Source organism: Anaerohalosphaeraceae bacterium, assembly GCA_037479115.1.
Classification (GTDB): Bacteria; Planctomycetota; Phycisphaerae; order Sedimentisphaerales; family Anaerohalosphaeraceae; genus JAHDQI01.
The window spans coordinates 57,672-164,594 of the sequence record JBBFLK010000005.1; the positions used below are offsets into that span (position 1 = coordinate 57,672).

Below are 106,923 nucleotides of genomic sequence, written 5' to 3' on the forward strand. Positions count from 1 at the left end.
CATTTCCCCCAGAGCCAGGAGATGCTCTCGGCTGTCTCGCTGATTGCCCTGACCTTGACAACCGCCCTTTGTGCCCCCTGGCTTATCCGCTGGTCCAAACAGCAGCTTTTGTCGGGGCTTTCCTGTCAGACGCTCTGGCTGGACAACCCGCAATCCTTTCTGGCATTCGCCGATTCCCTCATCCTCGACGTGCTGAAAGTAACCGCCCCGTTTCTGCTGGCTTTGACCGCCGCCGGGGCTGCCGGATGCATCGCCGTCAGCGGCTACAACTTTGCCCCCAAAGCGCTGGCCTGGAAACTGGAAAATCTTAACCCGATGCGGGGTCTCAAATCGCTCTTTTCCCCGGAATCCCTGATGCGGCTGGGGTTGTCTGTTGTAAAAATCCTCTTTTTAGCCGTGATTGTCTGGCTGTATGTACACAACAAACTTTCCTCCCTGACAACCTTTCAATGGATGCAGCCCGAAGAGATTCTGGCCTCCATCGGGCGGCTGCTCTTCGGGATTTCCATCCGCATCTGCGGGGGCCTGCTGGTTCTGGCATTTCTGGACCTTCTTTATCATCGCTGGCGATTCATCGAAAACCTCAAAATGACCAAACAGGAAGTCAAGACCGAACACCGCGATACAGAAGGCGCCCCGGAAGTCAAATCCAGAATCCGCCAAAAGCAGTTTGAAACCGCCATGCGGCGGATGCTTCAGGAGGTCCCGAAGGCCAATGTGGTCCTTGTCAACCCCGACCATGTCGCCGTCGCCCTTCGATATGACCCCTCCAAAACCCCTGCCCCCATTGTGGTCGCCAAAGGCGCCGACCACCTCTGCGAAAAAATCAAAGAAGTGGCTCGTGCGTACGGTGTGCCCATCCTGCGGCGCCCGCCTCTGGCACGCGAGCTGTACGCCACGGTCAAACTGGGCCAGCCCATTCCGGAAAAACTGTACACGGCCGTTGCCGAAATCCTCGCCCTGCTGCATCGGCTCCGGCACAGCAGATAATCCTTGCCCCCTTCTGCCGGCCGGCTATACTGAGGGCAGTTTTGGATGAGGAAAACCCAGATGAACGCCCCGATAACCGGTCTATCCATGGAAGACAGAGCCGGCTGGAGCCGCACCGAACGACTGTTCGTCGGCACGGCCGCGATGCTTCTTGTCGGCATTCTTCTGCCCTGGTCTGCCGCAATGCTGGATATCCTCTGGATTCTTCATCTGTCCCTGACGGCGGCCGTAATTCTGACCTGCCTCGGGGCCCGCAATACAAGCCAGCTGGACGGTTTCCCCCTGCTGACGGCCGGCGCTTCCATGCTCAGTTTTCTGACCGTTGCCGGCTGCCTGAGGGCCGTTGTTTTTCATCGTCAGGCCTGCGGACGGCTGGTCGAAATGCTTGGCGAAGCCCTCACCTCGTTCGAACCCCTGCTGGCCCTGCTGTCGGTCTTTATTCTCGGTTTTCTTCTGCTGTACCTGGTTCGGCTGGCAGGGAAGCGGATGCACGCCGCCGTCGAAGACTACTTCTTTCGGATTCTTCCTTTCAAAAGGGCCGGGCTGGAAACAGACCGCTCTCTGCAGCTGCTTTCGGAGGAACAGGCCCGCCTGCTGGCTGACAAAATCCAGCGGGAAGTGCGATTCTATGCCTCTATGGAGCAGATTCGCAAGCTGCTGCTGGCTCAAATCACCGTCCATCTGTTTCTGCTGCTGACGGCCTGGCCGCTGGCCTGGACCGCCGAATGGCTTCAGTCCGCTTCCAGTCCTTCCGGACTGTCGCCTCTTGCGGCTGCGGCCGCCGCCCTGACAGGGACGGCCCTGCTGGCCTGGATTCCTCCGGCTTCGGCGGCCGCCGCCTGCGCCGCTCTGCTGTCCAAAGACTCTTTGGCCCTGCCTCGAGCCGACAGCGCGGAACAATCCGTTCCAAGCCGCACCATACGAATTCAGTCCTCTGTTTCAGGCCGAACAGAAGAAATTGAAATCCTCAATCCGCAGTCCCTGCAGGAACCGCCCAAAAGCACTTCGGTCCCAGAGCAAGTTGCCGATTTTGAGCCGTCCGGCTCGTCTGATTCATCCCTTCCCTTTCCAGAAATCCGTTCGCTGACTTTTGAGGGTACGTGCCCGGAAGACTACTATGCGTATCTGGCTGAGCTGTTCAGCCGGCCTGAGTTCCGGCGGTCTTATCTGCTGCTCACTTCCGAATCCGTTAAAGACCTGCCTGTCCATACGGCAGTTCATCCGGCCCTGCATCTGGCCCGACAGAAACAGAAAGTCCTGCTGCTGGATGCCGACCCCCGAAATGCCGCCGCCAAAGTCTTTGCCCTCCGGCCGGAAATGCTGACCGTTCCGACAGCTGTTCCACGTCTCAATCATCTTTGGCTTCAGTCAATTCAGCTGGAAGAATGGATGCAGAAAACGGCGGAAGTGCCCGCGGATGATTCCTTCTGCCGGCTGATTTATGCTCCTCAGAAACTCCCCCTGCCTTCCCCACCCCCGTCCCGCGCAGACACATCAGCCTCTGCGGTCCGCATTGTTTTCTTCAGCCCCAAGCCGCCGGAACAAGTCCGTCCTCTGTTTGCCGGATGGCCCTGCATCTATCTGCTGGCTCCGCTTTGGGCCGCTTGCAAGACCGATTAACGGGCCATATTCAGACCGGACATCTGCTGCTGAATCAGCTGCAGCGTCCTCTCCAGCCGTGCATACTGATTTTTCAGACGCGTTTCCACCCGACTGAGCCGTGATTCCTCCCGGCTGATTTGGCTGTTGGTGCTGTCAATCCGGCCCTGCACGCTTTTCTGAACCAGCGGTACACGCCCGCCGCCGAGCTTCAGCAGATTATCCACGGTATCGTACAGGCTGCCGGCGAATCCCTGTTTGACATTCACCAGCGCATCAAAGGTCCCGTCCTGCGACATATCGACCGTCAGCACCAGGCTGTATTCCGGATATCTCGGATACCCGCCGCTGCTGGTAGTTTCCGTACTCCCATACAGAGTATTGCCTTCAATCCGCATCGCACGAGCCGTCGACCAGTCCTCCGTTTTGAGCTTGATCTGGGCGGAGGTAATGACGCCTCCTTCCACCGTCACCCGCACATCGTACTGTCCGCCCTGGGTGTAGCTGCTGGCCTGATAAAATTTAACGGTATTCGAATTGCTCGAGCCTGTCTTGGTGGCCCCGATGAGCGACAGCACTCCCTGATAGTTGTCCACCAGGGCCTTTTCCAGTTTACTGCTGTCCAGGGTCAGGGTGCCGTCGGCCTTGAACTTCAGCCCGATATCTGCCGGCTTGACAAAAGCATCCCGCTCCGTAAATCCGGCCGCATTAAACAGAAGCGGCGAACGAATCAGACTCGTAATCGTTGTCAGACTGTATTCCGAAGACAGAATTCCCGTCTTCTTTTCCTTCTCATTATACGTTGTCTTTTCTTTCAGGAAAGAAACCGCCGCGTTATATGCATCGACCATCGCCTGGAGTTTGTCTTTCAGCGTGGTCGTATCGCGGTTGAGCGTTACCTCGACGCTCTTGTATCCGTCCGTGTCATTGCCGGTGGTGCTGTGCAGATTCAGCGTCACGCCGGCAATCACATCATCAATCGTGTTGGTGCTTCGGCGAATCCAGGTGTTTACATCCGCATCATCTCCCGGCGGATACCCATCCACTTTAATCAGTGCATCCTGAGCCCGCTGGGTTTCCAGAAACGTGGAGGGCGCCAGCAGCGCCAGACTGGAGGCAATTGAACCGCCGACCGTCGTTTCCGTAAAGGTCGGAGCCGTCCAGACCGCCGACGAGCCGTCGCCGGCCACCAGCTCCAGCGAAATCGATAAATCGCTGGCCCCGCTGGTTCGGTCCGTCAGAATCAGCGCCCCCTCTTCCAGACGAACGCGGACCGTTCCTCCATAGGCATTTTCTATGGCACTGATGAGCTCTTCCACCGTGGTGTACTGATTGACCTCAAAAAATGATTCCACCGGTGTTCCGTCCCGCAGGGTCCCCTGAATCCGAATCCGGTCCGGCGTCGAACCTGTCCCAAAGCCCGAGCTGCCCTGCAGCTGCGACAACCGCGTGGTCAGCGAGGCATTTTTCCCATTGGTTGTTTTCAGCACGGACGATGTATGAACATCCGTATTGCTCGAATTAATCGAAATCTGATAATTGGAGCCGCTTTCCCGACCGCTCAAAACCAGATGATACCGGCCGGCGGGCGACTGATAATCCAGAATGCTCGCCGTAATTCCCGGATTATCCGGGTCGTTGTTAATCAAATCCACAAGCTCCTGCAGCGTCGTCGTTGCGGTAGTCTGGACCACAAACTCTTTGTTGGCATACGACAAAATCAGATTGCCTTCGCCGACATACTGCGTTTTGTACTGGAAGCCGTTGTGAACCCAGCGGTTGGCCGTGGCCAGCTGACGAATCTTTACATTATGCGTCCCCTCAAAGGCACTGCTGGAGGCCGTGGCCGTCAGCATCTCCTCGCTGCTCGTCTTGGCCTGATAGGTGCGCAGCTGGCTCGAATCCGACAAGGCGCTCAGCGCCGTGCGAAACGACGACAGCTTGCTGCTCAAATCGCTCACCGCCGTCCGTTTTTCTTCCAGCGTCTTCAAGCTCGACTGCAGACTGCTTAGACGGCGGCGCTCAATCTTCATCAGCTGCTCCACAATCGCCGCTGTATCAATCCCTGTCGAAAGACCGGTTAATTGGATGGAAGCCATCGTTTTCCTCGTTCGAAACCGTCTTGCCGAAATCGCACAGTTTTTCTCCTTTAAATTATCGGCAGCAAAACCCTTTCCTGTAATCTTTCTTCCGCCGGCTTCACATCTGAAAAACCAGTTCGCGGTCCGGACGCTCTGCTTCCAGCTGGTGGAGGATTTGCTGAAGCATTTGCCGGCTGTCCTCGGACAAATTCAGTGTTTTATCGGACAGCAAATCCCGACATATTCGAACCGCTTGTCGGACATTCTTCTCTTGGATTGCTTCCTGGATGAACTGGAAACCTTCTCGGACCAAAATTTCCGCCCTTTTTCGTCTGTATTTTTCGGCACATTGGGCAAAAAGTTCCCCGTTTCTGTCCGCATAGGTCTCCGCATGTTTTTCAAAAATGGAAACTACATAATCCCAAAAAATCCGCCGGCGTTCATACGCATCGCGCTCCGCCGCCGCAGCGGGACACAGCTGCTCCGGAGAATACCGTTCCAGCATTTCCTCCAGACAGCGAACCGTAATGGAATGACGCTGCTGAAAGCAGACCGTGTTGGCATCAGATAATCTTCGATAGAAATAATCGGAAATCCCCCCGACCATTTGAAACCGTATCTGAGGTCCGCAGCGGCACAGGAAATCAAAATCCTCCACATTGTCCAGTTCTCTCAACAGGCCGGTCTTTTCGAACAGGGCCCGCCGCTTCAGCGAGCCGGCATTCGGAATCGGCGAATTGCCCCGGGCAAACAGCAGAGTCGGAAGAACCGCGGAATTGTTGATTGGTTCATACTTCCACACAATTCCTGTCGGCTGGCCGGCCTCATTGACCAACGTCAGTTTTTCGGGATAATAATAATCATATCCCGGATTCTGCACGGCAAAAGCGACCATCCGCTCCAGATAACTCGGCCCGATGAAATCATCCGAATCAATCATCATCACAAAATCGCCGCGGGCCTCTCGGATTGCCCGATTTGAGGCAGCCGCCGCATTCTTGTGCGGCTGGGAGAAAAATCGGATTCGTCGGTCCCGAAACGACTGCACAGTCTTCGCCGTGCCGTCTGTACTGCCGTCATCCACAATAATCAGCTCAAAGTTTTCGTAGGTTTGAGCCAAAACGGATTCAATCGCCCGCCGGATGAACCGCTCTGTATTGTACGCCGTCATACAGATACTCACCAAGGGAGTCGAATCCAGCCGGCAGCACAAGTCAGAAGCCGATGAAGACGAAAGCGGCTCTGATTCTGGTTCAGACGCCAACGCATATTGACCGAGAACACCGTCTTTTTTCAGAACAGAGACGACCTGCTGAATCGGGGCGTCTACCGCAAGCCACAAAACGATTTCATTGACTGTCTGAGAACGAACTGTTGGAGGAACAGCAATCTTCTGAATCAGCAGTTCCCGGTTTTCCCGGAGAAGCCAAACCAAAAACTGAATATGGAAATCCTTCTGAAGGGCTTCCCGAAGCTTCTGGCCGAATACCTCATTCGGATTCCGTTTCTCCTCGGCGGCTGCCGGCTGACTTCGCCGCCAAAGGGCGTTGATTTTGGCCCGTCCCCAGTACAGCCACCCGGAAGCAGGCTGATGGCTCCCAAGACTCAGCGAGTTCGGAACCTGGCGGATCAGATACAGCGGCTCCGGAACAAACCAGATGCCTGTCACCTCCTCCATCTTATGATAGATATCTTTGTCCTCTGCACTTTCCAGTTCGATATCGTGCAGCGGAGTCCTGAAATAATCCTTCCGTTTGTAGGTGCGAAATGCGCTGATAAACCCGCCTGCCTCCAGCGTCGTCTGACCGGGAGGAATCGGCCGGCAGAAACCGAGCCTTATCGGCTTCAGGTCCTGGTCGCAAAGAATATGCTGCGAATAAATAAAACCGCATTCGGGATGCGCCTCGTGGGCCTCGAGCATTCGTTCCAGAGCCGTCGGAAGCAGGGCGTCATCGCTGTCCAGTTCTCCGAACACCTCAGCCCGAACGGCCGCTGCACCGGTCAAAATCGCCTGCGAGGCCCCCCGCCGAACCGGATGACGAATCAGCCGGATACGCGGGTCGGACAAATAAGACTCAATGATTTCCACAGAATTGTCTGTGGAGGCATCATCTACAATAATCAATTCCCAATCCGATATCGTCTGAGTCAGAACCGACTCGATAGCCTGACGAATATACGGCCCTTTGTTGTAATTGCGCATAATCAGAGAAAACCGAGGTCTGGAACCGTCCAACGGCTTCCGAAGGCTTTCTTTCATGCCTGATACAGCGTGTGGGCCTTTGTCCGCTGCCGGGTTCTGAATCCCACCGGCGGTTTCCTCCGATTCCGGCACAAACGGCCGGCGAACGTATCCGCAGGCATTTGCGTACAGAGCACGAATCAGCTCATCCTCGGCTCTTCCGGCCCCGGAACTGTTTTCAATCCCGTTGGGATTCTGGTAATAGAGCCCCAAAACCTCCGGCACCAGCATCAGTTTGCGGGTCTGGGAAATCCGCAGGGCAAACTCGTAGTCGCCGGAGGATTTCAGACGGCCGTCAAAATACCCGTATTCCTCATGCACATCCCGGCGCCACATCGGCTGCGGTCCGCAGTAATACTTCTTCAGCAGCAGCTCCCGCGAATACGGCGGAAGCTCCATTACCCGAGAGGGCGTCTTGTTCCGCCAGGTTTGATGGGGAATCTGCGTAATATAAAAATGCGAATACACATAGCTGACATCGGGATTCTGCTCCAGAACCGAGGCCAGTTTTTCCAGCATGTCCGGCGCATGGCGGTCATCCGTATTGGCATTGGTAATGTATTTTCCCCGGGCCAGCCGGATTCCCCGATTCCACGCCGCATAAACCGTTTCCCGCTCTTCCGTACGGACATACCGAATGTTCGGATAGCGGGCCTGAAACTCCTGAACAATCGCTCGTTCGTTCTGCCGGGAACCGCTGTCCACAACAATGATTTCCATTGCCCCCTTCTGAAAAAGCGTCTGTTCAACCAGGTCCTGCAGACATCCGCGGATGAATTCCTCGCTGTTGTAGGCGGAAACAATCGCGGACACCAGACAGTCCCCGCTGCGCCCGTCGGACAGAGACCGGCCCAGAACATCCTCAATATCCAGACCTTGGAAATACTCCGGCCCGTATTGTTTCAGCCAATCCCGAACCTGCCGTTCATACCAGGGATTGGGACGCTGATACACCTTCGGGTCAAAATCGGCATAGTGCCGGAACCACTCGGGGTCCGCCGGTTCCAGATGAAGGTCCCGTTCATCCTTGCTGGGGGCATAGAGTTTGTTGATCTGGTCCACAGGCTTCTGCGGGTTGCGAATCCGCTCCAGACACCGATACCAGGCCTGCTTCCAAAGCAGATTGTCCCAGTTGACAAACTGGAAGTGCAGCACGCCATGTGAATACCCCTGGAGGGTTAATTTTCGTCCCCGCAGACTGGAAGGAACGCGCGGCGTGTGAATAAAATCGGAGGCATACGAACACTGCCCGTCGTCGCAAAAGACAAAGGGCTTGTAGTTGTTTGTCCAGACCGACCCATCCCGGCGATACTGGTGCGGACTTCGCCACAGAGCAATCCAGTTCATCCACAAGTGGTCTCCGGGCTGCATCGCCAGAATCATGTTCCGCAGACAATTGTCCGTCAGAAAATTGGAGGTAAAGGCCTCATCGGCATCCAGTACGATAAAATGGGTTCCGCCGATTTCCCGGCCCGCCAGCAGCACCCGGTTTCGGTCGCCCGGTTCATCCCGGAACCAGCAGTCTTTGGTCAAAATCCGCTCCACCCGGCAGCTTTCCGCCAGACCCCGGACAATCTCCAGCGTCCGGTCTTCGGAACAGTCATCCAGAAAAACAATCGCATCCGTAAATTGCGACAGCAGCCGCAGGCATTGGCCGATAATCGGCTCTTCGTTCCGCGCCGTCACCAGCCCCACAATTTTGGGCCTCCGTTCCGCCGGTTTTTCCAATGCTGCCGCAGGAAGGATGCTCAGGTACGGTCTGATGCGGGGCACGTCCGCCCTGTTTTTCGGCTCCGTACGGTTTGACTTCATCCGGAAGAGTTCCTGCAGTGAAACAAACTTCAGCCCTTCAAAATAAAAATAATTCTCCGGATTGAAAACAACCTCGTCGAGCGGCTTTTGATGATACACGGCGGCCTTGTTGTAACTTTCCAGCCGGCAGGAAGCTTTTGCCGGCAGAGCCTCATATCCCACATGCAGATAATCAATATCCCGTGCCGGCCGGATTCCATAGGCCGCCATCACCGAACTTCCGTCAATGCAGAAGCACTCCGGGTCGGCACCGCTTTGCTCCAGAAGCGTCCGATATTCCTGCAGCTGACGGTGAAACGATTCAAAATACACCGTTTCCGCATGATTCAGAAAATGGAGGCTGTTCTCGTTAAAACACAGGCCCGCCAGCCGAAGGGTTTCTTCATAGGAGTCATTAATATGAACCGCATCTTTATTCGAACCGAACAGCTCTCGAATCTCCTGCTTGCAGCTCCGAACCGCCTCCGGAGAATCCGCTTCAATCAGATACACCCGAAGCGGTCCCCTTCCGCGAAAACAGTTGACGGCCTTGTCCTGATATCCCCGAAAACCGTCGGACGGACTGCCGGTCCAGTGTTCACCCAAATAGGCATGTTTGATATAGAAAAACGGTCCGTTTTTCCTCAGAACAAGCTCTTTTCGATACACAAGCCGAGCATACCGGCACAGAATGGAAACAATCTCCTCCTCCCGACCCTCGGCACAGGGAAAGACGGATACAATGTATGTGTTTTTTTTGATTTTGCAGTATTCATAAGCCATTGCATCCGCATACTTGGGCTCCAGTCCCCGCTGCAGAAACCATGCATAATTGTATCGGGAGGCCGGACGGTCAAAAACGGCCGTGTACACATCCTGTCCGGTCAGGTAAGCCGCCGCAACCCGATGGCTTCCGTCGATAATCGTCCCGTTCTGATCGACCGGAAGCAGCGAGCGCGTCGGGTCAAACCCCTCCGCCGCTAAAGACTCCAGCAGAGAATCATACCGTCTTAAAAAGGCCTCAGGGCCCGCCTTGCCGGACCCGTCTTCTTCCAAAAAGTTGTTGAAAACCTTCAGATGAGCCAGATAAACCCGCCGACCCCAGTCGCTTTTCAGCCGCTGCCGATAAAACCGCCCATAAAGAATTTTGGCTGTCAGGTCAAACCGCTCGGCACAAACCAGCGCAGACGGGGAAAGACGCTGCTTTTTCACAAGCCCTTGCTCCGGAAGATATCCGATTCGAAACAGATGCGGGTTGAGCTGAGAACGAATACTTTCAATCCGGACGAAAGACTCGTCGATAGGTTTCGTCTGCACAAGCCGTTCATTCAGCCAGAAGGCGTTGCCGCTGCCGTTTCCGAATTTATGGTCCAGCCCGATTCCGCCCAGCACAAACCCCCGCCCGGCCAGAAAACCTTCCAGGTCAATCAGTCTGGCCTGTCCTTCATACAGTGCGGCATACAGCCACACTTCCAGAAACAAAATGCTGCAGTTGGCCAGAACCCGCCTGGCCCCGCGCAGCACCGACAATTCCGCCCCCTGGACAGCGCACCACAGCAGGTCCACCGGCTTGTTTTTCAGCGGCTCAAACTCATCCAGCCGAATGCACTCCACCGGAAATGTTTCCTGAGAGCGAATGCCGAACTGCTCGGCTATTTCCTGTCCGAAATCTCCGCGGCAGCCGGACCGAAGCGGCAAAAGAGAACCCGTCCCCGGCAGATTGTTTTCATAAAAAACCATCGTCCCCTTCCGGTCGGAAACCGCAAAGGGATAACAGTGAACCCGCTGCTCGGAGCGGTATCGCTGCTGGAGCAGGGCAAACGTCCTCGGATTCGGCTCAAAGGCAAAGATTTCCGCACGGGGATAACGCCGCAGAAATCGCTCGATTTCCTGCCCCAGATAGGCCCCCACAATCACCATCCGCAAAGGAGCATCCTGCGGCTTGCCGATCAGAGAGCACAAATTCTCTTCGACATCCTCCTGAATTTCCTGATACGGCTCTTTCCGCTGTCCTGTATAATTTTTTGCGGACGCTCCGCCCTGAATCGGCTGAATGTCGGCAAAAAAAAGATCCTGCCGATTATCCCAAATCAGACTGTATCCATGCGAAGAAACATACCGAAGAATGTCCTGCCGCTGCGAGCCGTACTCCACAACAATCAGCTGCGGCCTGTATTTCCTGAAATCCAGTCCCTGCAGCACCTCCAAGTCATGCCCTTCGGTATCGATGGAAAGCAGCGCCACATCCTCCAGCCCCTGTTCTTCCAGAATCTCCGTAAGGGTTTTGGCTTCAACCGTTTCCTTCCTCCAGCGGGCTCCATAGGCCTTCGTCCAGCGGTCCCTCTGCGAACCGTCCAGCGAAGCCACATCGCTGCCCCAGTCCGGCAGATGCGGGTACTCCGACACGTACAGCTGGGCCGTTCCGCTCCGACTGGATACGGCCGCCCGAATACACCGCACATCCCAGCCCAGCCAGGCCCGTCGAAGTTTCTCAAAATTGGCCTCTGCCGGCTCAATGCACAGCCCCGCCCAGCCGTGCCGTTCCGCCAGCCGCCGGACATTGCTGTAGTGAATGCCGTCAAATGCTCCCACCTCCACAAACACCTTGCACCGGGGCCTTCGCTCCGCAAAATACCGTTCTATCAGTTCATCCTGACCATTCTGGGCATAATAACCGCGCAGATGCTTGGGCAGTTCCCGGGCATACCAGAATTCCGGATTCAGCGCCAGCACCGTCCTGCAGGCCGCTTCTGCCGCCTCTGTCCGGCCCAGCTTTGCCGCCGCCAGCGCCATCAGCCAAAAATATCTCCAGTTCCTCGGGGATTCAGCCGCCAAATCAGAAGCCGCGCTCAGGAGATGCTCAAACAGACAGGACGGATAAACCCGCAGGCATGGGTCCTGAAGAATGCGAACGGCCTCTTCTGTGCGGTTCCGAAGGTAGTCCGAGAAATCTCCTGTCTTTCCCTGCACGGAGGACACCCAGACGTAAAAAAAAGCGATCTGGGCATTGGACGGCTCCAGCCGAGCCGCCGTCTCCAGGGCCGTCCGGGCCTCCTTTAGTTGGTTTTTGAGCAGAAAAGCCCGGCCCAGCGAAAAAAAGGCAAAGGCATCCGCGGGCTCCGCCTGCAGACGGGCCGCACACTCCCGACAGACAGAATCCGCCTCTCCCCGAGCAAGATGCTGTTCAACCTTTTCTTTCCAGTCCGTTGGAATAGACAAAGCTGTTTTCATCGGACTTTTTCCCGGCTGTTTTTCAGGTTCAATGAACTGCTGTGCTTATTTTCCATAAGCCGACAGCGTCCGAATCCCCTCCCGAATCTGCCGCAGTTTGTCCGCCACCTCCTGCCGTTCGGCGGCAATCACCAGACAGATGTCCTGATACAGTCCCTGGATTGTCTGCCTGCAGGCCGCATATTCAGGCCGCTCCAGAATCCCTTCTCCGGCAAGCTGTTCGGCAAACCGATGCGATTCCTCCGCCAGCTGAACCGCCCCATCCAGGTCATATCGGCGCAGCTTCTCCAGCTGCCGCTCCAGCAGCTCGGTCAAATAGGCCAGCTTTTGCCGGTCTTCTGTCGTCCCCTCGGCCGCCCGAGTCTCCGGTAACTCCGTCGTTTTGTTCATCGCTCATTCCCGCCTTTCTGTTGGGCCTTGTGCTCCAGTTCCTCCAGCAGCTGCCGGGCATCGGCATGCTCCGGTTCCAGCGCCAGAACATCCCTCAGCAGCTCCTGAGCCTGCCGTATTTGGCCTTCCTTTGCATACAGTGCCGCCAGACAGAACATCACGGATGTGTCTCCCGGATGCATCTGCAGATACACCTGCAGATAGTGGATGACCTGGCGAAACGTCCCCATCTGGCAGGACACCTGAAAGAGCCCCAGCAGCGCCGTCAGATGATTGTTGTCCAGTTCCAGACTCTTCAGATAATACTCAAACGCCTCCTGCAGCCGTCCGCACTGCTGGGCAATCATCGCCAGTCCCGCCCAGGCCCGGCTGTTGCACGCATCCAGCCGAAGCGCCACGCGAAACGCCAGTTCGGCATCCTCCAGCCGCCCCTGCTGCAGTTCAATCACACCGGTGCCCACATACGGCCCCGCCTCATCCGGCTCCAGCCACGAGGCCTGTTCATAACATCGGCGGGCATTCTCATATTCGCCCACCGAGGCATAACAGTCTCCCAGTTCCTTGACAATCTCATACCGCTGCATCCATCCCTGGTCGGGATTCTGCAATGCACCCGCTAAATCCATAGTCGGCTCTCCTGGCTTGACAGCACCGGCTCGTCGGCGGCCGGCTTGGCTGCTCTTCGTCGAATTGCTGAAGTCTGCGTTTTTCTCGCCTCCGTTCCATCCAAAATCCGGCAGGCGCGCTGGTAGCAGTCCATCGCCCGCCGGTAATCCTTTTGCTCCTGAAAGATGCGGGCGGCCAGCTGCAGGGTAAAAACCGTCGGCCGGGCTGTCTGCACCGGCTCGAGCACCTCCAGCGCCTGCCGAAAACGCCCCGCTTTGTACAGGGCATACGCCTGCTGGGTCCGCATCCACAGCTCATTCCCGAAATGCTCCGCCAGATAGGCATACAGGGAAGCGGCGGATTCCCATCCCCCCTCCCGCTGAAGCTGTTCTGCCGCCGCCAGCATCCGGTCAAACTGAAACGGGTAGTCCTCCGTCTTCGGCCTGCGAATCGAAAAGCCGGCCGCCTCCAGCGACGCCCGCAAAGGCAAACGGCCGTACTGCCGACGGGCCTGCCGAAGCTCCTCTGTGCGGAAAACCGCCCCCCAGCAGTCTTCGGTCGCTTCCACCAGCTCAAACGCCTCCCGGGGCTGTCGGCTGTTCAGCAGCGGACAGAGGGAGCGTTCCAGCCATGCCGTTTCATCCATCTCCGCCGAAAGACCGGTCGGGACCACTGCGGCATACGTCCCTTCGCAAACCGACAGCATTCGGTCCAGACGCGCTTCGAGAGAGCTGCCCGCTTCCGCCGGCACAATCGTCACATTGGGAACCAGCGTACGCCATCCGGCGGCCTCCTCCGGCGCCAGCGCTGCATAAATCCGCTGCGGATAAAAGGTATGCGACCACAAGTCCCGAAGCGTCCGATCCAGCAACTCATCCGCACGAGCCGCCAAAATCAGAACCGACAAATCCTCCACGCACGGCCACGGCTTGGGCGGACGCGTCGTCCGGATGGTCAGCACATTTCGAAGATAATCCGAGACATTTTTCCGTCGCCGAACGGAAATCCGGTCGCTGTCGCCGACCGGTGTATAGTACTCCCCCGTAATCGTCGGAATATGAAGGAAATCCGTATAAAAACACAGTTTTCGATGCAAATCCCAGTCTATCAGGACATTGAGATTTTCGTTGTATCCCCCCGCCCGCTCCAGCAGTTCCTTGCGATGCAGAATGCTCACATGAAGCACATGATTAAACTGAAGCATCATCATCCGGTCAAAATCCCGTGAGACCTCCACGTGCTTGGCAAGCACAATGCGCCGCCCGTCCGGCCTGACGCGGCAGTACACCTTGTACAAATCGCTGTACACCGCCCCGCAGCGGTCCTGGCTTTCAATCGCCTCAACCAGCGTCTCCAGATGATGCGGGTAATACTTATCATCGTCATCCAGATGACACAGATACTCTCCGCGGGCATAGCCCAGCGCCTCATTGAACGAATACCCCGGCCCGCGGTTTTCCGCACGGTTGATAAAGGTCAGCCGGCGGTCTGAAAACCGCCGCACCACCTCATCCACCGGACAGCCCCCGTCCCGAACCAGCACAATCTGAAAGTGCGGCCAGGTCTGAGCAAACACGCTTTCCAGCGCCTCGGCCAGATAGCCGGGCCGGTTGTACGTGTTCATCAGAACCGTCACCAGCGGACCATGTGAAGAACGTCGAGCCATCCCTGTCTTACGAAACAGATTCTTCAGCGGGCTTCTCCTTCGCCCAGGAAATCTTCAGCCGTTCCGCCGCCTCCAGCACCTCCTGCGGCTGAGCCGGACAAACCGACACCATTCCGCTGCCTTCCTTCATCGGCCAGCAGTCCCAGGAATTCTTTCCCAGATACACCATCGGCAGGTGAATCGCCGCCGCCAGCGCCGCAATCTCCTCATCCTCGCTGATCAGCAGTTCACACTGCCGAAGAACCGTTGCAATCTCACGGGCCGTCAGCTTGCCGCGAAGGTCCTTGGCCTCCGGAGCCGCCGGACCGCTGCCTCCGCCCACATACACAAGACTGCCCCCCCATTTTTCTCTCAGCAGACGCCCCACTTCGGCTCCCTGAGACGACAGCCAGCTCGGACAGTCCGCCGAAATCGGCGCCAGCACAATACGCGGACGGGCCAGTTTCGACAGGCCGAACCGCTGGGACCGGACAAAATCAAAACTATTTAAAAGGATTTGAGGCGTCTGCTGCTCCAGACGCACGCCCAGCTGTCCTGCCGCATCAAACATCCAGTCCATACCGGCTCCTTTCCGCGGTGCACCCCGCAGGTATATCACCTTGTCAAACGATTCCTTCAGCTCTCCGGCATCGCCGTAGGCCAGACTCCGTACCCCGGGATGCCCGATGTATAAATCCGCATATTCATGGCAGATGGTAATTTCCTGCTCCGAGGCAAACGTCTGGCCGAACAGACGAATCGCCGGTTCAGCCAACAGGGCCGCCAGCAGCCCCGCCGGCGGCACAACCAGCACCCTGCGAAGGGCCCGCTCGGAACCCGCCGGTCCGTCTGACCGGCTCGGCGGCTCCGCCGACAAAGCAGATGTTTCCGCTAAAAAGGGGCCGCAGAAGGACTCCTTCCCGAACACGAGCAGACCGCCTCGGTTTCTTCCGATGAAGCCGACTTTCCCGAATTCTTCAGCCGCTGCGCCGCCTCCAGTGCCCTGTGGGCCAGTTCCTCAATCGAAGCCGAGACGGCCGGCTGCGAACCAGCCGCCGCCGGTTCCGACGGCTGCAGACGGTCGGAAATCGGAGAAGAAACAGAGACCGCCGGCTCCAGCGGTCTGGATGCAGCGGCCTGCACAGAGCCCGGCATCGGCGAGCCGCTTCCTGCTCCGCTCGAAACAAAAAGCCGGCTGCGTTCCAGCTCCGAAAGAATCCGAACCAGCGGTAAATACGCCTGGATTGGGGAGAAGCGGTCGAGCACCCAGGTGCGGTAGCGCATCGGTTCATACGCCCCTTCCAGAATCTGCCGGCAGAAATCTTCCGCCAGAACAAATACAAACTCCTTCTCCACATATTCGCACACACCCGGGAAATGGTGAACAACCGGACGCAGCCCCGCCGCCATCCCCTGAAGAACCGACGGCATCGACCGACCGTCCACCGACGCCGATACGATGTAATGCTTATCCTTCAGCCACCGGGCCCAGCTGCGGGGAACTCCGTCCAGAAAAACGACATTCTCCAGCCCCATCGCCTCAATCAGCGATTCGACATAAGCCCGCACGCTCTCATCCTCAAATTCTCCGGCCAGGTGAAGCCGCATATCCGCATCCAGATAATGGAGCTTCTGCATACAATGAAGCAGAAACATCGGATTCTGATGAGCCGTCCACGGTCCGACGGCCGCCAGCCGTTTGCCCTTTCGGCGTTCGGCAAATACAACTGTCTCGGCATCCACACCCGGTCCCATCGTCAAAAGCTGCACGGAGGAAGGAAAACCGCCCAAACGCAGGCGAATCTGCTCTGCCGCCGATTGGGAAGGAACCAAAACGGCACGAACCCCCGCCCAGTCTATCCGCTCCAGCGCCGGATGATTCAGGTCCTCATAGTCCAGAACCAGCACCGCCGGGATGTCCCGATGCCGTTCATCCAGAAAGGCCCGGCTGATGCCGGTGAAAATTGAAATACTCCGCGAATGCCCTCCCTCCGGCACCGCAGGCATCGTCCCGCCGGTACACACTGACAGCGGATACCGAGCCTCCAGATATCCCCGAAGGCCTTCCAGACGCCGCTGCTGCTCGGCATACAGACAAATCGAAACCCGTTTGCTGCGGATAATTTCAATCATCGGACGAAGGATTTCCTGATTCGGAGCCAGCCGCAGCGAATACAGAAGCATTTCGATCGCGGGCCCCAGCGAACCCTTATCCACGAAACAATTCGCTATCCGATTCAGTATATCCACATTCAGAATCTCTCGGTCCGCCATCTCATCCAGCAGTCCGACGGCCTTTTCCGGCTGATGCTCGGCGATATAGGCCTCACACAGATTAAAAAGAACCTGGGTGAGCATGTCACCGCTGCAAAGACTGCGAGCCTTCTGAAAGTACTCGATTGCCTCGCGGCCCCGATGCAGACAGTACAAAATCGTACCGGCGTCATTGAGGGCTTCCGCATCATTCGGCTGCTCCCTCAAAAATCCCTGCAGAAGCCCCAAAGCCTGCTCAAAACGCCCTTGTTCGGCCAGTTCTGCGGCCTGCCTGACCGCTTGTCTATCGTGTCCAGACATCTTCAAACTCCTCAAAGAGGTTGTTAATCCGCATCCATATCACCGGTTGTGCAAATCCTATGCCCGACTTCAAAATCGCCTTTTTTGGACGAAAACAAACCCATTTCCCGCCCTTTGAACCGACCCTTTGTCAAATCTTCGAACACCCTCCTTCAAATCAAAACAGGTTCAGCCGAAACGTCCTGTCGCTGCCCTTCAAACCGGCCCTGTTCGAAGGAGCTGAGCAATTCATCCACGAGGCGAAGCGTCCGATTTATCGGATATCGCCTCTCTACATACTCCCGATAGGTATATGGTTCATAATCGTCCGATAATATCTGCTGGCAAAACTCTTCGGGTGTCGTAAACAGACAATTCTTGTCGTAAATCTCGTCGGCCCCGGGGAAATGATAAATCACCGGTTTCAGGCCGGCCGCCATCGCCTCCAGCGCCCCCATCCCCTGACTTTCAATCACACTGGTCACCGCCAGATAATGCTTGTCGGCAAGCCAGGAAAAAATATCCTCCTGCCAGCCTTCAAAATGAACCACCCCTTCCAGACCCAAAAGCCGAATTTGATGCTCCAAATACTGTTTCAAAAGCAAATCATCCATTCGTCCGGCCATGTAGAGCTGATACTCCGGGTCGATCTCATGCAGCTGATACATACACTGGAGCAGAAACATCGGGTTCTTAACCATTCGGAGATTCGCCACAAAGGCAATCTTTTTCCCCCGCTCCCGCCGGACAAACGGTATCTTGTCCACATCAATTCCATTGGGAATCCGGACAATCGCCACCTGTTTTCGAATATCGGGCACCCACTCTTCGAGGGCCTTTATCACATACGAATTCCCGACCGTAACCAGCACATCCACATTCGGCCAGTGAATCTGTTTGGGCCAGGGCATATAGGCTTCATAGCGATGCAGCCGAACCACAATTCGGCAGCTCTTGGGCAAATGCGTGCCGATCTGGGCCAGATTCGTCGCCCACTCAAACCAGGAAATATCGCTCCAATTCATCAAAGCCTGCACGTCCTCCGGACGGGAACCGCTGAAAACCCGAACCGGATAACGCGGCTGGAGATAGTCCAGAAGCGGCTTGAGAAATGTCGGACCGTCCGCTCCGCAGAAGAAGGCCAGCTTGGGCCGGCAGGCCTTCAGCTGTTCAATCGGTGCCTCATAAATCAGCGGATTTTTGGATGTGCTGCGGCCCATTTGAAAGAGATCCATCGCACGAGCCGGCTGATGCTGACGGAGAAAACAGCCCGCTGCTTCCAGAACCGCCGAATCGCGCCAGACGCCCTCCTGCCGCATCCGACGAAGCAGACCGGCAGCCTGGTCCGGACGATTCAGCTTCAGCCAGACCTCCGCCAGGTCGGCCAGGGCCTCTTTCGGACCGTCCAGCAGAGAAAGACACCGCTGAAAACACCGAACCGCCTGACGAGAATCCCCTTCCGCCATCGCCAGGCGGCCCGCCAGATGCCAGCCCGGTCCGAAGGAGGGACGCAGCCGCAAATAGGAATCCAGGCAGGAGCGGGCGGCGGAGATGTGTCCCTCCTTCGCCAGATGCACCGCCTTCTGATACAGTCGAGTCGGAGATTCTGTTTCTACTGACACCGCCGAAATCCTTTCTATTTCAGAAAATCCAGCAAAGAGGTCGAGAAAATCTTGGAAGCCGCCGTCAGCGACATCTCATACAAAAGCTGATGACGCGCCAAATCTATCGACAGCTGCGTTATATCTGCATCCAGCAGGCGGCTGATTTCATCCTCCGAATTGACTTTCATATCCTCCATACTGTCTTTGAGGTTCGTGAGCGTTTCAATCCGCCCTCCGATAATCGGAAACGAGCGAACCAGCTTCTCTTCCACCTCCTGCATCGAAACCAGCGTCGCCCCCAGCAGATTCTCCAGCGTTTTGTCGTCCAGGTTCTGCGAATTGTTCAGCAAATCGCGGGCGGAAATCAGAATATTGAAAATGTCATAGGTACCGGGGACACGAACCGGCTCTGTTCCTGTCTGCCGAATTTCGCTGACATCCACATACAGAACCTCTCCGGTCCGGGAATGAATGACCGCCGCATTGGTTTCCGTTCCGCTGACCGTCACCCAGGAAGCCCCTCCGTCAATGGAGAGCTGCCAGCTGCCCGGCCCTCCCTCCACCGTCAGATACAAATCCCCGCGGACGCTCGACGTGCCGCTGCCCGCCTTGGCGCCGGTGGACCCGTAAAAAACGGGTGTCTGGCGGCTGTCATCCCGAAACAGGCGATCCCCCACCAGCAGGGCCGAAATCTCCATCCCGTCAATCACCTCCACCTTCTGCTCCTCCTGGCTGCCCTGATAAATCACCCGGACAATCCGGCCGTTTCCGTCCCGTTCGACAGCATACGGCGCCTGCTCGGCCTTTGCCCCTCCGAACAGATACTGACTGAGTCGGGTGGAGTTGGCGAACGAAATGACCTGTTCGAGTGCGTTGTTGATTTCGGCCGCCAGCGTGCGCCGAACCTGGGAACTCGTCGTGCCCGACATCGTGGACGCCAGCGAAGCACGAGCGTTGGCCATCTCCTTCATCATACTCTGCACCACGGAGGAGCTCAGGTCCAGAATGCTGATGGCCTCCCCCATGGTTTTGACATACACCTCTTTCTTCCGTTTGTCGGTCTGAAAACCGAGAATCTGGTTGGCCCGGCTCGGGTCATCCGATATCCGGTTCAAATCCTGACCCGTGGCGGCCTTCTGCTGAAGAATATTCAGCTTTTCTGAATGCCGCGTGACGGCCCAATAGGTTGTCTTGAATATCGATTCGAGGGAATAACTCATCCGGACATCTCCTCTGTCAGGCCCTTTCAGGTCAGCAGGCCCATAATCGTATCAATCGACGAATTGACGCTGTTCATGTATTTGGCCATTGCCTGAAACAGCCGCTCAAACATAATCATCAGGCCGGCCTGTTCATTGACATCCACGCTGCTGACAATATCCCGCTGCTCCTCCAGACTGCGGACAATCTCCTGCGTATTGTTCGACTGCATCTGGAGAATCGAAATCTTCTGTCCGATATCCACGGCAATCTGGCGGTAATATTCCTTGGTCGTCAGCCCGTTCAAAGACAGCAGCCCCTGGTCCCCCAGCTGCGCCATCGCAGCACAGTTGCGATTGTCAGCCCCTTCCACTCCGGTCGCAACGGCAATTCGCGAGACATTCCGCCGAATGTCATCCGACACATCAATCGAAGCGGCATCCCGCCCGCTGAAAAAGCAGTTGATGCCCACCGCCGCCAGAAACCCCGATGTATCCGAGTTCGCCAGGGCCTCGAACGCGATCACTTCCCCGTCATTCAGATAGCCCGGGCTGATGCCGTTGGTCCCCAGCGTGATGGAAATGCCGTGCTCCAGCAAAATCGCTGTTCCCGGCACATACTCCTGCCCCAGCTGAACGGTGGCCACAACGGTGCCCGAGCCGTCCCGGACTTCCAGCGACATTGTTCCGTTTCCGACGGCCAGGGTCTGTCCGGGCGGATTCGTCCGAACGGTGCAGGTATAAACCTGATTGACCGACCCGGTATATTGACCGGAAAGGGTGATTGTCGGCGGCTTCTGGTCGTCCCCCGAACCGGCTCCGGCCAGCACCGGCGGCACGGTATAGGTCGGTGTGCTCAGCACACCCGGCAGAAAGTCAAACCGGTAACCCGTATTGGCCACAATCTGCAGCCGTCCGGCATAAACCCCCGTCGCTCCATCCAGCCCCGGAATCGACGCCAAATCCGCCGCCACGCTTTCCAGCGTGCTGGTTTCATCAATACTGACTGCATACCGCCGGGCCGTCCCATCCGGGTCAATCACCCGAACATACAGCGTCCCGGCCGACACCGGCGGCTGAAAATCCGCCGCACGGCTTTCCGTTATTGTCCAGCCGGTCAGGCTCGTAAAGGAACCCCCGGACCCGATTCCCTGAACATGCAGCCGGTTTATCTGAGAAATCAGCGTCACGGCCAGCGTATCCAGTTTGTCCATAAAGTCCGCCAGGGTTTCATTCCGCAGCTCCAAAACCGCCCCCAGCGTGCCGTTCTGAAAACGGGTCTCGTAATTCTCCGTTCCCTCCGCTGCAATTCCCAGACGGCTCTTTCCCCCTTCTTCAACCACCCCCAGTCGAATCGCACTGATATTTGACCCGATGACAATCGGAATCGACGCTACGGACACATCCACCACTCCGTACTCCCGACGATGGGTCCGAATATCGATGTAGCTGCCCAGCTGTCCAATCAGGGCATCCCGCTGGTCCATCAGATTGCCGCACTCCTGCCCCTGAACCCCCAGCGTAAAGATCTCCAAATTCATCTGGGCGATCTGCGAGGCCAGCTGATTGACTTTGGACACAACTTCCTGGGCTTCCGTATAAAGAGCATCCTGAAGATTGTTCACAATGGACGCCAGATTGCGGAACTGGCTGGTGAGTGTTTCCGCCGACGCCAGAACCGACGTCTGATAGTTCACATCCTGCGGACGCAGAGACAGACTGTGCAGAGACGCGTAAAAATTGTCCAGACTCTCACTGATGCTGCTCAGCGACAGCTCGCCCATCGCACTTTCCACAATCCGCAGGGCATCCAGCTTGCGGGACATCGAAGACAGCGAGGAATTGTACTGAAGAATCTGCGACTCCAGAAACACATCAATCTGCCGCTGAATCCCGACGAAATCCACCCCCTGACCGGTCATCACCCCGTTCATATACGAATCCCGCGCCGGACGCAAATCGACCCGCTGACGGTGATAGCCCGGTGTAGCGGCATTGGCCAGATTGTTGCCGATGACATTCAGCGCCTTCTGCGCTGCGCTGATTCCGCTCATTCCGATATTATAGCCGGCCATAGGTTCCGTCCCTTTCGGTGTCTGTCTGGTTATCCCTGGGCACTCATCAGCCCCGACGAAATGACTCCGCCTGAACGGCCGTGCGCATCATACAGACGGCCCTGCCCCCGAGAGCCGGTCAGAACTTCCAGCATCTGCCGATTCAGCCGGGCGTACTCCCGCACCAGCAGCTCCGTCGCCAGATGCTGCCGGCGAAGCCGCTCTGTCAGGTCCTTCAGGCGACTCTGCCGCTCCTGCAGCTGTTTCCGCTGCATCGGTTCCGCCCGCTGCCCAATCGCCGACAGACAGACTTCCTCCGCCCGGCATCCGAGCACAGCGGCAAACCGTTCCGTCAGCCGGCGGCGGTGCCTTTCCATCTCCGCCCATAGCCGTCCTTCCTCCTCCAGCTGTCCCTGCATCCGCTCCAGCGCCGCCGTGTCCCGGCGTATCAGGCAACTGCGAAACGCATCCAGAAACGCCAGAACCCGCTCCAGCACCTGTTCCTGACGGTCCAGATAGGCCAGCAGCTCATCGATCCACTCTGGGCTGATTGTGTTCATAGTCTCTCATCCAATCGCATCACGCCGGCGGCATCCGAAGCGGCCTGAGCAGACGCCGGCCCAGTCCACTGGCGAACCATTTCTTTCCAGTAGCCCACCCCGCCTTCGCGTGTAATCTGCTCTCCCAGAAACATCCAAAACAGGCTTTGAATCTGCTCCCCGAAAGCGGCTTCTTCGCCTTCGTCTTCCTCGTCGGCCTTCAGGGCTTCCGTGGCCTCTTTCATCTGCTTGAAAATCTGCTGGAGCAGAATTCCTTCAAACTGTTTGGCCGCCTCCTGGATCTCTCGGGTTTGTCCGGCGGATTCCTGCCGTGTTCCCAGACGCTCCGCCGCCGTCAGGGACGGCAAGGAAGCAGACGGCATCAGGGGCTCGAGGGGAAGGTCCGCCGCCATCACATCATCTCCAGTCTGGCCTGCAGGGCGCCGGCCCGATTCAGCGAATCGAAAATGGAAATCAGGTCCCGCGGCGACGCCCCGATGGCATTCAGCGCCCTCGCCAGCTCCTCGACCGTTACCGCTCGCGGAACGGGAATCAGATATCCCTGACGCTCCTCCACCGAAAGGGCCGAATCATCAATAACCACCGTCGTAGCCGAATCCGTAAACGGCGTGGTCGGCTGTGAAACATACTGCTGCTCTTTGATTTTCACCACCAGGTCTCCCTGCGCGACGGCCGTTTCCGAAATGCTCACCGTCCCGCCGACCACAATCGTCCCCGTGCGCTCATTGATTACCACAATCCCCGGCAGATCCACCTCCACCTCCAGCTGCAGCAATGAATCCACAAATTTCAGAATGTCCGCATCCGGCACTGCATCCGGAATCCGCACCCGAATTGTGCCCGGGTCCTCCGCAAAGGCACAGTCCGGATACAGCCGGTCGATGGCCGCCCGAATCCGCTGGGCCGTCGTAAAGTTGTGATGCCGAAGCGACAGCGTAATATACCGCTGATTGCCGATCAGCTGGACAAACCGTGACGTTTCCGCCCGCTCCACATACGCTCCGTTCGGAATCCGCCCGACCGTCGGATGATTCTTGGCCACCCTGCTGCCGGTTTTGCCCTCCACCGTCCACGAACTGGTCGAAACCGCCGCCACGCGGGCCACGGCATACACCTCTCCATCCAGACCTTTGAGCTCCGTCGCCAGCAGCGTGCCGCCCTGCAGACTCTTGGCCGGCCCCAGTGCCGAAATGTGAATGTCAATCAGCGCCCCTTCCCGGTCCCACGGCCCCAGCTCCGCCGTGACCATCACCAGTGCAATATTCTCCGACCGCAGCATCTCCGGCGACAGACTCACCTGCCCTTCCCGCTGCAGCAGACTCGTGAGCATCTGCGCACTGGGCAGCGAACCGTCCCCCGTTCCGTTCAGCCCCACCACCAGCCCGGTGCCGAACAGCGGGTTGCCCCGAATCCCGTGCACCTGCACGATGTCCGCCACCCGCGCCGAAAAGGCCGCCGCCGTCCATCCCGCCAGACAAACCGCCGCCGCCAGATTCTGTATTCCGCTCCGTCTTTTCATCCTTTGAATCCTCATCAGAACGGCCAGATTTTATCCAAAAACTTCCCCAGCCAGCCGGGCTTGGTGAAATCCTTCGTGACGCCTTCGTTGACGGCCACCATCTGGAAATTCGCCACCTGCTCGCTGCGAACGGTATTGTCAAACCGAATATCCCGCGGACGAACAATTCCGCTGACCTGAATCGTCTGCATATCCCCGTTGACCTCGCGCGTCCGCGTTCCCATCACCACCAGATTGCCGTTCGGGTGGATGTCCATCACCACCACCGTAATCCGGTCTTCAATCTTCCGTTCATCCTTGTAGTCCGACTTGCCGCTTAAACTTTTCTTGGAATCCAAATCGACCTTCACCTTGCTGACGCTCGGAAGCACATGCCCAATGGAGATGTCATCGCCGCCGACTTCAAAACTTCGTTCGCTGCTGCGGCTTAAATCCTGCTTGACCTTGTTGTCCACTTTATGGCTTTCGCTGATGACAATCGTCAGCACATCGCCGATTTGGTTGGCCTTGTCATCCGCATACAGCGGCTTGGCATTCGCTGCCCGCTTGGCCCAGATTGACCCGGCCTGAACCGGCAGGCAAAGCAGACAGGCAAGTCCCGCCGCCGCCAAAAACCACCATTCCCATCCATACTTTTGCTGCCGACCTGTCTTCATTGATTCTCCCTTTCCCAAATGGGCTGAACGGTTCCGTCCGCCATCACCCGCCCCAGCACAATCCGCTCCTCCGGCCGCTGCCCGCGCCGGACGCGAATGATTTGTCCTTCCGCACCGTCATCGAGCGCCTCGCCGACGGCGGTAATCTGCATCAGGCCTGTGTCAATTTTCAAGACCACTTTCTGACGCCGCTGAACCAGAATCGGCGGCGCCGGCTTCTGAAGCCACGACGGCTGAATCGCCGTGCCGGCCGAAATCGCCCGACGGGCCGTCATCCCCACCACCTCCGACAGCTCGACCGTCTGCGGTTCCGGCGTTTCAGAAACCTCCGCTCGCACCGCCTGAGCGGAAATCACCTGGCCGACGGCGATGTCCAAAGCCGCAATCACCCGGCGGCTGCGAAACCGAACTTCGAAAGGAATCTGAATCCGGCTGATTTCCCGCCCCTCCCGGCGAAACGACAGAATCACAGTCCGCCGGCCCGGCGTTCGGTCGCTTGCGAGCATCGGAACAACCTGGCAGCCGGACTCCGATTCGAGCACACGTCCGGACGGGGTCGTAAGGGCCTGCCCGATAATCACATCCTGTCCGGCCAGCTGAGACTGAAGATACGCCCGGGCCGTCTCCATCAGCTCGGAACCGCTCAGCGTTTGTCCTTTGCGGCTGACGACAACCCGCTCCGCCCCCATCAGACGAATCTTTTCGGAGGGAATCTTCCCGTCCGCAAGACAGCTGCGAATGGTCGCCTGGTCCAGTGTAATCTGCTGACCCGGCATCGAAAAACGCCCCAGCGGAACCCTTCGAACCGCCTCGGCCAGCTCGGCAGAACCCTGCAGCAGGCCGATTTGCCCCAGTTCAATCACCTCCGTGTCCACCTGAGCGGTTCGCGGCAGATAAATCTCCAGTCCGGCCTCTTTCGACACCGCTCCCAGCCAAACCGCACTGCACAAAAGCACCCAAAGTCTCATCATCTCACCTGTTTGCGATTACCGAATCAGCTGACTGAGCTGCTGGAGCATATTGTCCCCTGTGCGAATGCAGCGGGAATTGATTTCATAGCCCCGCTGTGCCGTAATCAGGTTCACCAGCTCCTGCACCATTTCCACATTCGATTTTTCCAGATACATCGACAGAATCGTTCCGTAGCCGTTCTGGCCGGCCTGACCGGCCACCGCCGCCCCGCTGGCCTCGGTTTCCCGGTACAGATTGTCCCCTTCCGCACTCAGCCCGGCCGGGTTCGGAAAGCGGTACAGTTCAATCATTCCGACCACCTGCACCCCCGACGGCGTCTGGACCGTCACCGTCCCGTCCGTCCCAATATCCACCGCCATCGCATCCGACGGAATGGTAATCCCGGGACTGAGCTGGTAGCCGTTGGCCGTCACCAGATAGCCGTTGGCGTCCTTCTGAAAGGCACCGTCTCGAGTGTACCGCAGCTCCCCGTTCGGCAGCGTCACCTGGAAAAACCCTTCTCCCTGGATTGCCATATCCAGCTCGTTGCCGGTATTTTCCAGGGTTCCCGGTGTAAACACCCGGCTGGTGGAGGCAATTTTGACGCCGCTGCCGACCTCCAGTCCGCTGGGGGCCGTCACACCGGACGTCACCTCGCGGTCGGCCTGACGCAGCTTCAGATACAGCAAATCCTGAAAATTCACACACGACCGCTTGAACCCGTTCGTATTGACGTTGGCCAGATTGTGCGCAATGATGTCCACCATCGTCTGCTGGGCATCCATGCCGGTGGCCGCCGTGGAAAAAGCACGAAGCATAATTGATTCTCCTTTCAGGTATTGACTGCTGACAACACCGCCTGTGAGTTCTCCCGCTGCCGGCGGAGCACATTCATATTCGCCTCATACAGCCGCGAGAGGGTCAACATATTGACCATTTCCTGAACCAGCTGAACATTGGACCCTTCCTGATAGCCCTGGCGAACCTTCACACCGGCCGCCGGAGCCGGCTCCAGCCCCGCCGGAGCGGCAAAAACCCCGAATCCGGAAGGAATCAGCTGCCCTTCCTTGTCTCCGAAATCCGCCAGACGAAGCCGGCCCGCCTCCACCCCGCCGACGCGAACAACCCCGTCCAGCGAAATCTGAATGTCCGCTCCGAAGGCGTCCGCGGGCACATGAATCGGCCCGTTTTCGCCGGCTACAATCCGTCCCTGGCTGTCCGTCAGCTGCCCGAGGGCGTTGATTTGCAGACAGCCGTTGCGGGTGTACATCGGACCGTCCGGCGTCTGCACCGTCAGAAAACCCCGTCCTTCCAGCGCCACATCCAGCGGATTGCCCGTCTGAATCAGCCGTCCCTGGGAAAAATCAATCTCCTGGCGAGTCTGAATTGGGTTGCTGCGCAGCGAACGCTCGCCCGAAAGGGCCTCCAGCGTCTTTTGGTACTCCTGCTCAAAGGTCAGCACGCGGCGCTTAAAGCCCGCCGTCTGCGCATTGGCGGCGTTGTGCGCCGTCACCTCCAGCTGCCGAGCCAGACTGTTCAACCCCGATGCAATGCGTTCCGCTCCGTCTATCATCCGACAGAAACCTCCGTCTGAGTTTCCGCTTTCTCTTCGTCCATAACATCCTCTTCTCCAGCTCCCTCCAGACCCTGTTCAATCGCCGCCTGATTGGTCAGACGAATCATTTCATCCTCGCTGCGGGCATCCAGTCCAATCAGCTCCGCCACACAGAACGGTCCGGTTCCGCTGCGTCCGACCCGCTGAATTTCCGCAATATCCTGCACCACACGCCCCGGCTCCACCTCGAAAATCACCAGAACCCGCTCCCGTCTATTGACATTCAGCCCGCCGCGAATCCGAAGCGTAGGCCCCGAAAACTCCACCACCTCCGCCTGCTGAAAGACCGGCATAGCGGGCTTGTCCGTCTGAACAAACACCGGAAACTTTGCCACCCAAATCGGCTGATGCAGCGGCACCCGGACAAACCGCCGGCGGTTGAGATACCGCGCATGGTCCACATGACAGACCTTCAGACGGGCCCCTTCACAGCTGATGACCACCACATCAAATCCCCACAGAACCGACCCAATCATGTATTGAAGCGTGCAGGCGTCTCCCGCCTTCAGCGGAAACGGAACCGTCCCGTCCAGTACAAGCCCTGTCACTTCGTTGGACACCACTTTGGCCCGGTACTCCCGATTCTCCAGAGACAGGGCAGGAACCACGGCGATTTCCGCCTCCAACGGAATCTGCCGGCTGGTCAGATACTGACTGCGTCGGGTTCGGCTTCGGGTCGTGCCGCCGGTCTTGACAAACCCGATTTTGTGCTTGATCGACTCAATCACGGCCACCTGTCGTTTCCGCTGCTCCTCATCGGCGGCCGCCGCCAGCGTCCGCCGCAGCAGCCGCGCCATCCCCGCCTCAAACTCCTGCGGACGGAAATAGATATTCACCAGCTGCCGGACATGAGCCTGACGGGCAATCAGCAGCAGCACTTCCCGCTCCTCCGGCGTCAGCCCGAACAGGACGGCTTTTTCTTCAAACAGACGAAGCTGCTTTTGCCGCTCCCGCTCCCGCTGCTGCAGACGAATCGCCGCCAGAATCAGCAGCAGAACCGCAATCATCGACCAGCCCAGGATAATAAACCACTTGTTGGTCAGCAGAGCCGTCAGCCCCGACTGGCCGCCGCGCTCCATCTGGCGCATCGCCTCAAACCGCTCATACGGCGACAGACCCGCCAGAAACAGCACCATCGGTTGAAGACAGCCCCAAACCATTAGGCCTTTTTCCTTTTTTACCGAATCAAATTGGTCAGTTCACGCAGCACATCGTTGGCCACCCGAATCGTCCGGGCGTTCGCCTGATAGCCGTTCTGGGCCTGCATCAGCGTCACAAACTCCGTCGCAATATCCACATTCGACTGCTCCAGACTCTGGCCGGTCAGCTTTCCCGCCCCGCCTGTTGCCGCCATCGTGGCAATCGGTTCCCCGGAGTTGGCCGTCGGCATAAAGTAGCCGTTGCCGATCGCTTCCAGACCGCCCGGGTTCTGGAAAATTCCGATTTGAATCGCTGCAATGTTCACCCGCACCCCGTTGGTAAACGTCCCGACAATCATCCCCGTCTGGTCAATTGTAATGTTCGAAAGGGCTCCGGCTGCATAACCGTCCTGCGTCAGGGCCGCTGCACTCGACTGCTGGGAGGCAAACTGCGTCAGACCGGTAAACTCCCCCGGGGTTCCCAGAATCAGACGAATCGTCTGAATCGATGACGGATTGCTGGTAAACTGCACTCCGATGACCGCCTCCTCCCCGGGCCGTGAAATTCCCTTAAACGAACCGTCCGGATTGAACTCAATCCCGGATATCCGACGGTTCAGCGCGCTGGAGTTATGGATGTCATAGGTATCCCACGACCCCCTCAGTTCACCGGTAATTGAATCAATCACCAAATCCCAAGTATTGGTCGTGTTGGTCTTGACAAACGTGCCGCTGAGCACGTGCTGCTCGCCCATGTTGTCATAGACCGTAATCTTGAAGTTCTTGGTATCGTTGCCGCCGATGGACACATAATCAAAAAACGTCGGCAGCTGGAACGCATCCGCACCGGCCGGCTCATACGTCATCCCGGTAATCATCGCCAGGTTATACCCCGCCTGATTGGCCGTAATGACTATCTTTCCGTCTGAATTCAGCGTCGCCGTCGAATTGCTGAACATCGCTGTAATCTGGTCCAGCAAATCCTGCACGGTAGGCCCGGAGCCGGGGTCCGCCCCCTCTATCGTGATGTAATCCGTAAAAGGCGTACCATCCTCCAGAGTCCCCGTTACGGCAATTCGGCTGGTCTGTCCGGCCGGCAGCGGCACAGTCCACTGGTCCAGGTCCGACAAGAAAGTATTCGCCGTCGCCACCCGCTCGCCGCCGCCGGTGGTAAAGGCCGTGTTGGCCATAATCTTATTCACCGTCGCCGCCGTGCTTTCCGCCGACGCACGCAGGTTGCCGTTGAGCGTAATTTCCGTCGTCGCCCGGGCCGGCATCGAAGCATCCCACGGGATGCGGATATTCGAGTCGCCTACTGTCTGAAAGCCCTCCGCCTCCCCGTAGTTGCCGATCCGCTGCACCCGGTATCCCGTCGCCGGGTCCACCAGCATATTTCTTGCATCCACGGCAAAGGACCCGATGCGGGTATAGACATTCTGCAGCCCGTTGTTCAGAACAAAATAACCCGAGCCGTCGATTGCCACATCCAAATCCTGACCGGTCGAGACGATATTCCCCTGGGTCGTGTTCACCCGAATCGAGGCAATCCCCACGCCGCTGCCCATCTGCTGCGGATTCACCCCGCCCAGACTGTTTGACGGACCGCTGGCACGCTTGAGGGTCTGACTGAGCAGCTCCGCAAATGTCACCGAACTGCTCTTAAACCCGATGGTGTTCACATTCGCCAGGTTGTTGCCCGCCACATCCAGCATCGCCTGATGGGCCTTCAATCCCGATACCCCTGCTGATAGCGCCGAACCCATATGAGTACTCCTTGTGGATTATTGAATGCTGTTAACCTGATCCAGAGTCACGTTGACAGTCTCCAGTGCCGAACCGTTCAGAGGATTTTTTGCCTCCACCTGCAAAACCGGCTCGCCGCTGACAAACCGAATCCCCTTGACACTTCCCTCCAGGGATTGCTGATAAGTATCGCTGAAAAACGTAATTGTATGCCCCAGCAGCGAACGGGCATATTCAATCTCCGCCATCAGCATCGCTCCGGCAAATCCGACATTCATCCGGCTGATGGTCTGGTTGATGGTTTCCAGATTGCTGTTCATCTTTTCCGTCAGTTCCAACTGGGTAAACTGGGCAAGCTGCGCCGCCATCTGATGGTTGTCCATTGGTTCCAGCGGATTCTGATACTGAAGTTCCGTCACCAGCAGCTTCATAAAATCCAGTTTTTGTTCTGCCGCAGACTGAATCGAGGGCATTTGGTTTCCTTCCCAAAAAAAATCCGTCAAAAGGTCTTCACGTTCCAAAGAAGATTTCCTTGCAACATCTATGCCAGATGCCCGACTGCTGAATCCGTAAAAGTTCTAACCTTCTCAAAAAAAGAAACTTAAATATTTTCTTCACGAAACGACGCCGGTCTCTCCACCCGCTTTAGCAAGGCAAAAATTTTCGCACCTGTCGGAAAATTATTCCTCCTGTTCTGCTCCAATCAACGCCGCATCATTCTTCCATACCTTCCGGAATAAGTCCGATAACTTTGCCACAGAACCCCTTTCATCCGCCTGCCGCCGCGCGGGTTTTGAATTATTGGACCGTCCCATAATTTATTAAAGTTTCCTATTTCCGCCTGCCGATGGTAGCAGTACGCTGATTTGAACAAACTGAGGATGAACCGTTCCGTGAGTAAGTGCATATGACTTTGGAAAAGATTCTGGTCGTCGGCAGACAGCCGAACACACAGCAGGCAGCCAGACCTTTTGCAAAGAAACTTTATGCCGCCGATGAAACAGACGACGTGTGGGAACTTCTGGAGGCCGTCGAACCCAACCTCATCATTTTCGGCGAAGACATTGAACGAACCGAGATTCTGCGAACCCTCCGGGCCTTCCGGCAGAGCAGCCTCCAACGACCCGTTCTGATTGCCGGCTCCATTAATTGCCCGGCGCTGGAAACCTATCTGAGCGAATACCAACACGCCGAGTGCGTTCTCAATATTGAAAATGCCGATGACTTCAGCCGGGCGGTCCAGCGGCTCCTTCTCCACCAGCAGGAATCCGCCTCCGACGCCCGCTTCTTCATGGAAGACTGTCCTTCCTCCGTTTCCATTGTCGGCAAAAGCCGGGCCATGATGCAGACCCTTCGGATGATTCGGCTGGTGGCCCAGAGCAGCTGCAATCCGGTGCTGATTGTCGGCGAAACCGGCACCGGCAAGGAGCTGGCCGCCCGCGCCGTCCATATCCTCCGCAACGGCAGCCAGCAGAAATTTGTCGCTATCAACTGTGCCGCCCTGACCGCCAACCTGCTCGAAAGCGAGCTTTTCGGACACACCAAGGGCTCCTTTACCAGCGCAGACCGTGATAAAATCGGCCTGCTCGAGCTGGCCGGAACCGGAACCGTTTTTCTCGATGAAATCAGCGAAATGCCCCTGGACCTGCAGGCCAAACTCCTGCGCGTCCTTCAGGAGCGCAAATTCCGCAAAGTCGGCGGTCTGGAGGAAATCGACTGCCGGGCAACCATCATCGCATCCAGCAATCGAAACCTGCTTCAGGAAGTAGAGGCCGGGCGATTCCGAAAAGACCTCTACTACCGGTTATGCGTCTGCCCCATCCCTCTGGCGCCGCTTCGGGCTGAATCGCGAAAAGACGACATCCTGCTCCTGGCCGAATACTTCATCCAGACCTCGACCATCTGCCCGGAAAAGAAAGGAAAAATCAAAGGCCTGACCTCCATGGCCGCCGAAATGCTCACTCGATACCACTGGCCCGGCAATGTGCGGGAACTGAAAAACGTCATCGAACGAGCCATTCTCCTCGAATCCGCAGACCGAATCGGAACCAGCAGCCTCTGGCTGAATCCGGCCTTCTATTTCGACGCCGAACAGACGCAGGAAACATCCCCCGCTGTTCCCATCAAGGATTTTTCCCTCGAAAAAGCCGAGCGGGAACTGGTCAAAAAGGCTCTCGAAGAAGCGGGCTGGCAGAAAAGCCGGGCGGCCTCTCTGCTCGGCATCACCCGGGCTACCCTTTATGCAAAGGTCAAGCAGTACAATCTTCAGGAACCGGAGAAAAAAACCCAGCCCGTCTCCTGAACACACCGGCCGTCCGATTGCTCCGTCAAAAAATCACTCTTCCTTCATCACTGACCACTGGATATCCGTAGCCGTGCTGCGGGCAATCCCCTCCAGGGCATACCGGGCTGTGCCGAAAGGAATCTGCCGGTCGCATCGAAGCCGAACAATCTTTCGGACGTCTGCTTTTTGAGCCGCACGCCGGTCAATCATCTCCGCAATTACGGAAGGCAACCCCCGAAGGTCCGCGGCGTCGGCAGGCACCCCATCGACCTGGAAAAACACTTTTCCTTCTTTGTCTTGCCCCACAGTAACGGTGGCCAGTACCTCCTCCGCCGCCGGTTGAGCCGAACGAATCGACTCCGGTACCTGAACATCCGTTTTTTCAATACTGATAAACTGAAACACCAGCAGAAAAAAGATAATCAGCAGAAACACCACATCAATTATTGGTGTCAGGTCAGGCACACCAGACGGCTCGAATCGGTCGCTCTGCCAGGGACGGCTCATTCCTCCGCCTCAAACTCCAGTTCTACAGGCGATTCTTCCTCTTCTTCCGCACGGGGGCTGTCTTGGGGAACAGGCGCCGCCGGACTTTTTCGGTGAATCCCGTCAGAAAGACCCCGGAAACATCCCATTTCCGCCAGCCGATCCAGCAGTCCTTCCATTTCCACACAGGCCTGACTGACCAGGGTTTCAATTCGGTTCCGGAAAAACCCATGCAGGAGCAGCGCCGGAATCGCCGTCAAAAGCCCCCAGAACGTGGTCACCAGCGCCACCGAGATAGACTCCGCCAGCTGGTCCGGACGCGGCTGTCCTCCCGACGAGCCCAATAGGGTAAACGCCTGAATCATCCCGAAAACCGTCCCGAAAAGCCCAACCATCGGCGCTGCCGTGCCGATTAAATGGCATCCCTCCGCCCGCCGCAGCAGCGACAGTCCCTGCTGACGCAGACTGTCCGACGCCGCCTCGCGCATCAGACTCATCTCAAAACCCTTCCGACGCCCGGCGGACAGAGCCCGAACCACGGCACAGCCGAGAAAATCCGAAGCATGTTTCAGCCGGCTTTCCAGCCCAGAGAGTCCGTACCGCCCTGCCAGGGCGGCAATCTGAGCGGCACGACCGGCCGGCAGCAGACTCTTTCGGCGAACACGAATCCCCAAATCCAGCCCGAGGGCCGCCATCGCCGCCGACATCGGCAGCAGCACAAACCACACAATCGGCCCGCCGGCCAGAAAAAAACGCTCAAACCATGAACTGCCTGTTATCCCGATTTCCGCCGTCATCCTGATTTCCTAATCCGCCCCTTCCGGTTCATAGTCCACACACGTAAAAGAGCCCCCGCTTTGCGCCGCAATCGTCCGAAGGACCTCTCGGTCCGCAGCAGATGCCCAGAATGCAATCGTATGAATCACTGACTGCGGGGCCAGTTTCGTTCGAAGCTCTTGAACCCGCTCCGCCAGATGAGCCGTTCCTTCCGGGGTCAAGTCGAACCCATCTGTCAGGAAATAAATCAAATCCGGACCCCGCCCGTCCGCCGTTTTCAGCATCATCGCACGGGCCAGGGCAGGCAAGGCGTCCGCCCGCCCCTCCGGACGAATCGACTCCACCAGCCGAAACGCCTCCTGCTTAAAGGCCGGAACAGCCCGACGAAGCTCTCCCGCACCGGTTTCCCACATCCGGCCGCCGCCCCCGAAAAAAAGCACCGAAAAAAACTGGTCCGGCGTCAGACGGGATACGGCCTCCGTCAGCTGCCGACGCACCAGACCCATCCGCCCGAACATACTTCCGGAGCAGTCCACGACAAAACAGATACGCTCCGCCGAACAGCGGGCCCCAAAAAATGTAACGGATGGTCCCGTCAACTCCTCTGAAAGACGGGAGGGAATACTCGCAGCAGGCAGTTCCAGCCCCGACGAATGAACCGACGGGGCTTCCATCCGCTCCAAAGACGGCCGTACCCGCTCCGTCATCAGCGGCTTGATTTGGGGCTTGGGAAAAGTCGGCTCCGGCATCCGCAGCCGGGCAGCCGTTTCCGATACCGAAAAACTTTCGCTCGCAGAGTCCGCCGTCCCGCCGCCGGAGGGGAAATGAACAAAGGCCAAAGCCCCCAGACAGACCGCATGAAGCGCCGCCGAAAGAAGCCAGCATCCCAGTCCACCCAACCGACCAGCGGCCCCAACGCTCTTTCCGGTTTTTTCACCCACCGTACCGCTCAATCCTCCACACGCACCAGCGACTGGCCGGCAAACAGAAGATTATACACCTCAATCACATCTCCGTTATGCAGACGAATACACCCCCGAGACGACTGGGTCCCGATCGTTTCCGGCTCTTTGGTCCCGTGAATCGCAAACCCGGTTCGCCCCTTCGCTTCGCCTTCCAGCCCCTCCAGACCAATCCATCGGGAGCCCAGCGGATAATCCGGGTCCGTCGCCACATACCGACGGCCTGTATCCGGGTCCGTCCAGGGCGGCTGAATCATCTTGTCATTCGGTTTAACCCGCCAAAGCCCCCGCGGCGTCTCATGGCCGGGCGTCCCCAGCCCTACCCGATAGGTTTTGATGTACTGATTTTGGAGAAACAAATCCATTGTGTACCGTTTGCGGCTGATGACTGCATGAAACGGACCCCGAATCACCTTAATCCGCTGACCCGCCTGAAGACTTTCCGCCCTGCGAATCCCGTTTATCTCCATCAAAATCTCATACGGAACCTTATAGGTATTGGCTATCCTGGTCAGCAAATCCCCCGGCTGGACCTGGTACCACTCGGTCAGAGTATCCCCTTCCAGCACTTCGCGGCTGAAGAGCCATCGGCCGGCCAGCAGAGACAGCTGACGCTTAATTTCATCCCGAAGCACCTCACTCATCGGTTTCTGGAGGGCCTCATTCAGAAAATCCCGAGCCGCTATAATTTTCCCGGTTTTTCGGGCCTCCACGGCCTTCTCAATCAAAGCTTGAATTTCCGGACTGGCGGCCTGTGCTACCGCAGCAGCCCCGACAGAACCGCCCGTTTCCGCCTGTTCGGGCTGCGGCTGCGGTTTCTCCGCCGGCGAAGAAGACGGCGCCGAAGCCGAAGAAGGGGCTGAAGACGGGGCAGATGGAATCTCTACCGCCGGCGGCTCCGGACGCGACGGGGCCGACGGGGCTATCTCCGACAAGGAAACCTTCGGGATTTCTCCCTCCGAAACCCCGGAGGCTGACGCCTTTTTCTTGCGGAGCTGAATCAGAATGACCAGCCCGGCAATCAAAAGCATCAGAACAATCGCAATCAGACGATTCCGGCGGGCAGCCTCGCTGCCCGTCCCATACGGTCGATATTTTCCTTTAGCCAAATGATTGTCCTCCCGATTGGGTTCGCTTCCGACACAAAAGAATTCCTGTTTCTGTTACTACGGCATCCACCGGCTCATCGTCCGGGCCGGCTGGAACCGCCTCGACAACCTGAAAAGAAAAAGCCAGCGCCCATCGAACCGCTGACAGCCCCGGGCTCTTGAAAAACCGGTCATAATACGCCCCGCCCCGTCCCAGCCGATTCCCCTGCGCATCAAACGCCAGCCCCGGCGTCAACACCAAATCAATCTCCTCATACGGCACCGGTACCCCGCCCGTCGGATTCCGAAGCCCTTTCTGCCCCGTCTCCAACCCGCTGTCCAGCGACTGAATCTCCACGGGAATCATATGCCGCTGGGCCCAGGAGATTTTCGGCACAGCCACCGATTTGCCCTGACGCCAGGCCCCGAGAATAATCGGCGTCGTATCCACCTCATGCGGCATCGATAAAAACGCCATCACAACCGATGCCTTCCGAAACACATCCGACTCCATTACCCATCGGCAGACCAGGCGGCTTTTCTCCATTCGTTCCTCATCCGACAAGGCGGCCAGACGCCGTCGTATCTGTTCCCGAAGCTCTGATTTAGTCATCCGCTTTCCGCTCGGCTTTTTCCGGATTCCCTTTTTTACCGTCCTTTTGCATACGGGCAACTGATTTTTTCAGCTTTTCCAGATACTCTTTGATGCTTTTTTCCCGTCCGATATCCTTCGGAACATAATAAGGTTTCTCCAGCGGTCGGCCCAAATAATCCTGCTCGACATACCCCGACGGACTGTCGTGCGGATATCGATACCCAATCCCAAATCCGAGTTTTTTGGCTCCTTCATAGTGCGAATCCCGCAAATGCATCGGAACCGGAATCGTCTGCCCCGACTGGACATCCGAAACCGCTGACCAAATCGCCTTCGCACAGGCATTCGATTTGGGGGCGCAGGCAATATAAATCGCCGCCTGAGCCAGGGCCAGCTGGGCCTCCGGCATCCCCACAAACTCCGCTATCTGCAGCGCCGAAGCTGCCAAAACCGTCGCCAGGGGGTCCGCATTCCCGACATCCTCCGCCGCACAAACCGCAATCCGACGGGCGATAAACCGCGGGTCTTCCCCGCCTGCTATCATCCGAGCCAGCCAGTACACCGTCGCATCCGGGTCTGACCCTCGCATCGACTTCTGCAAAGCACTGGCCAAATCATAGTGCGTATCTCCGGTCCCGTCATAAACCATCGACTTGCCGGGCATCGATTCCCGAACGGTTTGGTAATCTATACGAATCCGTCCCTGTGCGTTCTGCTTTTTTTGCGACAAAACCGCCACTTCAAGCGCCGTCAGAGCCTTTCGGGCATCTCCATCGCTCATTACGGCCAAGAACTCCAGCGCCGCCGGTTCGACCTCCAGCGGCAGGGCTCCATAGCCCCTCTGTTCATCCTTCAGAGCCCGCGTTAAAATAGATAAAATATCCTCCTTCTTCAGCGGCTCAAAGGTGAAAATTGTACTGCGGCTGATTAACGGAGAATTCACAGAAAAAAACGGATTTTCCGTCGTGGCCCCTATCAGCGTCAAAACCCCGTTTTCAACATCATCCAGAAGGACATCCTGTTGAGCCCGGTTAAAACGGTGAATTTCGTCGATAAACAGAAGGGTTTTCTGCCGCTTTTCAATCAGCCGGTCTTTGGCTTTCTCGATAATCTCCCGAACATCCTTTACAGAAGCCGCCGGCGCACTGAGATAATGAAAAGCCGCTTCAATCCGTCCGGCAATAATCTGGGCCAGCGTCGTCTTGCCGCAGCCGGGAGGCCCGTAAAATATCAAACTCGTAATCGTCCCGCCCTCGAGCATCCGGCGAAGCAATTTTCCGGGTCCTACAAAATGTTCCTGGCCGGCAAACTCCTCTAAGGTCCTCGGCCGCATCCGGACCGCAAGCGGCGCATGAGCACTCAAAGCTTCCTTCTCTGAGCCGGAAAATAAGGATTCCGCCTGTCCCTTTCTCATAGCTTCCGATTATATCGGAAACAGAGAAAAAGTCTATTTTCTTTCATCCGAACGGGCAAGGAGAACCTGAAAGAAAAAATAGAGAACTTGGGTTATTTAGGCGGTTGCAGCGGAAGCAAAAACTTTCACGCGTCCTTTCCCGGCCTGTTTGGCGGCATACAGCGCCTGGTCAGTCGCTTTGGTTACATCACTCATGCAGCTGTCCGGGGAATACTGCCCGACGCCGACACTGATGGAAAGACTGATACGATGCCCCTCCCAGACCATTGGGGTGCTCTTGACCATCTCCACCATTCGTTCCGCCACAACCACCGCGTCTTCCAGCGACGTATTCGGCAAAATCACAGCAAACTCATCACCCCCATAGCGAGCCGCAATATCGATTTGGCGAATGCAGGCACTGATTCGCCGGGCAATCTGTTTGATGGCCATATCCCCTGCTTTATGACCGTAATTGTCATTTATCGGCTTCAGATTGTCCACATCCGCCATAATGATGGACAGGTTTGTGCTGTACCGCTGCGCCCGGCGAAGCTCGATTTCCAGCTGTTCATAAAACGTCCGGTGATTCAGCATTCCCGTCAGACCGTCCGTTTTGGCCTGCCGCTGTGTCTTCTCAAACAAATGAATATTCCCAATCGAGGCGCCAATCAAATGACGAAACAGCTCCACAATGGCAATATCATCCGAAGTAAAACTGCCGCCCCCGATTTTTTCGCTGAAATTCAAAACCCCCACCACTCGGCCGTGGCAGACCAGCGGGGCTATGATGCAGCTTCGCCCCTTGTAATTGCCGGAAAACTGACGAAGCGTACCGCTGATTTGAGGTCCCCGAAGCGATTCCTCCCCGTCCACCACCAGCAATTCCCGGCTCCGAATCGCCGCCACCATCGGCGAAGGCGGATTTTGATTCAGCGATACAATATTATTAATCAGAAACGGATGATTATTCTTTTCCAGATGCAGAATATCGCTGCTTTCATCCAGAATATACAAGGAAGCCAGTTTGGCCCCTATCAGACGGGGAATTTCCGTCACACACAAATCGGCAATTCGTTTGACATCCAGACAGTTTATCTGTTTGGCAAGAGGGGTAATCGTCACCAAACGGCATTCCCCGGCTGAACACAAACGCTCCGACGGTTTGGGTTGTTCCTGCTCTTTGGTCATAGGTCCTTTTCTTGCCTTCTCCGAAAAAAACTTCCCGTTGCAAAAGTTGTCGTTTTTATATCGGTACTCCCGGACGGCAGGTTAACCACAGACAAAAAAGAAAATTCGAAGGATATCCGCAGAGCATACTCGCGAAACCGCAAATATTATCGGCCCTTCCCAAAAAGGCCTAAACTTTCTTTGCCGGATGAACTAAACCGGGAAGAACCTGAGCCGTTCTTCGAAATCACTGAAATTTTTTCCGCTCGCAACTCCATTGCCGAAACAGAGTTATCATTCCCGCAAAAAAAATCTTTAAAAATTTTCATTTTTTTCTCGACAATAAGAAAGAAATGTATTTTACATTTTGTAAAACGTAAAATGCATTGAGCCGCCTGGCCCGTCGGCGATGGGTCAGGAAAAAACAAAGAAACCGGAACCGTAAGCACAGACTGATACTAATACAGCTTGATATGAACAATCCGCAGCGACAAACTTTTAAAGTGCCGGCCAAACTGTTCCGAATCGGCGAAATCGTTCGATACACCCCCTTCACCCGACAAACCATTCACAATTATACCATAATGGGATTGATCCGGGAGTCCGGATGGACCGAGGGAGGGCATCGACTCTATGACGAATCGGTCTTTGAACGCCTGCAAAAAATCGCAGAATTGAAGCGAACAAAAAGCTTAACGGAAATCCGAAAACTGCTCAACGAGGAATCTGCTGCTTCGGTGCATAACTGACCGGCAGCCCCAAAGGCGCCGCAAGCAAGGGACGGATATGGATATCACAGCCGTAAAAACCGATAACATCACCGAACTGCTGACACAAATCCTCGACTTTACGGAACAGCGGAAAGAAATCCTCTTTCGGAACATTCTGGACCGCGGCAACCCTGGTTTTGTGCCCCAGGATTTGCCGGCGGCTGAATTCGCTCAGTGCCTCACGCAGGCGCTCTGCGAGCATCTCTGCAGAAACCGGCTGCTGTTTTGCGACAGCAGACATATACGATTTGAGCCCAACGGAAATCTGAAGATTGAGCCCATGACGGACCCGGAAGCGCACCGTCTGCTGACCTCCAACCCGTCGCTCTATCTTCAGTCGCAGATGCAAAAACTGTCCGAAAACCTGTTGAATAACCGAATTGCGGCGGAACTGCTTGCTCATGTCAGGAGCAAATCCGCCGCCGCCAGATAAGACCGCCCCTCGAGCCGCCGGCTCGATGAATACGAAAGGGAGACCTTTGGAGTCTCCCAAAACCGACGGGAGCGGAGCGGCCCGGTTTGTTTTTTTCAGAAAACCGTGCCCCGCTGCACAACCGGATGGATGACAACGTCGAAGGCAGGGCAGAATGACGCAGATTAGGAATGAGGAGAAAAGCCGAGCCGCTGTGATGGCTGTGGCCAGCGGCAAAGGCGGAGTGGGAAAAACGAATATCTCATTAAACCTGGCGATTTGCCTGGCCGAGGCCGGTCAGCGGATCGTTCTGATGGATGCCGACCTCGGATTGGGAAATTTGGACGTGATGATGAACCTCAGCAGCCGCTACAACTTGTCGCATGTCATCGACGGCCGAAAGACCCTCGAGCAGATTACGCACATCGGTCCGGCGGGGATTGAGGTCATCTGCGGCGGCTCCGGCCTGGACAATATCGCCAATCTGACCCCCTTTCAGCAGCATCGGCTCATCAGCCAGTTTAACCGCCTTCAGAACAGAGCAGATATGATTGTCATCGATACCGGAGCAGGCATCGGTCAAAATGTCATCGGCTTCTGTCTGGCCGCCGACCACACCCTGGTCGTAACAACACCGGAACCTACCGCCATGACCGATGCCTATGCCGTCATCAAAGTGCTGACGGCCAAAAAATACACCGGACGAATCAGTCTTTTGGTCAATATGGCCTCCTCTATCGAAGAAGGCAAAAAAATATGCCGGCAGATTGCCCATGTAGCAGCCCGGTTCCTCGGAACCGCCATCTACGAAGCCGGCATCCTCTGCCGAGACGAATATCTTCAAACAGCGGTCCGCATGCAGAAGCCTGTGGTGCAGGCGTTTCCAAAATCTCCCTTTTCGAGAGGAATCCGAACCCTCAGCCACCGGCTTACCAATACTATCCCCATGCAGACCGAATCAGAAGGGTTCTTTCGAAAAGTGGTCAATTGGTTTTTCTAAAGATGCACGGCCTTTTTGCCGATACCTTAACGCTCGGGCCAAGCGACTGCGCCCAGCGCACAGAAAGGAAAAAAGGATTGAACGGAAAGGTTATCGGACGCGGCTGTGAAGAATGCGGAAATGAATGTGTCAGACATGGAGGTTGAAGCATGAAAACCGCCCGTATCCAAAATGTCGAGCAGGTTTGGGAAGAATTCTTCAGAACGCGTTCCAACGAAGCCCGAAACCAGCTGCTCGAACATTACCTGCCTTTGGCGAAATACACCGCCGAGCGAATCTGGGCAAAACTCCCCGACAAAGTGGAAATTGATGACCTCATCAGTGCCGGCATTTTCGGGCTTAAAGACGCCATCGATGCCTTTGACCCGTCGCGAGGGGTCAAATTTGAAACCTACTGCACCCCCCGGATACGCGGAAGCATCTTAGACGAACTGCGCAGCATGGACTGGGTCCCCCGCCTGGTCCGCGCCAGGGCCCACCAGCTCGACCGGGCTATGCAGACCCTCGAAGCCCACCTCGGACGGCTTCCCACCGAAGAAGAGCTGGCCGAAGAACTTGAACTGGAAAAACACGAGTTTCACCGCCTTCAGCGGGATGCCAATGCCGTCGGCGTTGTCTCCCTCAATACCAAATTCAATGAATCAGACGGCGACAAAGACATCCGCGAAATCGATGTCATCGAAGACCAGCGCAGCAAAAACCCCGTCATTGAAGCCCAGAAAAGGGACCTCAAGAACCTCCTGACCAAGGGGCTTACTCGGGCGGAGAAACTCATCATCATCCTCTATTACTATGAAGAAATGACGATGAAAGAAATCGGGGCCACCCTCGACCTGTCCGAATCCCGCGTTTCCCAGATGCACTCCTCCATCATCGCCCGCCTGAAGGCCCAGCTCAACAGCCGAAAAAAGGAATTTGCTGTAGCAGCGGACTGACGGATTGCCTTTTTCAAACCTCCCCGGCGTGCTGTTTGGCACGCTTTTTTTTGCGCAACTCCTGAGCCCAAGCCCCCTTACCGCTCCAGCAGATTGTCATCATAGCGGGCCCGGTTGACCTTCCACCACTGAACCGCCTGGTTGTAGCCGGCAAATTCCTGGTCCAGCAGCAGCCGCAGGACCTCCCTGACCTGGTCGCGAAACTCCGGACTGGGGTCTTTGAGCCCCTCCAGCATCACCTCCACCGCCGCTTTATCCCCCCGCAGCTCCAGCAGCGATAGAACCTCCAGCTTCACATCGTCCGATGACAGCCCCATCGCCCGTTTCAGCGAAAGAATCTGAATATCGGGGGGCTGTACCCGGATAATATCCAACGCCCGTCCGCGAACCGCATCCGACGGGTCGCTGAGTGCCAATACCAACAGGGCGGCACTTCGGGGGTCGGCTATCTTCTCCAGCGGCTCCAGGGCACTTAACCGAACCTGCTCATCCCGCGAGTGAAGGGCCTTTTCCAGCAGCGGCAGCACTGACGAAGTCTGATACAGCTCCAGCATCTGGGCGGCGGTGCGAACCACCTCCGGGTCCGGGTCCTCCAGCGCCTTTTCCAGCAGCCCCAGCAGCTCCGGCTTTTGCTCCATCGCCATCTCCGCCGTCGATTCGAGGGCCGCCAGCCGTTCCGAAGACGCCCTCTCGTCCGAAAACGCCTCATAGGCTTCCCGGAGTTTCTGATTCTCCGAAGGTTCTACCGTATAAACCTCGACCGCAGTCTGCCGGGGCCGGCTCTGTGCCGCAGGGGCACCGGCGGATTGGGAAGACTGCATTGATACAAGACGTCTGTTTTGTTCTCGGAGCCGCTCGACGGCTTCCGTCAATTCCTGTACCTTTCTCAAAAGCTGCTGCTGTTCATTGCTCTCCCCTGGGGCGGCGGGGAAGACTCCTTCGGAGGAGACTACCTGAGCCTGCCCGCCCCCTTCCCGACAGCGCCGCAGAAGCCCCGCCAGCTCCAGAGAGAGTTTTCGTTCGGCCGCCAATTCATTACGAACCGACTCCAGCTCAGCCCGAAGCGTCTGAATCTGCTCTTCCAGGGCCTGCTTTGAATCGTCCGTCGAAACAGCCTTTCCCTTTCGGGCACATCCGGCCAGCAAAAGAATCACCAATCCCCCCCAGCAGACAGATTGAATGGCTCGCTTTGTCATTGACGAATCCTGTTAATCCGTAGGGCACTCTTCCAGCATTCCTCTCTTTTTTCGTCAATAAACCTCGCATCCTTAAGTAATTATGGCAAATAAGAATCCGAAATCGAAGCCGAAAATCCCCCAAAAACCAAAAAGAATCACGTCAAAACATAATAGATACAAATAGTCTTTTTGTTAGACAAAAACCATGCAATCCCGGGAATATATCTATTTTCTTGCCATTTAAGAACTTACATCAACCCGGAATGAGGGCAGGATTGATTCGGACAAGACATGCAGCCTGGTTTGGCGGGAGAAACGGACTCTTTCACTTGGGCGGAAAACGTGGAAAACTGCTTTTGGGTCTTTTTCGACCCGCAATGTTCACAAACAGGCTTTTGGGCCTCCGAAGACCGAACCAAGACCTCTGTAATCTTCCCGCAGTCCAAACATTTATATTCAAAAATCGGCATTGGCAGTCCTTTCTTTTTGGATAAGGCATTTACTCTATTCTTTCGCGGCAGGTTCGTCAAGAAACTCCCCGCCGGAACGGCTGAATCCCGGATTCATCCTGTTTAAAGTAGGCCTTTTTGTGATGCACGACAGATTATTTCCTTTGATTGTTGTGAAAAACTTTTGATTTATTGAGACAAAGTGATTGACGAATTGTTTTTTTTACGCTATATTGCGGCTGTCGTTTGTGAATGTGAGCACAAATAAAATTCCGTAGGGAAGATGAAGTACCGCAGGATTCCAGACGAAACCATTCAGCGGCTGCCCATGTATCTGCGGGCTTTCTCACTACTGGAAGGCGAAAAAGAGCTCACTGTCTGCAGCCGGCAGCTGGCTGTGCGGCTCGGACTGAACCCCCATCAGATTCGCAAAGACCTGTCTTACTTCGGAAACTTCGGAAGACGCGGCGTCGGCTATCCCGTCCAGACTACCGCCCAGCGCATTCGGCACATTCTCAAACTGGACAAAACCCAGAAGACGGCTCTCGTGGGCGCCGGACGGCTCGGAACCGCGCTGGTAGCCTATCCGGGCTTTTCCTCCTTCAACCTCGAAATCGCCGCCGTCTTTGACAATGACCCCAAAAAAATCGGAAAGAAAATCGGTCATCTGACCATTGAAAGCGCCGCCCGTCTGGCCGGACTGAAAAAACGAAATATCCATCTGGCCATCCTGGCCGTGCCGGCCGATGCCGCTCAGTCTGTCACAGAAAAACTCGTCAAGGCCGGGGTTCGCGGACTGCTGAATTTTTCGCCCGGACGCCTGAAAGTCCCGGCCTCCGTCAAAAAAATCGACATCGACCTGGCTTCCCAGCTGAGTATATTGCCTTATTATTTGTAAACAGGAACATGCAGAACAACAGGAACCCAAAACCATGAGCGTACTGAAATTCACCCCCAAGCAGTTCGATGACTTCGTTTCGACCCTGCTCAAAACCGGTCGACCCGTCATGGCTCCCCAGGCCAAAAACGGCCGCTTTGCCTTCGGCCCTCTGGCCTCCGCCGCCGACCTGCGGCTCGATTACGACGTGACTATCCTTCCCCCGAAAAAATACGTTCTTCCGCAGGTGGAAACACTTCTTGAATTTGAAGTCTGCGGCCCCTGCCGTTCTGTTCAGGAAGGCGAGCCGATGATTTTGCTCGGCGTGCACCCCTACGACCTGGCCGCCATCCTTCAGATGGATGAACTGTTCCGTCAGGGACAATACGACAAACACTATATGGACCGGCGCTGTCAGATTACCATTATCGCCCTCGATGTTGTCACCCCCAGCGCCAACGTCTTTGCCTCTTCCATGGGCACCGCCACCGTCACCAGCGGCTATGATATCCTTCTGACCGTCCTCAAAGACGGCTCGATTCTGGCCGATGCCGCCACCGCCAAAGGGCAGGAGCTCATCCGGCTGGCCGGTTCAGCCGTCCCCGCCTCCGAGGCCGATTTGCTGGCCCGCAAGGCTGTTTGGGAACACAACAACGCCGTGCTGAACAAACATATTCTGCTGTGCAAACCCTCCCTGCTCCCCAAAGTCCTTGAACAAAGCTACAACCATCCCGTCTGGGAGGAAAAAGCACGGCTGTGCTATTCCTGCGGCTCCTGCAATCAGGTTTGTCCGACGTGCTACTGCTTTGATGTGCAGGACCGCGTAAACTGGGACCTGAAAACCGGATACCGCTTCCGAGCCTGGGACGGCTGCCTGCTGGAAAATTTCGCCACGGTCGCAGGCAATCACAACTTCCGCAAAGACAGGGCCGCCCGCTACCGTCACCGGCTCTATCGAAAAGGCAAATACGTGCCCGAAAAAATCGGCGGGCAAATCGCCTGTGTCGGCTGCGGGCGATGCATCTCCGCCTGTACGGCCAAAATCGCCAACCCCGTCGAAGTGTACAATCGTCTTCTGCAGGATACAAAACTCGGCTGACAGTGCCGAATGCTGAATCATTAAGGAGAAACAGATATGTGTGAATGCTGCAGCGGCCATCCGGACATCTACCTGCCCCAGATGGCCACCATTACCAAACGCCGGATGCTCAACGGAACCGAACTGTTCCTGCATCTGGAAATGGATTCCGGAGAAGACCTCCAATACAAACCCGGACAATTCGTCGAAGTCTCTCTGGCCGGCATCGGAGAGGCGCCGATTTCCATCTCCTCCTCGCCCACCCAGAAAGGACTCGAATTGGTCGTCCGCAACGTCGGCAGTCTCACCAAAGCCATCCACAAACTTCAGGTCGGCGATAAACTGGGCATCCGGGGCCCTTACGGAACAACCTACCCCATCGAAGAAGCCAAAGGCAAAGATTTGGTCTTTATCTGCGGCGGCATCGGGTTGGTTCCCCAGCGCTCGTTCATCCGCTACGCCCTCGACCACCGGAGCGACTACGGAAAAATCATCGTCCTGATCGGCACCAAGTGCTATTCCATGCGGCTGTTCCGCGAGGAAATCGCCCTCTGGCAGGAACGCAGGGACATGACTGTGCTGGAAACCATCGATGAGGCCCACGACTGCTGGGACGGCAACGTCGGCGTCGTCACCACCCTGATCCCCAAGATTGAAAACGAACTGCCCGGCAGTCTGGTGCTGATCTGCGGACCGCCGATTATGTACAAATTTGTCCTGATTTCCCTGGCCGAAGCGCAAGTCCCCGAGGAAAACATCTATGTCAACCTCGAACGCCGGATGAAATGCGGCGTCGGCAAGTGCGGCCATTGTCAGATTAACGATAAATACGTCTGTCAGGATGGGCCGGTGTTCCGCTACAGCGACCTGGCCCTCGTACCGGAGGCCATCTAATGAGCAAACCGCGCGTAGCTATTTTCGATTTCGCCTGCTGTGAAGGCTGCCAGCTGCAGATTGTCAACCTCGAAGAAGAAATTCTGGATTTGATTAACGTCGTGGACGTCGTGGAATGGCGGGAAGCCATGAGCGAGCAGAGCCACGACTACGACATCGCCATTGTGGAGGGCTCCATTACCCGGCATGAAGATGAGCTCCGCCTGCAGGTCATCCGCAGCCGCTGCAAGATTCTCATTGCCCTCGGCTCCTGCGCCACCATCGGCGGTGTCAACAAAATCAAAAACAATTTCGACCTCAACGACGTCAAAGAGTGCGTGTACGGCAAAGACGCCAAGATGCCGCACTTGAATACCGACATGACCAAAGCCGTCGACGAAGTGGTGCCCGTCGATGCCTATATCCACGGCTGTCCCATCGACCGCAAAGAGTTCGGCACCGTCATTCGCGCCCTGCTGCTGGGCAAGCGCCCGCCGATTCCGGACTATCCCGTCTGCGTCGAATGCAAGGCCAAAGAAAACGTCTGCCGATACGAGTACAACGAAATCTGTCTGGGACCGATTATCCGGGCCGGCTGCGGCGCCCGATGTCCGTCCTTCAATTTCCGCTGCTTCGGATGCCGCGGGTATGTGGACCATCCCAATGTCGAAGCGGCCAAAGAAGTCATGGACAAATACGGTCTGACCGTTGAAGACCTCAAACAAAAAATGACCCTCTTCGGAAGCAAACAAGGACATACACTATGAGCGCCAATATCCAGATTAACGTTCATCACGTCACCCGCCTTGAAGGGCACGGCAATATCGTCGTCAACATCCGAAACGGCACCATCGAAAAGTGCCAGTGGCAGGTCCCGGAGGCCCCGCGCTTCTTCGAAGCCATGGTCCGCGGACGACGCTGGGATGATATTCAAACCATCGTCAGCCGAATCTGCGGCATCTGCTCGATCACCCACTCGCTGGCCTCCACCAAGGCCGTCGAAGATGCCCTCGGGCTGCAGGTCTCCGAACAGACCGACATGCTCCGCATCCTGATGCACTACTCCGAACAGCTCCAGAGCCATACGCTTCACGTCGGCTATCTGGTCGCCCCGGACCTGTTCGGCGAAAAATCCGTTGTGCCGCTGGTCGGCAAGGCCCCTGACGCCGTCAAAAAAATCATCAAGGCCCACCGCATCGCCAACCAGTGGTCGGACCTGCTGGCCGGCCGAACTACCCACCCGGTTACACTCACGCCGGGGGGGATGACCAAAATCCCCACCGCTCAGGAGCTAAAAGACCTCCAGAAAACCCTCAAAGAGGCCGTTCCGGATTTGGTCGCCATCTGCGAAGTAGTCCACAGCGTCGCCGACCGGATGCCCGCCTTTGAGCGGCCCACCGAATACATCTCGCTCCGGCAGGACAATCCGCCGACCTATACCTTCTATCACGGCGATATCGTCTCCAGCGACGGCTACGGCCCTGTTCATATTCGCGACTGGGAAAGCGTCGCCAACGAATATGTCAGCCCCCAGTCCACGGCCAAATGGTGCCGCTGGCACCGCGATTCCTACGCCGTCGGCGCCCTGGCACGCTTCAACAACAACGGCCATCTGCTCAGTCCGCTGGGCAAAAAAGTCGCCGACATGTTCGGCCTTAAAAAAGGCTGCTGCAACCCGTTTATGAACAACGTCGCCCAGCTGGCCGAGGCCGCCCACGTCGTCGAGGCAAGCATTGAGCTGATTGACAAACTCCTGACCAAGGGCCTCAAAGAGGAAAAGGTCAAGGTTACGCCGCGAGCCGGACGCGGCAGCGGCTGCGTTGAAGCCCCGCGCGGCATCCTCTTCCACACCTACGAATTCAACAAAAAAGGCGAATGCATTGCGGCCAATATCTGCATTCCGACCAACCAGAACCACGCGAACATCCAGAAGGATTTCGAAAAATTCGTGCCTGAATACATGCATCTGGGCGAAGACGGCCTTCGGCACGGGATGGAAATGCTTGTCCGCTCCTACGACCCCTGCATCTCCTGTTCAACCCACATGCTCAATGTCACCTTCGTCAAATAACTGTTTTGGACAGTCTGGAAAAAAGAGCCCCGCATGCCGGGGCTTTTTTATTGCGCAGCTCCCTTTTTATCGTCTATAATCCGTGAAATCCTTGTAATCTGTGGTTAAATAAAATCAAACCCGTGTTCATCCGTGGTTAAATATATGGCAAAAGAAACCATCGTTATCGGGCTGGGCAATCCGCTGATGGCCGACGAAGGCATCGGGGTGGTCCTGATTGAACGGCTGGAGGCCCTTGCCCGCGAAGGCAAAATCCCGGGCGCCGACCGCATCCAGTTTTATGACGGAGGCACCGGCGGAATGAACCTGCTCCATGTTCTGGCCGGCCGCCGGAAAGCCGTCCTTATCGACTGTGCCCGGATGGGAACTGAACCCGGCACTATCCGACGCTTCACCCCCGACCAGGTTCAGACCATAAAACAGCTGGCGCACCTGTCTCTTCACGAAGTCGATATCCTGAAGGTCCTCGACATCTCCCGGCAATTGGGCGAATGTCCTGAGGAAGTCGTCTTCTTCGGCATTGAACCGCTGGAAATCTGCCAACGCATCGGTTTGTCACCGCTCCTGGAAAAACAAATCCCGTACTGCCTGCACTCTATCCTCCGCGACATTGCTCCTGCCTTGTAAAAGCACTCTGCTGCTGCTCCTGCCCCTTCTGAAACCGGTGATTTCACGTCCCTTCTCTCCGCCGTCCCCCTTCCCCTGGGCCGCCGTTTCCAGTCTTTATCCTGCAGGTTCTTGTCCCTCCCGTGCAGGCGGGAACCCAGGCCTTTTTACAGCTCGTTTGCCGGATTAGAAACGCGGTTTTCGTTCTTATGAAATAGGCTGGAAATGCTTTAATTCTTAAAAATTCTGAGATGTCTGATTATTGATTTGACTTTGCCGAGACTGGATTTTATCCTGCTTGTACTTCGCAGCCGAAAACCGTGTATAATGGAAAGGGTTGCTCCATGAAAACAAATCGGTTACACCTTCTCCTTGCCGCAGCCTCAATCTTGCTTCTCAATGGCTGTCAAACATTCCAGACTGCCTCCACGGAAAAATTCGGAGCGGGAGGAATCCCCGGAGAAAAGTATCGAGTCGGCGGCGGTTACCAGATCCGCTACGTCGCTCCCGAAGCCGGGGTGGTCTATCTGGTCGAACATCGAACCGGAACCTTGCTGGGTACAGAATCTCTTCGGCGAGGGGATGCCTTTGAATTCTTTCCCACCCCAGAAGTTGTGGAAGGATTCAGACGGGTCGGCATCGAACTGGCCAGAGGAGAATTTGTGATTTATTTTGTACCCGCCTCTGTCTTGTACCATCGCTGATGCGGTCCGTCTGATGCCGGACCCCGGTATTCGGCTTTTTTCGGAACGGAAATCGCAACTTCCTGTTTTTCCTCTCTCCGTACAGACCGACAATTTGGCAGAGATGGAAGGGGAAACCGGCTTTTCCTCAATCCGCTTCCGCCGCTCCGTTATCCTGCTCTGAATCAAAAATCTCTCTCGCCTTCTTCGGCTGGAGGAATACCATAACAAAGTCATCTACTCAGGGATTGAATCTCTGGAAATCCGTAAGCAAATGTCCCTGTCAGCCCTGCTGGAAAAGCAAATTTCCTGTTTCCTTGAAACCATCCTTCATGAAATCTCTTCGCCCGCCGCCTCCCAATAAATTCGCCGCTCAAACCGGAGCGGGAATCTCTTTTGCGGCCCGCTATATCCTGACCCTGATACTGGAAACTGGAGTCTGGCGGCTGGCGGCTGGATATTCCTGTTTTCCCTTCCAAAAAAGAGAAAAATGAATACAATATTCGAACAATGTGTACAAATAGAAAAACCCTACAATCTAACAGGAGATAAACACATGCGAACAGTCTGGACAATTTCATCCGTTTTGTCTGTCCTTTGGCTCGGCAGCACTGCCATTCAAACGGCAAACCCCACCATAAACTTTGAAAATCCGGATGCCAACTATGCCTGGCCGGTACACGACCCGCAGCGTCCGCTTCCGCCGGTCGTCAAACCCGGCGCCGAAAATCACCTGCCGCCCTCCGATGCCGTTATTCTCTTTGACGGCAAGGACTTATCGGCCTGGAAAAGTGCCAAAAATCCTGACAAGCCCGCCCCTTGGAAAGTGGAAAACGGCTATTTCGAAGTCGTTCCGGGCTCCGGCGACATCGTCACCAAAGACAGTTTCGGCTCCTGCCAGCTTCATATCGAATGGGCCAGCCCCGAAGTTGTCAAAGGCGACAGCCAGGGCCGCGGCAACAGCGGCGTCTTTCTGATGGGCCTCTACGAAATCCAAATCCTCGATTCCTATGACAATCTCACCTACGCCGACGGAATGGCCGCCGCCGTGTACAGCCAGAATCCGCCGCTGGTCAACGCCTGCCGGGCCCCCGGGCAGTGGCAGACCTACGACATCATCTTTCATGCCCCCAAGTTCGAGGACGGCAAACTCGTCCGCCCAGCAGATGTTACGGTGTTTCACAACGGCGTCCTTGTGCAGGATCGCTGGATTCTGACCGGCCCGACCGCCTGGAAGCAGCGGCCCCCGTACTCCCCTCATCCGGAAAAACTCCCGCTGTCCCTGCAGGACCACGGCAACCCCGTCCGCTTCCGCAACATCTGGATTCGCCCGCTGTAGGAACCGTGGGGTAATACGCATCAACCAGAGCCAAAGGAGCGAAATGACTTCTGTTTTTGCCAACAGCAAAGATTACTTCGTTGACGAAGCAGGAGATCTGACATTCTTCAACAGCAAAGGACAAATCATCATTGGCCCGGAAGGGGTCTCTCGTTTTTTTCTGGTAGGTGTCGCCTGCCTGCCGAATCCGCAAGAAGCTGACCAAAAACTGTCCGCGTTGCGAAAGCAGCTGCTGGAAGACCCTTATTTCTCAGGCGTACCATCTATGCATCCGGACGCAGGAAAAACAGCCTTGCTATTCCACGCCAGCAAAGACCTGCCTGAGGTATGCAGAGAGGTTTTTCGAATGCTCGCATCTCAAATTGAGGCAAAGGTGCTGGTCGTTGTCCGAAGGAAAAGAGTGCTTGCAGAAGAAGCTAAAAAATTTTTTGAAAAATTCGGCATAAAAATATCGTCAAATGACATCTACGATGACCTTATTAAACGGCTCTTTCGAAATTTGCTGCATAAATCTGATAAAAACAGAATATTCATTTCACGACGTGGTCGTCATGACCGGTTGGACGCTCTGAAAAAAGCAGTCGAGAAGGCAAAGAAAAACTTTACTCACAAATACGGTATAAAATCTGACAAAGATGTAGAAATCAAAATATCCCATTCACATGAACACGCGGGACTGCAAATCATCGATTACTATTTGTGGGCCTTGCAGCGTCTCTATGAACGAGAGGAGGACCGTTTTTTTCGCTTGCTAAAATCCAATTATCGATTGATTATTGATCTGGTGATAAAAGGAACAAACCTTACGGTGAATATTATACAGACCAGAACCCTTTGGATTTGAACAGAATTTGCAAAGAAACAAGCTAGGTTTCAGGTCTGCTCCTGAAACACACGGCATGAAGCCGACATTCGCTTGTTTCCTTTAATATAAAATACATCCTAAATGGATGAAAGTCAATTAAAATAACATAAGATTGCAATATCAAGACCAACCCCGTCTTGTTATAGGAAAAAGTGCCTATGAAGTGCAGCGAACTGAATCTACAGCCGGCAATCATCAAAGGCCTTCAGAAAGTCGGATACGAAGAGCTTACGCCCATTCAGCAGCAGACGCTCGAGCCGATTCTGGCCGGACGCGACCTGATCGCCAAGGCCGAGACCGGCTCCGGCAAGACCGCCGCCTGCGCCATTCCTATTTTGGAGAAAATTGACCCCCATCTGAAAGAAGTCCAGGCCCTCATTCTCGTGCCCACCCGGGAGCTGGCTCTTCAGTATGTCGAGGAAATCAGCAAGATTGCCCAGTTTACCTCCATCCAAGCCTTTGCCGTTTACGGCGGCTTTTCGATGGATATCCAAAAAGGCAAGCTCGCCGACGGCGTCCACGTCCTTGTGGCCACACCCGGGCGGCTCATCGACCTGCTCTACAACAGCCCGCTGACCCTTTCTCATGTCCGCACCCTCGTGCTCGACGAAGCCGATGAGATGCTCGATATGGGCTTTCTGCCCGATGTGGAGTTTGTCTTTTCGTGTCTGGTTCACGAACACCAGACGCTGCTGTTCAGCGCCACCATGCCGCCGGAAATTAAAACGCTTGCCCAGCGGTATTTGAAAAACCCGGTCATCATTGAACTGAATGTCGAAAAGGTCGCTCCGGAATCGCTCACCCATACCTTCTGCCAGGTTCGACCGCATCATCGGCTTCAGGCCCTGCTGGAGTATCTGAAAACCGAAAACCCCCGTCAGGCTATTCTGTTCTGCAACAGCCGCCGCAGCAGTGAGCAATTATACAATCATCTCAAAAAAGAGCTGGACTCCGTCGAAATCATCCACGGCGGCCTCGAACAGGCACGCCGGACCAGTCTGTTTCGTCGATTCAAGCGGCTGGACATCCGGTATATGATTGCTACGGACATTGCCAGCCGCGGCCTGGATTTCAGCCATACCACCCACGTGATTAACTACGATTTCCCGACGCATCCGGAATCCTACACACACCGAACCGGACGCACCGCCCGAATGGGACGGCAGGGGGTAGCCCTGACGTTTTACACCCCGCAGGACCTTCGAAAACTGCGAACCCTCATTCGGGTCAACCGCATCCAGCCCGTCTGGATTGGTCCTGAACCGGACCTGAATCTCAAACCGTCCAAATCCAAATCTTCGACGCAGACGCACGCTGAACACAAAAAACGGCAGCCGACCCACCGCCGGCGCAGGCGTTCTCGTTCCAAAGGCAGCCGGCCGGAGGAAAAGTGATTGCTCTTCGGCAGGGGAATCGGTAGGATTTGGAAACCATGAGTCAGTCATCCAAGAAAAACGAGTTCTGCCGTGTGTTTGCCGAAGCCGCCGCCGTTCACAAACAATTGCTGGCGGTCTTCGAAAAGGAATGCATCGGTCCGCTCAAAAAGGCCGGACAAATGCTGATTGATTGTCTGGAAGCGGGCGGCTGCATCTACACCTGCGGGAACGGGGGTTCGGCCGCCGATGCCCAGCATGTCGCCGCCGAACTGGTCGGACGTTTCCGGCGCAACCGAAAGGGGCTGCCCGCCGTCGCTCTGACCACCGATACCTCCATTCTCACCTCCGTCGGGAATGATTACGGCTTTGAAGAGATTTTCAGCCGCCAGACGGAAGCCCTCGTCCGCAAAGGCGATATCCTCTGGGCATTTTCCACCAGCGGAAAATCTCCCAATATCCTCAAGGCCGCTCAAACCGCCAAAGCCCAAGGGGCCCTTGTCTTAAGCTTTACCGGACGCAAAAACTCCCCCCTCGAAGTCCTTTCCGACGTCTGCCTGTGCCTCGAAGGGCCCACTGCCTCCGTGCAGGAAATCCACCAGCTGGCTTATCATATCCTCTGCGACTGGGTGGAGGCCCATTTCGCAGAACGGTCATAGCGTCGGCTTACTTACTCATTCAGAACAAGCAGCTCAATGTTGCGAAATTCTACGGGATGGCTTTCCGCCTGCAGGCTGATATAACCGCCCGTCACCCGTCGAGATGCCCCGGCCTCAATCAGTTTGCGGGCATCCGCATCGCCGTCATCCAGTTCCGGACGGCTGTATTCGAGAACGACCTGCCCGTTAATCAAATGCCGAATCAGCCGGTCGCCGTGCACCTCCACCTCCGCCGTCACCCACTGGTCGCCGTGAAAGGTCGGCGAGGAGGAAGGAATACAGTGCTCCGTTCGGCGGCGGTCCTGGATAACCACATGCGTTCCCGGTGTGCACAGGTTGCCGGTCGTCCGCTCATTCTGGCCATCGCCTCCCAGCAGCTGCACCTCCAGACAGACCGGAAAGTTCTGCTCCAGTCCCATCGTCTCCGGCTTTTGACAGTGAATCATAATGCCGCTGTTGCGGAAGGCCCAGGACGGTCCGCCCTTTACCTGCTCCCCGACAAACCGATATTCGAGGCGAATCCGATAGTGCGAAAACGGCACCGCATAAAACAGATGCCCGAACCGCCCTTCAAACTGTTCATACTGGTCATAGGAAACCTTTAAAACGCCGTTTTCGGCCCGGAAGGTATTTTTGTAATTTTCTCCCAGCGGACGGCCGGCAAACTTCGGCGTCCATCCTTCCAGATTCTGGCCGTTAAACAGAGAAATCCACCGCTCCTGGACAACAGGTTCCGTTTGATGACGGCGGCATCCTACGAAAATCACCCCAGCGGCCAATACACCCAGAACGATTCTCTGCATTCCTTGTGTCATTTTCAGTCTCCTTTCCTGACCGGCTGAACGGGGGCCACACAAAAGATATACACCAGCGGCTCCCGACCGGTATTGATGATATTGTGTTCCGTATAGGGCGGAATATAACAAACCCTGCCTTCTCCGACAGGGTAATCCTTTCCGGCGATTTGGGCCGTCCCCTGTCCGGATAGAAACACCAGCGCCTCTTCGTGACCTTCCGTCGAATGAACTCCGCAGTCGCCCCCGGGTTCCAGCCAAACTCTTCCGGCCTTCATTCCGCAGGTGAACGCCGGATCAATCACCCGCTGATAGGCCCGCTGGTTATTCAGCTCCGTCACAAACGCCTGATTGGCCATAAATCTCTCCCAAAATATTGCCCGGAATTGCCAAAGATACTATAAAGAAAAACGGCGGAATCGCAATCCTAAATATACACAAATAAAAACCAAACTTTCGATTCCGCCGACAGCCGGATATCCTTCTGTGGTAAACGGCACAAACCGGGCTTATGAGCATGCATCAGCCTGATGCGATATGAGTGCCCTCCGGATAAAATTTTCTGTTTTGACCCGAAATATGCCGATATAGTAAGTCGATAGTTTTCGATATGGCGAACGAAGCGTTTCAAAAATCCAAAGATAAAAAGGAACTATGGCAACAGAGTATTCTGCCGAGATAATCCATCGACTGGAGGAGGCCTTCGGCCGGCTGGGACTGCATCGCCCGATGAACGTCAGCCGGTATGAGCCGGGTACCCAGCTGCAGTATGCAGTCACCCCCCTGCCGGCCCGCGGCACGGCCCATGTGAGGGTTCAGATTGAGCGGTTTGTCGGCGGCGGCTTTGCCGGACAGGTCTATCAGATTCGCCTGCTGGAAATTGTCAAAGACGGGCAGGTTGTCCAGGAATTCGCCGGTCTCCGGCAGAACAATCTTTACGCGATGAAAATCTTAATTCCGCCTTCCGGGACGGGTCGTTTGTTTAGAGATTTGCTGTATGCGGTGGGGTTTCAGGGGCCGTTTCAGCCGCAGGTCAATCCGGCGGCGGCCCGGGCCGGTGCTCTCTGGCAGACCTTCATCCGTCAGGCAGCCGCCGAACGGTTTGGAGATACCGAATGCGTCAACGAGATTTATGCCACCTTCGCGGACCCTGTGCTGGGCAGCTGCGGCGAGATCAGCCGCTGGATAGACGGGCGGACCTGGCGGCTGGAGGTGGACGACCGACTGGACCTGTTGCGGCTGTGGCGCAAGGGACGACCGGTCCCGACTGAACAGCTCGGTTCACCGGAGTATCGGGCCAAGTATGTCTTTATGCATGATTTTGTGCGGCTGCTCTACGAGCTGGGGGCCTACGAATTTGCACGCCAATACGAATGGAGCACCTGCAAAAGCCAGCCGAATTGCCTCAAACGCCTCGACACCAACAACGACCCGCAGGCCGGTCTGGTCGCAGTGGACTTTCGCGCGGGGTTGACCCTTTTGCCCTTCCTGCCGATGAGCCCGGGGGATTTTAAACTCATCGCCAAAGGCATCGCCCGCGGCTCGCTGGTTCAATTTGACCGGGGAGATTTGGCCAAACTGGAACGGTATATCCGGGAACATCCGCAAGCATTTGCCTCCATGCCTTACAAAGACCAGATGCTGCGGGAACTGAAGGAATGTGAAGAGATTTACCGCAATTCGATTCCGGATATTACACACAATCATATTCGGCTTCTGACAGACGGCCGACTGTGGAGCACCCTTTTATCCAGTGCCGTAACCAGCTGGCGGGTCTGCGGCCAGATTGATGCGCAGCACGAAACGGTCTTGCGCGGCTGTGCGGGCAAGACGCTTTTGTTTTGGATGCTCGGGCTTGTGCCGCTGCTGGGACGCGTTTTGCGCAAGGCCTGGGGGCGGCCGGACTGGCGCTCGCACTATCTCGAACTTTTAAGCAGTCCGTCATACTTTGGACGGACAATTGTCGGCAAAATCTATGAAATTCTCATCGGCTGGCATCGCAAAGGGCGTCTGGGCGAAAAACAAGTCGAGGCCATTCTGAGAAGCCCCTGGCGGTTTTGGCTGCACCTGCCGCTGGCGATTCTTCCGGCCGGGCTCCATCGCTTTTTGACGGACAAACAAGTCTTTCTCGCCCGGCTCCACTCCCTGTTTGTCCGGCCGTTCCAGTTGTACTTTAAGCCCGACCTGCGGGAACAGTGGCTGCGGGATATGGTGCAGGAGGGGCAGAAAAAACAGATTCTCAGCGAGGAGGATGCAGCAACAATTCTTTCCCAAATCAAAGAGCCGTTTATTCAGCGCTATTTGATGTGCCTGGTGCTGCACCTGCTGACCCTGCCGGTTACCCAGCTGGTCGGACTGCTGATTGCTGTCGTGTACTGGATTTACCACCCGGAATTGACCTTCTGGGAAGCCTTTGCGTTTGCCGGAATTGTGCTGGGAGTGCTGGCTTTTGTCCCGATTTCCCCGGGTTCCTTTACCCGGGGTTTGATTACAACGATTATGGCCATCCGGGACCGTACCGTGAAAGAATACAACATCGCACTCTATCTGAGTTATTTCAAATATGTAGGGTATCTGGCATTCCCGATTCAGATGACGTATCGGTATCCGGCCCTGGCACGCTTTATGGCGGCCCACTGGGCGACGGATGCCGTACACATCGTGCCGGTATTCGGGGAGCGGGGGGCTCTGCTGGAACACGGCATCTTTCGGCTCTTTTACAACTGGCCGCTGACGATTCGGCGCCGAATGCCCCAAATCGCTCAGATGCGTCTTGGGCTCAGACCCCGCCTTTGGCCCGCCGCAGCCGCATTTCTCGGAGCCGCCGCGACCATGACGATTTGCCATGTCCTGTACTATGAATCGACCCAAACTCCCCCGACCAAAGAAAACCTTTGGTATCTGAAACCTCTGTTGTGTCTGGCCTTACTCGTACCGGCGGCCGCCGGGTGGATTGGGGCCCGATTCGCCGGCGGCCTGGTTCGAAGCAAACGAATCGCCGCCGCCGCACTCGGTGGGCCGGCCGCAGCGGCACTCTATACACTCGGAACCTTTCTGGTCGAACAGAGCTGGGACACTCCGACAAAACCAGCCCTGCTGATTCCGCTTCTCTGGCGGGGGTTTCTCTTTCCGCTTGCCGCTGTCCTGGGGGCTCTCACCGCAGAAATCACCGAACCGTCCCCCGATGTAAAATCTTTCCAAAAAAAATGATTAAAACACATCCAGAAAAACCGTCCGGTTTTGTCCGGTTTCCTCTTTTTTCATCTGGATTTATTGGACGAACGCTTGTAAAATGCCGGTGTTTGTGAGAAAATCGCTTTTGGACGAAAAACCAAATTGCGTTTTTGGAGTTGAAAGAGAATGAAAAATCCTTTTGGGTCGTTTTGTGACGGCCTGTTTTTGGACATGTGCATCACAACGCAGTTGAAACTGCCGCGCCAGCGGGAAACCGTCCTGGCGTTTTTTGAGCGGATTCAAAAACGCTTCCCCACCCTGCATCAGTTTTCCCGACGGGAACAGGGGGAACTGATTTTGGAAGAAGAAATTGAGGGACGCCGGTTCCGCTGGGTGGCGATGGAAACCCAGCGTCTGTCCGCCGGGTGCGCAGACCCGGACGATTTTGAGCAGGCCTACGAACTCCAGCGGGAAGTCATCGAGATTATGCCGTATATGCTGGGCATCAGCCCGCTGGACATCGAATCTCTGGATGTAACCTTTACCATGGATTTTGACTATCAGGGCAATCACGATGAAGTGATTGCCGAGGCCCTGCTGGGCAATTCGAGTTTAAGCAGCTTTTTCGAAATTCCGGGGGCCAAAGTGGTCAGCTGCTGCCCCACCCTGATTGCAGCCCTGACGCCGGACGGTTCCCTGCAGGCACGGATAGCCATGGAGTCCCGCAGCGGGCTTCTGGAGCGCAGCGACAAAGGAAAAATGGAAGAGCCCATCAGTCTCTATTTTACCGTTCGCCGCTATCCTTCCGGACAGGCGGAATGGACAACCGCAGAGGCCTTTGCCAAACAATGCCGCATCGCCGAGCATCTGATGTTTGAGCGGATTATTCCCCATTTTGCCCGGCCGCTGAGCAATGCCATATCTCAGAGACGTTAACAGGTTCTTCATCCGAAAGCGAGGTGTCATCCATGGCGGTGATTGAGGCTCCCTTCAGTCAGTATAAACTGAAAAATTATCTGATTGTGATGTGGATTCTGCTCGGGGCGGCGGCCATGTTTGCCTATGACGGTTATCTGAGCCGCTATGAATGGTCGGGCCGCTATTCGTTCTACAAAAAGCACGTCGTAGACAACGGCGGCGTGCCGGATTCGGATATGAAGTTCAATATGTACAGTCCGCCGTTTCTTCTGGCGGGCGCTGCTGTGGCTGCCTTTTTCTATATCCGCTCCAAAAACAGAAAACTGACAGCGGATGAAACCGCCCTCCGGACGGAAACAGCCGTCATCCCCTATGAAGCCATTGAAAGCATCGACAAAACCCATTTCGACAAGAAGGGGTTTTTCACAATCACTTATCAGGAAAACGCTCAGAAGCGGCAGTTGACGCTCTCGGACCGCAATTATGACAATCTGGGAGCCCTGCTGGACCTTCTGGTCAGCAAACTCACATAAAGGAAATCTGGAAAGGAAGACTGGGCGGATGAATTGCTGTATTGCAGGCTTGCAGTGGGGCGATGAGGGCAAAGGAAAGGTTGTCGATATTCTTGCCGAGCAGTGCGAGTGGGTCGTCCGCTACAACGGAGGCGCCAATGCAGGCCACACGGTGATCATCGGCGACCAGCGGTTCGCCCTGCATCTGCTGCCCAGCGGTGCGGTCCGACCGGGCTGCCGCTGTGTGATTGCCAACGGTGTCGTCGTGGACCCGTCCGTACTGATGGAGGAAATTCGCGGCCTGCAGGAGCGGGGAATTTCCCTTGAAGGACGGCTGTTTATCAGCGAAAACGCCCACGTCGTTTTGGACTATCACAAACTTGAAGACCGGCTCCGGGAGGAGGCCCTGGGCAAAAACAAAATCGGAACAACCGCCCGGGGCATCGGCCCCTGCTATGCCGACAAAGTCGGACGCAGTTATGCCGTCCGGATGGCCGACTTCCGCAGACCGGAAGAGCTGAAGGAAAAACTGCGGAAAATCATCTCTTACAAAAACAAACTGTTCAGCACGCTGTACAACGCCCCGCCGCTGGAAGCAGACGCCGTTTTTGAAAAATGCATGAGCTGGCGGGCTGCCGTTCTGCCCTGCATTACCAACACCACCCAGCTGCTGTTCGAAGCCATCGACAAGCGGCAATCCATCCTGTTCGAAGGGGCGCAGGGGGCCCTGCTGGATTTAGACCACGGAACCTTTCCTTATGTTACCAGTTCCAATGCCAGCCCGCTTGGGCTGGGCCCCGGCTGCGGAATACCCGCCCGCTATGTGGACCGATTCATCGGAGTCGCCAAGGCCTACTCCACGCGTGTCGGCGGCGGCCCGTTTCCGACCGAACAAGACAACGAAATCGGCCAATACATCCGGGAAAAAGGGCACGAATACGGCACCACGACCGGTCGGCCCCGCCGATGCGGCTGGTTCGATGCCGTGGCGGTCTCCTACACAGCCCGGCTGGGGGGCATGACGGAAGCGGCGATGATGCATCTGGACACACTGGCGGGTCTGGACGAGCTGAAAATCTGCCGGGCTTATCGAATCGGCGGCCGGGAAATCACGTTCTTTCCCGGCGACAGTCGCGACCTGGAGGCCGCCGAATGCGTTTATGAAACCCTCGAGGGCTGGAAGGAGGATTTATCCGGAATTGAAGACTATTCAGACCTGCCGGTTCCCGCCCGCCGCTATGTGGAAACCGTTGAAAAACGAATTGGGATTCCGATTACGATGCTCGGTGTCGGACCCCAGCGAAGCCAGGTTATTTACCGCAAACCTCTATGACGACGGATTTTGAAAACAAACGCCGTCAAACGGCCCTTCGGCTGGGGCTGAAGCCGGAGTCTTTGCCCCGTCATATCGCCATCATTATGGACGGCAACGGACGATGGGCGACCCAGCGGGGTCTGCCTCGCTTCCGCGGACATGAACAAGGCGGCAAGACCGTCGAAACCATTGCCAAATACTGCGTCGATATCGGTTTGGAGGTCCTGACGATTTACTCCTTCAGCATGCAGAACTGGAAACGGCCGAAAGAGGAAATCGACTTTCTGATGTATCTGTACGCGGCTTATCTGGAGGGAATCCGGCCGATGCTGATGGAAAACAATGTACGGCTGGTGCATCTGGGCACCCTTCGCCAGCTGCCGCAGAAAGTTGTGGACGCCCTGGAAGAAACCAAGCGGCTGACCGCTAACAATACAGGGATGGTCTTGTGTCTGGCTCTCAATTACGGGGGACGGGAGGAAATCGTCCAGGCCGTTCAGCAGATTGCCGAAAAATGCCGCCAAAATCTTTTGGAACCCGATAAGATTGACGAAGCGTGCATCTCCGATCACCTTTACACGGCGGGCTGTCCGGACCCGGATTTGGTCATCCGCACCTCCGGGGAACTTCGCATCAGCAATTTTCTGCTCTGGCAGATTTCGTATGCGGAATTTTACGTAACAGAAACATTCTGGCCGGATTTCACACCGGCGGATTTGGACAAAGCCCTGACGGCCTTTGCAGGACGTTCCAGACGATTCGGAGATATTCGCCCTTCAATTCCCTGATTTGAGGTACGAAGGATGCTTAAGCAGCGATTGATTTTTGGAACGCTGATGACGGCGGCTTTTGTCGGGCTGATTCTGCTGGACGGCCGGCTGGACGGGTCTCTTTCGGGCACCCCTGCCAAGGGAAAACCCCAAGGCACCATTTTTCTGATTCTGCTGTGCATTCTCGCCGTGCCCGCCCAAATGGAACTGGCTGCTTTAGCCCGCAGCGGCGGTCAGAAAATATTCCTCCCGGAAGCAATCTTCGGTTCGTTCTTATTGGCCGGCAGCTTTTTCTGGGCCAATCTTTCAGACAATCCGGAGCGATTTTTGCTCTATTATTTCCTTTTTTCCCTGTTTTTCATCTTTGCCGGTCTTTTTCCGGCCCAGCTTCTGCGGGAAGGGGTTGTCGGAACCCTGAAAAACTGCTCCGCCACGCTCTTTTCGATTCTTTATCTGGGTTTTTTGTCCAGCTTTGTCGTCGGGATACGGGTCAGCAGCGGGCCTTGGGCTCTTCTGATGTATATTTTTACCATAAAGTCTTCTGACACAGGAGCTTATACTTTCGGCAAGATGTTCGGCACTCACAAATTAGCCCCGGTAGTCAGCCCCAAAAAAACCTGGGAGGGACTTGTGGGTGCTGTTTTCGGCGGGGCGTTATGCGCCTATCTTTTTTCGGTGTTTTCAGGTATAATGTCCCCGCTTCAGTCGGTGTTCTTTGGAGCCGTTTCGGCCGTACTTGGACAAATGAGCGATTTGTGTGAATCGATGCTCAAGCGGGATGCCAGTCAAAAGGACGCCTCCGCATCCATTCCGGGATTCGGGGGGATTCTGGATGTGATTGATTCGCTGCTGCTGCCGGCCCCGCTTGCTTATCTGTTCTTTCTGTGGAAATAAAAAGTCTGACGAAGGAAAAGACGTTGGAACTGAAATTAATCATTCAATCCGACCAGCAGCGTCTGGAATTGTTCGGCCCGACCGACGGGCACCTGCGGATGCTGCAGAATGAACTGCACGTGCGAATCACGGCCCGCGGAGAGATGGTCATCATCAGCGGAGGAGAGCCGGAGGTGCGCCGCACAGCGGATGTGCTGGACCGAATGCAGAAACGGCTGCTCAAACGCGGTTCTCTCAATCCCAAAGATGTGCTGGAAATTCTCGACCAATCAAAAAATCAGATTCGTCCGGAACGGGATGAGGTCATTGAAGTCTTTTCCAGCAAGGGCATTATTGAACCCTTCACCAAGGGACAGCTGGAATACATCAAGACGATGCACCGCAACGACCTGACCTTCTGCACCGGTCCGGCAGGCACAGGCAAAACTTACCTGGCTGTGGCCGTGGCCGTTTCGATGCTGCGGAAAAAGCAAATCCGCAAAATCGTCCTGGCCCGACCGGCTGTCGAGGCGGGCGAACGGCTCGGTTTTCTCCCCGGAGACCTTCAGGCCAAGGTCAACCCGTATCTGCGCCCCCTGCTGGACAGTCTGGAAGACATGATGGAATTCGGCCAGATGCGGAAACTGATGGAAATGGATGTGATTGAGATTATCCCGCTGGCCTTCATGCGGGGGCGAACTCTCAATGAAGCCGTGATTATCTGCGACGAGGCCCAGAATACCTCCCCCTCGCAGATGCTGATGTTTCTGACGCGGCTGGGACGCGGCTCCAAAATGATTATCACCGGCGACATCACCCAGATTGACCTCGAACGCGGACAAACCAGCGGAATGGTGGATGCCATTCGGACCCTTTCCAACATTGAAAACATCGGGTTTGTGGAACTGACCGAAGCGGACATCGTCCGCCACAGTCTGGTCCAGCGAATCGTCCAGGCCTACGACCAGAAACGCCAGGGAATTCGACCCAATCGAGATGGAACAAATGGGATGGCTTCGTAAAAAAATCAGCGTACGCCGTCCGGCCGGGCGAGCCGCTCTGTCTGCAGAGCGCAGCCGGAAATGGCCCGAGTCTTTTAACAAATCCAGGGCTCTGCTCCTCGTTCTTTTTGTGGTTTATCTGGCAGCGCTGGTCTTTCTGCTGTCGCTGGATACGGAACACCCGGAGTTTCTGACCGGCGGGATGCGGCATTTCAAGCCCTGGTCTCAAATCGTCGCACTGACCGTCGTGACCGCGCTGGTGCTGCTGGGAACCGTCTTTTATATTCATCACTGCCGGCCCCAGTTTTTCAACCGGGCCAATCGGGCGTTCACCATGGCCCTGTTGTTCTGGCTGCTGCTGGCGGTCAACCGGTTCTTTTCAATCTGGCAGGGAGGGGTGATTTATCTGGCGACCGGAACCACCATCGCCGCCGCCGTTATCCTCACCATGGTCTTCGACCAGCGTTTTGCCATCGGAATGACTGTGTTTTACTCCGTGCTGGCCTGCTTTTCCGTCAGTCGGCTGGCCACACTGGAGCTGTTTTTGACGATGATGGCCGGCGGACTGACCTGCTGCGGCTTCCTGAAGGAAATCCGCACCCGAATGAAACTCATTGAAGTGTGTGCGTATGCCTCCGTGGCCGTCTTTCTGATGGCCTTCTGCTTTGGAATGCTTCAGGAGAAAACGCACGACCAGACGCTGCTGAACGCCGGGTTTGCCGCCGGAGCAGCTTTTTTGATGGGGGTCTTTCTGCAGGCCTTTCTGCCGTTCATCGAAAAAATGTTCGGAATCGCTACCAGCATGACGCTGATGGACTACAGCGACGCCAACCAGCCCCTGCTGAAACGGCTGGCGATGGAAGCGCCGGGCACATTCAGCCACAGTCTGCTGATCGGCTCGATTGCGGAAACGGCGGCGGATGCCATCGGGGCCAACGGGCTTTTGTGCCGCGTGGGGGCTTACTACCACGACATCGGGAAAATCAACAAACCTTCGTATTTTGTGGAAAACCAGATGGGTTCGGCCAGCCGGCACGAGCAGCTCTCTCCGGCCATGAGCAAACTGGTGATTGCCGGCCATGTCAACGACGGAATGGAAATTGCAAAAGAATACGGGCTTCCGTCGGTGCTGCGGCAGTTTATCGAAACCCATCACGGCACCACCCTGATGGAATACTTCTACAACGAGGCCCGCAAGAAAAAAGGAGAACACGAAAACGAGGTTTCCGAAATCGAGTTTCGCTATCCGGGCCCCAAGCCCCGCACACGGGAGGCAGCCATCGTCATGCTCGCGGATGCGGTGGAAAGCGCCGCCCGCTCCCTGACGGACCCCAGCCCCACCAAAATCGAAACCCTGGTCCATACCATTGCCATGAAGCGCCTTCAGGACGGTCAGTTTGACGACTGCGACCTGACGCTGCGGGAATTGAGCCAGATTGAAGCCAGCATGTCCAAGTTTTTGGCGGCGCATTATCACGGACGAATTGCGTATCCAAAACTCGAGGAGAAATCGAACCGTGAAGAAAAAACCGACTCCGCCGCCGCTGAGAAATCTCAAAACGGTTCGAATGTATGACTGCATTGAAACGGGTCAGACAAACCATTCATATCCGGCTTGACGCGGAACCGTTCCCTGTTGAGCCGAGGAAGCTCCGCACGCTGGTGCGGGAGGTGCTGCGCCGGCACGGAGTATCCAGCGCACGTGTCGATGTGGTTCTGACGGACGATGCACAGATGCGAAAAATGCATCAGACGTTCCTGCAGGACCCGCGGACAACGGATGTCATCAGTTTTGACTTAAGCGGGCCGGAAACTCCGCAGCCGTGTTTTCAGATTCTGGTCAATGCCGCGATGGCCCTTCGGGAAGCACGCCGGCGGGGCCACAGCCCGCAGGCCGAACTGAGTCTGTATCTCATCCACGGCCTGCTGCACAATCTGGGGTTTGATGACAGCCGGCCCGAGTCAGCCGAACAGATGCACAAACGGGAAGAAGAACTGCTCCGGCTGTTCGGGTATCCGCCCGTTTACTATTCGTCTCCGCAGAAAAAGACTGGAAGGAGAAACCGCCGTGAGTGAAACAGCCGCTTTGGTTCTGCTGCTTGCTTGTCTGACAGGGCTGTCCCTGTTTTTTTCCTTAAACACCCTGGCCCTGCAGAACTTCTCCGTTCTGAAACTTCAGGAACGGTTTAAATCCGCCGGCCGGGAAGAGCGGTTTGATGAATTCCTCAAAATCGCCGACCGGCTTACACTCACCTGCTCTTTCCTGCGAATGCTCACCAACGCCTCCATCCTGCTGACGCTGGTTCATCTGATGCAGGGGCATCACTATCTGCTGACCTTTCTGGCAGCGCTGGTTATTCTGGAAATTTTCGCGGTCATTATCCCTCATTCGTGGGCCAAACATGCCGGAGAAATGATTCTGCCCAGGACCTTTGTCCTGCTGAAGGCCCTGATGTATTTAATCCGTCCTTTCCTGGCGGTGGCAGACCTGCATGACCGGCTGGTGAGGCGGCTGACGGGCAGTTCGCCGGAACCTTCCGAAGAGGCTGAAGAAGAAATCCTCGGAGCTGTAGAGCAGGGCAAAATTGAAGGCGTTGTCGATGAAGAAGAAATGGAAATGATTGAAAACGTCCTTGAGCTGGACGAAACGACGGCGGCGGAGATTATGACTCCGCGGACCGCCCTGGTGGCGGTGCCGGTCGGGGCGGACCTCCAGACGGTCCTCAAAGCCCTCGAACGGGGACATTCGAGAGTCCCGGTTTATGACGGCACCATCGACAACATTGTCGGACTGCTGTATGCCAAAGACCTGCTTTCTTGGGTGGGCAAAGACCCAAAGGATTTCGATTTGAGGGCCATAATGCGCCCGCCCTATTTTGTGCCGGAAAGCAAAACCCTGCGGGATTTGCTGCACGAGTTCCAGAGCCAGAAACTGCATATCGCTATTATTCTCGATGAATACGGCGGCACGGCAGGACTGATTACCATTGAGGATATTCTGGAGGAACTGGTTGGTGAAATTGCCGATGAGTACGAAGATACCCCGTCTGAACATCTCCGCAAGATTGACGAAAACACCTATGAAATCGATGCACGAATGAATATCGGAGATGTCAACAGCGAACTGGAAATCCGTCTGCCGGAGGAAGAGGACTACGACACGCTGGGCGGGTTTGTCTTTTCGCATCTGGGCTATATCCCCAAAGCGGGGGAATCGTTTGAATATCAGGACTTAAAACTGACCATTGTGCAGGCGGAGCCCCGGCGGGTGCGTCGAGTGCGAATTCAGAAACCCGCCAAAACAGCCCGCAGCGGCCAGTAATCATGCAAAAGAAGGACCAAGCCATTTGTCTGCGGACGGCTGCCTATTCAGACAGCTCACAGATTGCCGTTTTTTTCACGGAAACCGGAGGCAAGATTTCGGCAATCGCCAAAGGGGCCCGTCGCCCCAAAAATCCGTTTGACGGTCCCATCGAGGTCTTTTCTTATGGAACCATTGTCTATGTCCCCGGCCGACAGGAGGGGCTGGCTGTCCTGTCGGAATTTGCTCAGCAGCCGCTGTTTCTGGGGCTTCGGAGGCGGCTGGAAACGCTCAATGCCGCCCTGCCGGCGGCGGAACTGACCGAAAAACTGACTCAGCCGCAGGACCCCCACCCCCGGCTTTTTGAAGGCCTGCGTCAGTTTCTGCTGGACGTACAGGAAGCCGCAGATGCACGGCAGATTCGGATACGGCTGATTTTGTATCAGATGCTGCTGCTGGCGGAAATCGGCCTGGCACCGGTGCTGGACCGGTGTGTGAACGGACCGCATCCCTTCGGACGGCACTGGAAATGGATTTATTTTTCCAGTCATCAGAACGGCCTGCTTTGTCCGGACTGCGAAGGGGCGTTTGCCGAAAAAAAACGAATCAGTCCGCCGGCGGCCGCCGCCCTGGCTGATTTGAAACAGCTGAAAAACGCCGATGAGAAAACCGTTCAGGAAATCGAGGGGCTTCTGCTTTACCACTTCCGGGAACTGACAGGCCGTCCGCTGAAATCCAAGCCGGACTAAACGTCTTCTTCAAACAACTCTTTCTGCGGGACCGTCCCTTTCGGGGAGGAGATTTTCAGCCCCAAATGCCTGCACGCCTCCGGGGTAATTTCCCGCCCGCGTTTGGTGCGTCGGACAAAACCGATTTGAAGCAGATAGGGCTCCACAACATCCTCGAGCGTATCGCGTTCCTCCCCGAGCGTAGCCGCCAGGGCTTCAATGCCCGCCGGCCCCCCTCCATAGACAGTCGCCAGCGCCCGCAGAAAGGCCCGGTCCAGCTCATCCAGTCCTAATTCGTCGATTTGTTCCATCCGCAGGGCATCCGAAACGATTTTTGCGGTCAGCCGCCCGGCCCCCTTGACCTGGGCATAATCCCGCACGCGTTTGAGAAGCCGGTTGGCAATACGGGGGGTGCCGCGGCTGCGCTGGGCAATTAATTCGAGGGTGCCGTCGTCGGCCTGAAGATTCAAAAGCACCGCTGAACGCCGGAGAATCTGCGTCAGCTCCTGCGGGCTGTAAAATTCGAGATGATGCAGAATCCCGAAACGCCCGCGCAGGGGGGCACTTAAAAGCCCGGCCCGCGTCGTTGCACCAATCAGCGTAAAGCGTTTGAGGGGGAAATTGATGGTCTTCGCGTGCAGACCGCTGTCCACGGTAAAATCGACCTTGAAATCCTCCATAGCCGGATACAGAAACTCCTCAACCGGCGTACTGAGCCGATGAATTTCATCAATAAAGAGAATATCACCGGTGCCGATGTTGGACAGAAGCCCCATTACATCGCCCTGTTTGGTCAGAGCCGGGCCCGAAGTGACGCGAATGGCCGCCCCCATTTCGTTGGCAATCACATGGGCAAGCGTCGTTTTGCCCAGACCCGGCGGGCCGTAAAAGAGGATATGTTCGAGGGGTTCCCCCCGCTTTCGCGCGGCCTCAATGGCGATAGACAGCTTTTGACGGACGTTGTCCTGCCCAATGCACTCCTCCAGCCGCTTCGGACGCAGGGCATAGTTGAACTGCTCCTCCCCTTCGCCCCGTGAATCTCTGCTTAAGACTCGGTCAATCACCATAAAAACCCGTCAAAATAGCTGTTCACACTTCCGTGCCCTGCTTGATTCGATACACCAGCGGAACCAGCTCCTCGGCCGTCTGGATTTCCGGATGTTTCCTGCAGGCCAGCTCAATCAGCTCCATGGCCTCGGCGCGTTTTTCGCCCCAGGCAATCAGAATCTCGAGGGCCTCCATCTGGAATACCTTGAAAGCCGTCTGCGGTTTTTCTTCACCGCCGGCGGATACGGCAAACCGGCCGAGCTTGCCCTTCAGTTCCGCAATAATCACCTGTGCCATCCGTTTGCCGATACCCGGCAGCGTCGCCAGAAACTTTTCATCGCCGTTCTCGACGGCATCGGCAATCCGCCCGACCGGCATGGCCAGCGATTTGAGCCCCTTCTTTATCCCCATCCCCTTCACACTCGTATAGCGTTCAAAAAACGCCTTCTCGGCATCCGATAAAAACCCGACCAGACGGGGAATAAGATTGCCGCCGCCCGGGGACCCTTCAAAATACTCGAGGGTGGAAAGCGTTACCGTGGTCCCGATGGAACCGCTGAGGGCATTGACGGCATAGCCGGCCAGAAGGACCTCATAGCAGACCGACCCGACCTGCACCAGCCCCTTGTCCTCTTCGAGAGCAACCAGTTTTCCTTCGATTCGGGCTATCATCGTATCAACAGAAGAACCCAAAAAGAAAAAAACTCCATGAAAAAACCGTTTGTCCGTCTTACCTTTTTTTGGCCGCCAAATATCTTATTTCCGCCTGCTGATTTTCCGAAGCACAGCAAAGGGCCGCCGCAACGGCGTCAGCCACATCCGGCGGCTCCGGTATCTGCGTCAAACCGAGCAACGAACGAACAGCCCGCTGCATCTGTGCTTTGCCCGCCCGGCCGTTTCCGGTCAGCGATTTTTTGATTCGCGTCGCCGAATAACTTTTCACGGCGGCTCCGGCGGCGGCCGCCTGCTGCAGAATCACTCCCCGGGCATGCCCCATCAAAATAGCTGTTCGAGGGTGCTGATAATGGGCGTACAGCTCCTCCACCGCAACAAAATCCGGCTCAAAGCGTTCGAGCAAAGACGAAAAATCGGCGGCAATCTGCACCAGTCGTTCCGCAAGAGAGCGCCGGGCCTCCGTGCGGATCACCCCGGCCTCCAGCAGACGCTCCCGGCCCCCCTCCGCCTGAATCACTGCATACCCGCACAGATTCAATCCCGGGTCGATGCCGAGGATTCTCATTGCCGTCTCCAGGTCGTAACGCCGCCCGGCTTGTCTTCCAGAATAATGCCGAAGCGGGCCAGCTGGTCGCGGATGCGGTCGCTCTCGGCGAAATCTTTTCGGGCACGCGCCTGCGCCCGCTGCGCAATCAGCTGACCAATCAGAAAATCGAGCAGCTCCTCATCCGCCCCGCCGCCGGAAACGGGCTCCTCAAATCGAAGGCCGAGAATCTGTTCTCCCAGCCGAACGAATGCATCCTGAAGGGCCTGCCAGCTTGCCGCGGACACATTCGTCTTGTCCGCCAGAGCGTTGACCGCTCGAACCAGTTCAAACAAAACCGACAAGGCAATCGATGTATTCAGGTCATCATCCATCGCCTCAAAAAACTTCTTCTCCAGCCGGCGGATTTGCTCGAGCAGGTCCGCATCGGCCGGTCCGGCCGGCGCCTTGGCCAGACGCTTTCGGACCGTCGAAACCGCATCGGTAATCTTCTCATATCCGCTCAGGGTCGCCGATAAAGCTGCATCCGAAAAATCAATTGGGCTGCGGTAGTGGCTTTGGAGAATCAAAAGGCGAACGGCCATCGGCGGATAGGTTCGGCTCAGCCGCGGATGGCCTTCCTTGAAAATCTGCTTGAGCGTGATGAAGTTGTTCAGACTTTTACCCATCTTCTGGCCGTCCACCGTAACCATATTGTGGTGGAGCCAGTAGCGGACAAACGGCTGACCGTTGGCGGCTTCAGACTGGGCGATTTCGCATTCATGGTGCGGAAACTGGTTCTCAATGCCGCCGCCGTGAATATCAATCGTCGGCCCCAGATACTTCATACTCATCACGGAGCATTCGAGGTGCCAGCCGGGATAGCCGCGGCCCCAGGGACTGTTCCACTGCATAATGTGGCCCGGCTCGGCCCTTTTCCAGAGCGCAAAATCCGCCGGATGCCGCTTTTCCGGATTGACCTCCACCCGGGCGCCGGCCAGCATCTCTTCCACATTTCGCCCGGACAGCCGGCCGTACGACGGCCAGCGGCTCACATCAAAATACACCGAGCCGTTGACCTCATAGGCATATCCTTTTTCCAGCAGCGTCTGAACCAGCTCAATCTGCTCCGGGATATGTCCGGTAGCGCGGGGGCTGATGTCCGGCCGCAGACAGTTGAGGGCATCCATATCCTCAAAGAAGCTGCGGGTATAAAATTCGGCAATCGCCATCGGATGTTTGCGCTCGCGCTGGGCCTGTCGGCCGATTTTGTCCTCGCCGGCATCCGCATCATCCGTCAGATGGCCGACATCGGTGATATTCTGGACATGGGTTACTGCATACCCCAAAAAGCGCAGATACCGAATGAGCACATCGAAACTCACATAACTTTTCGCATGGCCCAGATGGGCATGCCCATAGACCGTCGGTCCGCAGACATAAATCCCGACCTGCCCTTCGTGCAGCGGTTTGAACTCTTCAACCTTCCGACCGAGTGTATTATACAGTTTCAACGCCATAAAGATTTCCTCTGCTGTACGGCTCAAAGCCCCTTGATGCGGCGGCGAAGCAGGACGACGGCCGTAGCGGCAATTGCCTCTCCCCGCCCGATTTCGCCGAGGCCTTCGTTGGTTTTGGCCTTGACATTCACACAGGCAAAATCAATATCCAAAAGACCCGCGATGCATCGCCGCATCTGCCCCTTGAAGGGACCGAGTTTGGGTTCTTCCGCATGAACAATCAAATCAATATTTACCGGCTCCCAGCGGTCTTTTTCAAGCCGCTCCTTGACCCCCAGCAGCAGCGCTCGACTGTCGGCATCCTTCCACTGCGGGGCGGTATCCGGATACATCATTCCGATATCACCCAGACCGGCGGCCCCCAAGAGGGCATCCATCAGGGCATGGAGAGCGGCATCGCCGTCGCTGTGCCCCAAAAGACCGCGGTCAAACGGAATCTCAATTCCGCCCAGCTTCAGCGGGCGCTCCGGCACAAGCCGATGAATATCCGTTCCGATTCCCGTTCGATATTCGTACTGCAAATCCATCAAAGAGTCCCTTTGGTGCTTGGGATGCGGTTTCCGGTAATGCGGACGGCCTGGCCGAGGGCCTGACCGACCGCTTTAAAAACGGCCTCCGCAATATGGTGGCTGTTGACGCCGTAAGGCACCTCAATATGCAGATTCAGCCGGCCTGCCGTGGAAAACGCCCGCCAGAACTCTTCGACGCACTGGACATCAAAATCGCCGATTTTCTCGGAGGTGTATTGAACTCGATAAACCAGATACGCTCGGCCCGACAGGTCCACGCTCACCTCGGCCTTGGCATCCTCCATCGGAACAACCGCATGGCCGAACCGGGCAATGCCCCGCTTTTCACCAAGGGCCTGCCCGAGGGCCTCCCCCAGACAAATCCCGACGTCTTCCACGGTATGGTGGGCATCCACCTGCAAATCCCCGCGTGCCTGAACCGTCAAATCAATCCCGCTGTGTTTGCTCAAATGACAGAGCATATGGTCAAAAAACCCCACACCGGTGCTGATTTCATACCCGCCCTGTCCATCCAGATTCATCTGAACGGAAATGTCCGTTTCATTCGTCTTCCGCTGGACGCAAGCCGTGCGTTTTTTCATACGCGTTTTCCTTTTTGGGAAAGAATCTCTCGCAAAGCCGTTACGAGAATCTTGTTCTGCTCCGGAGTGCCGACGGTAATCCGCAGCTTGTCATAAAGTCCGGGCAGAGAAAAATATCGGACATAAATGTTTTTTTCAGTCAGCGCCTTATAAATGCCTTCGGCGGAGCTTTCCGCACAGCGGGCCAGAACGAAATTGGTCTGGCTGTCCGGAACTTCAAAGCCCAGAAGACGAAGCGACTCCGTCAGCCGGGTGCGCTCCTGCACAATCCGCTCGACATTCGCCCGGAAATAGGGCTGGTCCATAATGGCCGCAGCGGCCGCCGCCGCCGCCACCGCATCGACATTGTAGGAATCTTTGACCTTGAGCAGTCCCTGAATCATCGCCGGCTGAGCGACGCCGAAACCGAAACGAAGTCCGGCCAGTGAATACCCCTTGCTGAAGGAACGAAGCACAATCACATTGTCATGTTTGGCAACGAGCCGCAGGGCATTATCGGGTGCAAAATCCGCATAGGCCTCGTCAATCAGCAAAACACCGGACAAGGCCGAAGCCAGACGCTCCAGCTGTTCGACAGGCACAAAGTCGCTGGTCGGGGCATTCGGGTTGCAGACAATCGTCAGCGGCGCATTGATGCGGGCCAGCTCGCCGAGCCAGTCCCCCTCGCGAGGGATTTCCACGGCCGGGCAGCCCTGGATTTTCGCCAAAACCGGATAGAGCGAATAGGTCGGCTGAGGATACGCCATCGGGCGCCGGGCATCGCAGAAAGCACGGGTGCAGATGGCCAGCAGGTCATCGCCTCCATTCGTGCTGATTATCTGTTCAGGAGGAATGTTCAGAACAGACGAGGCCGCCGCCCGAAATGTATCGCCCAGCGGCTCCGGATAGCGGCGAAGACGTTCCGGCGGAAACCGCCGAAGCACCTCCAAAACCCTCGGGGAAGGCGGATACGGATTCTCATTGGTGTTCAGCTTGACCACATCGGCGGCCTTGGGCTGAAAGCCGGGCGTGTAGCCCTCCATTTGTTCAATACAATCCCGAAAATATCCCATCGCTGCGCTATCCTTTCCGGCGGAAATTATAAAATCCCCCTTGGCAAAAGAAAAGACGGAAATTGAAAAAGCCCCCTTCTCGGCCGCCGCACAATCGTGAAAAGACAAAACCGCCGTGCCGGATTTGCCGCCGGGCCGGTGAATCGTACCGGAAAAAACCTATTGCTGCTGCCTGCTCAGGACAGAAAAAAGCCCGCCGGGAGGCAGCGGCGGGCTTGAAAAAACCAGAGGAGGTGTCTGGTTTGAAATTGTCAATCAGTCCGAAAATCGGGGGCGGGCATCGGTCGCCGGAAACGCCATGGCCTATTCCACTGGTCCGGTTCAGGAGCCCAGCGGGGCCGCGCGGGGGCAGGAGCGTCCGGCCGTCCCCATCGCGGATTGTCGAATTCAGCAGACGGACGCCCGCGATAGACCCATCGATTGGGGACATCCATCGGACGAAAAGACGGACCCGCTTCGGGAAGGAAGCGGCCGCCCGGACGGCCGAACTGATTCCGTCCGGCCCAGCGGCGAGGGCCTGCCTGCGGCATCGAAAAACGGTTCTGCAGTCCCCGCGGGCCTTGTCCGAATGCCCGCCATCCCCCCCTTCGTTCCGGAGAGATTCGGCTCAGAGCGTCCCGGCGAAGCAGCCGCTCCATCCGCTGAAAATCTTTGTCTTCATAGGCCTTTTGAAGGTTTTGAAACAACCGCTCCAATTGCTGCTGACGTTCTGAAGATATCTGCTTCGGCGGTTGGGGCTGCGGTGCCGGTGCCAACGGTCCCTCCGCATACAGAGGACAGACAGCCGACAAAAAGAAAGCGACTAAAACGGCGGCGGTTTTCATACTCATTTCCTTTCCAAAAGAAGTGTCTTTCTGCCTGTACAGACGCCGCCCACATCGCTCCTATTGCAGGAAAACACCGCCGGCGGCGGGAAAGGAACCCAAAAAGGAGAAACCGCAGGAAGAAAATCCTTTACTTCTCGCAGTAGTCGATCAGTCGGCTGATTTCGCTGCGGAGGTCTTTTCGATGAACAATCATGTCGATAAAACCGTGCTCGAGCAGAAACTCCGAACGCTGGAATCCCTCGGGCAGCTCAATTTTGATGGTCTGCTGGATGACGCGGGGGCCGGTAAACCCAATCAGCGCTCCCGGTTCGGCGATAATCACATCGCCGAGCATGGAGAAACTGGCGGCCACTCCGCCGGTGGTCGGGTCGGTCAGAAGGGAAATATAAAGACCGCCGGCTTCATCAAAGCGGGCCAGGGCGGCGCTGGTCTTGGCCATCTGCTGAAGGGCCACCACCCCTTCGTGCATGCGGGCGCCGCCGGAGCAGCTGACCACCACCAGCGGCAGCTTTTCTTCAATGGCTCGGTCCACAGCACGGCAGAACTTCTCCCCGACGACCATCCCCATCGAGCCGCCGAGAAAGCTGAAATTCATCGCCGCCAGCATCACCGGCCGGCCCTTGATGAAGGCCTTGCCCGCCAGCATCGCTTCATGGGTCCTGCTGTCCGTCGGGTCCACACGAAGACGGTCCTGATATTTCTGCTGGCCCCAGGTAAACTTGAGCGGGTCGCTGCTGGCCAGCTCCGCCCCCAGTTCCTCAAAGCTTCCTTCGTCCGCCAGCTGGGCAATCCGGGTCGGACCGTCAATCCTGAAGTGGTAATTGCACTCCGGGCAGACATGGAGGTTTTCCTCCACCGTCTTTCGAAAGAGCATCTGACTGCATCCGGGACAGGCCAGCCAGAGCCCTTCCGGCATTTCCTTTCGCGGACGGAGTGAAAAACCGTTCCATCCCTTTTTTTTCTTTTCTTTGGCCATAGTTTTCATCGTTTCCCGCATAGTGCAGCCTGCAGAATGTTTCGGACGGCCTCCGGACGGTTCGGCTCTCCGAAAACGGCTTGGCCGGCCACTAAGGTATCCGCTCCATACCCAACCACAATGGGGGCAGTGTGGGGATTGATGCCGCCGTCCACTTCAATTCGGACCGAATCCCCGAACTTCTCCCGCAGCGGGATACATTTTCGGGCCGCCGCATCCATAAACTCCTGACCGCCGAAGCCCGGCTCCACCGTCATCACCAAAACCATATCACACAGAGGAACTACATCCAGAATCGAATCAACCGCCGTTGCCGGGTTCAGCGTCACACCGACCGTCACACCCATCCGGCGAAGCTCCTCAATCATCCGAACCGGCTCCCGAACTGTTTCAATATGAAATGTGATATGGTCGGCCCCCGCTTCCACAAAACGCTTGGCATACCGCTGCGGGTCCGTAATCATCAGATGAACATCCAGAATCGCCTGGGTGCAGCGGCGAATCCATTTGACCACCGGCGGTCCGATGGTCAGATTCGGCACAAAATGGCCGTCCATCACATCAATATGCACGATGCGGACCCCCGCATCCGTAACCTGCCGAATCTCCGAGGCAAGATTGGCAAAATCAGCACTCAAAATAGAGGGGGCCACCTCGATGGTTCCGGGCTTTGGAAGTCGTCCTGCCACAGAAACACTCCAAAAAAACCGCCGGTTCCGCCGTTTGTCGGCGAAACCGGTCGGCTGAAAAAGACTCGAGTCTACTTCTCGTCCAGAATCTCCAGGCACTTGAACTTCTTGCCCTCGAGAAACTCCAGACTGGCGCCGCCGCCGGTGGAGATATGGCTGACCTGATTTTCCAGTCCCATATTGACAATGGCACTGGCGCTGTCGCCGCCGCCGATAATGCTGCGGGCGCCCTGCTGGGTGGCCTTGGCTACGGCTTCGGCCACCGCCTTGGTGCCGGCGTCAAACGGAGGCATCTCAAAGACCCCCATCGGGCCGTTCCAGACAATCGTCTTGACCCCCTGAAGTTTGGAGGCAAACAGCGCGCAGGTCTTGGGGCCGATATCCATCCCCTGCCAGCCGTCCTCAATATCCCCTTCGACAACTTTGTGCTCGGCGCCGGCCTTGAATTCTTTGGCCACAACCGTATCAACCGGCAGCACCAGTTCGCAGCCGATTTTCTCGGCTTCCTTCATCAGTGCATCGGCCTTTTCCACAAAATCCGTCTCGCACAGACTGGCACCGACGCGCCGGCCGAGGGCCTTGGCAAAGGTATAAGCCATCGCCCCGCCGATCAGAATCCGGTCCACCTTTTTCATCAGATTCTCAATCACACCAATCTTGTCGGAGACCTTGGCCCCGCCCAAAATCGCCGCAAAGGGCCGCTCCGGATTCTGGATGGTTTCGCCCAGATACTTCAGTTCTTTCTCAATCAGGAAGCCGATAACCCGCGGCTTGCCTTCCATCATCATCGGAACCGTGTACATCGAGGCGTTGTCCCGATGTGCCGTTCCGAACGCATCGTCCACGTACACATCGCCCAGTTCCGCCAATTGACGGGCAAAATCGTCCTTGGCCTTGCGAAGCTGGGGGTCTTCCTTGGCAGCCTTGTCTTTGATGACTTCCTCTTTATGAAACCGGACATTCTCCAGCAGCATCACATCACCGGGCTTCAGTTTGGCGGCTTTCTCTTTGACTTCAGGACCGACGCAGTCCTTCGTGAAAATCACCTCTTTGCCGAGCAGCTCACCGAGCCGTTTGGCTACAGGCGCCAGCGAGTATGCGGGGTCATATTCACCCTCCGGCCGGCCCAGATGACTCATCAGAATCACACTGCCGCCGTTTTTCAGAACGTGCTGAATCGTCGGAAGTGCCCCCTGAATCCGCGCATCGTTGGTAATCTTGCCTGTCTTTTTGTCCAGCGGGACATTGAAATCCACCCGCATCAGGACCTTTTTGCCTCGTACATCAATATCCGCCACTGTTTTTTTTGCCATGGTTTTCCCCTTTCCTGAGGATGCTGTCCATCCTGCCTTGCCTTATCAGACAGAAACCCGCGAACAAGCCGCGGGCTTCCGTCTTTTTTTTCAATTCTTACGCCGAGCCGTTAAAGACTCTTGGCCATCTTGACCATCAAGTCCACCGTGCGGCAGGAATAACCCCATTCGTTGTCGTACCAGCTGACCAGCTTGAAGAAATTCTTGTTCAGTTCCACCGAGGCGCCGGCATCAAAAATCGACGAACGCGGGTCGTGAATAAAGTCGCTGGAAACCACTTCTTCTTCCGTATAGCCGAGAATGCCCTTCAGATAGGTTTCGCTGGCCTTCTTCATCGCGGCCTTAATCTCATCCAGCGATGTTTCCCGAACGGTCCGGAACGTCAGGTCCACAACGGACACTGTGGGCACAGGAATCCGGAACGCCATACCGGTCAGTTTGCCCTTGACTTCCGGCAGAACCAGACCGACGGCCTTGGCGGCACCGGTTGTGGACGGGATAATGTTCTGAGCCGCGGCCCGTCCGCCCTTCCAGTCCTTCTTGGAGGGGCCGTCCACCGTTCTCTGCGTGGCTGTATAGGCATGAACCGTCGTCATCAGGCCTTCCGCCAGCCCGATGCCTTCCTTGAGAATCACATACACCACCGGCGCCAGACAGTTGGTTGTGCAGGAGGCGTTCGAAATGATATGGTGCTTGGCGGGGTCATACTTGTCGTCATTGACTCCCATCACAATCGTAATGTCCTCACCCTTGGCCGGAGCGGTAATCAGCACCTTCTTGGCACCGGCGGTAATGTGGCCCTGCGCCTTTTCCGCCGCGGTGAATAAGCCCGTTGCCTCCACGACCAGCTGAACGCCCATCTGCGCCCAGGGCAGCTCGGCCGGCGTCTTGGCACTGACGACTTTGATTTCCTTGCCGTTGACAATCAGAACGTCATCATCGGCCTTGTCCGGCGAGGACTTCTTCGAATCAATCTGGGCGTTGAACTTGCCCTGAACCGAATCAAACTTGAGCAGATACGCCAGATTGTCGGCCGGTACAATATCCCCGACGGCCACCACATCAAACGTTGACCCCAGCAGGTTCTGCTCCACCAAAGCCCGGAAAACAAGCCGGCCGATCCGGCCAAATCCATTAATTGCGACCTTTATCGCCATCGAAAGTCTCCTTATATAAAAGGAATCCGTTTTTTAACACCCTGTTTGGCGCAGGGAACAACCGACAAAGCCGGTACTGTAGGACCTGGAGGGCCGTTTGTCAAGAAACAAATTCCCCCAAAACATATAATAGATATATCCTATTTGGATATAGATATTTTCAGAATTCGGGTTGTTTGCGGACCGATTTTGGCCTCTTCGGAGATTCGAAGGGGGGCCAGCCATAGGATTTTCTGAGAATCTTCTGCGATAAATGCCTGTTTTTTCAGGGTGGAATCGACTTTGGAGAGCGTCAGAAATTTGCCGACCTTTTTGGACTGACTCATCCCCAACGGCACAAAGCGGTCCCCCGGCTTGCGCATCCGAATCCGGAGCGGCCCTGCGATTCTGTCTGCATCAAAAAATTCAGTCCAGGATGTCGGACCTTTTGAAGCAGTCTGCTGCTGCCTGCCCTCTGCTTCCAAAACCTCCGCCGTAATCCGCCAGGGGCCGAATTGACAGCTCTGTCCGGGCTGGAGAATCACCGGTTCATGGATACCCGCCTCGTCTGACTGCGGCAGGCGCCGAAGAACAATCGCTGTTTCACCCGTGCGGCACTCAATTCCATTCGGCAGATGAAAACACCTCCGCCCCGGCCGATAAATACTCTCAAACAGCCGTCGATAATGTCGGCCGGTATAATCGCGAAGGCCTGCATTCAAATGCTCCAGACAATCTCGGACAATCTCTCCCAAAACAATCGGGCTGATGTCCTGCAGGGCCGTGCGGTTCAGTTTCAGTGAACCATCCGGCTCAACCGATACGGCGGCCCCAAATCCGGCTCGGACCTGCGGCTCGATTTTCTCAAACAGCCGCCGACAGATTTCGGCCAGCCGCAGCAGGTCCGTATCAAGATTACCCCTGGCGGTTTGACGAAGCCATGGCAGCAGGACGTGCCGAATCCGGTTGCGGGCAAACTGAGGGTCGGCGTTGGTTGCATCCTCCCGCCAACGTACGTTTCTTTCCTGACAATAGTCAAGAATCTGACGGCGGCTGACGGCCAGCATCGGACGGATAAAACGAACCCCTTCCAGAACCGATGAAGGCCGAATCCCGCACAGCCCCCGAAAACCGGTCCCGCGAAGCAGGCGAAAAATGAGCGTTTCCAGCAGGTCATCCTGCTGATGAGCCCCCGCCGCTGCATCCGCTTTCCATTCGCGGGCCATTTGGGCCAGAGCCCGAAGCCGAAGCACCCGCGCAGCCGTCTCAACCGAAAGGCGGTTCTGCCGGGCATAAGCGGCGGCGTCAACAGAACAGGAAAAAAACGGCAGGCCTCTTGCAGCTGCCTGCTCCCGAACAAATCGGCAGTCCGCCTCTGAATCCGCCCCGCGAAGCTGATGATTCACATGCCCGACGGCAAATTCTGCATCAAGGACACCGCCTTGTTTCAGACGCACAAGCACCTCGAGCATCGCCATCGAATCAGCCCCGCCGGATACAGCCAGCAGCAGCCGGCTTCCGGGCGAAAGCAGCCCGCACTGACCCATCCACTCGGCAACCGCGTTTTCCAGCTGTAAGGCCGAACAGTCCATAAAATCAGTTCACTTCTGCAGACTTGAGGGGCCATTGAATCACCGCCCAAACCGGAAAATGGTCGGACGGATAGCGTCCCTCAAATGTCCGCTGGTCAATTTCGGCCTCAAGCACAGCAAGGCCCTGCGGGATGAGAATGTGGTCAATTTTGGCCGTATTGAACCGCCGTCCGAAATCATGCCATGTGCCGACGGGCTGCCGGTCCGGGTAGAGTGTCTGCCAGGCCTCTTTCAGATGCAGTTCTTTTTCGGACAACAGCGGCTCCAGAGCCGGATTTGACAATTCCATATTGAAATCGCCCAGCACAATCACCGCCGAACCCGCCGGCAAAGAAGCAATCCTTTCTGCCAGCAGCCGAATGCTTCTTTCCCGAGAACTCTGGGACTGATGGTCCAGATGAACATTATAAACCCACAGCGGCCGGCGGCTCATCCGCTCCTGCAGGCAAACCCAGGTGCAGATGCGGGGAATCTGATTGCCCCAGTGTTTGGACCCGGGGATGTCCGGAGTATCCGAGAACCAGAAGGTGCCGGCTTCCAGCCGTTCAAAGCGGTCTTTGCGGTAAAAAATCGGACAGGATTCGCCCGCCCGTTTCCCATCATCCCGGCAGACGAATACATAGTCATAAGCCGGCAGGGCTCGCCCGATTTGCTCGACCTGAAAATCCAGGGCCTCCTGCAGGGCCAGCACATCCGCCCCATACTCCGACAGCAGCGAAAAAACCGACTCCCTGCGGCGGTCCCAGCGGTTGGGGCCGTCATCCGCCGTGCCGTAGCGAATATTAAACGTAACCGCCTTCAGCGTATCGGGCTGAATCGAACTGCAAGCCGCCCTGTCCATCCTTTCCGAACCCTTTTCGCAGCCCAGAAAGGCGGCGGCAAGTATCCCGCTCCACATCAAAATTCGCATCTTTTTGTCCTCTTTGACCGTCCGGCACTCCAATAAAAAAGGGCCTGCCCATCCCTGAACAGACCCGCTATTATCAGTCGGATTTCACGACGATGCTAATCTCCCTGAATTCGGAAGTCCGGCGCCGACCTCGGATTGGGCGTGGACAGCTCCTTGATGCGTTCAATCGCATATTCCGTATTGTTTACGTACATCGATTCTTTCTCCACAGCCAGCCGGTAAAGCGCCAGGGCATCCGCCCGCATCCGAAGGCGCCGGTCCAGCACATAAGCCGCTCGAAACCGGGCCGGATAACGGGTCTCCGGATTCCACTGGAATGTCCGCTGATACAGCACGGCCGCCAGCTCATAATTCCGCAGATACTCATAAATCCGGGCCGCACGATACGCGGCATCATCGATTTTGTCGCTGGTCGGATAATTAGTGATGACCTGGTTAAACAGCTGCAGGGCCTGCCGCAGAATCGCTTCATTGGCGACAATAATCAACCCGCCGGACTGGCGATACAGACTCATTCCCTGTTCATACAGCTTATCCGCCTCAGGAATGGATTCCGACGCCGACAGATTCACCGGCAGCCACTCCCCCGGCATCAAATAATTGTAGCGGACCGCCTGGTCAAACGTCCTCAGCTCCGTGCGCGCCCAGCGAAGCTTGGTCGCATTGCCGGTCGATTCATAATAGGCAATCAAATCCAGCAGAGATTTTTTGTATCCCTCCCGCGCCGCCGCCAGCTGCTCCACATAATCCACCTCACGGGCGTTGGGCATTAGGACTCCCTGCTGAATCCGAGCCAGGTCGCTGTCTGTCAAATGCACATCCGCTACACGAGGATTGCTGCAGCCGCTCAGGAATCCTGCCGTAACAACCGCTGCAATTGCCGCCGATACCATCGTTTTCATATTTGTTCCTTTCGAACCCGTTTCGCCGTTTTTATTTTTTCCTACCATACCACGTTCAAATCGATTGTCAAGACAATCAGCCCCTTCGCCCTTTACCACTGGGCTTCAATGTAAGGCCCGATCGGCCCTTCGGGTTTCGGCTTGGGTCTGGAGTTGATAATGGCCTCCGCCAGCGGCAAATCGCTTTTGCGGGTAATCTTCAAATTCGTAAAGTCCGTCTCGACGACGTGGACTTTATGACCGAGCGCCTCAACCAGTTGAGCATCATCCGTAATCTTCATCTTTCCCAGATTGCCCATTTTGGCATAGGCCTCCCGAAGCAGTTTGGCATCAAATACCTGCGGTGTCTGGGCCTCATAGAGATTCTCCCGGTCCACCGTCTCGGAAACGACGCCTTTCTGAACCCGTTTCAGGGTTCCATTGACCGGACAGGCAAGAATGGCTGCTCCAGTCTGGGCGGCCTTCTGGAAAACAGCGTCCACCCAGTCGGCCGTCAGACAGCACCGGACGGCATCATGGACGGCAATCAGGTCAATATCCGGACGAATTTTTTCCAGAGCCCTGGAAACCGTCTCAAAACGCTCCGCACCGCCGAAGCAAAGCTTGACCCCGTTAAAGGCCAGGGTCGAACCCCACTTGACCGTCACCAGTTCTTCATCTTCCTTCGAAATGGCCATAAGAATCTGTTTGACTTCATCGCGATTGGCGAAAAACTCGATGCTGCGCAGAAACGCCGCCCGCCCCGCCACTTCCACAAAGGGTTTCTTTCGGTCGCCCCCAAACCGGGCACTGGCTCCGGCCGCACAGATAATCACTCCAACTGTTTTCCCCAAAGGTTTCTTCTCCGTATCCATCAACCTGCTTCCCCTTGCATCTCCGCTTAATATTCGATTCCCCTTCGGGCACTGATGCCTTTCTCAAACGGATGCTTGACGGATTTCATCTCCGTCACCAGGTCTGCCATATCCATCAGTTCCTGCGAGGCACCGCGTCCGGTCAGCACCAGCTCCACACAAGGGTCTCGATTGGCCAGCAACTGACGGATATCATCCATCGAAGCCAGTCCTTTGGACAGACAAAAAACAATCTCATCCAAAATAATCAGGTCATAATACCGCTCATGGGCAGCGGTCTGAATTTTCTTCAGCGCTTTGCCGACAGCCGTCCGAATTCGTTCCATGGCCCTCTGGTTTCCCATCGATTCAAACATATCCCATGGTTCATCCAGAGCCAAGAGCGTGATATTCCCGATATTCTGAAGCCCGGCTCGTTCCCCGAGATTCAGGGAAGAGGGCTTGAGGAATTGATAAATCAGAACGCGCCCGCCGTGGCCCGCCGTCCGCAAAGCCAACCCGAGAGCAGCCGTCGTTTTGCCTTTCCCGTCACCGGTGTAAATCTGTACAAGTCCTTTTTCCAGCATGCCGCCATCATAGACCTGATGCGGTGTTTAGAAAAGAAAAAAAACGCCTGTCAGTTAGACCGACAGGCGTTTGGAATCTTCAGAAAAAGCTTTCGATATTATTGAGCCGTTAAACAACCATAAATTGTTCAACAGGCTGGCTTTCGGCGGGCTTAAACGGAAGGGGCTCCGAAAACTGGACGGCTACTCTCCGCAAAAAAGGCCCTAACTGATCCACACGGCAGATTCGTCCGTCTCGGATAAAATTCGCCAGCCCGAATGTTTCATCCTCCGAAAACTGAGGGATGCTGAAGCGGGCCGTGATATGTTCACCCGGACTGGGACAGCGGTCGGAATAACAGGAAAAGGCCGCTCCGCTGCTGGAAATATCAATCATTTGGCCCTGGGTAAGAATGTCGTCATAATCCTCGGCAAACCAGACCGGCCAGCTGTAGCGTAACCGTTTTTCAGCCCTTCGTTCCACCATCGATTCCATAAAAACCTCCAATCATTCTGCCGTTTCTCGTTGTCGTTTCTGCTTAGACAGTCTGTCGGAGAAAAAGAAGGGCCGGTTAATGGAAGAATTGTCCCTATAGAATTCGGAAAATTGAAAAAAAAAGAAAAATTCACATGGGTTTTGAGGATTATGCGGATTTTGAGCGTAATTTTTGATTTTTTATCCGGAACTAAACTTTCCGGAAGTGTTTTGTTCAGATTTCAAAAAATTTCGCCAATCCTGTTTTGTGGTCTGATAACTGCTATTTTTGAAGGTTCAGGACCGCCAGACGGAAAACGTTCCCCCTCTCTTGATAGTTTTTGAACATATCATAGCTGGCACAGGCCGGGCTCATCAGGACAACATCGCCTTTTTGTGCCGTTTGAGAACATAAAAGCACTGCTTCTTCCATTGATGCGGCTTTTTGAACAACTGTTTTTGAAGGGCCTGCCGCTTTGACCGCATCGAGGATTTTGTCGGCAGTCTGCCCGATGAGAACGACGGCTTTGCAGCGATTTGCTATGCATCGGCCGAGCTCTTCGAAGCCGATATGCTTATCATACCCCCCAGCGATTAAAATCTTGGGCTCTTCGATGCCGTTCAGGGCGGCCATCGTGCTGACCGGTGTCGTCGCCTTCGAATCATTGTACCAGCGGACCCCGTCGATTTCGGCCACAAACTGCATCCGGTGTTCAAGCCCCTGAAAAGACGAAACCGCCTCCCGCAGCTTTTTCTTATCCGCCCCGAAAACATCCGCAATCGTCAAAGCCGCTGCGAGGTTTTGAAGGTTCACCCGTCCGGGCAGGCGGAAAACACGGCGGTATTCCTCAGAAATATCCTCAACCTTAAACAGCAAACAGCGGCGAAAATCCTGCCTCGAATACTCTGCAAACCATTGAAGACCGGTTTGGTCTTCCGCGTTAAAAACCGCAGCAGGCGGAAAAGCCGGATTGGGCCGCTGGTTTTCAAACAGGATTTTTTTGGCGTGCGCGTAGGCCTCGAAAGTCCCGTGGCGGTCGAGGTGGTTGGGGCTTAAATTTGTCAAAAGAGCAACATCAGCCCCCCGCTTACATTGGGACAACTGTTCGATTTGGAAACTGCTGATTTCCAGAACGACAATATCCTTTTCCGTCAGGTCCTTCAGAAGCCCCAAAAGCGGACGATTGCCGATATTGCCGCTTAAGTAAACTTTTCCATAAGCCCAGTTTTCAGAAGCAGATGCGGCTTCGAGCAGGTGGGCCGTTAAGGCGGTGGTTGTGCTTTTGCCGTTGGAGCCGGTAATGGCGGCAATCCGGGCGGGGCATCGCTCAAAAAACAACTCTACCTGCGAGGTGATGACGGCCCCGGCTTGGCGGGCAATCTGAAGGAAAGGATTCTCCGGCGGCACGGCGGGGTTGACAATCACCACGTCGGCCGTGCGGAAATCCTCTTCCAAATGGCCGCCCAGATGCCAGACAATCGGCAGGAAACGCAGGGAATCGATGGTCTCGCGCAGTTTGGCCTCATCAGCAAGATCCGTGACCGTAACGCGTCCCCCCTGTTCACAGGCAAAACGGACGCTGTCCTGTCCGCCGCCGAACGAACCTAACCCCATAACAACAACACGTTTGTCTTTCAATTCAATCACAAAAGATATCCCTTTCTTTTCAAAAACGGGCCTTAAAGATACCATCGGACAAACCGGGTTGAAAATGAAAAAATGGGGCTTGAAGAAAAGCCGCCTTCAAGAGACAATGCCGCAAGATGTTTTGCCAGCAAGAGTAAGAGGAAACCAGAAATGCGAGTGAAACCGAGAACCGATGAGTTTCCGGCTCCGGAAGTAAAAACCTTTCCGGACTGCACCAAAATCCAAACCCATACCATCACCATCGTTCCTCGCTATTGTGAGACGGACCAGTCGGGGGTTATTCACCATACGGTTTATCCGGTATGGTTTGAGATGGGGCGGACGGAACTGCTGCGGGCAAATGGCCTTGCCTACAGCGATTTGGAAAAGAACGGGATTTATTTTGTTGTGGCGGAACTGAACGTAAAGTACCGCCGGCCTGCGTTTTATGATGAGAAACTGGATTTAATTACCACCTGCACCCGGATTACCAGTGCCCGGGTGGAGCACAGCTATCGGCTGGTTCGGCAAAGCACAGGGGTCCTGCTGGCCGAGGGCACCAGCATCCTGGCATGTGTGGACAAAGACGGAAAACCTCGCCGGATGCCGTCATTTATGTATCCGGAAGAAGAACCCGAAGAAAAATCTTAAAAAATTTTTTAAGAAAACAAGCGAAACGTCTTATAAAAAGCCGGATATTAACATACAGGCCCATATTTTAAACAAACGGACTGATTTTCTTAACTTCTTCTTAAACTTTTCTTGAAAACCAACCCGCATTCTGCTATACTCACGCTTGTATAACAAGTCAGGAACTGGGGGAAAACAGATGACCATAAGCACAAGAAAAGTTGAGCTGGTTTTGGCGGTTGAGGGCGGACGCGGGCCGCCGGAAACACAACTGGAACGTTCGTTTGGGCGTAGGCGGCAGGATTTCTTAAATTTCTTAACCCTTATTCCCGTGATTCTTATGACAAAAACTTGCACTCATTCAGGTCCGTTTCCGTTTCGAGCACCTCTTCCGCTGCCTGCCCTTTCCGGCCGCGACCCGCCGCTTCCAGAAACAGCTGTGAGCACCGAGCGTTCGATTTGGAAGCGGCGGATTTATTTTGTATGCTTTTCATAGACGAGGAAACGAGGTCAAGAACGATAACGCAGAAAAGGATGGGATTATGCCGCTCAAAGAAGACATCATTGACCCGTACCCGCACACGGGAGAATCGGAGGCGAAGGGACGAGGCCCGCCGGAAGGAGAAATGAGAAAAAGGATTTTAAGAAAGACCGCGAATTGCTCTGAAAAAGCCCGCTGAAAAACCGCATCATTTTCGAATTGAAAATAAAGAAAGCAGACCTCAAAAGGTGTTCTGCTTTTTTTGTTTTTTAAAAAGAACTCAAGAAGAAGGGGAATAAAAAATCAGGGGGAGATTGCCTGATTCTCGAAACAAGAACAGCGGAAATTGGGTTGAAAAAGGAGACGGAATAATTATGAAAAAACCACGGATTTACACAGATTGACATACCTTTTCCTCAAAACAAACTTCATTTGGAGCAGTAGTTACTGCGTGGGTAATTGCAGATACTTTTTCTGTATTGATTGTATGTTGGAAAGAAGAGTCATGGAGTTTTGACGGATGACAATAAAAAGAATAAAAATCACCGTAAAGCAGATTCCATTATACTTTGACAGTGTAGGACAGAACCCTCTATAATTACTACAGCCCATTTCATAACCTCCAAAAAGGGCGTTTTAACACTGAAAACGAACCATATAGAAGGTTATGAAATGGCTTGTAATACATCTCGACAAGGCTACTTACCGGAAACAGAAAATAATGCATAAACATTTTTGTTGTGGTTATGAAAAAAAGCAAAGATAAATTAAGTCGCTATTGTGCTCTCATGGAGGAAATAAAAAAACGAGATACTGTAATACGTGGTTTCTTAATGGGTGGATGTTATACTCCGTATCGTGCAACCAGTTTGGAATGCATGTATTTTCAATTAAGAAAAATTATCGAGTTAATTGCTCTCGCTTCCCTTGTTGCCAATGAAAAAGAGTACTCAAGACAATTCAAAGACTTTCATAAACATTGGAATGCCCGCGATATCCTTAAGAAACTTGAGAAAATCAATCCAAATTTTTATCCAGAACCAATAAAAGAGATTCCTGTTCCCGATTCAAAAACTGAGTGGGTCGCCATTCAAGATGGTTATCTTACAAAAGAAGATTTTATTCGTGTTTATGCCCAATGTAGTAAAATTGTGCATGCAGACAATCCGTTTGGTACCAAAACTGATTATGATTATTACGAAAAACAAATAACAATCTGGCTTGGCAAAATTGTAAATCTGCTGAATTGTCACCTTCTACATTTAGTGAATGACCCTAACGTTTATCTGATTCATATGAAGGAACAAAGAGACGATAAGGTTCATGCCTATACGTTTGCTCCTGTGAAGTCCACAAGAAAAAAATCTTAAGAGAAAAACAAGATATTAAAACCTCCTTAGATGACGTTTCCTTCAAACGAGGCATAGGAGTCAGCGACCCGCAAGATTGTAATCGACACAAAATACTACCGGGACGCATTAGAAATCCACTATGACCGGGAAAAGATTCGCTCGGCCAATCTTTATCAATTGTTTGCCTACGTGAAGAATCTGGAAAGCCGGGGCGGGGTGAACCAGACCTGCGAAGGGATGCTTCTGTATCCGACAGTCCGGCAGGAACTGGACGAGGAATGCACCATCGGGGGACATCGGATTGCCTTCAGGACCATCAATCTGAATCAGGATTGGCGGCAGATTCACCGGGATTTGCTGAACATCATTCAAGAAAGTCCCACGCCGGTCTCCACCGGTAGATAATTCCCGCCGTCGAAAAACAAGACATACAAGGTCTGTTAGGCCCCAGAAAATCTTTTTGTTGTCTTCCGGGTCAGAAATCAGGCCGACGGGAGAGCATATTCCTTGCAAAATACCGGTATTTTTCTATAATGCAACAGCCAAAACTGAACCGGAAAGGTAGGGAATTCGTAGGAACAGGCCGAGTGGCGGAAAGGCAGACGCTGGGGACTTAAAATCCCCTGCCCGTTTTGGGCGTATGGGTTCGACTCCCATCTCGGCCACTGCGGCCGTGGAAGGTCTGCCGACGGCCGAGGCGTAAGTGAAACCCTAACCCATCGGGAGAAATGAACATGGCGGAAACAAAGAAAATTCAATTGCAGGACGTGGAGCGGCCAAACCTGTATCGGGAATTTTTTCCTTATACAGAGTTTCCGAAACTGGAGTTCGAAGAAGCCACTGTCCCGATGGAGATTCCGGAGGACTTCTGGATTACGGATACGACCTTCCGGGACGGCCAGCAGGCCCGCGCTCCCTATTCGCCGGAACAAATCGCCCGAATTTATGAGTTTTTTCATCAAATCAACGGAGAAACAGGGCTGATTCGGCAGTGTGAGTTTTTCCTGTACTCAGACCGGGACCGCAAGGCGGTGCAGCTCTGTCAGGAAAAGGGATATCGCTATCCGGAGGTGACCGGCTGGATTCGGGCCACCGCAGCGGACTTTAAGTATGTCACCCAGCTGGGTCTCAAAGAGACCGGAATTTTAACCAGCGCCAGCGATTATCACATCTTTCTGAAGCTGAAGATGACGCGTTCGCAGGCAATGCAGGCCTATCTGGACATTGTAAAGGCGGCGCTGGACAACGGGATTCTGCCGCGGTGTCACTTTGAGGACATCACCCGGGCGGATTTTGACGGGTTTGTCCTGCCGTTTGCGGCGGAACTGCTGAAACTTTCGCAGCAGTACAACTGCCCCGTAAAGATGCGTCTGTGTGATACGCTGGGGTTTGCGGTGCCCTATCCGAATGCAAAGCTGCCGCGTTCGCTGCCGAAACTGGTGGCGGGACTGCGCCGGCTGGGGGTGCCGTCGGCCTGGCTCGAATGGCATGGACACAACGACTTCCACAAGGTGGAAATCAATGCAGCGACGGCCTGGCTGTACGGGTGCAGTGCCGCCAACTGCGCGATTTTCGGCGTAGGGGAGCGGACGGGCAACCCGCCGCTGGAGGCACTGGTGATTGAGCATGCGCAGCTGGCGGGCACAAATCCGAAAATCAACTATGCCGCCATCACCGAACTGGCCCAGTACGCCCAAAAGGAACTCGGATTCCATCTGCCGGCCAATTATCCGCTGGTGGGACGCGATTTCAACGTAACGCGGGCGGGGATTCACGCAGACGGCCTCTTGAAGAATGAGGAAATCTATAACTGCTTCGACACGCTCAAACTGCTCAAGCGTCCGGTAGGTGTGGCGATTACGGACAAATCGGGAGCCGCGGGCATTAAGCACTGGATTGAGTCTCGCTATCAGATTGACATTCCCAAGCATGACCCGCGTGTAACGGCGATTAAGAACAAAATCGACGAAGAATACAGTGCAGACCGGATGTCTGCGATTTCGGACGAAGAGATGGAGGCGTGGGTTCGTCAGGTGTTCGGCAATCAGCTGCCGCCGGAGAGGTGAGGGGTTTGGCGGGACGAGCGGTTCAGGCGATTTTGTTTGATTTGGGCGAGACGCTGCTGCTGTTCGGGCGTCTGGAGACCGGCAGGCTTTTTGAGCAGGCGTCCCGCTTTTCGTATGAGTATCTGAAGCAGCGGGGCCAGCCGGTCGGCCGTTTCGGCATCTATCGGCTTTGGAACCTTCTGGGCATTCGTCTGCACCTGCTGTATTCGTTCCTGACCGGAACTGACTTTGATTCCCTTTCCCTCCTGAAAGAGTACGGGCGGAAAAAGGGCTTTACGCTTACGGAGGAGGAATGGGAGGAGCTGAACTGGCAGTGGTATCGTCCGCTGGCGGAAAAAGGACAGATTGAGCCGCAGACGCACTCGACCCTTCAGACCCTGCGGGACATGGGACTTCGGCTGGGGATTTTGTCCAATACGTTCGTGCACGGCAGCACCCTGGACCGCCATTTGCGGCAGGTTGGGCTGCTGGACTTTTTCGACCTTCGTCTGTATTCCTACCAGTTCTCCTTCCGCAAACCGGACCCGCGGATATTCCTGGAAGCCGCCCGACGCCTGCAGGCGGAAGCAAACCGAACCGTCTTTGTCGGGGACCGGATGGACAAGGATGTGCGGGGGGCCCTGCGGGCGGGGATGATTCCCGTCCTGAAAGACGCCTACACAAACCGAAAAAAAAGAGTGCCGGAAGGCGTTTTTCGGATACAATATCTGTCGGAACTGCCGGAGTTAATCAAACGACTGAACGAGGATAAACTGTGAGGCAAGCCCAGGCATATCAAAAATGCATCAATCCCCGCTGCGGGACGGAATTTGACCGGATGGAGATTTTGTTTGAATGTCCCCGGTGCGGCGACCTGCTGGATGTCTGTTATCGGTGGGACAAGCTGCCGGTGCCGAAAAAACTCAGCGATTTTTCCCAAAAATGGGCCGACCGGCAAAATCCGCTGAACTTCTCGGGGGTGTGGCGGTTTGGAGAGCTGCTGCCGTTCTGTGAGGAAAAATACCGCGTGACCATCGGTGAGGGCCAGACGGTTCTTCAGCAATGCTGCGGTTTGGCGGCGGAGTTAGGGATGCGGCCGGATGTTCTGTATCTGCAATACGAAGGGCTCAATCCGTCCGGGTCGTTTAAGGACAACGGAATGGCGGCGGCCTACAGCCATGCTCGGATGGTCGGTGCGACCGCCAGTGCGTGTGCTTCCACGGGCAATACGTCGGCTTCGATGGCCCTGTATTCTCACAGCTGCGGTCTGAAGGCGACGGTGTTCATCGGCGAGGGAAAAATTGCCTTCGGAAAACTCAGCCAGGCGATGGATTACGGGGCTTATACGCTGCAGATTGCCGGGGACTTTGACGACTGCATGCGGCAGGTGCAGGAGGTTTGCCGGCAGCTGAAGATTTATCTGGTCAATTCGCTCAACCCGTTCCGGCTGGAGGGCCAGAAGACGATTATGTACCGGATTCTGGAGCAGATGGGCTGGGAGGTGCCGGACTGGATTGTGGTGCCCGGGGGCAATCTGGGCAATTCGAGCTCCTTCGGAAAGGCGTTTGCGGAATTGAAGGAATTGGGGCTGATTCAACGGATTCCGCGGCTGGCGGTGATTAATGCATCCGGAGCGGATACGCTGAGCGAACTGTATAATCAGCGCGGGCTTCGCTGGAACAACGGCCATGTGGATCAGGAATTGATTGCGGATTATTATTCGGAACTGGATGCCAAACAGTACCGGCCGAATACCATTGCTTCGGCCATCGAAATCTCTCGTCCGGTGAACCTGAAAAAGTGCATTCGGGCCCTGGATGTGTGCAATGGGGTCGTGCGGACGGTTTCGGATGAGGAGATTCTGGATGCCAAGGCCCAAATCGGCAAATACGGGCTGGGATGCGAGCCGGCATCCGCGGCGACGGTAGCGGGCCTGAAGCATCTGTTGGCCGACGGCACCATCGGACGGGATGAACGCGTGGTGTGCGTGCTGACGGGACATCTGCTCAAGGACCCGAATGCAACGGTGAATTATCACAGCCAGATGAAACGGCCGTTCAGCAATCCGCCGGTCCAGGTGCCAAACGATTTGGAGAAGATTATCGCGCTGATGAAGGCGTAGCGGTCTTCATTTGTCCGAGCGGCGGGACAAAAAAAGGGGAAAAAGTGAAAAAAAATGGACCGAAGCATTCCGTGTTAACATGAACCAGAGAAAGCAGTTAGAGTAAGCAGCGGTGTATTTGAGAAACTATTTTTCTTTTTTTTCATGATTTCTTTGGTCCAACAGGCCGATATTTCGTATAATGTGGTAATGACAGTTAAATGTAAAGGGCAGTATTCTTAACCATCTCTCTGGAATATTTCCCCTCCAATTGAATGTTAGAGAGATATTGCAGGGTTTCGTTGTAAACCCGGGAGTAAAAAAATGAGTACAGGTACAGTGAAATGGTTCAATGACAGCAAGGGTTACGGTTTCATCACCCCCTCGGACGGCGGCAAGGATTTGTTCGTCCATCATTCCGAGGTCAAAACCGGCGGCTACGCCTCTCTGCATGAGGGCCAGTCGGTGCAGTTTGAAGTCGGCCAGGGCAAGAAAGGCCCCTGTGCGATGAACGTAAAACCTTGTTAGTTTTCGTTTTCGACGACCTGCAAAAGCCCCGCGACCTGCGGGGCTTTTTTTATGCGCTCTTCTCGTTCCCTCCCGCTGCAGGAAAAGCCCCCCATTGCCTCAAAAGAGGTTCAACCCGCTCCATCGGCAGGCCGACAACGTTGGAAAAGGAACCGTCGATGCGTTCAACAAAAGCGTCGTTAATTTCCTGGATGCCGTAGGCGCCGGCCTTGCCCTGCCAGTCGCCGGAGGCTAGATAGGCCGCCAACTGCTCCTCTGTGATTGTTTTCGGATACACCCAGGTAATGCAGGATTCGCATATCTCCAAATTTCGTGACTTCCGGACCAGCGCGATTCCGGTGATGACCCGGTGCGGTTTGCGGAACAGCCGACGAAGAATTGCTTCGGCTTCAGCGACATCGGCAGGTTTGCCGATGAGGGTACCATCGGAATCAACCACCGTGTCGGCGGCCAGCACGAGACAATCAGGATACGAGGCAGCCACATCCTGCGCCTTGGCCAGCGCCAGACGAGCGGCCGCCTGCTCACACGTCAATCCGCAGATGTCCACTTTGGATTCATCCACCTGCGAGGGGATGACCTCAAAGCGGTATCCGGCCTGCTGGAGAAGAAGTTTCCGCCGCGGAGAGGCGGAGGCAAGAATGAAGCTGCCGTTCGGTTTCATGGGGAATACTGGAGTCGAATCGGATAGGTGATTTTTTCGCAAAAGGCCCGATATTCCTTTTCGATTTTCTTCAGGTCAGAATCGATATAGAGTGAGAACAGCCGCGGGGAAACCCGCTGATTCCAGGCAACCGTCAGCGGCAGATTGCGGTCGGAAGCAATGCGGGCCTCCAGCTCGTCGAGCGGCCAGTTCCCGCGAAGGCCGGCGGCCATCAGAGTATGATATTTGCGAAGGTAATAGCCGTAAAACTCCTCCCGCAAAAACCGCACGAGGGCGTAGGTCTGGGCGTAAAAGGCCGTGACCCGTTCATCCGGCCCGCCGTTGTCGCCGAGGACCTGACCGGGATTGAGAACCAGCAGCTCCTCGAGCGGAATCATCCGTCCGGTCAGCAGCGTTTCTTTGAGTGCCCCGAGACGGTGAAGGTTGCGCTGGGGTTCGAAGACAAATCGACCCTGCCGGTACTGACAGGTTTCAAAAAGCGTCGCCACCCCTTCATCGAGCCAACTGGGCAGCCGGTACGCAAAAAAGCGGCTGTTGAATTGATGCCAGCCCTCATGGCCGATAACAGAGAACGTCTGGGAGCGCCCGATGTGGTAAGCCACGCAGACATCGTTGACGGCATAGGCCCCCTTCCGAATGCGCAGGTAGATGTCCGCATTCGGGCCGGTGAAGTCCCGGGTAAACTGCTCCCACTGGGAACGCTGAGCGAACAAATAAATGACAAACCGGCGGTCGGTGCTGACGGGGTCCGGCAGCTGGGCCTGATATTCCGCATAAACACTTTCGACAAAGGAGGGAACCTGCCGAAGCATCAGCGGGTCATCAAGCGTGGTATAGATTTCGTAATGACGGGTGAGGATTTGAAGGCCCGGGCCGTACGGATTGTCCCAGATTTGCACCCGCTGAACGGCGGGCAAATCGCGGAGATAGTCCGCCAGTCCTTCCGGAGAAGACAAAGAATTCTGCACGGCCGGAACCGGGGAAGAGGTCGAACGGCAGCCCGTACCCAGCCAGAGGCCCGGTGTCAGCAGAAAGAAAAGAATCCATCCCCGGCAGGTCATCCCACTCAATCCTCAATTTGGGTCCAATCAGCCCCAAAAACCTCGGCGGTGAACAAATACACGCGAACAGAAGGGTCTTTCTGCCAGGCCCGCGGAGGAAGGCCCGCCTTGTGTGTGCAGCAGAAATCCAGGAACTCTTCTTTGGACCAGCCGGTCTCCGTCGCCACCTGCGGCAGGAAACAGCCGGACCGAAAACCATCCGTGATATAGATGCCGTGGACGCCCAGTTCGAGCTTCAGGGGGTCATCGGTCTGAACCATCGGCGACAAAACAGAAATCTCAATGTGCAGCTGCGTCAGCTCGGCGGGAGTAATCCGATCGCCCGCAAAACGAGGGTCGTGCCTGGCGGAGGAGACAGCCATCCGGCTGACCATCTCGATAAGGGGACGGTCGGCTTCAAACTGCCCAATGCAGCCGCGGAGTTCCTCACCGTTTTTGAGGGTCACAAAACAGCCGCGCGGCTCTATCAGTTCAGGGTCATCGACTTTCGGCAGCGGCGGCCTGGGCAGGCCCTTCACAGCCGCCCGTACGGCATCTTTGGCCACTTTCAGCAGCAGATTGCGCTGGGTTTGGTTCATAGGCCCCATCCTACCGTATCCGGACGATTTCAGCAAGCATCCGTCCGGACAAAACCGCCCCATCCAAAGGGCTATTCCATCCGAATTTTAATCACAATTTTTTTGACCGGTTCCGGCTTGTCAGACACCTGACGGCCGGGCATGTGGGGTTCCTGCGGGAAAAAGACGGCAAACATCCCGGTTTCCAGAACCAGCCGGCTGACCGGTCTGTTTGAGCTGTAAAAGGCAATATCTTTGGAGTCTGAATAGGATTCCAGTTCAGCAAGACCTTCGAGGGGTGCATAGCCGATGCATTCGCGGCCGGAGGCGATGAATTGGATATCCAGATACTTTTGGTGGATTTCGAGACGACCCTGTTCGAAGGGTGCTGTTGCGTATTCCTGAACAATAAAAAACAAATCTTCCCCCTGCACTTCATAGCGGCCTTCCGCAGCTGTGCGGACATAGTCTTCCTCCAGCAAAGCCAGCCCGGCGGCTATTTGCGGTTCGATATTTTTGTACAAGAAAGCATGGTCAAGCGTATCGATTATCATAACCGGCTTCCTTTCCACATCATAAAGGAGCTTTATTGGGACAATATCCCCCAAACAAAAAAGAAAAGCAACGAGGAAGGAAAGATTTCCAAAAACTTACCGCCGCGTGCGGGTCAGCAGGAAAGAGGCCGTCAGCAGGAGCAGACCGGAGGGTTCCGGAATGCAAATTGTATCGAAGCTTAAATAATCGATAAAGGGCGCATCGAGCAGATGCGGGTAATCCGGATAATGGCTGAACAGCAGGTAAAAGGTTTCCCATTGCGGGCTGGGCTTGATGACAAACTCATACACTTCCGTCAGCCAGGGCCCCTCCCGGACACTCGTCAGCGGCTGCGGTTTTATGAGGGCATCTTGATAACCCGGCAGGACGCCCGCATCCGTCATCGCCGTAACCCGAAACCCCGCAAAGGAAGCGGATATATCAATGTAGGAAATTTCAAAACGGACTAAGGTATGTTGTTCGCCGTCCAGAAAGTTGGGCAGCGTAACATACAATCCTTCCGTATTGACCTTCAGAACATGCCGCCGTCCGAGGTATTCGTCGAAAACCTGAGCCGCCGCCCCCAAATAATATCCTTCCTGTACGGCCTGAATGGGAATGGATTTTCTGGCACCGGCGCCGAAAGAGGTTTGATCCGCGTTGAAATACCAATCCCCGGACGGAAAAATACGGGCATTCCAGGAGTTCCACTCCGCATAAACAGTCTTTTCACTCCCCCGCCAGGAGGGCTCCAGGACTCCGGATAAGGTCAGTGGGCTTGCAAGCAGGAAGGCAAGCAGGCCAAAGAAAGAGACTTTTTTTGTCTTAAAATAAGACATCTATCCTAATTCCCGTCAGTCGTTATCCCAATGGGATTGACAGTCTCTTCCTCCGCCCCATTGTCTAATACGATAACTTTATCAATTTTAAAGGAATAAAGCAAGAAGAAAAAACCTCAAAAGGCCCGTTTTGTCTTTCTTTTAATTCATAGGACCTTGAAAAAAAAAGACTTATAAATATGTTAAGATAGAGAAGACGGTCGTGGAAAAATTGAAAGTTTTACCCAGGCTTGAATAACGGCTCAGGTTCCGGGCAGCGTAATGGTTACAGTTGTGCCTTTGCCGACTCGAGAGGTGATCATCATGGAGCCGTCGTTGATTTGAAGGAGACGCTGGGCTCGAGCCAACCCCATTCCGCGACGGCGCCCTGCCGGACGGGCCGAAAAGAAGGGTTTGAAGGCGTTGGCCAGCGTTTTGGGGTCCATCCCGCAGCCCTGGTCGGAGATGCTGAATGCCGCTCCACTCGGGGGCTGCAAAGGAGTCTTCGAAATCCGCACAGGTCCGTTCTCGCCGGGGTAAGACTGGAGACAGTTCAGCAGGATATGCGTCAAAACCTCGACGATTTGTTCGAAATCCACATAGACATCCGCCAGAGAATCGATTCCTTCCAGCCGCACCGCCATTTGAGGCAGATTATGAATCCGGCAGGTTCGGCGGATGGCTTCCTGCACCAAATCCATGACCGAGTGGATATGCTTCTGGGGCTGGGCGGGCCGCGCATAAGACATCAAATCTCTCAGGATTTGCGCCATCTCTTCGGTTCGTTCCTGAATGACCCGCAGCTCCTGCTGCCGCTGCGGGTCCGATTCGGAGGCCGCCAGCAGCTGGGCGCGTCCGGAAATCACCGACAGCGGATTGTTCAGTTCATGGGCGGCACCGGCGGCCATTTCGGCAATTCCGTGAAGGACCTCCATCTGGGCAAACTGCCGGCGTGCCATTTTGAGATTGCCGAGGACTTCGGCCAGCCGCTCGGACAGTTCAAGATGTCTGCGGGCCACATCGGCGGTCTGGAGAACGGAGGCGGCGGCCTGACAGAGCGGTCCGATGATTTCTGCCAGCATCTCGAGACGCTGGGCATCGAGACATTCGAACACAATCCTGCCGAGCCGGAAACCGGGCACAGACAGAGCAGCGGTATAACAGACGGCCGGATTAAGACGTTCAGAAAACTTGTCAAAAAACCAATCCAGTCCTGCATCAATGACACGCACGGAAAAATCTTCTTTATCCAGACGGGCCGCAACGCTTTGTCCGGCAGGCAGCTGAAGCAGAGCTGAATACTGCTTTCCCTGCCTGTCCACAGTAAAACACGAGACAGAGGATTCCCCCAGGTCCGTCTGCAGGAGAACAGAAACAGCCCCCTCGGTCAAAGCGGCCAGGACCTGGGCCAGGTGGAAGGCCAGGGTTTCGAGGGTGTCCTGCGGCTTGATTCGTCCCAGAAAATTGTCCAGCAGTTCGACCTGACGGCTTTTGATTTGAAACTGACGGCTGGTCTGTTCCAAATCGAGATTGTGCCGGGCCAGTTCCGCCGCCGTCTGCTGAATGGCGCCGTAGTAATGATGAGCCGCCGCCGGCGTCTGAAGTCCGAGCCGCCGGCTTTGATTCTGCACCCAGTCAGGCAATTCGCTAAGCAATTGCGCCGTCAGGTCAGGGCTGATGCCCATCCGCGAGGCCGCCAGAAGAGATTCCTCCACGGAATCAAACGAACCGGAAGCGCCGATTTCGGCCTTTCGGGCCAGACAGTCCGCCAGATGAACCACGCGTGCCAGTTCGACAAAAGGAATATGGGCCGCCACCGCTTCGGTATCGCTGTGATGAAGCCAAACAGCGGTTTGGATGGGTCTGGGAAGGCTCCACTTTTCGGCCAGACGTTTCCCGACGGTTGTATGGTCAAGCCCCAGATGATGCTGTTCAATGGCTGTAAGGGATACCCCTTCCAGCTGAGCCTGTTTGACCATCTGGAGGAAACTTCTGGGCATCACTTCCAGAAGGGCCAGCTTGCCGAGGTCGTGAAGAAGTCCGGCGGAAAAAGCGATCGTTCTCAGCGAATCCGGCAGGATGTCCTGCAGGCGGTCTGCGGCGTAGGCCGTCGCCAGTGCATGCAGAGCCAGCTGCCGTCGGAAGTCGTACTCTTCCTGTTCGGCGGCGGGCATTTCAAAAGCCTGAAAAACCCGCACGGATAAAACAGCATTGCGCAGCTGCTCCGGCGTCAGCGCCGCAGCGGCCTCCTCAATGGACAAGGGTTTGTCCGAAGCGGAACCGAACTGTCGGCAGGCAATCGAAAGGATTCTGGCGGACAGAGCCGGGTCGGCCTTAAGCATTTCAATGAGGTCAGATGTCTCCGGAGGCTGACGGTCTGTAAGAAGACGGAGGGCATTGCCGGCCACCTGCGGAAACGTCGAGAGCGTATCCAGCTGACGGATAATCATCTCGACCTGTCGGGCGGCAGCAAGTTTGTTGGCGGAAGTTGACATTCCGAGACGTTGCTCCTGGAGAAATTACGTTCGAGCCAGTCGAGCGATTTTTTCTGTAATTTCCGCGATATTAAACGGTTTGGCGATAAACTCCGAGGCCCCGGCAGCCAGGAGGTCGTCAATTTCCTCCCGGTTTACGACACCGCTGACGATAATAATGTGAATATGGGAAAAGTTTGGATTGCTCTTGATGGTGCGGCAGACAATATTCCCGTTCACATCGGGCAGCATATAATCCAGCAGGATGACATCCGGAAGGAACTGCTGGGTCTGGATGCCGGCATCGTACCCGCTGGAGGCCGTGCGAATCTCAAACCGGCCGTCCCGGCTGAGGACATCCACCATCAATTCGATGATTTCGTCATCATCATCGACAATCAGCACCTTGATTTTGCCGCCGCTGAGGAGATTATCCAGAGGGATATTGTTGTCTTTCATAAATTTGATAAGGGATTCCCTCGGGATTCTTCGAAACCGAGACCCCGGTACGCGAAACCCTTCCAGACGACCGGAATCAAAACACCGAATAATGGTCTGCTGGCTGACTTTGCAAATGTCGGCGGCTTCCCCCGTTGTGAATAGTTCCTTCATTTTATCCATTTTTGTTCCCTCATCAAAAAAAGCCTTCCTTGGTTTAACCAACTTCGGCAGATTGTCTAAATTATCCATCGGTAATCAGGAGTGTCAAGGATTAAAAAAATAAATAAAAACCCTTTGGATTAGCACTGAAAGCGGTATTTTTTGAGGACTTTCAGGGAAGAAAATAAGAGATAATGGACATCTTATTGTTTCTATTGATTTGAAACGAGAAGCAGAACAAAAATCTCCGCAACTCGAACAAAAGAACCTTACCTGGGCCGGCCCTGCCTCACGACAAGTGGGGATTAGAACACAATAGCCGCATAACCGACGGACTCTTCGCTGCGCTGGCGAAACTTCTGAAGCATCACATCGCGGCTGTTGGTGTGGGCCAGAAGTACGCCTTTGGATGCCCCTCTGGCCCGGGCGGCGGCAACCAGGGCAGCCGCGGCCGCCGGCCCGCAGGCATTCTGATTTTCGCAGGCATTCGAAACAATTTGGTCAGCCTTCATCTGAAGGGCCAGGTTTATAAACTGACCGTCATTAACGCGGTGTGCCCATTCGATTGCTTCTGAACCGATACCCTGCGGACAAAAACCGTACCGCGGACCATAGTGGGTCAGGTCTGTGGAGGCAATGCAGACTGTTTTTTTGTCCCGAATCGAGTTTAAAAGACGCCCAACCTCTTGTCCAAACTGGACTTCAAATCCGGATAAGGGCATGAGAATCGGAACGATTTGAGCCTCCGGAAACAGATATTGAATAAAGGGAATCTGGACTTCAATGCTGTGTTCGCCCAAATGTGCAGCAGGCTTGGCGGAAGCGCCGAGCGCAACAACTTTTGCAGCCAGGTCTTCATCAATATGGGCCAGTCCCAAAGGAGTCTCCCAGGCCCCTTTGTCATAGACAGCCGGCACTCCGCTGCCGTATCGATGCGAGGCCCCAAAGAGGACAAACGTATCCACCGTACCGTTGACCTGACGGACGGCCTGAAAAACCATCGCCGCCAAATCGCCGCTGAAGACCCAGCCGGCATGCGGAACAATGCCGGCCACAATGGGGTTGGGCAATTCGACGGAAAAAGAGGTTCTTGGAAGACAATCTTCGATTTCGCTCAGACAGCCGGAGCGGCTTGCAGAGTAGAACTGTCCGGCAACAGCGGGTTTTCGAATCATGATCTTTATCCTTCGTCTGGCAGACCTTTTCTATTTTATACAAAAGCGGAACTATCCGCCAGCAGCTGTCGGACTTTTCTGATTTTCTCGCCGAGGCGTCTTTCGTCTTCGGCACGAAGGGTAATATGCCCGACTTTTCTGCCGGGGCGTGGTTTTTTGCCGTACATATGGAAATGGGCATCGGGAATTTCCAGAACAGCCCTTCTGTCCGGAAGATTGCCGATACAGTTAAGCATCGCTGTCGGGGCCGAAGACGCCGTTATGCCCAGCGGAAATCCGAGGAGGGCCCGAAGATGATTTTCAAACTGACTGGTCGGTGCCCCTTCAATGGTCCAGTGTCCCGTATTGTGGACCCGCGGGGCCATCTCATTGGCAATCAGGCGGCCCTGAACCTGGAAAAACTCGACCGCCAAAACCCCGATATAGCGGAAGTGCGTCAGAATCCGCTGCAAATACGTCTCGGCCGTTGAGGCGACGGGGTCATTCGGTCTGACAATCGATTGAATTAAGATTCCCTGCTTGTGCGTGTTTTCCACGAGGGGATAATACACGATTTGGCCTTCCGGATTTCGGGCGGCTATCATCGAGACTTCCCGCTCAAACGGAATAAACTGCTCGGCCAGGACCGGTGAAGAGACAAACCGCTCCGGCAGATTTTTCAGACCGTCTTTGTCCTGAAGCACCCATACCCCTTTGCCGTCATAACCGAGAGAGCGGGTTTTGAGCACGAACGGAAACCCGAACTGTTCCGCCGCCCGCTCCAGGTCCTGTTCCGTCTGCACAGCCAGAAAATCCGGTGTTGGAATTTTCAACTCCTGAAAAAGCCGCCGCTCCAGAAGTCTGTCCTGCTTGATTTCGAGGATATCCGGCGTTGGATGCAGAGGAATCCGCTGGGCCAAAAAACGGACGGCCTGAAGCGAAACGTTTTCAAATTCATAGGTTGCGGCCTGTACTTCTGCGGCCATTTTTTCCAGCAGCGCTGTATCACCGTAGCCGCCGATGAGCGGTTTTCCCAATGAGAACGCACAGGCGTCGGGGGCCGGGTCTAAAAACTGAAAATCAAGCCCCAAAGGCACCCCCGACAGGGCCAACATTCTGGCCAGCTGTCCGCCTCCGAGCACACCGACAATCATTTGGCCCTCCTCGGGTCCGGATTCCGAAGCACCGTTTCGGTCTGATTTCGGCGATATTCTTCGAGGGTTTGCCTGAACTGAGGATATTTCAGAGCCAGTACGGACGCCGCCAGAAGAGCCGCATTGACGGCCCCGGCCTGTCCGATTGCCAACGTACCGACAGGTATCCCGGCGGGCATCTGGACAATCGAAAGCAGCGAATCGAGCCCCTGAAGAGCCTTAGATTGGATAGGAACCCCCAAAACCGGAAGCGTCGTTTTGGAGGCCGTCATGCCCGGCAAATGCGCTGCCCCTCCCGCCCCGGCGATAATGACCTCCAACCCCCTTTCGGCCGCACTGGAGGCATATTGAAACAACTTATCCGGGGTTCGATGGGCTGAAACGACTTCCACTTCATAGGGGATCGCCAATGTGTCGAGTGTTTCGGCGGCCTTCTGCATCGTTTCCCAGTCCGACGATGACCCCATGATAATTCCGACCAGCGGTTTCATAGATTTGACTTCCTTTCCGGCAAACCCTACGTTCTTTTCAGGAAGGCCTTATTGTGCCAAAAACAGACTTTCCCGGTCAAGCAAATTCCATTCCTCGAAGCCGAGCAAACAGCCGGATTGCGGAGGTCGAATCTTCAGAATCCAGGACTTTCTCTTGCTCTTTTCCATCTCCCCTTGTAGAATATTTTCGGAAAGTTAAATCCGATGGGCTTTCCTGCAGGAGCCGCTTATGGAAAACAAGAAAAAATACTTCCAATTCCGCGCCTTCATTTCCCTCTTGACGGCAATCTGCTTTGCCATGGCGGTTATCAGCGGTGCAGCCCTGTTTTTGGCCCCTTCCGGACGCGGCGCCGGACGGGGATGGGTGTTCTGGGGGCTGAGCCGGCGTCAGTGGGCAGAACAGCATATCTGGTTTTGTCTGATTTTTACCATTGTAGGGCTTATTCATCTGATTCTGAATATCCGCCCGATTTTGAACTATTTAAAGATTGTCGGGTCAAAAACCTACCGGTTTCGGCTGGAATGGCTGGCCTCGCTGGCCGTCAGTACGCTGGTTTTTGCAGGAACGTATTATCGATGGAAGCCGTTTGCGGCGTTTTTGGAACTGCCGCGGAGGATGACGCAGCCCAGTCGAGAAGCAGCAGGAACAGATGTGGTTGCTCGCGGCGGTGGACCGGAAAATCGGCCCGGAATCGGACAGATGACGCTGGCGGACTATTGCCGTCAGGAGGGACTGGAGCCGGCCAAGGCGATTGAGATTCTCCGCAGTCGCGGGCTGACGGTCCAGTCGGACATGACGATGCGGCAGATTGCGGACCTGGCGGGGGTTCATCCGAGCCAGCTGAGGGAAATCCTGAACAGACCTTAACAAACAAAATCGGCTCTTCGCACCGATTCGTATTCTGACATCTGCCGGACCTACACCGCCGGAAAAGAGGTAACGATATACGCCGGGAAGAGAATATAGAAGTTGCTCTAATTCGTTTTCAAAAACAGTACAATACGGAGGCCGTATGAAAAATCAGTCGTTCAATCTCTCGCGTCGGGATTTCATGGTAACAGCCGGAAAATTGTCTGCCGGAGTTCTGGCCGGTTCAGCGTTGTTCCCTGCTCAGGCCTCTGTCGGCTCTTCCTCCAAACCGCGGTTTGCCCTCGTAGGAACAGGTGTTCGCGGAGTGGCTATGTACGGTCGAGATTTGGTTCGCGGATACAGCGACAGTATCGAGCTGGCCGGCATTTGCGACAGCAATCCCGGCCGGCTGGCTTATGCCGCCGAGTATATCGGGGCCGGCTGCCCGACCTTTGTGTCACTGGAGGAGATGCTCCGTCAGGTCAAGCCGGACTGGCTGATTGTGACCAGCTGGGATTATGAACACCACAACCATATCCTCACCGGCCTTCGCCACGGCTGCCACATTATCTGTGAAAAGCCGATTACCATCGACGAACAAAAAGCTCAGATGATTCTGGATGCGGAAAAGCAGTACGGCAAAAAGATTTTTGTGACCCTTAATTACCGCTATGCCCCGCATCGAGCTAAACTCAAAGAACTGCTGATGGAAAAAGTCATCGGCGAGATTACCACGGTGGATTTTCACTGGAACATCAACTTCCCGCACCTTCGCCGCTATATGCAGCGATGGCACGGCGAGGCGGACAAAGGAGGAACCCTTTGGGTTCACAAGGCAACTCATCATTTCGACCTGCTGAACTGGTGGCTGGATTCCGACCCGGTAGAGGTCTTCGCGTATGCGGACCTGGAACGGTTCGGGTCGAAAGGACCGTTTCGCGGAAAGAACTGCCGGAACTGCGACTATACGGACCGCTGTGAGCACTACTGGGACATCCTCAAAGACCCGCACCTGAAGCGTATGTATGCCGACAATGAACATTATGACGGGTATATCCGCGACAACTGCGTCTTCCGCAAGGAAATCAACATTTATGATAAGCACGCAGCTGTTATTAAATATGCCAACAACGTTTACGTGAATTTTTCTCTGACAGGCGATACGGATTACGAAGGCTTCTGGCTGGCATTCAACGGGACACAGGGCCGGATAGAAGGACGGGAAGGCGGCTGGCCGGCAGACAAACAATATCATGAATGGATTATCACCCCTCGCGGCAAGGCGCCGCAGGTGGTTCGAGTGCCCTTCGAAGAAGGCGGTCACTGGGGCGGCGACCGTCGGCTGATGGACCAGCTGTTCCGGAATTTCGGAGGTCCGGATCCGCTGCATCAGCTGGCGGGCACCCGAGACGGGATTCTTTCTATGCTGGTTGGAGTCGCTGCGCGCAAAAGCTGTGTCTCCGGTCGGCCTGTCCGAATTGAGGGACTGACAGACATTAAACCGCAGGCGGTGCGTCCGCGGGCATAACAGACCGGCTGCCGAGTACACAGGGAGAAATCCGCTTTTATGAAACGCAAAGTGTGCAGACAGAGAGCGGATTTGGTTTTATTTCTTTTCTACGGCAGAAGTTTCTCCAGTGAACTTCTCCGGCGAAGGCGGTCACAAAGGCGGGCGAAAACAGAGGAATAAATCTGGCAGACCCGGGATTCGGAGATATCGAGGGCTACACCGATTTCTTTCATCGTCAATCCTTCCAGATAATACATACTCAAAATCGAACCTTCCAGCCGGGAAAAACCGTTTTTGAGGTATTCGCGGAGGTCGCGAATCTGTGCCTGCAGGACCGGATCGGGACTTTTTGTGTCGGTGATGCCGCTTAATTCGGAAAAGTCTGACTGTCCGTCGGAACCGGCAAATTCTCGACTGAGAGAAATGAGATGAGCCGTATTGACTTCCTTTAAATAGTCATAAAACTCGCTCAGATTCATCTTTAACTCTGCGGCCAACTCTTCATCCGTCGGCGGTCTGCCTAATATAGCCTCTAATTTTTGCAGCGCGGTGTGATAACGTCGGGCCTTTCGGCGAGTCAGACGCCCAAAGAAGTCACTTTTACGGATCATATCAAGCATCGCCCCTTGAATGCGAAAGGTGCAGTATGTTTCGAACTTGGCATTGCGGGCAGGGTCAAACCTCTCGATGGCGTGAATCAGTCCAACAGCACCGGCACTGAGCAAATCATCCATCTGGACAGAGCGAGGTAGACGGGCTGCCAGCCGCTCGGCTGCATAACGAATTTCGGGCAGATAATGCATAAAGATTTGATTTCGGGTGTGGATGTCACGTGTCTGAAAATACTGCTGCCAGAGCTGGCTGAGTTTATCCCCGCCGGATTCCATTTGTTACCTCCGTGCAACAAAAGGCCGTCTTCAATCGGTTCAAATGAGCATTCTCCGAAAATGGACTTTATCGAACGCGGGGGAAAAAATCTTCAGAATTTTTTCGCGTTTTGCAATTTTTTTCACGCATCAAACAAAACAATGCCAAAGACCGGCTTCCCGCACTTCTCCTTCGCTCAAAGCATCCGAATACAAGACGAGGAAGGACAAAAGAAAACGCAAGAGGGCTAAGGGAGGCGGGGGAAGGACTAATGGATTCCCGCCTGCGCGGGAAAGACAAGGAGAAGCGGGAACGACAAAGAAAGGCGGGGAGGACAAGAAAAGGCGGAAAGGATAACGGGTTTCGTCAGACAACCTCGGATGGTTCTCAGAGACGAGCGGATTGTTCAGCGAAGGCCGAGCATTTCGAGCACGATGGCGGCGGTTTGGGCGGATGCCTTGCGTGCGGCAAAGGGACGCATCAGTTCCACAAGAGCAGTGCTGGTCTGAATGAGAAGCAGTTTGTTATCGAGCATCGCGCAGGTGCGTGCGGCCATCGCGGAAATGCGGGGCAGATACGGCATATACTCCGGAACCAGTTCTTTGCGGGCCAGGATATTGACCAGCGACAGAAAGCGTGTTCGGACCAGCCAGCGGCCCAGCAGATGCCACAGGAGCGGATTGGATTGATACATCACAATCATCGGACAGCCGGCGGCGGTAACCTGAAGTGTGGCGGAACCGGAGGCCACGAGGGCTAAATCCGCGCGGCGGGCCAGCGAAAAAACCTCACCGAGCTGATACTGAATGGACAGATTCGGGAGCTGATGGGCCTTCAGCCAGGCGAGTTTGTCTTCATCGGAAGCGGCAGCAAACAATTGCAGATTCGGATGATGCACCGCAGCCAAAGCGGCAATTTTCTGCATCGGCAGCCAGAGGGACTGGATTTCGGCGTTTCGAGAGCCGGGCAGCAGAGCGATTTTGGGGGCGGTCGGGTCATAATCCGCATAGGATTTATAGCACTGGTCGGGATTGAACAGGAGGTCATCCAAAAGCGGATTGCCGACAAAGTCAGCCGGGACCCCCCTGCGGCTGAACCACTCCTTTTCAAAAGGCAGGATGCAGGCCAGCCGGTCGCAGCAGCGGCGGAGTTTGCGGATTCGCCACGGGGCCCAGGCCCACAGCTGCGGGGCCACATAAAACAGAACCGGAATGCCGAGACGTTTGGCGGCCTTGGCCAGATGGAAATGAAAGGCCGGCGAATCGCAGACCACAAGCAAATCAATCGGATTGTGTTTTAGATAATCTACAGCGGTTTTCAGGAGATTGCGGTAATACCCGAGCTGCCCCAAGACATTGTAGAGCATGGCCGCCCGGCCGACGGGATTTTCGAGAACACGGCAGCCGGCGGCGGCCGTCTTCGGCCCGCCCAGACCGACCCACTGCACGGCGGGCTTTTCAGGCAAGGGGATATGTCGGCTGTCGGCGCCGGGCCAGTCGGAGGAGGGGCCTGCCGTCAGTTCGGAGACAGCCCGAATTAGATGGGCGCAATGGGCATCGGCACTGGGCTCCAGTGCACTGATAAACACCTGTTTGGGCTGCGGGGCTCCCATGGAATTCCTTCCCTGTCCATTCCTAAAGGCACATACTATACCCGCAAGAAAACCGTTGGAAAAGAGGGTGGCTTACAAAGTTGTTTTCCTATGGAAACCATTGAATCAGGAGAAATACGGATAAAAATCTGTATTATCCCTGATTTTTAAAATTTTTGAACTTTTTTCTTGACAAGTTCAGACGGGGGG

At 55.5% G+C, this 106,923-nt stretch carries 99 protein-coding genes and 1 tRNA gene (1 of these 100 cut by a window edge); 39 read left to right on the forward strand and 61 right to left on the reverse strand.

What is annotated here, in order from left to right; genetic code table 11:
• Positions 1 to 990 carry the 3' portion of a flagellar biosynthesis protein FlhB gene (flhB, locus tag WHS88_03715; protein MEJ5259278.1) on the forward strand. The gene continues 66 nt to the left of window position 1, outside the view, so only the last 990 of its 1,056 coding nucleotides appear in the window; the start codon falls outside the window, past its left edge; the stop codon is at positions 988 to 990.
• 60 nt (positions 991 to 1,050) lie between these two features.
• Entirely contained in the window at positions 1,051 to 2,610 is a 1,560-nt protein-coding gene (locus WHS88_03720) for a hypothetical protein (protein ID MEJ5259279.1), read from the forward strand.
• On the opposite strand, the gene fliD is transcribed toward WHS88_03720, so the two are convergent.
• The 20 genes from fliD to WHS88_03820 form a co-directional block, all read right to left on the reverse strand.
• On the reverse strand, positions 2,607 to 4,688 hold the full coding sequence (fliD, locus tag WHS88_03725) for a flagellar filament capping protein FliD (protein MEJ5259280.1): 2,082 nt from the start codon (positions 4,686 to 4,688) through the stop codon (positions 2,607 to 2,609). The genes WHS88_03720 and fliD overlap by 4 nt on opposite strands.
• Before the next feature lie 100 nt (positions 4,689 to 4,788).
• A complete protein-coding gene (locus WHS88_03730) occupies positions 4,789 to 11,934 on the reverse strand; it encodes an FkbM family methyltransferase (protein MEJ5259281.1) in 7,146 nt (2,381 codons plus the stop codon).
• Between the two features lie 45 nt (positions 11,935 to 11,979).
• Positions 11,980 to 12,324, reverse strand: coding sequence for a hypothetical protein (locus WHS88_03735; protein MEJ5259282.1), 345 nt, complete (start codon positions 12,322 to 12,324; stop codon positions 11,980 to 11,982).
• Positions 12,321 to 12,950 carry a tetratricopeptide repeat protein gene (locus tag WHS88_03740; GenBank protein MEJ5259283.1) on the reverse strand — a complete coding sequence of 210 codons (630 nt, stop codon included), beginning with the start codon at positions 12,948 to 12,950 and terminating at the stop codon, positions 12,321 to 12,323. Before WHS88_03740 ends, WHS88_03735 begins: the two co-directional genes overlap by 4 nt.
• Positions 12,941 to 14,596 (reverse strand): glycosyltransferase, encoded by a 1,656-nt coding sequence (locus WHS88_03745; protein ID MEJ5259284.1) that lies wholly within the window; start codon positions 14,594 to 14,596, stop codon positions 12,941 to 12,943. The genes WHS88_03740 and WHS88_03745 overlap by 10 nt, the downstream gene beginning before the upstream one ends.
• Positions 14,597 to 14,603: 7 nt before the next feature.
• A complete protein-coding gene (locus WHS88_03750; protein ID MEJ5259285.1) occupies positions 14,604 to 15,452 on the reverse strand; it encodes a hypothetical protein in 849 nt (282 codons plus the stop codon).
• Between the two features lie 14 nt (positions 15,453 to 15,466).
• Positions 15,467 to 17,149 (reverse strand): glycosyltransferase, encoded by a 1,683-nt coding sequence (locus WHS88_03755; protein MEJ5259286.1) that lies wholly within the window; start codon positions 17,147 to 17,149, stop codon positions 15,467 to 15,469.
• Between the two features lie 152 nt (positions 17,150 to 17,301).
• Positions 17,302 to 18,750, reverse strand: coding sequence for a glycosyltransferase (locus tag WHS88_03760; protein MEJ5259287.1), 1,449 nt, complete (start codon positions 18,748 to 18,750; stop codon positions 17,302 to 17,304).
• Between the two features lie 14 nt (positions 18,751 to 18,764).
• Entirely contained in the window at positions 18,765 to 19,952 is a 1,188-nt protein-coding gene (flgL, locus tag WHS88_03765) for a flagellar hook-associated protein FlgL (GenBank protein ID MEJ5259288.1), read from the reverse strand.
• Between the two features lie 26 nt (positions 19,953 to 19,978).
• Positions 19,979 to 22,006, reverse strand: a complete 2,028-nt coding sequence (gene flgK / locus WHS88_03770) for a flagellar hook-associated protein FlgK (GenBank protein ID MEJ5259289.1) — start codon at positions 22,004 to 22,006, stop codon at positions 19,979 to 19,981.
• 29 nt (positions 22,007 to 22,035) lie between these two features.
• Positions 22,036 to 22,545 carry a flagellar protein FlgN gene (locus WHS88_03775; GenBank protein MEJ5259290.1) on the reverse strand — a complete coding sequence of 170 codons (510 nt, stop codon included), beginning with the start codon at positions 22,543 to 22,545 and terminating at the stop codon, positions 22,036 to 22,038.
• The gene (locus tag WHS88_03780; protein MEJ5259291.1) at positions 22,542 to 22,937 is read right to left on the reverse strand and encodes a hypothetical protein; all 396 of its coding nucleotides are present in this window, start codon (positions 22,935 to 22,937) and stop codon (positions 22,542 to 22,544) included. Before WHS88_03780 ends, WHS88_03775 begins: the two co-directional genes overlap by 4 nt.
• Positions 22,937 to 24,064, reverse strand: a complete 1,128-nt coding sequence (locus WHS88_03785) for a flagellar basal body P-ring protein FlgI (GenBank protein MEJ5259292.1) — start codon at positions 24,062 to 24,064, stop codon at positions 22,937 to 22,939. The genes WHS88_03780 and WHS88_03785 overlap by 1 nt, the downstream gene beginning before the upstream one ends.
• A gap of 14 nt (positions 24,065 to 24,078) precedes the next feature.
• Positions 24,079 to 24,720 (reverse strand): flagellar basal body L-ring protein FlgH, encoded by a 642-nt coding sequence (locus tag WHS88_03790; protein MEJ5259293.1) that lies wholly within the window; start codon positions 24,718 to 24,720, stop codon positions 24,079 to 24,081.
• On the reverse strand, positions 24,717 to 25,691 hold the full coding sequence (gene flgA, locus WHS88_03795; protein ID MEJ5259294.1) for a flagellar basal body P-ring formation chaperone FlgA: 975 nt from the start codon (positions 25,689 to 25,691) through the stop codon (positions 24,717 to 24,719). The genes WHS88_03790 and flgA overlap by 4 nt, the downstream gene beginning before the upstream one ends.
• A gap of 15 nt (positions 25,692 to 25,706) precedes the next feature.
• On the reverse strand, positions 25,707 to 26,489 hold the full coding sequence (flgG, locus tag WHS88_03800; GenBank protein ID MEJ5259295.1) for a flagellar basal-body rod protein FlgG: 783 nt from the start codon (positions 26,487 to 26,489) through the stop codon (positions 25,707 to 25,709).
• A gap of 14 nt (positions 26,490 to 26,503) precedes the next feature.
• Positions 26,504 to 27,244 carry a flagellar hook basal-body protein gene (locus WHS88_03805; GenBank protein MEJ5259296.1) on the reverse strand — a complete coding sequence of 247 codons (741 nt, stop codon included), beginning with the start codon at positions 27,242 to 27,244 and terminating at the stop codon, positions 26,504 to 26,506.
• On the reverse strand, positions 27,241 to 28,446 hold the full coding sequence (locus tag WHS88_03810) for a hypothetical protein (protein MEJ5259297.1): 1,206 nt from the start codon (positions 28,444 to 28,446) through the stop codon (positions 27,241 to 27,243). The genes WHS88_03805 and WHS88_03810 overlap by 4 nt, the downstream gene beginning before the upstream one ends.
• Before the next feature lie 17 nt (positions 28,447 to 28,463).
• Complete coding sequence (locus WHS88_03815) at positions 28,464 to 30,188, reverse strand: flagellar hook-basal body complex protein (GenBank protein ID MEJ5259298.1); 1,725 nt, start codon at positions 30,186 to 30,188, stop codon at positions 28,464 to 28,466.
• 18 nt (positions 30,189 to 30,206) lie between these two features.
• The gene (locus WHS88_03820) at positions 30,207 to 30,641 is read right to left on the reverse strand and encodes a flagellar hook capping FlgD N-terminal domain-containing protein (protein ID MEJ5259299.1); all 435 of its coding nucleotides are present in this window, start codon (positions 30,639 to 30,641) and stop codon (positions 30,207 to 30,209) included.
• 434 nt (positions 30,642 to 31,075) lie between these two features.
• On the opposite strand from WHS88_03820, the gene WHS88_03825 reads away from it, so the two are divergent.
• Positions 31,076 to 32,470, forward strand: coding sequence for a sigma-54 dependent transcriptional regulator (locus tag WHS88_03825; protein ID MEJ5259300.1), 1,395 nt, complete (start codon positions 31,076 to 31,078; stop codon positions 32,468 to 32,470).
• 33 nt (positions 32,471 to 32,503) lie between these two features.
• Here the strand turns inward: WHS88_03825 and WHS88_03830 are convergent, their stop codons facing one another.
• The 7 genes from WHS88_03830 to WHS88_03860 all read right to left on the reverse strand — a co-directional run bounded on the left by WHS88_03830 (position 32,504) and on the right by WHS88_03860 (position 38,944).
• On the reverse strand, positions 32,504 to 32,959 hold the full coding sequence (locus WHS88_03830) for a biopolymer transporter ExbD (protein ID MEJ5259301.1): 456 nt from the start codon (positions 32,957 to 32,959) through the stop codon (positions 32,504 to 32,506).
• Positions 32,956 to 33,735 (reverse strand): MotA/TolQ/ExbB proton channel family protein, encoded by a 780-nt coding sequence (locus WHS88_03835; protein MEJ5259302.1) that lies wholly within the window; start codon positions 33,733 to 33,735, stop codon positions 32,956 to 32,958. The genes WHS88_03830 and WHS88_03835 overlap by 4 nt, the downstream gene beginning before the upstream one ends.
• Positions 33,736 to 33,744: 9 nt before the next feature.
• Positions 33,745 to 34,656 carry a hypothetical protein gene (locus WHS88_03840; GenBank protein MEJ5259303.1) on the reverse strand — a complete coding sequence of 304 codons (912 nt, stop codon included), beginning with the start codon at positions 34,654 to 34,656 and terminating at the stop codon, positions 33,745 to 33,747.
• Between the two features lie 8 nt (positions 34,657 to 34,664).
• Complete coding sequence (locus WHS88_03845) at positions 34,665 to 35,786, reverse strand: L,D-transpeptidase family protein (GenBank protein ID MEJ5259304.1); 1,122 nt, start codon at positions 35,784 to 35,786, stop codon at positions 34,665 to 34,667.
• Positions 35,779 to 36,378 carry a 5-formyltetrahydrofolate cyclo-ligase gene (locus tag WHS88_03850; GenBank protein ID MEJ5259305.1) on the reverse strand — a complete coding sequence of 200 codons (600 nt, stop codon included), beginning with the start codon at positions 36,376 to 36,378 and terminating at the stop codon, positions 35,779 to 35,781. Before WHS88_03850 ends, WHS88_03845 begins: the two co-directional genes overlap by 8 nt.
• Entirely contained in the window at positions 36,371 to 37,723 is a 1,353-nt protein-coding gene (locus WHS88_03855) for a replication-associated recombination protein A (protein MEJ5259306.1), read from the reverse strand. The genes WHS88_03850 and WHS88_03855 overlap by 8 nt, the downstream gene beginning before the upstream one ends.
• A gap of 147 nt (positions 37,724 to 37,870) precedes the next feature.
• Positions 37,871 to 38,944, reverse strand: coding sequence for a sensor domain-containing diguanylate cyclase (locus WHS88_03860; protein MEJ5259307.1), 1,074 nt, complete (start codon positions 38,942 to 38,944; stop codon positions 37,871 to 37,873).
• Between the two features lie 452 nt (positions 38,945 to 39,396).
• Between WHS88_03860 and WHS88_03865 the strand changes: the two genes are divergently transcribed.
• The 4 genes from WHS88_03865 to WHS88_03880 all read left to right on the forward strand — a co-directional run bounded on the left by WHS88_03865 (position 39,397) and on the right by WHS88_03880 (position 42,040).
• On the forward strand, positions 39,397 to 39,672 hold the full coding sequence (locus WHS88_03865) for a MerR family transcriptional regulator (protein ID MEJ5259308.1): 276 nt from the start codon (positions 39,397 to 39,399) through the stop codon (positions 39,670 to 39,672).
• 37 nt (positions 39,673 to 39,709) lie between these two features.
• A complete protein-coding gene (locus tag WHS88_03870; protein MEJ5259309.1) occupies positions 39,710 to 40,126 on the forward strand; it encodes a hypothetical protein in 417 nt (138 codons plus the stop codon).
• A gap of 154 nt (positions 40,127 to 40,280) precedes the next feature.
• The gene (locus tag WHS88_03875) at positions 40,281 to 41,105 is read left to right on the forward strand and encodes a MinD/ParA family protein (GenBank protein ID MEJ5259310.1); all 825 of its coding nucleotides are present in this window, start codon (positions 40,281 to 40,283) and stop codon (positions 41,103 to 41,105) included.
• A gap of 149 nt (positions 41,106 to 41,254) precedes the next feature.
• Positions 41,255 to 42,040, forward strand: a complete 786-nt coding sequence (locus tag WHS88_03880) for a FliA/WhiG family RNA polymerase sigma factor (GenBank protein ID MEJ5259311.1) — start codon at positions 41,255 to 41,257, stop codon at positions 42,038 to 42,040.
• Between the two features lie 77 nt (positions 42,041 to 42,117).
• On the opposite strand, the gene WHS88_03885 is transcribed toward WHS88_03880, so the two are convergent.
• Positions 42,118 to 43,236, reverse strand: coding sequence for a HEAT repeat domain-containing protein (locus WHS88_03885; protein MEJ5259312.1), 1,119 nt, complete (start codon positions 43,234 to 43,236; stop codon positions 42,118 to 42,120).
• A gap of 714 nt (positions 43,237 to 43,950) precedes the next feature.
• Here WHS88_03885 and WHS88_03890 point away from each other — a divergent pair.
• The 11 genes from WHS88_03890 to WHS88_03940 all read left to right on the forward strand — a co-directional run bounded on the left by WHS88_03890 (position 43,951) and on the right by WHS88_03940 (position 54,091).
• On the forward strand, positions 43,951 to 44,565 hold the full coding sequence (locus WHS88_03890; protein ID MEJ5259313.1) for a redox-sensing transcriptional repressor Rex: 615 nt from the start codon (positions 43,951 to 43,953) through the stop codon (positions 44,563 to 44,565).
• Between the two features lie 34 nt (positions 44,566 to 44,599).
• Positions 44,600 to 45,643, forward strand: coding sequence for a 4Fe-4S dicluster domain-containing protein (locus WHS88_03895; GenBank protein ID MEJ5259314.1), 1,044 nt, complete (start codon positions 44,600 to 44,602; stop codon positions 45,641 to 45,643).
• A gap of 36 nt (positions 45,644 to 45,679) precedes the next feature.
• Positions 45,680 to 46,516, forward strand: a complete 837-nt coding sequence (locus WHS88_03900) for an FAD/NAD(P)-binding protein (GenBank protein ID MEJ5259315.1) — start codon at positions 45,680 to 45,682, stop codon at positions 46,514 to 46,516.
• Positions 46,516 to 47,262: a hypothetical protein gene (locus WHS88_03905; GenBank protein MEJ5259316.1), complete on the forward strand. Its 747-nt coding sequence runs from the start codon at positions 46,516 to 46,518 to the stop codon at positions 47,260 to 47,262. Before WHS88_03900 ends, WHS88_03905 begins: the two co-directional genes overlap by 1 nt.
• Positions 47,259 to 48,566, forward strand: coding sequence for a Ni/Fe hydrogenase subunit alpha (locus WHS88_03910; GenBank protein ID MEJ5259317.1), 1,308 nt, complete (start codon positions 47,259 to 47,261; stop codon positions 48,564 to 48,566). The genes WHS88_03905 and WHS88_03910 overlap by 4 nt, the downstream gene beginning before the upstream one ends.
• 144 nt (positions 48,567 to 48,710) lie before the next feature.
• Complete coding sequence (locus WHS88_03915; protein MEJ5259318.1) at positions 48,711 to 49,193, forward strand: hydrogenase maturation protease; 483 nt, start codon at positions 48,711 to 48,713, stop codon at positions 49,191 to 49,193.
• 323 nt (positions 49,194 to 49,516) lie between these two features.
• Positions 49,517 to 49,876 carry a hypothetical protein gene (locus WHS88_03920; protein ID MEJ5259319.1) on the forward strand — a complete coding sequence of 120 codons (360 nt, stop codon included), beginning with the start codon at positions 49,517 to 49,519 and terminating at the stop codon, positions 49,874 to 49,876.
• Positions 49,877 to 50,411: 535 nt separating this feature from the next.
• Positions 50,412 to 51,194 (forward strand): DUF1080 domain-containing protein, encoded by a 783-nt coding sequence (locus WHS88_03925; GenBank protein MEJ5259320.1) that lies wholly within the window; start codon positions 50,412 to 50,414, stop codon positions 51,192 to 51,194.
• A 43-nt stretch (positions 51,195 to 51,237) separates the two neighbouring features.
• A complete protein-coding gene (locus WHS88_03930) occupies positions 51,238 to 52,038 on the forward strand; it encodes a DUF3800 domain-containing protein (protein ID MEJ5259321.1) in 801 nt (266 codons plus the stop codon).
• 179 nt (positions 52,039 to 52,217) lie between these two features.
• On the forward strand, positions 52,218 to 53,453 hold the full coding sequence (locus WHS88_03935) for a DEAD/DEAH box helicase (GenBank protein ID MEJ5259322.1): 1,236 nt from the start codon (positions 52,218 to 52,220) through the stop codon (positions 53,451 to 53,453).
• 38 nt (positions 53,454 to 53,491) lie between these two features.
• On the forward strand, positions 53,492 to 54,091 hold the full coding sequence (locus WHS88_03940; protein MEJ5259323.1) for an SIS domain-containing protein: 600 nt from the start codon (positions 53,492 to 53,494) through the stop codon (positions 54,089 to 54,091).
• Between the two features lie 11 nt (positions 54,092 to 54,102).
• Here the strand turns inward: WHS88_03940 and WHS88_03945 are convergent, their stop codons facing one another.
• Together WHS88_03945 and WHS88_03950 are read right to left on the reverse strand one after the other, a co-directional pair.
• Complete coding sequence (locus WHS88_03945) at positions 54,103 to 54,906, reverse strand: DUF1080 domain-containing protein (GenBank protein ID MEJ5259324.1); 804 nt, start codon at positions 54,904 to 54,906, stop codon at positions 54,103 to 54,105.
• A 2-nt stretch (positions 54,907 to 54,908) separates the two neighbouring features.
• Positions 54,909 to 55,244 (reverse strand): cupin domain-containing protein, encoded by a 336-nt coding sequence (locus WHS88_03950; protein MEJ5259325.1) that lies wholly within the window; start codon positions 55,242 to 55,244, stop codon positions 54,909 to 54,911.
• Between the two features lie 295 nt (positions 55,245 to 55,539).
• Between WHS88_03950 and WHS88_03955 the strand changes: the two genes are divergently transcribed.
• From WHS88_03955 to recO, 11 genes are all read left to right on the forward strand, one after another.
• The gene (locus WHS88_03955; GenBank protein MEJ5259326.1) at positions 55,540 to 58,095 is read left to right on the forward strand and encodes a hypothetical protein; all 2,556 of its coding nucleotides are present in this window, start codon (positions 55,540 to 55,542) and stop codon (positions 58,093 to 58,095) included.
• A gap of 150 nt (positions 58,096 to 58,245) precedes the next feature.
• Positions 58,246 to 58,995, forward strand: coding sequence for a hypothetical protein (locus WHS88_03960; protein ID MEJ5259327.1), 750 nt, complete (start codon positions 58,246 to 58,248; stop codon positions 58,993 to 58,995).
• A 32-nt stretch (positions 58,996 to 59,027) separates the two neighbouring features.
• Positions 59,028 to 59,510, forward strand: coding sequence for a hypothetical protein (locus tag WHS88_03965; GenBank protein MEJ5259328.1), 483 nt, complete (start codon positions 59,028 to 59,030; stop codon positions 59,508 to 59,510).
• Positions 59,511 to 59,538: 28 nt separating this feature from the next.
• The gene (locus WHS88_03970; protein ID MEJ5259329.1) at positions 59,539 to 60,822 is read left to right on the forward strand and encodes an adenylosuccinate synthase; all 1,284 of its coding nucleotides are present in this window, start codon (positions 59,539 to 59,541) and stop codon (positions 60,820 to 60,822) included.
• Positions 60,819 to 61,592 (forward strand): isoprenyl transferase, encoded by a 774-nt coding sequence (locus tag WHS88_03975; protein ID MEJ5259330.1) that lies wholly within the window; start codon positions 60,819 to 60,821, stop codon positions 61,590 to 61,592. Before WHS88_03970 ends, WHS88_03975 begins: the two co-directional genes overlap by 4 nt.
• Before the next feature lie 15 nt (positions 61,593 to 61,607).
• Positions 61,608 to 62,468: a phosphatidate cytidylyltransferase gene (locus WHS88_03980; GenBank protein MEJ5259331.1), complete on the forward strand. Its 861-nt coding sequence runs from the start codon at positions 61,608 to 61,610 to the stop codon at positions 62,466 to 62,468.
• 23 nt (positions 62,469 to 62,491) lie between these two features.
• Complete coding sequence (locus WHS88_03985) at positions 62,492 to 63,469, forward strand: PhoH family protein (GenBank protein MEJ5259332.1); 978 nt, start codon at positions 62,492 to 62,494, stop codon at positions 63,467 to 63,469.
• Complete coding sequence (locus tag WHS88_03990; GenBank protein ID MEJ5259333.1) at positions 63,453 to 65,024, forward strand: HDIG domain-containing metalloprotein; 1,572 nt, start codon at positions 63,453 to 63,455, stop codon at positions 65,022 to 65,024. The genes WHS88_03985 and WHS88_03990 overlap by 17 nt, the downstream gene beginning before the upstream one ends.
• Positions 65,021 to 65,524, forward strand: a complete 504-nt coding sequence (gene ybeY / locus WHS88_03995) for an rRNA maturation RNase YbeY (GenBank protein MEJ5259334.1) — start codon at positions 65,021 to 65,023, stop codon at positions 65,522 to 65,524. Before WHS88_03990 ends, ybeY begins: the two co-directional genes overlap by 4 nt.
• The gene (locus WHS88_04000; protein ID MEJ5259335.1) at positions 65,517 to 66,770 is read left to right on the forward strand and encodes a hemolysin family protein; all 1,254 of its coding nucleotides are present in this window, start codon (positions 65,517 to 65,519) and stop codon (positions 66,768 to 66,770) included. Before ybeY ends, WHS88_04000 begins: the two co-directional genes overlap by 8 nt.
• Positions 66,771 to 66,772: 2 nt before the next feature.
• Positions 66,773 to 67,498: a DNA repair protein RecO gene (recO, locus tag WHS88_04005; GenBank protein ID MEJ5259336.1), complete on the forward strand. Its 726-nt coding sequence runs from the start codon at positions 66,773 to 66,775 to the stop codon at positions 67,496 to 67,498.
• Here recO and ruvB read toward each other — a convergent pair.
• From ruvB to murD, 19 genes are all read right to left on the reverse strand, one after another.
• Positions 67,495 to 68,544 carry a Holliday junction branch migration DNA helicase RuvB gene (gene ruvB / locus WHS88_04010; GenBank protein ID MEJ5259337.1) on the reverse strand — a complete coding sequence of 350 codons (1,050 nt, stop codon included), beginning with the start codon at positions 68,542 to 68,544 and terminating at the stop codon, positions 67,495 to 67,497. The two genes, recO and ruvB, sit on opposite strands and share 4 nt — an antisense overlap.
• A 22-nt stretch (positions 68,545 to 68,566) precedes the next feature.
• Positions 68,567 to 69,217, reverse strand: a complete 651-nt coding sequence (ruvA, locus tag WHS88_04015) for a Holliday junction branch migration protein RuvA (protein ID MEJ5259338.1) — start codon at positions 69,215 to 69,217, stop codon at positions 68,567 to 68,569.
• Positions 69,218 to 69,254: 37 nt separating this feature from the next.
• Positions 69,255 to 69,764 (reverse strand): crossover junction endodeoxyribonuclease RuvC, encoded by a 510-nt coding sequence (ruvC, locus tag WHS88_04020; protein ID MEJ5259339.1) that lies wholly within the window; start codon positions 69,762 to 69,764, stop codon positions 69,255 to 69,257.
• Positions 69,761 to 71,242: a cysteine--tRNA ligase gene (gene cysS, locus WHS88_04025; protein MEJ5259340.1), complete on the reverse strand. Its 1,482-nt coding sequence runs from the start codon at positions 71,240 to 71,242 to the stop codon at positions 69,761 to 69,763. Before cysS ends, ruvC begins: the two co-directional genes overlap by 4 nt.
• A gap of 23 nt (positions 71,243 to 71,265) precedes the next feature.
• Positions 71,266 to 71,769, reverse strand: coding sequence for a 2-C-methyl-D-erythritol 2,4-cyclodiphosphate synthase (gene ispF, locus WHS88_04030; protein MEJ5259341.1), 504 nt, complete (start codon positions 71,767 to 71,769; stop codon positions 71,266 to 71,268).
• On the reverse strand, positions 71,769 to 72,353 hold the full coding sequence (gene hisB, locus WHS88_04035; protein ID MEJ5259342.1) for an imidazoleglycerol-phosphate dehydratase HisB: 585 nt from the start codon (positions 72,351 to 72,353) through the stop codon (positions 71,769 to 71,771). The genes ispF and hisB overlap by 1 nt, the downstream gene beginning before the upstream one ends.
• A complete protein-coding gene (gene hisC, locus WHS88_04040; GenBank protein MEJ5259343.1) occupies positions 72,350 to 73,405 on the reverse strand; it encodes a histidinol-phosphate transaminase in 1,056 nt (351 codons plus the stop codon). The genes hisB and hisC overlap by 4 nt, the downstream gene beginning before the upstream one ends.
• A 251-nt stretch (positions 73,406 to 73,656) precedes the next feature.
• Entirely contained in the window at positions 73,657 to 74,235 is a 579-nt protein-coding gene (locus WHS88_04045; protein ID MEJ5259344.1) for a hypothetical protein, read from the reverse strand.
• A gap of 124 nt (positions 74,236 to 74,359) precedes the next feature.
• A complete protein-coding gene (accD, locus tag WHS88_04050) occupies positions 74,360 to 75,208 on the reverse strand; it encodes an acetyl-CoA carboxylase, carboxyltransferase subunit beta (GenBank protein ID MEJ5259345.1) in 849 nt (282 codons plus the stop codon).
• Positions 75,209 to 75,213: 5 nt separating this feature from the next.
• Positions 75,214 to 75,897, reverse strand: a complete 684-nt coding sequence (rpe, locus tag WHS88_04055) for a ribulose-phosphate 3-epimerase (GenBank protein ID MEJ5259346.1) — start codon at positions 75,895 to 75,897, stop codon at positions 75,214 to 75,216.
• 71 nt (positions 75,898 to 75,968) lie between these two features.
• Entirely contained in the window at positions 75,969 to 77,210 is a 1,242-nt protein-coding gene (locus WHS88_04060) for a phosphoglycerate kinase (GenBank protein ID MEJ5259347.1), read from the reverse strand.
• Positions 77,211 to 77,320: 110 nt separating this feature from the next.
• Entirely contained in the window at positions 77,321 to 78,367 is a 1,047-nt protein-coding gene (gene gap / locus WHS88_04065; protein MEJ5259348.1) for a type I glyceraldehyde-3-phosphate dehydrogenase, read from the reverse strand.
• Between the two features lie 140 nt (positions 78,368 to 78,507).
• Positions 78,508 to 79,938: a tRNA lysidine(34) synthetase TilS gene (gene tilS, locus WHS88_04070; protein MEJ5259349.1), complete on the reverse strand. Its 1,431-nt coding sequence runs from the start codon at positions 79,936 to 79,938 to the stop codon at positions 78,508 to 78,510.
• A gap of 4 nt (positions 79,939 to 79,942) precedes the next feature.
• Positions 79,943 to 80,848, reverse strand: coding sequence for an endonuclease/exonuclease/phosphatase family protein (locus WHS88_04075; GenBank protein MEJ5259350.1), 906 nt, complete (start codon positions 80,846 to 80,848; stop codon positions 79,943 to 79,945).
• Positions 80,849 to 80,943: 95 nt separating this feature from the next.
• On the reverse strand, positions 80,944 to 81,750 hold the full coding sequence (locus tag WHS88_04080; GenBank protein ID MEJ5259351.1) for a hypothetical protein: 807 nt from the start codon (positions 81,748 to 81,750) through the stop codon (positions 80,944 to 80,946).
• A 92-nt stretch (positions 81,751 to 81,842) separates the two neighbouring features.
• A complete protein-coding gene (gene ispD, locus WHS88_04085) occupies positions 81,843 to 82,604 on the reverse strand; it encodes a 2-C-methyl-D-erythritol 4-phosphate cytidylyltransferase (protein ID MEJ5259352.1) in 762 nt (253 codons plus the stop codon).
• A 26-nt stretch (positions 82,605 to 82,630) separates the two neighbouring features.
• The gene (locus WHS88_04090) at positions 82,631 to 83,170 is read right to left on the reverse strand and encodes a cob(I)yrinic acid a,c-diamide adenosyltransferase (GenBank protein ID MEJ5259353.1); all 540 of its coding nucleotides are present in this window, start codon (positions 83,168 to 83,170) and stop codon (positions 82,631 to 82,633) included.
• Positions 83,171 to 83,279: 109 nt separating this feature from the next.
• Positions 83,280 to 83,645, reverse strand: a complete 366-nt coding sequence (locus tag WHS88_04095; protein ID MEJ5259354.1) for a PilZ domain-containing protein — start codon at positions 83,643 to 83,645, stop codon at positions 83,280 to 83,282.
• A 262-nt stretch (positions 83,646 to 83,907) separates the two neighbouring features.
• Entirely contained in the window at positions 83,908 to 85,272 is a 1,365-nt protein-coding gene (murD, locus tag WHS88_04100) for a UDP-N-acetylmuramoyl-L-alanine--D-glutamate ligase (protein MEJ5259355.1), read from the reverse strand.
• Between the two features lie 150 nt (positions 85,273 to 85,422).
• On the opposite strand from murD, the gene WHS88_04105 reads away from it, so the two are divergent.
• The 8 genes from WHS88_04105 (at position 85,423) to WHS88_04140 (ending at position 92,388) form a co-directional block, all read left to right on the forward strand.
• On the forward strand, positions 85,423 to 85,902 hold the full coding sequence (locus WHS88_04105) for a thioesterase family protein (GenBank protein ID MEJ5259356.1): 480 nt from the start codon (positions 85,423 to 85,425) through the stop codon (positions 85,900 to 85,902).
• Positions 85,903 to 87,108: 1,206 nt separating this feature from the next.
• A complete protein-coding gene (locus tag WHS88_04110) occupies positions 87,109 to 87,732 on the forward strand; it encodes a hypothetical protein (GenBank protein ID MEJ5259357.1) in 624 nt (207 codons plus the stop codon).
• Between the two features lie 75 nt (positions 87,733 to 87,807).
• Positions 87,808 to 88,119, forward strand: coding sequence for a hypothetical protein (locus WHS88_04115; protein ID MEJ5259358.1), 312 nt, complete (start codon positions 87,808 to 87,810; stop codon positions 88,117 to 88,119).
• 176 nt (positions 88,120 to 88,295) lie between these two features.
• Positions 88,296 to 88,379 (forward strand) — tRNA-Leu (locus tag WHS88_04120).
• Between the two features lie 69 nt (positions 88,380 to 88,448).
• Entirely contained in the window at positions 88,449 to 89,780 is a 1,332-nt protein-coding gene (locus WHS88_04125) for a hypothetical protein (protein ID MEJ5259359.1), read from the forward strand.
• A 5-nt stretch (positions 89,781 to 89,785) separates the two neighbouring features.
• Positions 89,786 to 90,538 carry an HAD family hydrolase gene (locus tag WHS88_04130; protein ID MEJ5259360.1) on the forward strand — a complete coding sequence of 251 codons (753 nt, stop codon included), beginning with the start codon at positions 89,786 to 89,788 and terminating at the stop codon, positions 90,536 to 90,538.
• Positions 90,535 to 91,881 carry a threonine synthase gene (gene thrC, locus WHS88_04135; protein ID MEJ5259361.1) on the forward strand — a complete coding sequence of 449 codons (1,347 nt, stop codon included), beginning with the start codon at positions 90,535 to 90,537 and terminating at the stop codon, positions 91,879 to 91,881. Before WHS88_04130 ends, thrC begins: the two co-directional genes overlap by 4 nt.
• Positions 91,882 to 92,184: 303 nt before the next feature.
• Complete coding sequence (locus WHS88_04140; GenBank protein MEJ5259362.1) at positions 92,185 to 92,388, forward strand: cold-shock protein; 204 nt, start codon at positions 92,185 to 92,187, stop codon at positions 92,386 to 92,388.
• 49 nt (positions 92,389 to 92,437) lie between these two features.
• Here WHS88_04140 and WHS88_04145 read toward each other — a convergent pair whose 3' ends face one another.
• The 10 genes from WHS88_04145 to purE all read right to left on the reverse strand — a co-directional run bounded on the left by WHS88_04145 (position 92,438) and on the right by purE (position 101,895).
• The gene (locus tag WHS88_04145) at positions 92,438 to 93,052 is read right to left on the reverse strand and encodes a Maf family protein (protein ID MEJ5259363.1); all 615 of its coding nucleotides are present in this window, start codon (positions 93,050 to 93,052) and stop codon (positions 92,438 to 92,440) included.
• Positions 93,049 to 94,113, reverse strand: a complete 1,065-nt coding sequence (locus WHS88_04150) for a hypothetical protein (GenBank protein MEJ5259364.1) — start codon at positions 94,111 to 94,113, stop codon at positions 93,049 to 93,051. Before WHS88_04150 ends, WHS88_04145 begins: the two co-directional genes overlap by 4 nt.
• 5 nt (positions 94,114 to 94,118) lie before the next feature.
• Positions 94,119 to 94,691: an AmmeMemoRadiSam system protein A gene (gene amrA / locus WHS88_04155; GenBank protein ID MEJ5259365.1), complete on the reverse strand. Its 573-nt coding sequence runs from the start codon at positions 94,689 to 94,691 to the stop codon at positions 94,119 to 94,121.
• 71 nt (positions 94,692 to 94,762) lie between these two features.
• Entirely contained in the window at positions 94,763 to 95,224 is a 462-nt protein-coding gene (locus WHS88_04160; GenBank protein ID MEJ5259366.1) for a YhcH/YjgK/YiaL family protein, read from the reverse strand.
• 96 nt (positions 95,225 to 95,320) lie between these two features.
• The gene (locus tag WHS88_04165) at positions 95,321 to 96,043 is read right to left on the reverse strand and encodes a hypothetical protein (protein MEJ5259367.1); all 723 of its coding nucleotides are present in this window, start codon (positions 96,041 to 96,043) and stop codon (positions 95,321 to 95,323) included.
• A gap of 242 nt (positions 96,044 to 96,285) precedes the next feature.
• A complete protein-coding gene (locus WHS88_04170; GenBank protein ID MEJ5259368.1) occupies positions 96,286 to 98,517 on the reverse strand; it encodes an HDOD domain-containing protein in 2,232 nt (743 codons plus the stop codon).
• Positions 98,518 to 98,541: 24 nt separating this feature from the next.
• Positions 98,542 to 99,117 carry a response regulator gene (locus WHS88_04175; GenBank protein ID MEJ5259369.1) on the reverse strand — a complete coding sequence of 192 codons (576 nt, stop codon included), beginning with the start codon at positions 99,115 to 99,117 and terminating at the stop codon, positions 98,542 to 98,544.
• A 284-nt stretch (positions 99,118 to 99,401) separates the two neighbouring features.
• Positions 99,402 to 100,271, reverse strand: coding sequence for an AmmeMemoRadiSam system protein B (gene amrB / locus WHS88_04180; GenBank protein ID MEJ5259370.1), 870 nt, complete (start codon positions 100,269 to 100,271; stop codon positions 99,402 to 99,404).
• Between the two features lie 35 nt (positions 100,272 to 100,306).
• Positions 100,307 to 101,404, reverse strand: coding sequence for a 5-(carboxyamino)imidazole ribonucleotide synthase (locus WHS88_04185; GenBank protein ID MEJ5259371.1), 1,098 nt, complete (start codon positions 101,402 to 101,404; stop codon positions 100,307 to 100,309).
• Positions 101,401 to 101,895, reverse strand: a complete 495-nt coding sequence (purE, locus tag WHS88_04190) for a 5-(carboxyamino)imidazole ribonucleotide mutase (protein MEJ5259372.1) — start codon at positions 101,893 to 101,895, stop codon at positions 101,401 to 101,403. The genes WHS88_04185 and purE overlap by 4 nt, the downstream gene beginning before the upstream one ends.
• 229 nt (positions 101,896 to 102,124) lie before the next feature.
• Between purE and WHS88_04195 the strand changes: the two genes are divergently transcribed.
• Positions 102,125 to 102,763: a DUF4405 domain-containing protein gene (locus tag WHS88_04195; GenBank protein MEJ5259373.1), complete on the forward strand. Its 639-nt coding sequence runs from the start codon at positions 102,125 to 102,127 to the stop codon at positions 102,761 to 102,763.
• 145 nt (positions 102,764 to 102,908) lie between these two features.
• Positions 102,909 to 104,273, forward strand: coding sequence for a Gfo/Idh/MocA family oxidoreductase (locus WHS88_04200; GenBank protein MEJ5259374.1), 1,365 nt, complete (start codon positions 102,909 to 102,911; stop codon positions 104,271 to 104,273).
• Positions 104,274 to 104,362: 89 nt separating this feature from the next.
• Here the strand turns inward: WHS88_04200 and WHS88_04205 are convergent, their stop codons facing one another.
• Both WHS88_04205 and lpxB read right to left on the reverse strand, forming a co-directional pair.
• Positions 104,363 to 105,142: a FliA/WhiG family RNA polymerase sigma factor gene (locus WHS88_04205; GenBank protein ID MEJ5259375.1), complete on the reverse strand. Its 780-nt coding sequence runs from the start codon at positions 105,140 to 105,142 to the stop codon at positions 104,363 to 104,365.
• 386 nt (positions 105,143 to 105,528) lie between these two features.
• Positions 105,529 to 106,734, reverse strand: a complete 1,206-nt coding sequence (gene lpxB, locus WHS88_04210) for a lipid-A-disaccharide synthase (GenBank protein ID MEJ5259376.1) — start codon at positions 106,732 to 106,734, stop codon at positions 105,529 to 105,531.
• Between the last annotated feature and the right edge of the window lie 189 nt (positions 106,735 to 106,923).

What these genes read in the sequence shown, in the direction of transcription:
- WHS88_03720 (MEJ5259279.1), top strand. Translation starts at nt 1,051, where the DNA reads ATGAACGCCCCGATAACCGGTCTATCCATGGAAGACAGAGCCGGCTGG.
- fliD (MEJ5259280.1), bottom strand. Translation starts at nt 4,688, where the DNA reads ATGGCTTCCATCCAATTAACCGGTCTTTCGACAGGGATTGATACAGCG.
- WHS88_03730 (MEJ5259281.1), bottom strand. Translation starts at nt 11,934, where the DNA reads ATGAAAACAGCTTTGTCTATTCCAACGGACTGGAAAGAAAAGGTTGAA.
- WHS88_03735 (MEJ5259282.1), bottom strand. Translation starts at nt 12,324, where the DNA reads ATGAACAAAACGACGGAGTTACCGGAGACTCGGGCGGCCGAGGGGACG.
- WHS88_03740 (MEJ5259283.1), bottom strand. Translation starts at nt 12,950, where the DNA reads ATGGATTTAGCGGGTGCATTGCAGAATCCCGACCAGGGATGGATGCAG.
- WHS88_03745 (MEJ5259284.1), bottom strand. Translation starts at nt 14,596, where the DNA reads ATGGCTCGACGTTCTTCACATGGTCCGCTGGTGACGGTTCTGATGAAC.
- WHS88_03755 (MEJ5259286.1), bottom strand. Translation starts at nt 17,149, where the DNA reads ATGTCTGGACACGATAGACAAGCGGTCAGGCAGGCCGCAGAACTGGCC.
- flgL (MEJ5259288.1), bottom strand. Translation starts at nt 19,952, where the DNA reads ATGAGTTATTCCCTCGAATCGATATTCAAGACAACCTATTGGGCCGTC.
- flgK (MEJ5259289.1), bottom strand. Translation starts at nt 22,006, where the DNA reads ATGGCCGGCTATAATATCGGAATGAGCGGAATCAGCGCAGCGCAGAAG.
- WHS88_03775 (MEJ5259290.1), bottom strand. Translation starts at nt 22,545, where the DNA reads ATGAACACAATCAGCCCAGAGTGGATCGATGAGCTGCTGGCCTATCTG.
- WHS88_03780 (MEJ5259291.1), bottom strand. Translation starts at nt 22,937, where the DNA reads ATGGCGGCGGACCTTCCCCTCGAGCCCCTGATGCCGTCTGCTTCCTTG.
- WHS88_03785 (MEJ5259292.1), bottom strand. Translation starts at nt 24,064, where the DNA reads ATGAAAAGACGGAGCGGAATACAGAATCTGGCGGCGGCGGTTTGTCTG.
- WHS88_03790 (MEJ5259293.1), bottom strand. Translation starts at nt 24,720, where the DNA reads ATGAAGACAGGTCGGCAGCAAAAGTATGGATGGGAATGGTGGTTTTTG.
- flgA (MEJ5259294.1), bottom strand. Translation starts at nt 25,691, where the DNA reads ATGATGAGACTTTGGGTGCTTTTGTGCAGTGCGGTTTGGCTGGGAGCG.
- flgG (MEJ5259295.1), bottom strand. Translation starts at nt 26,489, where the DNA reads ATGCTTCGTGCTTTTTCCACGGCGGCCACCGGCATGGATGCCCAGCAG.
- WHS88_03805 (MEJ5259296.1), bottom strand. Translation starts at nt 27,244, where the DNA reads ATGATAGACGGAGCGGAACGCATTGCATCGGGGTTGAACAGTCTGGCT.
- WHS88_03810 (MEJ5259297.1), bottom strand. Translation starts at nt 28,446, where the DNA reads ATGGTTTGGGGCTGTCTTCAACCGATGGTGCTGTTTCTGGCGGGTCTG.
- WHS88_03815 (MEJ5259298.1), bottom strand. Translation starts at nt 30,188, where the DNA reads ATGGGTTCGGCGCTATCAGCAGGGGTATCGGGATTGAAGGCCCATCAG.
- WHS88_03820 (MEJ5259299.1), bottom strand. Translation starts at nt 30,641, where the DNA reads ATGCCCTCGATTCAGTCTGCGGCAGAACAAAAACTGGATTTTATGAAG.
- WHS88_03825 (MEJ5259300.1), top strand. Translation starts at nt 31,076, where the DNA reads ATGACTTTGGAAAAGATTCTGGTCGTCGGCAGACAGCCGAACACACAG.
- WHS88_03830 (MEJ5259301.1), bottom strand. Translation starts at nt 32,959, where the DNA reads ATGAGCCGTCCCTGGCAGAGCGACCGATTCGAGCCGTCTGGTGTGCCT.
- WHS88_03835 (MEJ5259302.1), bottom strand. Translation starts at nt 33,735, where the DNA reads ATGACGGCGGAAATCGGGATAACAGGCAGTTCATGGTTTGAGCGTTTT.
- WHS88_03850 (MEJ5259305.1), bottom strand. Translation starts at nt 36,378, where the DNA reads ATGACTAAATCAGAGCTTCGGGAACAGATACGACGGCGTCTGGCCGCC.
- WHS88_03860 (MEJ5259307.1), bottom strand. Translation starts at nt 38,944, where the DNA reads ATGACCAAAGAGCAGGAACAACCCAAACCGTCGGAGCGTTTGTGTTCA.
- WHS88_03865 (MEJ5259308.1), top strand. Translation starts at nt 39,397, where the DNA reads ATGAACAATCCGCAGCGACAAACTTTTAAAGTGCCGGCCAAACTGTTC.
- WHS88_03870 (MEJ5259309.1), top strand. Translation starts at nt 39,710, where the DNA reads ATGGATATCACAGCCGTAAAAACCGATAACATCACCGAACTGCTGACA.
- WHS88_03875 (MEJ5259310.1), top strand. Translation starts at nt 40,281, where the DNA reads ATGACGCAGATTAGGAATGAGGAGAAAAGCCGAGCCGCTGTGATGGCT.
- WHS88_03880 (MEJ5259311.1), top strand. Translation starts at nt 41,255, where the DNA reads ATGAAAACCGCCCGTATCCAAAATGTCGAGCAGGTTTGGGAAGAATTC.
- WHS88_03885 (MEJ5259312.1), bottom strand. Translation starts at nt 43,236, where the DNA reads ATGACAAAGCGAGCCATTCAATCTGTCTGCTGGGGGGGATTGGTGATT.
- WHS88_03890 (MEJ5259313.1), top strand. Translation starts at nt 43,951, where the DNA reads ATGAAGTACCGCAGGATTCCAGACGAAACCATTCAGCGGCTGCCCATG.
- WHS88_03895 (MEJ5259314.1), top strand. Translation starts at nt 44,600, where the DNA reads ATGAGCGTACTGAAATTCACCCCCAAGCAGTTCGATGACTTCGTTTCG.
- WHS88_03900 (MEJ5259315.1), top strand. Translation starts at nt 45,680, where the DNA reads ATGTGTGAATGCTGCAGCGGCCATCCGGACATCTACCTGCCCCAGATG.
- WHS88_03905 (MEJ5259316.1), top strand. Translation starts at nt 46,516, where the DNA reads ATGAGCAAACCGCGCGTAGCTATTTTCGATTTCGCCTGCTGTGAAGGC.
- WHS88_03910 (MEJ5259317.1), top strand. Translation starts at nt 47,259, where the DNA reads ATGAGCGCCAATATCCAGATTAACGTTCATCACGTCACCCGCCTTGAA.
- WHS88_03915 (MEJ5259318.1), top strand. Translation starts at nt 48,711, where the DNA reads ATGGCAAAAGAAACCATCGTTATCGGGCTGGGCAATCCGCTGATGGCC.
- WHS88_03920 (MEJ5259319.1), top strand. Translation starts at nt 49,517, where the DNA reads ATGAAAACAAATCGGTTACACCTTCTCCTTGCCGCAGCCTCAATCTTG.
- WHS88_03925 (MEJ5259320.1), top strand. Translation starts at nt 50,412, where the DNA reads ATGCGAACAGTCTGGACAATTTCATCCGTTTTGTCTGTCCTTTGGCTC.
- WHS88_03930 (MEJ5259321.1), top strand. Translation starts at nt 51,238, where the DNA reads ATGACTTCTGTTTTTGCCAACAGCAAAGATTACTTCGTTGACGAAGCA.
- WHS88_03935 (MEJ5259322.1), top strand. Translation starts at nt 52,218, where the DNA reads ATGAAGTGCAGCGAACTGAATCTACAGCCGGCAATCATCAAAGGCCTT.
- WHS88_03940 (MEJ5259323.1), top strand. Translation starts at nt 53,492, where the DNA reads ATGAGTCAGTCATCCAAGAAAAACGAGTTCTGCCGTGTGTTTGCCGAA.
- WHS88_03945 (MEJ5259324.1), bottom strand. Translation starts at nt 54,906, where the DNA reads ATGACACAAGGAATGCAGAGAATCGTTCTGGGTGTATTGGCCGCTGGG.
- WHS88_03950 (MEJ5259325.1), bottom strand. Translation starts at nt 55,244, where the DNA reads ATGGCCAATCAGGCGTTTGTGACGGAGCTGAATAACCAGCGGGCCTAT.
- WHS88_03955 (MEJ5259326.1), top strand. Translation starts at nt 55,540, where the DNA reads ATGGCAACAGAGTATTCTGCCGAGATAATCCATCGACTGGAGGAGGCC.
- WHS88_03960 (MEJ5259327.1), top strand. Translation starts at nt 58,246, where the DNA reads ATGAAAAATCCTTTTGGGTCGTTTTGTGACGGCCTGTTTTTGGACATG.
- WHS88_03965 (MEJ5259328.1), top strand. Translation starts at nt 59,028, where the DNA reads ATGGCGGTGATTGAGGCTCCCTTCAGTCAGTATAAACTGAAAAATTAT.
- WHS88_03970 (MEJ5259329.1), top strand. Translation starts at nt 59,539, where the DNA reads ATGAATTGCTGTATTGCAGGCTTGCAGTGGGGCGATGAGGGCAAAGGA.
- WHS88_03975 (MEJ5259330.1), top strand. Translation starts at nt 60,819, where the DNA reads ATGACGACGGATTTTGAAAACAAACGCCGTCAAACGGCCCTTCGGCTG.
- WHS88_03980 (MEJ5259331.1), top strand. Translation starts at nt 61,608, where the DNA reads ATGCTTAAGCAGCGATTGATTTTTGGAACGCTGATGACGGCGGCTTTT.
- WHS88_03990 (MEJ5259333.1), top strand. Translation starts at nt 63,453, where the DNA reads ATGGGATGGCTTCGTAAAAAAATCAGCGTACGCCGTCCGGCCGGGCGA.
- ybeY (MEJ5259334.1), top strand. Translation starts at nt 65,021, where the DNA reads ATGACTGCATTGAAACGGGTCAGACAAACCATTCATATCCGGCTTGAC.
- recO (MEJ5259336.1), top strand. Translation starts at nt 66,773, where the DNA reads ATGCAAAAGAAGGACCAAGCCATTTGTCTGCGGACGGCTGCCTATTCA.
- ruvB (MEJ5259337.1), bottom strand. Translation starts at nt 68,544, where the DNA reads ATGGTGATTGACCGAGTCTTAAGCAGAGATTCACGGGGCGAAGGGGAG.
- ruvC (MEJ5259339.1), bottom strand. Translation starts at nt 69,764, where the DNA reads ATGAGAATCCTCGGCATCGACCCGGGATTGAATCTGTGCGGGTATGCA.
- cysS (MEJ5259340.1), bottom strand. Translation starts at nt 71,242, where the DNA reads ATGGCGTTGAAACTGTATAATACACTCGGTCGGAAGGTTGAAGAGTTC.
- ispF (MEJ5259341.1), bottom strand. Translation starts at nt 71,769, where the DNA reads ATGGATTTGCAGTACGAATATCGAACGGGAATCGGAACGGATATTCAT.
- hisB (MEJ5259342.1), bottom strand. Translation starts at nt 72,353, where the DNA reads ATGAAAAAACGCACGGCTTGCGTCCAGCGGAAGACGAATGAAACGGAC.
- hisC (MEJ5259343.1), bottom strand. Translation starts at nt 73,405, where the DNA reads ATGGGATATTTTCGGGATTGTATTGAACAAATGGAGGGCTACACGCCC.
- WHS88_04045 (MEJ5259344.1), bottom strand. Translation starts at nt 74,235, where the DNA reads ATGAGTATGAAAACCGCCGCCGTTTTAGTCGCTTTCTTTTTGTCGGCT.
- accD (MEJ5259345.1), bottom strand. Translation starts at nt 75,208, where the DNA reads ATGGCCAAAGAAAAGAAAAAAAAGGGATGGAACGGTTTTTCACTCCGT.
- WHS88_04060 (MEJ5259347.1), bottom strand. Translation starts at nt 77,210, where the DNA reads ATGGCAAAAAAAACAGTGGCGGATATTGATGTACGAGGCAAAAAGGTC.
- gap (MEJ5259348.1), bottom strand. Translation starts at nt 78,367, where the DNA reads ATGGCGATAAAGGTCGCAATTAATGGATTTGGCCGGATCGGCCGGCTT.
- tilS (MEJ5259349.1), bottom strand. Translation starts at nt 79,938, where the DNA reads ATGGACTGTTCGGCCTTACAGCTGGAAAACGCGGTTGCCGAGTGGATG.
- WHS88_04075 (MEJ5259350.1), bottom strand. Translation starts at nt 80,848, where the DNA reads ATGCGAATTTTGATGTGGAGCGGGATACTTGCCGCCGCCTTTCTGGGC.
- WHS88_04080 (MEJ5259351.1), bottom strand. Translation starts at nt 81,750, where the DNA reads ATGAAAACGATGGTATCGGCGGCAATTGCAGCGGTTGTTACGGCAGGA.
- ispD (MEJ5259352.1), bottom strand. Translation starts at nt 82,604, where the DNA reads ATGGATACGGAGAAGAAACCTTTGGGGAAAACAGTTGGAGTGATTATC.
- WHS88_04090 (MEJ5259353.1), bottom strand. Translation starts at nt 83,170, where the DNA reads ATGCTGGAAAAAGGACTTGTACAGATTTACACCGGTGACGGGAAAGGC.
- WHS88_04095 (MEJ5259354.1), bottom strand. Translation starts at nt 83,645, where the DNA reads ATGGAATCGATGGTGGAACGAAGGGCTGAAAAACGGTTACGCTACAGC.
- WHS88_04105 (MEJ5259356.1), top strand. Translation starts at nt 85,423, where the DNA reads ATGCGAGTGAAACCGAGAACCGATGAGTTTCCGGCTCCGGAAGTAAAA.
- WHS88_04110 (MEJ5259357.1), top strand. Translation starts at nt 87,109, where the DNA reads ATGAAAAAAAGCAAAGATAAATTAAGTCGCTATTGTGCTCTCATGGAG.
- WHS88_04125 (MEJ5259359.1), top strand. Translation starts at nt 88,449, where the DNA reads ATGGCGGAAACAAAGAAAATTCAATTGCAGGACGTGGAGCGGCCAAAC.
- WHS88_04140 (MEJ5259362.1), top strand. Translation starts at nt 92,185, where the DNA reads ATGAGTACAGGTACAGTGAAATGGTTCAATGACAGCAAGGGTTACGGT.
- WHS88_04145 (MEJ5259363.1), bottom strand. Translation starts at nt 93,052, where the DNA reads ATGAAACCGAACGGCAGCTTCATTCTTGCCTCCGCCTCTCCGCGGCGG.
- WHS88_04150 (MEJ5259364.1), bottom strand. Translation starts at nt 94,113, where the DNA reads ATGACCTGCCGGGGATGGATTCTTTTCTTTCTGCTGACACCGGGCCTC.
- amrA (MEJ5259365.1), bottom strand. Translation starts at nt 94,691, where the DNA reads ATGAACCAAACCCAGCGCAATCTGCTGCTGAAAGTGGCCAAAGATGCC.
- WHS88_04160 (MEJ5259366.1), bottom strand. Translation starts at nt 95,224, where the DNA reads ATGATAATCGATACGCTTGACCATGCTTTCTTGTACAAAAATATCGAA.
- WHS88_04165 (MEJ5259367.1), bottom strand. Translation starts at nt 96,043, where the DNA reads ATGTCTTATTTTAAGACAAAAAAAGTCTCTTTCTTTGGCCTGCTTGCC.
- WHS88_04170 (MEJ5259368.1), bottom strand. Translation starts at nt 98,517, where the DNA reads ATGTCAACTTCCGCCAACAAACTTGCTGCCGCCCGACAGGTCGAGATG.
- WHS88_04175 (MEJ5259369.1), bottom strand. Translation starts at nt 99,117, where the DNA reads ATGGATAAAATGAAGGAACTATTCACAACGGGGGAAGCCGCCGACATT.
- amrB (MEJ5259370.1), bottom strand. Translation starts at nt 100,271, where the DNA reads ATGATTCGAAAACCCGCTGTTGCCGGACAGTTCTACTCTGCAAGCCGC.
- WHS88_04185 (MEJ5259371.1), bottom strand. Translation starts at nt 101,404, where the DNA reads ATGATTGTCGGTGTGCTCGGAGGCGGACAGCTGGCCAGAATGTTGGCC.
- purE (MEJ5259372.1), bottom strand. Translation starts at nt 101,895, where the DNA reads ATGAAACCGCTGGTCGGAATTATCATGGGGTCATCGTCGGACTGGGAA.
- WHS88_04195 (MEJ5259373.1), top strand. Translation starts at nt 102,125, where the DNA reads ATGGAAAACAAGAAAAAATACTTCCAATTCCGCGCCTTCATTTCCCTC.
- WHS88_04200 (MEJ5259374.1), top strand. Translation starts at nt 102,909, where the DNA reads ATGAAAAATCAGTCGTTCAATCTCTCGCGTCGGGATTTCATGGTAACA.
- WHS88_04205 (MEJ5259375.1), bottom strand. Translation starts at nt 105,142, where the DNA reads ATGGAATCCGGCGGGGATAAACTCAGCCAGCTCTGGCAGCAGTATTTT.
- lpxB (MEJ5259376.1), bottom strand. Translation starts at nt 106,734, where the DNA reads ATGGGAGCCCCGCAGCCCAAACAGGTGTTTATCAGTGCACTGGAGCCC.